Consider the following 113,528-nt stretch of genomic DNA (forward strand, 5'->3'; position numbering starts at 1 on the left):
ACTCGAATACCAGGCCGTAGATACCGATGGTCATCAGGAGCAGGGCGACTGCCGGATTGGTGATCGCCGCCAGCAGGTCGGTGCGCCAGTCGGGCAGGAATTCGACGGGCGCGGCGCCCCGCGTATCGAGGCGCCGCTCCTGGCCCAGCACCACGAGCGTGCGCCCGTCGAGCTGGGTCAGCAGGGCCGGCAGGTCGGCAGCGATATGGTCGATCACTTTTTGTTCCAGCGCTTCGTTGGCGCTCAGGCTGACCGACTCGCGTACTGCGCGCTCGGCCCAGTCGGCGTTGCGCCCGCGCAGTTGCGCCAGCCCGCGCAGGTAGGCGGCGGCATCGTTCAGGGTCTTTGCCTTCATGGCCGAGGGTGAGTCCGGCTTGCTGGCCTCGTCGGCCTGGGGCTTGCCCGGCGCGCCGCGCGGCGCCGGGTCGGAAGCGCCTGGCGGCTGCGACCCGATCCCGATCTCGACCGGCGTGGCGGCGCCGACATTGGTGCCCGGGGCCATCGCCGCGATATGGCTTGCATACAGGATGAAGGTGCCGGCGCTGGCGGCGCGCGCCCCGCCCGGCGCTACCCATGCCGCGACCGGCACCGGCGAAGCCAGGATCGCCTTGACCACGGTGCGCATCGAGGTATCGAGTCCGCCGGGGGTGTCCATCTTGAGAACGAGCAGTTGCTGCCCCTGTTGCGATGAACGTTCGATGCCGCGCACCACGTGGTCGGCGTTGGCCGGGCCCAGCGCACCGTCGATGGACAGCACGCCGACCGGGGCGGCGCCAAGGGCGGCGCCTGGCAGCAGAAGGGCAAGGAACAGGGCAAGGAGCAGTGCAGGCAGCAGGGCAGCGGGCACCGGTGACGCGGCGAGTGCGCACTTCGCGCGCCTGCACGCGTCGCGGGGCAGCGCAATCGGTAGCTGGCGAAAATCATGCATGGCGGACATGATGAACAATTCCCTGGTCGCTTACATAATGAATGACACCTCGCTGTTCAGGAAGTTCATCATTCAGCCCTGGCGCCAGGGGGCCAGCAGGGGCCGGTCAGGCGCGTCCGGGTTCCAGCGCCATCTTGACCAGCAGCGCAATGGTCGCCGCCACGCCAGCTAAGGCCACCACGGCGAAAATGCCGTCGAACCCGAACTGGCGACGCGCCAGTTCGGCTACCAGGAAGGAACCGGCAATGCCGCCCAGGCGGCCGACTCCCATCATCCACGACACTCCGGTGGCGCGGCCCCGGGTCGGGTAGAACGAGGCCGCCAGCGACGGCAGCGAACACTGCGCCGTGTTCATCGCCACGCCCGCCACGAACACGACCCCCATCAGCAGGCCGAGCCCACCGGCGCTGTGGCCGATGGCGAAGATGCTGGCCGCGGTCAGTGCGAAGCCGGCCGCTGTTACGGCGTTGGCGTTATAGCGGTCCATCAGCCAGCCCGAAAACACAGCGCCGACGCCGCCCAGCGGAAACAGGGCCGCCACCAGGGTAGCGTCGCGCGGCGACAGGCCGGCGTCCTTGAACAGCAGCGGCATCCAGTTAATCAGCGAGTAAAAGATCACCAGGCCCATGAAATAGCTCAGCCACAGCATCAGGGTACCCACCAGGTAGGGCGGCGCCACGATCACGCCCAAGCCGCCGCTGGCATGCGTGGACGGCGCCTTTTCGGTCATCACGAAAGCGCTGGCCTGGGCGGCGCTGGGCGCGATGCGGCGCAGTGTGGCGCGAACCTTGTCCTGGCGACCGCCCCGGGCCAGCAGGAAGCGTACCGATTCGGGCAGCAGCAGCACCACCACGATCGAGACCAGCACCGGCGCCACGCCGCCGAGCAGCAAGACGCTGCGCCAGCCCCACTGCGGGATCATCCAGGCCGCCAGGAAGCCACCACAGGCCGCGCCCAGCGGAAAGCCGCAGAACATGGCGTTGGTCAGCATCGAGCGCTTGCGCTCCGGGCAATATTCGCTCATCAGGGTGACGGCGTTGGGCATGGCCGCGCCCAGGCCGATGCCGGTGACGAAGCGCAGCGTTGCCAGTTCGGTCAGGTCGGTGGCAAACGCAGACCAGGTGCAGGCCAGGCCGAACAGCAATACCGAGACCGCCAGCACAAGCTTGCGGCCGAAGCGGTCGGACAGCGGGCCGGCAAACAGCGCGCCCGAGGCCAGGCCGAACAGGGCGGCGCTGAGCACCGGCGCCAGGTCCTGGCGCGACACGCCCCATTGCGCAATCAGCGAAGGCGCAATGAAGCCGATCGCGGCCGTGTCGAAACCGTCCAGCAGCACGATCACGAAGCACAGGCCGAAGATCAGCCACTGGAAGGGCGAGAAGCGGTGCTGGTTCAGGAAATCCTGGACATCGGTCGGCTCGGCGGAGCACAGCTGGTCTTGCATGTTGCAGTCTCCATTGTGTTGTTGCAACTCCCCGGAGTCTGGCCGCCACGGTCCAGCTGTCGTGCGCGATGCGTGTCGACGTCAGACCGGCGTCAACGGCGCCAGCCGGGCAAAGGCGGTCATTGTACGCGTGCCCGGCAGTGGCCCGCGCGACAAATTTCACGACAAGCGGACTTGAAATACTCCGTATATACTCCATCTGGAGTATAAGGAGCCATAAAATGAAACTCGCCACATCCCCGCAGCGCTTGCCCGACAGCGACAAGGTCACCGTCAACGTGGGCCTGGTCGACCTGGCCCAGGTGGACCTGTTGGTCAACGAAGGCTTTTATTCAAACCGTACCGACTTCGTGCGTACGGCCATCCGCAACCAGCTCCAGGTGCATGCCGAGTCGATCCGGCAAACCGTGCTGCGCAAGCGCTATGTGCTGGGACAGCACCGGTATTCGCGCAAGGAACTCGAAGCAGTCGTTGCCGCGCACCAGCGTCTTGACATCCATGTCCTGGGGCTGGCGGTGATCGAGGACGACGTCACACCGCAACTCGCCGACCAGGCGATTGCCTCGGTCCAGGTGCTGGGCGCATTCATTGCAGCGCCCGCCACCCGGCAGGTGCTGGCAGACCGCATACACAGCTAATTGCTACACCATAAAGGAATTCTCATGAAACAACTCGACCAGTTCGTCCAGCAGATGATGGAGTCAGCCAAGCTGGTCCAAGCGAATAACCCAGGCGGCGCCGTCGACGTGATCCAGCGCGCACTGGGCCAGGCCGGCCTGATGGCGCCCCAGACCGACGCCAAGCACGGCGTGGCTCCCGGCTTCGTCGACCTGAATCCGGCGCCGGCTTTCCAGCGCAGTGCCACGGCCGGCGCGGGCGCACGCCCGAGTACCCGCCGCAGTGCGCTGCCCAGGACCGCCGAATTGTTCAAGGCGCGCCGCCCGCTGCCCGTCGAGGAGCGCGCGCCCGGCAGCTTTATCGATGGCAGCTTCGCCTGCAGCGCCGGGCAGCGCCGCTACAAGTTGTATATCCCGGCCAAGATTGCTGCAGGGCCGCGTCCGCTGGTTGTGATGCTGCATGGCTGCACCCAGGACGCGGGCGACTTCGCGGCCGGCACGGCCATGAATCTGGTGGCCGAAGAGCAGGGCTGCCTGGTACTGTATCCGGAGCAAGATCGCAGCGCCAACCATAACGGCTGCTGGAACTGGTTCGACGCTGCCCAGCAGCAGCGCGGCCAGGGCGAGCCTGCCATTCTCGCCGGCATGACGCGCCAGGTCCTGGCCGAGCAGGGCGCCGATGCGAAGCAGGTATTCGTGGCCGGGCTGTCGGCCGGCGGGGCGATGGCGGCCATCCTGGGCGCCGAGTATCCCGACTTGTACGCGGCAGTGGGTGTGCATTCTGGACTGGCGGCCGGCAGCGGCAAGGACATGATCTCGGGCCTGCATGCCATGAAGAAGCCGGCCCGGGCCGCGGCGCTGGGCAAGCCGGTCCCGATCATCGTGTTCCATGGCGATGCCGATCACGTGGTCAATGCCGGCAACGGCGACGCGGTGCTGCGCCAGTTCGCCGATGCCCATCCGGCATCCGGCACCGGCGCGCTGCAGAAGCATTCGCAGCGCGGCGAAGCCGGACGCGCCTACACCAGGACCAGCTGGCGCGATGCCGGTGGGCGCCGCCATGCGGAGCAGTGGGTGGTGCACGGGGCCGCGCATGCCTGGATGGGCGGCAAGGCATCGGGCTCGCACACCGACGCCAACGGTCCGTGCGCATCGACGGAAATGCTGGCTTTCTTCCTGGAGCAGGGCGGCAAGTAAGGCGCGCCGGAGGTAGCCGGCCTGGTCAGCGACGGATCGCGTGCAGCCACACCGCCGCGATCCGCTCCACGTCTTCGTAGCCGGCCTCGCCGAGCTGTCCACCGAAGATATCCGGGTCGAGCTCGTCGTACTTCCAGTGGTCGCACAGGGCGTCCAGTTCTGGACGGATGGTTTCCAGGAAGTCGTCGACGGCGCCGGTAATTGCCACGCCGGTGTAGAGCATCAGGCAGCCGCCCGGGCGCAGGCGCGCCAGGCTTTCCCTGACGATGCGCACCGACAGCGCCGCGCCGCGCATGCCGCCGCCGTGGCGGTAGGGCAGTTCGGACGGATCGAGGATATAGGGCGGGTTCGATACGACCAGGTCGAAATCGCCCTCCACGTCGTTGAACAAGTCGCTTCGGCACGCCGTGAGGTTGTGCAAGCCAGCGAGCTGCGTGTTGACCATGGTCAGCGCCAGCGCCCTGGTATTGATGTCGGTCGCTAACACGTCGGCATGCGGAAAGGCACTGGCGATCGCCAGCGCGCCGGCGCCGCTGCCGCTACAGAGGTCGATCGCGCGCACCGGGCCCGAGCCGAGCCAGGGGAAGGCGCGCTGCATGGTTCCCACGAAGCGGTAGGTATCGGGACCGAAAAACACTGCGTCGTCGTCGCTGGTTGGATAGGCCGAGTGAAAGACCAGCATCTCGCCCAGGGTGGATGCGCGCAGGGTCGAGCGCAGCAGGCTGCCGGCCGACACCAGGATACCGGCCTCGCGCATCAGCGCCAGCAGCTCGGGCGCGGCATCGCTTTCGGCAAACGGACGGCTCCAGCCGAAGATTGCACGCAGGTCGGTGCCGTGCTCGTTGCCCGGACGGCGATTGATGCGGCGGTGCGTGGCAGGCGTGACCGTGATGAAGCGGTAATCGTGGCTGCGCAGGTAGCGGCCCAGGGCGGCCAGGGCATGGGCATGGGGAGTTGTCATGCCGTAAGGGTCGCATGCGATAGGCGTGGCTGACCGTGCGGCGTCTAACGTAGAGCCCTTAAATTGCTTTTTAGATATTTCCCCACTATGTGAGCATGCGAACATACCCCATCCGTCCGCTTGTCCATACTCGGACCAACAGTCATTCCATACTTACCAGGACATCACCATGGCCAACAGCAGCGGTATCGATACACAGATGGGCAGGATCGAGCGCGAAGTGGCGCGCGAGCGGCACGAGCGCGAACTGCAGGACGATGCCAAGGCGGGGCTGGCAACGCCCGACGATTTCCGTACCAAGGACGCCCGCGAGCGCGACGACACCAGCGCGCTCAAGCGCCATCCAGGGCGCTAGGCCGTGGTTCACCAGCAGCTCCGGGGAGACCGGCAATGAAGTGGGAAGGCGAACGACAGAGCGAGAACGTCGAAGACCGCCGCGGTGGCGGTGGCGGCCGCTTCGGTGGCCTGGGGGGTAAATCGATCGGCATCGGCACCCTGGTGATCGCGCTCATCGGCAGTGCCTTCTTCGGCATCGATCCGAGTGTCTTCTTGGGCGGTGAAGGCAGCGCGGTGCCGGCGCAGCAGGCGCCGCAAGGCCAGCCGGCCAACGATCCACAGATTAACTTCGTGCGCAGCACGCTAGGCTCGACCGAAGACGCCTGGGCCAAGCTGTTCGCGGCGCAGGATGCGCAGTACCAGCCGGCGCGGCTGGTGCTGTTCGAAGGCGCGACCGACACCGCCTGCGGCCAGGGGCGCAGCGCTACCGGACCATTCTATTGCCCGGCGGACCAGCAGGTGTATATCGACCTGTCGTTCTTCCGCCTGATGGAGCAGCGCTTCAAGGTCGAAGGCGAATTCGCCCAGGCCTATGTGATTGCCCACGAAGTCGGCCACCACGTGCAGACCCTGCTCGGCATCTCCAACCAGGTGCGCAACGCCCAGCGCAACGCCTCCGAGACCGAAGCCAACAAGCTCTCGGTACGGCTGGAACTGCAGGCCGATTGCTTTGCCGGCCTGTGGGCCAACCAGCGCCGGCAGATCATCGAGCCGGGCGACGTCGAGGCGGCACTGGCCGCGGCCAGCGCCATCGGCGACGATGCGCTGCAGCGCCAGGCGCAGGGACAGGTGGTGCCGGACTCGTTCACCCACGGCAGCTCGGCGCAGCGCGTGCGCTGGTTCACCCGCGGCCTCGAAAGCGGCAAGGTCGAGCAGTGCAACACCTTCGACGCCCGCCAGCTGTAAATCGTTCGCTGTAGGACTATTCCCCGACGGGCGCCACTGGCGCCCGTTTGTTCGAGAAAAGCCGTGTTCGTTTCCAGGCGCGTATCGCCATCCTTGGCGTTTTGACATAAGGTTTTTCACAGGCCTGCCCAGCCGGCAGGCGCGTTCGACCACCGTGAACCTTTCCGAGGAGGAGTTATGCTGGCAATGAACTACCGCGGGCCCTACCGTGTCCGCGCCGAACACAAGCCCGATCCGGTCATCGAGCATCCGGGCGACGCCATCATTCGCGTCACCCGCTCGTGCATCTGCGGATCGGACCTGCACCTGTACCATGGCCTGGTGCCCGATACCCGTGTCGGCCATACCTTCGGCCACGAGTTCATCGGCGTGGTAGAAGAAGTCGGCTCCGGTGTCCACAAGCTCCAGGTCGGCGACAAGGTACTGGTGCCGTTCAATGTATTTTGCGGGTCCTGCTTCTTCTGCGACCGTGAGCTGTACGGCAATTGTGACAACATGAATGCGCAGTCGAGTGCAGTGGGCTCGATTTATGGCTACTCGCACACTGCCGGCGGTTACGACGGCGGCCAGGCCGAGCTGGTGCGGGTGCCGATGGCCGATGTCGGCCCGATGATCATCCCGCACGACATCCATGACGACGACGCGGTGCTGCTGACCGACGCTGTTCCGACCGGCTACCAGGCGGCCGAAATGGGCGACATCGAAGAAGGCGACACCGTGGTCGTGTTCGGCGCCGGTCCGGTCGGTATCTTCGCTGCCAAGTCGGCCTGGCTGATGGGCGCGGGCCGCGTGATCGTGGTCGACCACGTCGACTACCGCCTTGAATTCGTCAAGCGTTACGCCCAGTGCGAGATCGTCAATTTCAAGGAAGTGCGCGACATGGCCGAGCATATCAAGAAGATGACCGACTGGATGGGCGCCGACGTCTGCATCGATGCGGTCGGCTGCGAAGCTTCGGGCAATGCCATGCAGACGCTCACCGGCCGCTACCTGATGGCGCAGGCGGGTTCGGCTACCGCGCTGCACTGGTGCATCAACTCGGTGCGCAAGGGCGGCAATGTGTCGATCGTTGGCGTGTATGGCCCGACCTTCAACGCGGTCCCGATCGGCAATGCGCTGAACAAGGGCCTGACCCTGCGCATGAACCAGGCCAGCGTGCGGCGCCATCTGCCGCGCCTGATCGAGCACATCCGCGCAGGCAGGCTTAATCCAAAAGAGATCATCACCCATCGGGTTCCACTGGAAGACGTATCGGATGCGTATCACATTTTCTCGGGGAAGCTCGACGAGTGCATCAAGACCGTCCTGATTCCGCCCAATACCAACCAGGTGCGCCAGGTTACGGCCAGCACCATGCATTAAGGAGCGACCATGGAATCACGCGAAATTGTTCAACAAAAAGGCGGCCATGCGCATACTGGGCAGCACCCGGGTCCGGGCCGCGCGGCACCGCACCGCCCGACGCGCGACGAGCTGCAGCACATCCAGGGCTGGGGCGCCGACCTCGATCGCAAGGACCGTCCCGGCGTGCCAATGGAGCGCACGCCGCCGCGCTTCATCCACCAGCCCGAGGGCGATCCGCTGCAACAGCAGGAGAAGATCGAAGTGCTGGTGTCGAGCGAGCGTCCGGGCATCACCCAGGTGTTCGGCACCGTGCAGCCCCCGGCGGGCTTGTCGGGCATGCTGCGGCGCCTGGCCTTCAGGGCCAGCGAGAACGACTTGCGCCACTGGCTTCTGCTACTGCTGGCCGACCGCGTGAATGTGGTCGAAGGCATCGCCGATGACCTGGCCCGCGGCCATATTCCGAACGTGCTGGGGGAAATGGGCATCAAGGCCGAGCTCAAGCACAACCCTGCCGGGCTGGCGAAGAAGGCGGCGATCGTCGCGGCCGTGGTAGGTACGGCGTACTATTTGATGGAGCGCCGCGGCCGTCCCGACCGTGACCGCCATGCCGAGCACCGGCTTTCCTTCGATCCGCGTCACGGCCCGCCAGAATCCGGCGGCGCCGACCCGGGTCGGCGCAATCGTTGCGCTTGAGCAAACCTGCTTTAGCGAGCTCGTCCACACTGTCCGATGCACGGCCCATCTTGGCGCCGTGCGTCCACGGAAGGAGACGATATGAGCCCGCATACAAGCTTACCGGCCGCGCTGCTTGGCGCCGCCTTGCTGTTGGCGCAGGCGCCGCTGGCGGCGGCGCCCACAATGAGCCAACCCACCACGCTCAGCGCCAAGACCACGGCCTCGGTGCTGGGGCAGCTGGCGGCGCAGCGCGGGGCCAAGGGGCTCGACCCTGACCACCATTACCGACTCAGCGCCCAGCATCCCGGTGCCAACGGCACCCAGGTGCTGCGCGCCGCGCACACCTACAAGGGCTTGCGCGTATTCGGCTCCGATTCGGTGGTGGTGCTCGACCAGGCGGCAAAGGTCCTGTCCGAATCGGCGTCCGAGCGCCGCCTGCACCTGGGCAAGGGCGACGCGAACCGGCTGGGCGCGCTGACGGCCAGCTTCAGCGTGCAGCCGCAGATATCGACCAGGGCCGCGATCGCGGCCGCACTGGCTACGCTGGCGCCGGCAGGCGTGCACGTGGTGCCGCCGCGCGCCGAGCTGCTGATCTATCCCGTCATGCGCATGCAGCGCGTGGTGGGCGCCGCTGCCAAGGAAGAAGCCGAGCTCAATGCGCTCGACGTGCACGATACGGTGGAGCGCTATGAGCTGGCCTACCTGGTCAGCACGCGCATGCGCGTCAAGGAGCAGCCGGTCTATGCCGATACTGTGATCAGCGCGCGCGACGGCGCCGTGCTCGACCAGTGGAACATGCTGCAGACCGTGACCGGGGTCGGCAAGAGCCAGTACAACGGCGAGGTGCCCTTGAGCACCACGCTGGTCAAGGGCATGTACCAGATGCTCGACCCCGAGCGCGGCAAGGGCGGCACCTTCGGCGCCATGGCCATCACCAATGCCAACAACAGCACCAGCGCCGGCAAGGTGTACAGCAATGCCACCAATACATGGGGCGACGGCCAGCAGTTCGTGGAAGGTGGCAGTACTACCGGACCCAATGGCCAGACGGCGGCGGTCAATGCGATGTGGGGGCTCATGAATACCTACGATGCGCACAAGAACGCGCTGGGCTGGCTCTCGCTGGACGGACGCGACACCGCTACCTATATCGCGGCCCACGTCAAGCGCGGCTATGACAACGCCTATTACAGCGATACCTGCCGCTGCATGTTCATTGGCGATGGCACTTATTTCACCAGCCTGGGCTCGATCGACGTGATCGGCCACGAGATGGGGCATGGCATTACCGCGGCCACCTCGAATCTCATTTATTCGGGTGAATCGGGCGGACTCAACGAATCGTCGTCGGACATCACCGGCGAAGTCGTCGAAGCGTACGCGCGCGCCGGCGGCAAGGGCGAGCGCTTCCCGCAAGACGGCAACGACTGGCAACTGGGTACGGAGATCAGCCGCAATGCGACGCCGCTGCGCTGGATGTATCGTCCGAGCAAGGACGGCCGCAGCCTTGACGCCTGGAGCAGTTCGCTGCGCAGGCTGGACGTGCACTACAGCAGCGGCCCGAACAACCGCATGTTCTATTTCCTGGCACGCGGCTCGGGTGCCGACAGTAGCGGCGACTATTTCAGCAAATACCTGGTCAAGCAGCCTGCCGCCATGACCGGGATCGGTCTTGATGCGGCATTTCGCATCTGGTTCCATGCGAATACGACCAAGTTCACCAGTTCCACCAATTACGCCGCTGCGCGCGCCAAGATGATCGAAGCGGCCGAGGAGTTGTACGGCAAGGACAGCCGCGCATCGATTGCCGTGCAGCGCGCCTATGCCGCCATCAATGTCGGCCCGGATGTGGAAGAGCCGGCGATGGCGCCGGCTCGGTCACTGCTGCAATAGGACTGTCTCAATCCGTCATCAGCGGATACGGATTGAGCGGCGTGCCTTTCCACCATTGCTTCTCGGGGGTCAGTGCGATCACCGAGAAGTGCAGGTGGGGCGCGTTCGGGTCGGAATTGCCGGTCACGCCGACATACCCGATCAGGTCGCCACGCTTGAGTTCCATTCCTTCCTTGACGCCGTCGGCGTAACGATCCAGGTGCGCGTAATAGTAAGCGTAGCGGCCGCTCGGGTCGAACTGGTACAGGGTGGTGCCGCCCGGCCGACTCTCGAACAGCTTGACGACCTTGCCGTCGGCCGCGGCCAGCACCGGGGTGCCTTTCGGCGCCATGATGTCGAGCGCTTCGTGATGGCGCTGGCTACCGCGCGGCTGGTCGAAGGTGTCGCTCAGGCTGGCCAGCTTGATGCCCTGGACCGGCACCAGCAGCCTGGCGGGCGCTGCCACCGCGTCGGCCGGCGCCTGAACCGTTGTGCTCGACTGCACGCTCGACGGGCGTAGCGGCAGGTCGGACTCGGCCAGGTCGGTCTGCACCACCGTGCCCTGCACCGCGCTGTCGGCCGGGGCGGCAGGCGCGGCGCCAATCGGCGCGGGCGCCGGTGCCGGGGCGCTGGCCACCACCGGCGCCGGATCGTCCGGCACTTCGCGCAACCACAGGAACAGGCCGCTGGCGCCGACCAGCACGCCGAGCAGGAAAGTCATCAGCCATTTCATGCGTGTTCTCCATTGAGCTCGTTAAATATGAATGGAGCGATCACTCCTGCAGCACCACTTCGAGGCCGGCCGCCACCGCGCTGGCCACTTCCGCCGCGCTCCAGTTGGTCAGGCGGATACAGCCGTGCGATTCGGTCTTGCCGACATTACCCGGGACCGGGGTGCCGTGGATGCCATAGTGCGGCTTGGACAGGTCGATCCAGACCACGCCAACCGGGTTGTTCGGGCCCGGAGCGATCTTGGCTTTCTTGTCGCCCGGTTCGGCGTCCCAGAACAGCTTCGGGTTGTAGTAATAAGTCGGGTTGGCATGTACGCCCTCGATCTTCCAGGTGCCGACCGGGAGCGGGTCGTTGGCGCTGCCAGTCGAGACAGGGTACTGGGCCAGCAGCGCGCCCGAGGCATCGAACAGTTGCAAAATGCGTGCGCTGCCCTTGACCACGACCTTGGACGCCTTTGCCAGAGGCGTCTTGCCGGATACGTTCGGTACCACGATCTGCTCGCCGGCTCGGCTCAGATCCTTGCCAGGGTTCAGGCGCTCGAGCATGGACGGCTTGGCGTGGAATTTCTCGCCTAATCCTTCGAGCATGGTTTCGTAGCCGAGTTCCTTGAGCTTGGCCTTGTCCATCATTTCCGATGGAATCTTCTCGAACGGGCCGGCCAGGTCGGACTCGGCCAGGGTATAGCTGGCCAGTGTCGGGGCATTGTCGGCGTTCAATGCGTTCCAGGTCGCAGCGTCGAGCTTGCCGGTGACCGGCAGCTTGCGCGCGGCCTGGAAGCCGCTCAGCGCCTGGCGCGTGTTGGAACCATAGGCGCCGTCGATCTCGCCCGGCGAAAAGCGTGCACGGTCAAGCAGCACCTGGGCGCGCAGATAGCGCTCGAACTCGGCCTGCTTGGTGCTGGCCGGCGTGGCTGCCTGTGGCGTGGCCTGTAGCGTACCTGCCGGGTTTGCCGGGTTGGCCGGGCTTGCCGGTTGCGCCGGCGCTGCCTGCTGGGCCTGGGCGAAGGGGAGGGCGGCCATCAGGGTGGCGAATAGGAGAGGGCGGATCTGGGAGTTTTTCATTTGATTTCCTGCAATGCTTGCTTTTGGAAACATCAGAGTAGTGTGGCCCCAGAGGCAGGTCTGTGCGTCACCGTACTCAACCCGGAGAGGCCAGCGCCGCTACAATCGCGGACATGACCCGCCATACCATCACGCTCCACCCTGCCGCTATCGTGTTCAGCGCCGAAGACGGCAGCAACCTGCTCGAGGCGGCGGAAGCGGCCGGCATCGACTTGCCCAGTTCCTGCCGCAACGGCAGCTGCCGTACCTGCATCTGCCGCCTGCGCAGCGGGCAGGTGCGGCATACCATCGAGTGGCCCGGCCTGTCCTACGACGAAAAGCGCGAAGGCTATATCTTGCCATGCGTGGCGATCGCGTTGGGCGACCTTGAACTCGAGGCGCCGCTGGCCCGACGCGCAATGCTCGCCTAGCGCGCCGCCTGGCGCGTCGCCTGGCGCGTCGCCTGGCGCGCCGCCTGGCGCGCCGCCTAGCGCGTTGTTTAGTGCGCCGTGTGGCGAGCCTTGCCGGCGGGCTGCCCCAGTGCGCGTTCGATCACTTCCAGCACCAGCGGCCAGGCCGGCGAGCTTGCCGCCACTTCGTCGTAATGGCTGGCGCCCGGCAAGATCAGCACCTCGGCGGTATCGCCCAGCTTGCGCGCCCTGGCGGCGTAGTCGTGCGCCACGCGCGGCGGCGAGATCGTGTCGAGTTCGCCGGTGACCAGGTAGGTATGGCTGCCGTTGGGCATCAGCTCGGCGGCGTTCGTATCGGCGAAGACGTCCGGACGCCCCGGGCCCGGCACACCAGCGAGCTCGGCGGTGTCGCGCCCGCAACTGGCCTTGATCAGCGCCGCCTCGCCGCGCAGGTCGGCCAGGCCGCCAAGGCTGACGATGGCGCGTACCGGCAGCGTGTTCGGGCGATACAGTGGGCTGTTTCGTGGAATCTGCGCGCGCCCGGCGATCCACTGCACCAGTTGCCCGCCGGCCGAATGGCCGACCGCCACCAGGCGCCCGGTGTCGAGCCGGTGCTGCGCGGCCTTGTCTGCGAGCAGTTCGAGCGCGGCATGCATGTCCTGGTAGGTGCCCGGATAGCCACCCCCGGCTTCGTCGCTGCGGCGGTATTCCACATTCCAGACGGCGATGCCGCGCGCCGCCAGCGCACCGGCCATGTTGCGCAGCTGGGTGATGCCGCCGAACTTGCTGGTCCAGCAGCCGCCATGGACCAGGACCGCCACCGGGAATGGCGCCGATTGCGGCGCGTCGCCGGGTGGCATGAACAGTTCGGCATATTGCGACGGCGCGGCGCCGTAGGCATAGCTTGCGCTTGGTGCGGGTCCGGTCAGGGCGAGGTAGTCGTCGAGTTTCATTGGGGCGGCAGCGCCGGCGCTGAGCACGGTGCCGGCGAGGGCGGTGGCCAGCAGGAATCGGTGCAGTTTCATGGTCGGCTGAGAAATGGAAGAGTAGCCACTATAGCCGAGGCAAAGAGTAGTGCCGAGGAAATTTGCCGCGCACGGTTGAAGTCCCGGCGTGGGCATCCATGCTAGGCTGTACTCACCCCTTATCGGGTTGCAGCAACGAGGATTGACGATGACACAATCCGTAAGAGCCCTTTGAGCGTTCCCGCGTAGAGACTGACCATGACCATGCTCGATCCATCCAGGCAGTGCGAATCGAACCGCGTGTACTGTCACAGTACGCCCGACCCCGATGCCCCCAATGGCACGCCGCCCCCCGACCCGCGTCCGCCGGTGCCGGACGATGTTCCCGATCCGGTCAACGCGCCGGTGTACGAGCCGGGCTTTCCCGAGCGGCCGATCAAGGCAGCCTGAATCCGGCGCGGCCACTTGCGCGGCCGTGCAGCCGAATCGGCATTGCCTCCCGCCGACCGGCGCCAACAGGTATCAGCCAGAACGCTGCTGGCCGGGCGCAGGCGACTGTTCTTGATGGCCGTTGGACGCGGGCAGGGGCGGAATCTGGCGGATCATTTCCTCGGTTTCCGCTTGGCCAGGAGATTTTTCGCCGCTGCCGATATCGGCTTCGTCGTACAGGGGGCGGCCGGTTGCGGCCGGGTCGACCCTGTGAGTCGGTTCTTTCATGATGGGCTCCAGAGGGTTGTCGTTGTCGCATGATCGTAACAGGCCGCCCCGGCACCTGGCGCGCGCCAACCAGGTCAGTGCGAATCCCGGGCCAGGCCGGTGGCGCTGCACGCGACGCGGCTAGGCTTGCCCTCCATCGGCGCGGCGGTTACCATGGCGCGCCAAGATCGATGAAAGCTGGAATGAAGAACGAACAACTAACGACAGACGAATACGACGCTCTCGAGCTGGTGCGCCGCGGCGTCAGCCGCGACTCGCCGGGCGCCTGCGTGTCACGCAATGCCAAGCGTCTGTCGGGGCTGAAAATGATGGAAACCACCCGCGATGGGCGCATCGCACTGACCGAGAAAGGTCAGACCGTGCTGTTCCTGCGCCGTTGTGTGCGGGCGCTGACCGCGCTGGCAAGCGATCCGGCTGCCGCCGTCGATAACGACGTGGCGCGCTTCCTGAGCGCCAAGTCGCACATTGCGCCGCTCGAAGGCGGCGGCTACTCGCTCACCGAGCGCGGCCGCGAATCGCTGGCCGATATCCAGCAGCAGCAAGAGCTGCAGCGGCGCTGACCATACTGCGCGTGCGCGTGCGCGCCGTACCGGCCGCTTACGACGACACGCGCGCAGCGCTGCGCATTTAATTCAAACGGCGCCGGTTCGGGTAGACCAGCACCCGCACTGCGATTTCGGCTGGCACATTCATCGTTGCCAGGAATTCCGCCGCACGCTGCAGTCCCAGGGTGGGAATCGAGGCGATGGCCTGGTTGACCAGGTCGCGCGTGCGGTTGTCGGTACGTTGGCGGCGCGGCGCCGTCGCTGGCGCACTGGCCAGTTCACCCGTGTCATTCATCATCATATATATCCGTAGGTCCAAGATTGCCAAAGAGACACGGGTATTCTACGGCCAACAATGTTGTGCTGGCTACAGCTAAATCGCAATTCGTCGAATGAGGCGAGATTTCATGCCATGGCACAGGCCGTCTCGGCCTGCGCTTCGGCTTTCGCCGCCGGCGGCGGAAGGCAACGGCCCTCGCGCAATAGTCCTTCGAATTCGCTGGCTGCCAGCGGCTTGCTGAAGAAATAGCCCTGCATTTCGTCGCAACCATGGCGGCGCAGATAGTCCAGTTGGGCGGCGGTCTCGACGCCTTCCGCGATCACCGCCAGTTTCAGGTTGTGCGCCAGCCCGATGATCGAGGTGACGATGGCCGCGTCGTTGGCATCATGCGTGATGTCGGCCACGAAACTGCGGTCGATCTTGAGCACGTCGATCGGGAACCGCGACAGGTAGGACAGGCTCGAAAACCCGGTGCCGAAGTCGTCGATCGACAGGTTGACGCCCAGTGACTTCATGCGGTGCAACAGCTCCACCGCCGGCGTGACGTCGCTCATGAAGAGGCTTTCGGTCAATTCGATCTCGAGGCATTCGGGCTCCAGCGCAGTGTCGGTCAGTACCGCCTGCAGGCTTTGCAGCAGGTCGGGAGCGCTGAATTGGCGGGCCGACAGGTTGACCGCGACCCGCAGCTTGCCCAGTCCGGCGTCCTGCCAGGCCTTGTTCTGGGCGCAGGCGGTGCGCATCACCCAGGCCCCGATCGGCACGATCAGGCCGGTTTCTTCGGCGATACCAATGAAGCGCACCGGAGACACCATGCCCATCTCCGGATGCTGCCAGCGGATCAGCGCTTCCATGCCGACGATCTTGCCGCTCTTGAGATCCACCTGCGGCTGGTAGTGCAGCACGAATTCGTTGCGGTCGAGCGCATTGCGCAGCGCGCTTTCGATGCGCACGCGTTCCATCGATTCCTCGTTCATCATTGGCGCGTAGAACTGGAAATTGTTGCGTCCCAGTTTCTTGGCGCTATACATCGCGATGTCGGCGTGTTCGATCAGGCTGTCGGCCGGGGTGCCTTCGCTGGGATACGCCGCGACCCCGATCGAGCAGGTGACGAAGAACTCCTTGGAGCCGAGCATGACTGGCTGGGCCACCGAATCCATCACGCGCTGCACCAGCTCGCGCGACAGGGGCGCGTCGTGCTGCTCCGACAGGATCACCACGAACTCGTCGCCCGACAGGCGCGCCACGGTATCGGTGTCGCGCAGCGACGAGCTCAAGCGTGCCGCCACGGTCATCAACAGCACGTCGCCCGCCTTGTGCCCCATCGAATCGTTGACGAATTTAAAGCGGTCGAGGTCGATCAGCATGACCCACATCGGCAGTCCGCTGCGGTCGGCATAGGCGATCGCCTGGCCGAGCCGGTCCTGCAGCAGCGAACGGTTCGGCAGGCCGGTCAGCACGTCGTGCTGGGCCACGTGGTGCACGCGCTGTTCGGTCAGCTTGCGTTCGGTGATGTCGCTGCCCGTGCCGCGGTAGCCCAGCAGGGCGCCGCCATCGTCGAACACTGGCTGGCCGTTGACGCAGAACCAGCGCGTATTGCCGTGTGCGTCGACGACCTGGTATTCGAAGTTGGCGAACGGTTCGTGGGCGCGGACCTGGGTCACATGGGCCTGCCCCCCTTCGCTCTCGAGCAGGTCGGGCACGTATTCCCAGCGGGTCTTGCCGAGCAGGCTTTCCACCGCCACGCCGGCCTTTTCGGTAAAGCCCCCGGTGACCATCGTGAAGCGCAGCTCGCGGTCCTGTTCCCAATACCAGTCGGACGACATCGATACCAGCTGGCGGAAGCGCTGTTCGCTCTGCTGGAGCGCGCGCTCGGCGCGCGCGCGGGCGGCCATATCTTCGACCAGGCGGCGGTTAGTGCGGCGCAAGTCGGTGGTGCGCTGGCGCACCAGCCGCTGGACCTTGCGCGCCCGGCGGCCCGAGGCCTGGACGAATGCCGTGCCCAGCAGCGTGGTCAGGATGCCGCCCAGCAGCAGGGCGGTCGAGGCCAGGTGGTCCGGCAAGAAAGGTCGCGGCGCGGCCGCCACTTCGATGCGCCAGGGCTTGCCGGCGATGCGCAGCACCTCGCTACTGTGGCCGGTATAGCTGGGAGAGAACAAGCCCGACAGCCAGGTCTCGGTCTGGCTGCGGGTAGCGCCGGTGGACCACAGCAGTGTGTCCTGGTTGGCTTGCTCGCCCGCATACACCGACACGAAGATGTCGCGCGAATCGAGCAGGCCGGCGCCCGCCAGCGAGGCGCGCACCAGTTCGGGGCCACGGATGACGACCGCGGTGTCGCCCGCCAGTACGCCCTGGCGGTCGAGCACCGGCATGATCAGTTCGAAGGCCGGCTGCCGGGTGCTGTCCTGCGCCAGCTGGAACAGGCCGGTCGCCGCGGCACGCCTCTCGCCGTGGGCAAGCGCGAGCGCGCTCATCACCTGCATGTTCTCGGTAATGTTCAGGCCGAAGGCGCGTTCGTTGCCGGCGATCGGCTCGATATAGTCGACGATGTGGTAGCGCGCACGCAGCGGCGCCGGCACCAGGCCGGCGGACGTCAGTTCGGTGAATATCGTGCCCGGCCGGACGCGCTGCAATTCGGCCTCGACAGCGGCGCGCGCCTCGCCCGGCACCGCGCGGTGAAAATTGAACGCCTGGATGTAGCGGTGACGTTCGAGTAGTGCCGCCGTGAAGTCGCGGAAGGCTTCGCGGCTGACTGGTTCGCCACGCGCGAACAGCTGGTTGGTGACGGTTAACACTTCGACTGCCTGGCTGATACCCTGGCTGACCGCCGCGACGCGCTCGTCGGCGCGCTGCGCGAAGGCGAGCGCCATGTTGTCGTATTCGAGGTTGCTGACGCCCACGAACAGGGCCCCGGACGCGGCCAGGCCGCCCCCTAGCGTAAGGGCCGCTGCGAGGGTGAGCGACAAGGGCAGGCGACGCGGCATGGAATGATCTGGATCGAGAGCGATAAGATGGAGAGCGCTGGAAGGCTTGCCAATAGGAATCAAGACATGAAGTGTGTCACAAGCCGCAGGTGTTCGGCAAACAAAATGTTGCATGCATACAGGTCAGGGGTGGGGGCGGCGGCGCGAGCGGCCACGCCGGGCCAGCCAGGCCACCACGGTGCGCGCCAGCAGGCGGTTGAGCAGGGCCGCCCCGAGGCCGCGGTTGCCGAGGGTGTCGCGCAGCAAGCGCAGGGCATGCCCGGGGGCGCCGGCGGCGTGCGCCGGGCGCTGCGCAAACAGGATCTGGTTGTTACCGGCGATGCCAGAGAGCCAACAGACATGGCCGCCGAAGATCTGCTGCAGGCGTTGCAGGGCAGATACATAGTCAGGCGCGTAAGAAAAAATATTTGCCACCAGTACGCCGCCGGGACGCAAGGCGCGGCGGCAGTCGGTATAAAAGCTGGCGCTCGACAGTGCCGGTGGCAGGCCGCTTGCATCGAAGCCATCTACCAGTAGCACGTCGGCGCTGCCAGCCTGCTGCGCCAGCCAGGCGGCGGCGTCGCAGTGCAGCACGCGCAGGCGGGCATCGTCAGGCGGCACCTGAAACAGGGCGCGCAGCGCGATCACGTCGGCGCGCACTTCGAGCACGGTGATGCGCGCCCGCGGAAAATGGCGGTAACAAAACTTGGCCAAAGAGCCGCCGCCCAGCCCGACCATGACGATATGCTGCGGGCGCGGAACCAGTAGAGCAAAGCACATCATGGCGCGCGGATAAGCCAGCACCAGTGCGTTCGGCTGCGACAAGCGCATCTCGCTCTGGATGTCGCCGGGGGTAAATGCGAGGGTGCGGCGGTCGCCCTCGGTACTGACAATCGGCGCAGGGTCAGGTGGACCTTCGCAGCAAGGGTCAGGACGAGGGTCGCGCGGATCTGCCATGGGGGCGAGTGTACGGGATGATTGGCGTGCCGGGAATGCAGGGCGCAGGCGTGGCGGCCCTTTGCGTAGCTTGTTGTGAGGCATCTCTTTCTGATAAGCTGACCATTCGAACAACCGGAAGCCCCCCATGTTCCTCGATCATCCCTCGATTACCGCCACCAACGCCTTGACCGAGCCAGACCGGATTGAGCGCCTGCAGCGCGTATACGGCTACGCGATGGCGCTGGCCGATAGTGCAGGCAACGGCGGCTTCGTCGACAAGCTGACCCAGGTCCACGACCACAAGGGCACGCTGATCGTGTTCTGGAACGCGCCGCCTGACCCGGAGGAGCGAGACTATTTTGCCCGCGCCTGGGCCAGCAGGGTAGGCGACGGCACCCAGCGCGTCGAACATGAATTTTGAGCCGCTGCCTGGCCGATTCCCCGAGCCGCCCCTGAATTGACCCTGAACTGACGCTGAACTGACCCCTGGAACATGACGAATCTTGACGCGACCACGATGGTCATGGTGCTGGCCCTGGGCAACCTGGCCCTGTGCGCCGTACTGACCTTCTACGACGATGGCCCGGTGCGCCCGCCGGCGCTGGCCGCGTGGGCCTTGTCCAAGCAGGTGCAGGCCGGCGCCTGGACCCTGCTGGCGCTGGGCAGCTTCGGCGTGGTGCCCGAGGCGCTGGCACTGCCGGGAGGCTACGCCTTGCTGTTCGCCGGGGTCGCGCTGGAGGCCGGTGCGGCCTGGGAAAGCCATGGCCGCGAAGGATGGCGGCGGCCGCTGGCACTGGTCCTTGCGCTGGGAATCACCGCCTTTTTCGTCTGCTACCTGATCGATGAGCAAGGCCTGCGCAGCGTTGCCGCGTCGCTTCTGCTTGGCGCTTTCTACCTGCTCGGCGCCGTGGCGCTGGCCTCGGGATGGCGCGAGGCCAGTTTGCTGCAACGCTTCCTGGCGCTGCTCACTGCCGCGCTGGCGCTGGTGGTAGCTTTGCGCGGCCTGTCGGTGCTGGTGTTGCCGGGTGGCTGGCGCTGGCTGTCCAGCGAACTGCTGCGCCAGCTGTCCAGCGCCGCGCTCTACCTCTTGATGCTGATCAACGGCTTTGGCATGCTGCTGTTGGGCCGCGAGCGCGCCGGCCGTGAATTGGCGCGCCTCGAGCTGGTGGACCCGCTGACCAATGTGCCGAACCGGCGTGGCTTCTTCAATGCGCTGGGGCCCTGGATGGCGCTGGCGCGCCGCCCGGGACTGCCAACCGCGCTGGTGGTACTCGATCTCGACGGCTTCAAACGCGTCAACGACAGCTACGGCCACCCGGCCGGCGATGCGGTGCTACGCAACGTGGTCGAACTATGCAAGCGGCAGCTGCGCGATTCCGACCTGGTCGGGCGCCTGGTCGGGGTCGAATTCGCGATCCTGCTGCCGCGCACCAACCTGGACGAAGCGACGCTTGTGGCCGAGCGCATTCGCGCCGCCATCGCCAGTACGCCGGTCAAGAGCGAACGTGCCTTGATTGCCATGACGGGCAGCTTTGGCGTCACCATCCTGCGCCCCGAAGACAGTACCGTCACCCTGTTCCAGCGCGCCGACGATGCCCTGCGAGCGGCCAAGGCCGCTGGCCGCAACCGGGTCAGCCAGGCAGGCCACACGCCGGCCGAAGTCTGAAGCGCGCGCCGGGCGGCCGGATATGCGCTGCGGCGGCGCGTCGTGGAACCCGCGCCGGTTCCTGCAGTGGGGCGTCAAATCGACTATATTGTTTAGCTTGTTGAACGATGGAGTCGGTCATGCCCAGGAAGTCGGTCGCCGTAACGGTGGCACCCAAGCGCAGCGCGCGCAAGAAAGCCGAACCGGAGAAGCCCGCGAAAGCGGCGCAAGCCCCGGCCCGGCCGGCTAAAGCCGCCACCCGGGCGCGCCCGGCGGCCAAGGCGAGCGCCCGATCCGGCGTGAAAAACGCGGTGAAAGCGGCGGCCAAATCCCTGTCGACAATGGCGCCACGGCAGCGGGCGCGCAAGGCCCCGGCCCCGGCTGTCCCGGTTGCGGCGGCACGTCCGGTGCTGGTGCGGGACAGCTTCACCATGCCGGAGGGAGAATATGCAGTGTTAGCGGAAGTGAAAAGCGCCTGCCTGCGCGCCGGCATCGAGGTCAAGAAGAGCGAATTGCTGCGCGTGGGCGTGGCGCTGCTGGGCCAGGTCGATATCGCCACGCTCAAGGCGGTGCTGGCGGCACTGCCCCAGCTCAAAACAGGGCGCCCGCCAACGCAAGGCTGATCGGTTCGGCAAGCTCAGTGAATCGATGCGCTGGTCAGCTCTTTCAGTTCGCGGATCGGGATATTCGACTTTTCGTGCATGCGCAACAGGATCGTGGCGCCTACATTGAGCTTGCGATGCCGGATCTTGCTGATGATGGGCGGCTGCACCTCGAGCACACGGCATAGTTCCGCGTCGTTCTTCAACTGCATGCGCTCGATCAGGGTGTCGAGCAGCTTGTTGGGCACGAAGCTCGAGGGCTCCATTGCACGCGCCCTTTCCATTGCGGCAAGCATTTCCTGTTTTTTCTGTCGTACGCTCATGTTGCTTCTCCGAATTTAAACCAGATGGATTCGGGACAGATCGACTGTTCTGGAAAAAAACCTGCCTGTTATCACAACTTATTCGATGGCGGCTCGTTGTGATATTACTACGATTGCGTCACGCACGATTCACCCGTGACACGTAATACGGCGAATCTGAGTCTTTCTTCGTGGAACTTACGCTAATTTCAATCCGGAATGACTCAATAACAGCACCTTGTCGGCCATTGCGGCGGCGGCATGCGAGTGGGTCACCATGATGGCGCCGGCACCGCTGGCACGGGTTTCCTGGCGCAACAGGCCGAGGATGACGGCGGCGGTGTCCGGATCGAGGTTGCCGGTCGGTTCGTCGGCCAGCAGCAGCGCCGGCCGGTGTACCAGGGCGCGCGCGATCGCTACCCGCTGCAGCTCGCCACCGGAGAGCTGGCGCGGGAAGTCGTCGCCGCGGCCCTGCAGTCCGACTGCCGCCAGCATGTCGTCGGCGCGGCCAGCCGGTTCGTGGTTCAGCAGCAAGGGCAGCGCCACGTTCTGGCGCAGCGTCAGGTGCGGCAGCACATGGAAGGCCTGAAAAATGAAGCCCATGCGGGTGCGGCGCAGGCGCGTGGCAGCCGCGTCATCGAGCGCCGACATCGGTATGCCGTCGACGATCACCTGGCCGCTGTCAGGGGCATCCAGGCCCGCGATGAGGTTCAGCAGCGTTGACTTGCCGACCCCCGACTCGCCCATGATGGCGACGAACTCGCCGCCTTGAAAGGCATGCGAGAGCCTGGACAGCACCGCGCGGCCGCCATAGGATTTGTTCAGGTTATCGAGGACGAGCATGGCGTAAGCGAACGAGTCAATGGTTGGACATGGGCGACGCGGCGGCAGCCTGGCACCCGGTTAACGTGTGAGAGCGCGGCGCAACGCGTAGCTGGCCGCGTCGACCATCGCCACCAGCACCAGCATCGCGAGCACGACCGTGGCCGCGCTTTCCATCTGGAACAGCGACAGGTGGTACTTGAGCATCTGGCCCAGGCCGCCCGCCCCGACCACACCCAGCACCGCTGCCGCGCGGATATTATTCTCCCAGCGGTACAGCGCATACGAGAGCATTTGCGGCAGCGCCTGCGGCAGCGTCGCGTAAAGAAAGGCCGCCAGCGGCGCGGCGCCGTTGCTGCGCAGCGTGTGTTCCGGCAGCGGCGCGACGTTTTCCAGGGCGTCGGCGAACAGGCGTCCCAGCACCCCGGTCGTGTGCACGGCCAAGGCCAGGGTGCCGGCGAACGGCCCGAGTCCGGCCGCGACCAGCAGCAGCGAAGCCCAGACCAGCTCCGGGATCGAGCGCAGCACGTTGAGCAGGGCGCGCACGGTGGCGCGCAGGCTCCCGCCCATGCGACCCGAGGCGGGCAGGGCCAGCGCCAGGCCGCCCGCCGCCGCCAGCAGGGTGCCGATCGCCGACATGGCCAGGGTCTCCCACAGCGCGCCGGCCGTCTTTTTCAGGAAAGCCGGCGCGGTGTCGGGCGGCGCGAAGCCGGCCAGGAATTCGCTGACTGATGCCAGCGCTTCGGGCGCGAAGAAAGCGGCCCATTGCAGCGGCAAGGTCGCGAAGCTGGCCACGACCAGCGCCACCAGCCCAGCCAGCAGCAAGGCCGTGCCGGGCGAGCGCGCAGGCGCAGGCGGCAGCGTGTCGGGTGGCTGCGGTGTCATCCGAGCCTCCGGCGTAGCAGTTTCGAGACCAGGTCGGCCAGCGCCACCAGCAGCACGAACATGATCAGCATGGTGGCGACTTCGCCGCCGGCCATCATTTTGGTCGATTCATCCATGCGCTGGCCTAGGCCGCCGGCGCCCACGAAGCCCATCACCGCGGAGCCGCGGATTGCGCATTCCCAGCGATACACGGTATACGACACCAGTTCGGCCGACGATTCCGGCAAGGCGCCGTAGAGCAGCGCGGGCAGGCGCCCGGCGCCGTTCGCGAGCAAGGCCTCGGTCGCCTGGGCATCGCTCGATTCAAGGATTTCGGCGTATACCTTGGCCAGCATGCCGCAATAGGTCAGCGCAATGGCGAGCACGCCGGCGGTCGGCCCGAGGCCGACGATGCGCACGAATAGCAGCGCCCATACCAGCTCCGGCACACTGCGCAGCAGCACCAGTACCCAGCGCAGCAGCTGGCGCAGCAGTTTGGCGCCCAGACGCATGCGGCCGGTGCCCAGGCGCGATACCGACAGCCGCTCGGTAACCGCCAGCGTGGCCGGGATAGCGCCCAGCAGCGCCAGACTCAGGCCGGCAGTGGCGATCGCCACGGTCTGCCAGGTCTCGCGCAGCACCATCGCCAGGAATTCGGCGCCCAGGGCAGGGCGCAGGAAATCGCGCAGGAACATGCCTGCCGCCGCCAGGCTGAGCGGGTCGAACAAAGTCCAGGGCTTGAATTCGCTCGCCACCAGCATCGGCCACAGCAGGGCCAGGCAGACAATGGTGGCCATGACGCGGCCGCGCCAGGCCGGGTCTGGATGGCGGTGGCTGGCCGTGGCGGCGCTCGGTGCCGCTCGCATCAGAAACAGGCGCCGATCGCGATCCGCTCCGGTGCTTCGTGCGCATGCACGGGGGCCGGCTGGACGTGCTCGTTGTCGTAGAGCGCGGCGATCATGGCATCGGTCACGCGCTCGCGCGGCGCATCGAACACGATGCGGCCCGCGCGCAGTCCGACCAGGCGCGGAAAGTGGGCGCGCGCCAGTTCGACCTGGTGCAGGCTGCACACCAGCGTGGCCTTGCGTTCGCGCGCTTCCTGCTGCAGTGCCGCCAGTGTATGCAGCGACAGGGCGGGGTCGAGCGCGGAAATCGGTTCGTCGACCAGAAAAGCTTCGGCACTCGAGAGCATCAGGCGCGCCAGGGCGCAGCGCTGGCGTTCGCCGCCCGAGAGGCGGTCGACGCGCGCATACAGCTTGTCGCCCAGGCCAAAACGCGCCAGGGCGGCGTGCGCTGCAGCCGGATCAGAGGGGCGCACCAGCGAGGCCAAGGCGCGCCAGAAGCCCATGTGCGGCAGGCGCGCCGCCAGCACGGCGGTGACCACGCGCTGGCGCGGCGGCAACGGCGGCGTTTGGGGAGCCAGGAACAGGCGCGCGCGCAGGCGATGGCGCGCCGCCTGCGATAGCGCCCACGGGTCTTGCCCGAACACGGAAAAGCGTCCTTCGGCGGGGCGCTGGGCACAGGCAAGGGTGGCGAGCAGGGTGGTCTTGCCGGCGCCGGAGGGGCCGACCAGCGCCAGCTGCTCGCCGGGTTCGATGACCAGGTCGAGCGCATGCAGGGCGGGGGCCGCACCGGGCCCCGCCACCAGGTGGCGCACCGTGAGTTGCTCGAGCCGGAAACTCATGGCAAGGCTGGCCGGTGCGCTTACTTCAGCAGGCCGGCATTGCGCGCCGCAGCTTCGATGTCGGCGTAGTTCGACGCCTTGGTCGGGATGAACTTCGTCGCGCGTTGCAGTTCCAGGATCTGCTTGCCTTCAGGCGTGGCCGGGTCCAGTGCCAGGAAGGCGTCGCTGATCTTCTTCTTCAGGGCGGGGTTCATGCTGCTGTGGACCGACCAGTTGTAGTCGAAATAGCCCGGGGTGGTGTAGAACACGCGCACTGCCTTCGGATCGACCTTGTTGGCTTCGACCAGCTTGTCCCACACCGACATATTCAGCGCGCCGGCATCGACCTTGCCGCCAGCTACTGCGGCGGCCGTGGCGTCATGCGCGCCCGAGTAGGCGATACGCTTGAGGTCAGTGTCCGGGTTGACCTTGGCTGCCAGCAAATAAGAGCGCGGCATCAGGTGGCCCGAGGTCGACGATTCCGAACCGAACGACAGGGTCTTGCCTTTCAGGTCTTCGAGTTTGGTGATGGCCGGATTGGTAGTGATGAACACCGAGCGGAACTTTTCGTCTTCGACACGCTGCACCAGCGGCGTCACCATGCCTTTGCTGCGCACGTTCGCTTGCACGAAGGTGAAGCCGCCGAACCAGACCATGTCGATCTTGCGGTTGACCAGGCCTTCGACCGAGGCGGCATAGTCGGTTACCGGGGTGAACTCGACCTTCAGGCCGGTGGCCCGGGACAGGTAGTCGCCCAGCGGCTTGAATTTTCGCTGCAGCTCGGTTGGCGCTTCGTCGGGGATGGCCGACACGCGCAGGACACCGGGAGTGTTCTGGGCATGGGCGGCGCCGGCGGCGACCATCAGGCCGGCCGTGGCGGTGGCTGCGAACAGGGTTTTCAGGACACGCAATGGCGAGAACGATGTCATATCGGGCTTTCGTGAGTGTAAATACTGGAAATGGGATGAACCGTAGGCATCACGCCGGGATCACGTTCGCGTGTCAGGCGAATGCAGCAAAAGACTGGATTCCGCTATGATAGCTAAAACGGCAACTCCGACCCGGTAATAGAATCTGCAACTGAATCGGCAAGCACATCGGCAACCCTTTGCCACGACGCATGGTGCGAAGTGGCGGCACGAATGATAACGCTTATGTACACCTCCTGCACACAAGACCCGCCGCGCGCCGCCAATGCCCACGTCGCAAACGAGCTGCATGCCGGGCTCGAGGCGCGCGACGCCTGGATTTCGCCCAAGTTTCTGTACGACGCGCTCGGCTCCAAGCTGTTCGAAGCCATCTGCGAATTGCCCGAGTACTACCCGACCCGCACCGAGGCTGCGATCTTTGCGCGCCATGGCGCCGAGATCGCGCACGCGGCCGGGTCAGGCACCACCCTGATCGACCTTGGCGCCGGCAACTGCGCCAAGGCCGCTTCGTTGTTCCCGCTGCTCGCGCCGGCCCAGTACGTGGCGGTCGACATCTCCGCCGAATTCCTGAACGACGCGCTGGGCCGGCTGCGCCAGCGCTTCCCGCAGATCGCCATGGAAGGGTTAGGCATGGATTTCTCGACGCGCTTTGAACTGCCGCCCTCGGTTGCGGCCGGGCGGCGCCTGTTTTTCTACCCCGGCTCTTCGCTCGGCAATTTCACGCCCGACGAAGCGCAAGGCTTCCTGCGCCGCCTGCGCGGGCAGTGCGGCGACGATGGCGCAGTGCTGATCGGCATCGACCTGGTCAAGGACAAGGCCACGCTCGACGCCGCCTATGACGACGCGCTTGGCGTCACCGCCGCCTTCAATTTAAATGCCTTGCGGCATGTAAACAAGCTAATTGGGGCCGACTTCGATATCCGTGCCTGGCGCCACCATGGGTTCTATAACGAGGCGCGCGGACGTGTCGAAATGCACCTCGAAGCGACCCGGCCCCAGCATGTGCACTGGCATGGGGGCAGCCGTCGCTTCGAGGCAGGCGACTGTATCCACACCGAGAACAGCTATAAATACCAGCAGGCCGACATGATCGCGCTGTTGGAGCGTTCCGGATTTGAAGCCACCCGCGTGTGGACCGACCCGCAGCGCTGGTTTGCCGTTGTGCATGCCCAGGCGCGGGCAAAAGCGCAAGTCAAGGTGATCCATTGATGGGTAACGGGCAGCGCGAAGATATCCAGCACGCCTTCGGGCGGGTGCGCGAAGGCTCGCTCGCAATCGCGGCGCCACTCTCGGGCGAAGACTGCTGCGCGCAATCGATGCCGGACACCAGTCCGGTGAAATGGCATCTGGCACACACTACCTGGTTCTTTGAAACCTTTGTCCTCGAGCCGCACGAAGCCGGCTTCGCGCCCTTCCATCCTGCGTTCAGGGTGCTGTTCAATTCGTATTACAACGGCATCGGCGCCAAACATCCGCGCCCGCAGCGCGGCCTGCTCACCCGGCCTTCGCTGCACGAGGTACTGGACTACCGCGCCGACGTCGACCGTCGTGTCGTACAGTTGGCGGCACGCAGTACCGACCCGGCCATCGTCGCGCTGATCGAACTTGGCCTGCAGCACGAGCAGCAGCACCAGGAATTGATGCTGACCGACCTCAAGCACCTGCTGGCCCAGAACCCGATGTTCCCGGCTTATTCTGCGCAAGACATGGAGCAAGACATGGCGCAGGATCTGCACCAGGATCTGCGCAAGGACCCGGACGCTGCCTTGGCGCCGGGGGCGCCAGCGTGGATCGAGTTCGATGGCGGCCTGGCCGAGATCGGTTTCAACGGCCGCGGTTTTTGTTTCGATCACGAACTGCCGCGTCACAGCACCTATATCGCGCCCTTCGAACTGGCCTCGCGCCTGGTCACCAATGGCGAGTACCGCGCCTTTATCGACGCCGGTGGCTACCGCGATCCCGCACTCTGGCTGGCCGAAGGTTGGGACCGCGTGGCCACCGGCGAGCTCTTGCATCCGCTCTACTGGCTGGTCGACGAAGCCGGAAACTGGAGCGAATTTACGCTGCATGGGGTGCAAGCGCTCAATCCCGACCTGCCGGTTACCCACCTGTCACTGTTCGAAGCTGATGCTTATGCACGCTGGTGCGGTGTACGTCTGCCGACTGAGTCCGAATGGGAATTCGCGGCACGCCAGGCCGCCCTTGCCGAGGGCGCGCTGCATCCGGCGGCTGCCAACGGCGATGGCTTGCAGCAGATGTTCGGCGCCTGCTGGCAATGGACCAGCAGCAGCTATGCGCCGTATCCGGGCTATGCCCCTGCACCCGGCGTCATCGGCGAGTACAACGGCAAATTCATGGTCAACCAATATGTGCTGCGCGGCTCGTCCTGTGCCACGCCCGATGGGCATGCGCGTGCCAGTTACCGCAATTTTTTCCCGGCAGGCGCCCGTTGGCAGTTTTCCGGGATTAGGTTGGCTCGATGAGCTTGGCTAGATGGTAGGCTCGATAAAGCGCCGCAGTTGGCGCGAACGCCTGATGGACCAGCGCGCCAATGTGTACGTGCTGGCCCATCCGCTGGCGTTCACCTTGCAGGTGCTGCGCGGTTTTCGTGCCAACCAGGGCCTGCTGCTGGCCGGCGCCGTGGCCTATTATGCGCTGCTGTCGATCGTGCCCTTCCTGATGCTCGTGGTGGTGGCGCTGTCGCACTTCATCCACCAGGGCGAGCTGCTCGAGACGCTGCACCGTTACCTCAAGCTCCTGATGCCGGGACAGTCTGAATCGATTGTCGCCGAGGTCGCGAATTTCCTCGATAACCGCGACCTGATTACCTGGCTGCTGGGCGGCACCATGCTGTTCTTTAGCTCGTTCGCGTTCACGGTGCTGGAAAACGCGATGAGCGTGATCTTCAAGCACCGGGTCGAGATTTCGCGCCGCCATTTTCTGGTGTCGGCAGTGCTTCCTTACTGCTATATCCTGGCGCTTGGGGTTGGGGTCATGATCATCACCCTGGTAGCAGGGACCCTGGAAGTGCTGGGCGAGGAAAGCGTCTGGCTGTTCGGTTACGAATGGTCGCTCAATGGTGTCTCGGGCGTGCTGCTTTACTTGCTCGGACTGCTCGGCGAGATCCTGGTGTTGACCTCGATCTACCTGGTCATGCCGGTAGGACGGCTGTCGGTCTGGCATGCCCTGATCGGCGGCGTGACCGCGACCTTGCTGTGGGAAATGGCGCGTCACATCCTGGTCTGGTATTTCTCCACCTTATCCCAGGTAAACGTCGTATACGGTTCGATGACGACCGCGATCGTGGTCATGTTCAGTCTGGAGATCGGGGCAACCCTGCTGCTGCTCGGTGCCCAGGTGATCGCCGAATACGAGCGGGTGGGGCAGGGGCAGGCCAACGAGCCGCCCGAGCCCTTGACCACGCTTCCCCAGGCTTGAAGATCTCGATCGCTACCGGTTGCGCTTCATCAATTTAAGGCAGTAACGGCAGTGGCACAGTAGGCGCTTGCGCTCGCAGATTGGGCAAGCTCAAGCGGGCGCCAGATCAACCTAGCCGGGAGATGTCATGAGCCAAACCGTCGCCTTCGTCCTGCCCTTGCCGGTCGCGATTGCGCTCGCTGCGCTGCTGCTGGTGCTGGTCGGACTAAGCGCGCTTGCGGTGTCACTGCACCAGTCGGCCCCGGTGCGTGTTCCGGAGCAGGGGCGTCAAGGCCAGGGCCAGGGCCAGGACCCGGACCCCGAGCGCGACCCGCGCGCGCTTAGCTGACGCTCACGCGCGCCTGGCCCGCATCCATGCGGCCAATGATTGCGGCATCGCCAAAACCTTCGCGCGTGAACAGCGCCAACACGTCGTCGCTACTGGCCGGGTCGCAGGCGACCAGCAGGCCGCCCGAGGTCTGCGGATCGGTCAGCAGCGCCTGCTGCGCCGGCGTGATGCCAGCGCTCAGGGTAACGTCCTTGCCGTAGGCGTCCCAGTTGCGGCTGGAAGCGCCGGTGACGAAGCCGTCCTGTGCCAGGTGCAGTACGTTCGGCAGCAGCGGCACCTTGTCCATGTCGAGGCGGGCCGCAAGCTTGGCGCCGCGCGCCAGTTCCAGCAGGTGGCCGAGCAGGCCAAAGCCGGTGACGTCGGTCAGCGCATGCACACCCGGCATCTCGGCCAGCGCCTTGCCCGGTTTGTTCAATTTGGTGGTATTGGCGATCATCGCGGCATAGCCATCGGGGCCGAGTGCATCTTTCTTGAGCGCGGCCGATAGCACACCCACGCCAAGCGGTTTGCCGAGGATGAGCACGTCTCCGGGGCGTGCGCCGGCATTACTCTTGACCTTGGACGGGTGCACCAGGCCCAGCACTACCAGGCCGTAGATCGGTTCCACCGAATCAATGGTGTGGCCGCCCGCGATCGGGATACCGGCTTCGGCGCAGATCGATTCGCCGCCGCGGATGATCTCGCCGATGGTTTCGAGGGGAAGCTTGTTGACTGGCATGCCAACCAGCGCCAGTGCCATGATCGGCGTGCCGCCCATGGCATAGACGTCCGAGATCGCATTGGTTGCCGCGATGCGGCCGAAGTCGAAGGCGTCGTCCACGATCGGCATGAAGAAGTCGGTAGTAGCGATCAGTGCCTGCTCGTCGTTGAGCTTGTAGACGGCCGCGTCGTCGGCGGTCTCGATGCCCACCATCAGCTCTTTTGGTATCGGAAACCCTTTTGATTTCCCCAGGATTTCGGCCAGCACGCCTGGCGCGATCTTGCAGCCGCAACCGCCGCCATGCGAGAACGAAGTAAGTTTGATGGGTTGGTCAGGCGTCGTGCTCATAGGGAGGTCCAGTCGTTGATAGGGGGGGCGCCGGGCGCAAAATGACAGCTCATGTCAAGAGATTATCCACCAGTTCGCGCAACGCCGCTTGTTCGGTCGCCGGAGCGAACAGGGCGGCTCGGGCCGCGCACTGGCGCCGCAGCAGGGCGTCGAAGCCCGCGTCGCCAATGCAGCGATCGATCATGCGCGCCAGCGCGGCCGCGTCACCGGCCGCGAAATAGCCGGCGTAGTCTGCGCCGAGCATGCCGCGATTGCCGCTGATGTCCGAGGCCAGTACCGGCACGCCGCTGGTGACTGCCTCGATGATGACGTTGGCGCCGCCTTCCATGGCCGAGCTGATCGCCATCGCATGACAGCGCTTGAGGCGCTGGCGCGTGGCCGCGTGCGGCAGGGGCCCGAGCCAGCGGTAGCGCGGGTTGTCCGCTTGCGCGGCAATGGCGGCTTCGCCCAGCGCAGGCTCGAGCGCCGCGCCGATGTGGATCAGGCGCGCGGCAGGATGCTGGACCAGGCCGGCGGCGCGGATAAACGCCAGCGGGTCTTTTTCCGGGCGCAAGTGGCCGACCATGCAGATGTCGGCGAAGCGGGCCGTGCCCCTGCGCCGGTAAGGCTGCAATGACGGCGCCGACTGGTAGATGACCCGCGCCTTGGCGTGGAAACGGGGCGGCAGCAGCGCCAGTCCGGCGGGCTGCAGCAGCACTAGTGCCCCCGCCAGTTCCAGCGAAGCGGCCGCCTCGGGAGCGCTTGCGATGTCGCGGTACAGGTCGGTCCCGGTCAACACCAGCACGCTCGGCCTGTCGGGATGGGCGGCGCTGAACGCGGCCAGCGACGCGGCCGAGCGACGCGCGTGCAGCGCGATCATCAGGTCGGGGTGTTCGTTGCCGACCAGTTCCTCGCTGGCCGGCCAGTGGCCGGCAATGCGCACGTCGTAGCCGCCAGCAGCCGCGCGCAGGAAACGCGCCCAGCGGCTGGCGGTCTGCCAGTTGCCATTGTTGTCCCGCGCACCGGCGGGGCTGACGATCAGGATTCGCTTGCGCACTGTCGGGTCTCGGGGGAAAGGAGCGCGATTATACGCCCTGGGCCGCGCCGGCGCCCTGACCTGCGCGCCATGCCGCACCGCGAGGGTGAGGCCGGCGAAGCCAGGGGGGCGATACGCCGGACGAAAAAAAAGGCTGCCGAGGCAGCCTTTCTTGCCAGGAGGACGCATGCGCCTCCCGCTGTCGACGATTAATATTCGCCGAAGGTACGGCGTACGCCGTCAGCCGAACGCGGATGCGCCGATGGCTTGGCGAAACCGCTGTCGCGGCGTGGCGCGCCTTCGGTGCGGGTGCCACGGTAGCCGCCTTCGCGCGGCGCGCCGGCTGCTGGTGCACGGCCGGCTTCGCGCGCTGCGCCGAAACCTTCACGTGGGCCACGGTCGGCGTAACGGCTGTCGGCCGGACGCGCGGCGCGGTCGGCGTAGCCACCCTCGCGCGGTGCACCTGGCTTGGCGAAGCTGCGCTGGCCCGGCTTGGCGGCGCTGCGGCCGTCGCCTGGCTTCCAGCCTGGACGCGGGCCACTACGGGCCGGTGCCGAACGCTTCGGCTCGAAGCCTTCCACGACATCGACCGGGATCAGCTGCTTGGTGAAGCGTTCGATGCGCTTGACGTTCATGCCTTCTGCATGGTTCACCAGCGAGATCGCCAGGCCATTGCGGCCGGCACGGCCGGTACGGCCGATACGGTGCACATAGTCTTCAGGGAACTTCGGCAGGTCGTAATTCACCACGTGGGTGATGGTCGGGACGTCGATGCCGCGGGCGGCAACATCGGTCGCGACCAGCACGCGCACCTGGCCGCGGCGCATGCTGTCCAGGGTGCGGTTGCGCGCGCCCTGGTGCATGTCGCCGTGCAGCGCGGCGGCTGCGAAGCCGGCGATGTTCAGGCGGTCGGCGATGGTGTCGGCGTCGCGCTTGGTGGCGGTGAACACGACAGCCTGGTCGACCGATTCGTCGCGCAGCAGGTGGTCGAGCAGGCGGTTCTTGTGCGACAAGTCATCGACGAAGTGCACGCGCTGGGTGATGTTCTCGTGGCGATTGGCCGCGCTCATGATCTGGATCGTCTGCGGATCCTTGGTGATGCGACGCGCCATGTTGCCAACGACGCCATCCAGGGTTGCCGAGAACAGCATCGTCTGGCGGCTCGACGGGGTCGCGGCGACAATCTTTTCGATGTCGTCGATGAAACCCATGTCCAGCATGCGGTCGGCTTCGTCGAGCACCAGGATTTCCAGTTGCGAGAAGTCGATCTTGCCCGACTCCATGTGGTCGATCAGGCGGCCTGGAGTGGCCACCAGGATTTCAGGATTCTTGGCCAGCAGTTGCATCTGCTTTGGGTAAGGCATGCCGCCCAGGATCGAGACGGCGCGGATGCGGCGCATTTCGACCGTGTATTGCTCGGTGGCGCTGGTTACTTGCAGTGCCAGTTCACGGGTCGGGGTCAGGACCAGCATTTTTGGCTGGGCTGCGGTAAAGCGGACTTTTTCGCCGCGGGCACGGGCCGACTGCGCGCTTTGCGCCGAAGTGCGGCTGGCGTCACCCTGGTCGGCATTGGCCAGCTTGTTCAGGGCCGGCAGCATGAAAGCCGCGGTCTTGCCCGAACCGGTCTGCGACGAGACCAGCAGGTCGCGTCCGGCGATGGCGGCAGGGATCGCCTGCTCCTGCACTGGAGTCGGTTGGGTGTAGCCGGCGGTGGCCACTGCATTGACGAGGGACGCGTGTAAACCTAGTGCTTCAAAACTCATGTGGATTTTACTTTCGAATTAAATCATGATCGCGCGTGTCAAATGACGAGCGCAAAATAGCAACGCGAACCAACACTACGAAATGACTCAGAATTGAAAGAAATTTCGGCACAAAAGCTTTGCGCCGGGACGGTGTCTTGGTGCTGACACACAGGGCGGGAGGGCTTTATGGGGGGCGACCGAATTGTCGCCAAGGGTTGCGATGCTGCTTGTTGTATTACTGCGCGCCGCTTTGACTACTGATGCATCCGGTGTGTTTGGAAGCTCTATTGCAGCGCACAAACGATACTATACAACAGTTTGGAAAAGTCTGCACGGCCCCATCATGGGGGGGCTGCCCTGGGCCGGCATGGAGCCGGCCCAGGTGGAGATCAGCGCTGCTTGCGCTTGGACGAGGCGTTGCGGGCAATGCGGCTCTTGGACGTACGTGCGGCTGCCTTGGCCTTGTAGCGCGTGCCGCTGGACGCCTTGACGCGCTTGCCGCCGCTGCGCTCGGCTTCGAAGGCGACCACGGCGTTGTCGATGATGTTCTCGGCGATATTGCCGGCGTCGGATGCCGACACTTTCGGTACCAGGATTGTCGAGCCCGCCTTGAGGGTGGATTTAGCCGGGATGTTATTGGCCTGGCGAATGACTTCCGGCGTGGTGTCGAATTTCGACGCCAGCGACGCAATCGATACGCGCGCCCCGGTGATCTTGTGGGTGGTCCAGGTCGAGAGGTTACGGCCCCATTGCGCCAGGTTCAGGTGGAATTTTTCCGCGTTTTCCTTGGGCAGCAGGATCTTGGTCTTCTCGCCGCCGGTGATCACCGGCTTCTTGAACTGCGGATTCAGTGCCCTGAACTCGTCAAGCGTCATTTCCGCCAACTGGGCAGCCACGGCCACGTCGATGTCGCTGGTCTTGTCGATCGCGGTGAAATAAGGCTGGTTGTCGATGGCGGGCAGGGCAATGTTGTACTGCGCGGGATTGGCGACGATGTTCTTGACCGCCTGCAGCTTGGGTACGTAGTTACGGGTTTCAGCCGGCATCAGGTCGGCCAGGCTTTCGAAATCGCTACCCTTGCCGAGCGCCTGGTTTTTCTTGATGGCGCGCTGGACGTTGCCTTCACCCCAGTTATAGGCAGCCAGGGCCAGCTGCCAGTCGCCGAACATCGTGTACAGGCGTTGCAGGTAGGTCAAGGCGGCGTCGGTCGAGGCCAGCACGCCACGGCGCTCATCCTTGAACATGTTCTGCTTGAGGTCGTAATCCCTGCCAGTGCCCGGCACGAACTGCCACAATCCAGCCGCACTGGCGGTGGACAGGGCTTGCGGATTAAAGGCGGACTCGATCACCGGCAGCAGTGCCAGTTCGGTCGGCATTCCGCGTTTTTCGAGTTCCTGCACTACGTGGTAGAGATAGAGCGAGGCGCGGCCCGAGATGCGCCTGAGGCTCTCTGGATGGGCGCTGTAGTCACGGGTATGGCGAGCGACCAAGTTGTTGTCGAGATCGGGAATCGCGTAGCCACTGCGGATGCGGCCCCAGACGTCGGTTTCGCGGTATTCGTCGGTCTTGTTCAGGGCGGGAATTGGCGCCAGGGCGGAGCGCAGATTCGAGGTCGGCACGGACACGGCGGCCGCACTGGCAGAAGCTGGCGCATTTTCCATCGCGTAAGCCGTCGGGGCGGCCAACAGGGCCAGCGTAGCAGTCACCAGGGTCGTACGGATCATATCGTTCATCGCTTTCCAGTGTTGCGTCCAGGAACGAACGGACAAGGTAAGGGGGCAGTGTACGTAGGCATGCTCTTACGCGTCAAGAAGTAAGTCCAGCCCGTTACAAATTATTTTCTCAAGATCATTAACGATCGTTGTCATCATGAAAACGAAAGAAGAAGGCGAGTTGGCAGCTGATCGCGGCGTTAGCTGCCGAGTGCGGGAGCGCCTTGCTTCAGCGATGCAGCAGGCTGCAGCAAAGTAGGGCTTAGCTCTCCAGCACAGCCTAGGCTTGCCGGGCTGCCGATCTATGAGGGCACGCAAAGAGTGCGTACAATCCGGATTCTCGCACCCGCGTTCAAGAATGAGTCGTTACCCATGAGTACTACCAAACCAAACCTCCACGCCGATGACGAGGCGATCCTTGCCGCTACCCGCGGCTGGCTGGAGCGGGCTGTCATCGGCCTGAATCTCTGCCCGTTTGCGAAGGCCGTCTATATAAAGGAGCAGGTGCGCCTGGTCGTGTCGTCGGCGCGCACGCCCGAAGCCCTGCTCGAGCAACTGATGGACGAATTGCAGCACCTGTCGGATACCCCGGCGGCCGACACCGATACCACGCTGCTGATCCACCCATTCGTGCTGAACGACTTCGAAGACTACAACGAGTTCCTGGATGTCGCCGACGCGGCGGTCGAGGACATGCACCTGGATGGTGAATTGCAGGTGGCCAGCTTCCACCCGGATTACCAGTTCGCCGACAGCGATCCGAACGACATCGCCAACTACACCAACCGCGCACCTTATCCGATCCTGCATCTGCTGCGCGAAGACAGTATCGACCGCGCGGTCGAGGCTTTCCCGGAAGCTGCAGAAATTTTCGAGAAGAACATCGAAACAATGGAAAAGCTCGGCCATGACGGATGGGATAAGCTCGATGTCGGCCCGGCCCCTTGATCCCGGTCAGCCGGGAAAAACACCGGAGCGCGCCGACACGCCCTGCGTGGCAGTGTGTTCGACCACCTTTGACGATGTCTGCCGCGGCTGCGGGCGTACCGTGGCCGAGGTGGCGCACTGGGTGTCGATGAGCGTAGAAGACAAGGAAAGGGTATGGGTGCGGATCCTGGCCGAGGGCTATCCGCGCAGGAATACCTGATCGACGGGTAGTCGCGGCCGGCGCCGGCAATTGCGTGACGCGTGGCAATGAAGCATGCATAATCATGCAACACCATTGCCTTAAATAAACGGTTAGCACCTTGCGAATGCGCAAGGGCCAAGCCGACACCTTGATGTCCATGCCACGACTGACTTTCAGCAGATTGACTTCCCGGCTGCGCAAGCTCTACAGCCGCTCGCTGTATGGCGCACTGCTGGTGGTCGTATTCGGCAGCCTGGCGGTGCCGGCCCTGGTCGGCGGCGTCTTCCTGATCGGCGTGCAGGAACGCGAAGCGGCGGTGCGTAGCCTGGACGGCGCGCTGCAGCGCAATGCCGACATCCTGGCACTGGGCATGCAGGAATCGTTATGGGACATGAACCTGGAGGCGGGACAGTCGCTGGTCGATTCCGTCATGCGCGATCCGGCTGTGACCCATATCGAGGTGCGCGGCGCGGCGGGCGAGGAAGTCATCCATCGCCGAGCACGGCTGCCCGCGGGCGCACGGGCCTACCGCGCCGAGCGTGACATCGTGGTGCGGGGTCAGAAGATCGGGGCCTTGGCGATCGAGATGGGCGACTACCTGAGCCAGCAAGAGTTGCGGGCCAAGCAGCGCAACTACGTGCTGGTGCTGGCGATCCAGCTCGGCATCTCGCTGCTGCTGATCGCGCTGCTGCTCAAGCGCCGCCTGCGCTCGCCGCTGCGCGTGCTCACCGGCTTTTCGGACCGCCTGGCGCGCGGCGACTTCGACACCCCGCTGGTGCCGAGCGCCGACGATGAACTGGGGCGGCTGGGTAGCCAGATGGAGCGCATGCGCATGGCAATTGGCGAACTGTTCGCCGACATCGGCCGGCGCGAGGAGCAGTTCCGCTCCATCGTGACGCAAGTGCCAGGTGCCGTGTTCCGGGCCCGCCCGGGCGGGGCGATCGACTTCATCAGCGACGCCATCGAGGACATCAGCGGCTACCCGGCAGAGCGTTTCATGCGCGCCACGACCGACGACTGGGCCGATATCATCCATCCCGAAGACCGTCGCATGCAGCGCCACCTGGCCAAGCAGGCGCTCGAGGCTGGCGCTTCCTACGAAGTCGAGTACCGGATCATCGACGCCGTCGGCATCGAGCGCTGGGTACTGGAGAGCGGGCAGCCGCAGGGCGTCTGGGGCGGCGAGGATTTGCGGGTCGACGGCATCATCTACGACATCAGCGCGCGCAAGTACGACCAGATGCGCATCGAGGCGCTGCTTACCGAGCAGGGCGCGATCCTGGACAACGTCATGTTCGGCGTGCTGTTCGTGCGCGAGCGCCGCATTGTCTCGGCCAACCGGCGCGCCGAAGAGCTGTTCGGCTACCGCGATGGCGCGATGGTCGGCGGCTCCACCGCAATCCTGTTCCCCGGCCGCGCCGAGTTCGAACAGCGCTGGATCGACAGCTGCCGCGAACGCGCCGGCAGTCCCGACAGCGGCGAAGAAATCCTGTTCCGGCGCGCCGACGGCAGCATTTCGTGGCTGTTGGCCAGTGGCAGCGCGCTCGATCCGGCCCATCCCAACGACGGCAGTATCTGGGTCTTCGCCGATATCACCGAGCGCAAGCTCGCCGAAGAAAAGCTGCGCCTGGCCGCGACCGTGCTCGAACACATCGCCGACGGCGTCATGGTACTCGACGTCTCGGGCCGCATCATCGCCACCAATCCGGCCTTTACCCAGATCACCGGTTATACCGAACACGAAGCGCTGGGCCAGCAATCGAGCCTGACGCGGCGCGGCCAGTGTCCGCATCATGACGATGGTTTCTACCAGCAGCTATGGAGCGAGCTGGCCGACACCGGTTTCTGGCGCGGCGAAATCTGGGACAACCGCAAGAACGGCGAGCTCTATCTCTCGTCGCTGACGGTGTCGGCGGTGCGCGGCGCCGATGGCGGCGCCAGCGACGACGCCAGCGTCACCCATTACGTCTGCGTATTCGGCGACATCACCAAGGTCAAGGAGTCGCAGGACAAGCTCGACCACCTGGCCCATCACGACCCGCTCACCGCGCTGCCGAACCGCTTGCTGTTCCACGACCGGCTGCGGCACGCGATGATCCGCGCCGCGCGCGCCGAGCAGCAGTTGGCGGTGCTGTTCATCGACCTGGACCGCTTCAAGAATGTCAACGACACGCTCGGCCATCATGTCGGCGACGAGCTGCTCAAGCAGGTGGCCGGCGCGCTTGCCAGCTGCCTGCGCGAAGGCGATACGCTGGCACGCCTGGGAGGCGATGAGTTCATCGTGCTGCTGGAAGACGTCAAGGGCGCCGAAGGGGGCATCTACGGCGCCGGGCATGTGGCCGGCAAGCTGATGACGCTGTTCGAGCAGCCGTTCACCGTGTCGGGTTACGAGCTGTTCATCACCGCCAGCGTTGGCATCAGCCTGTTCCCGCAAGACGCGCCAGACCTGAACATGCTGGTGCGCAATGCCGACGTCGCGATGTACCAGGCCAAGGCGCGCGGGCGCAATGGCTACCAGTTCTATGCGCCATCGATGAGCGGCGAGGGCGTCGAGCGCCTGCGCATGGAATCGATGCTGCGCCGCTCGATCGAGAAGCACGAGATCTTCCTGCATTACCAGCCACAGGTCGACATCGCCAGCGGCGAGCTGATCGGTGTCGAGGCGCTGGTGCGCTGGAACAATCCGGAGCTGGGGCTGGTAGAGCCGACGCGCTTCATCCCGGTGGCCGAGGACACCGGCTTCATTGGCCAGCTGGGACAGTGGGTGCTGGCGCAAGCCTGCCGCCAAATGGTGTGCTGGGAGTCCGATGGGCTGCTGGTGCCCAAAATGGCGGTCAACCTGTCGGTGCGCCAGTTCGACCGCGGCAGCATCGCCCCGACCGTGGCCGGGGTGCTGCGCGAGACTGGCCTGGCGGCGGCGCGGCTGCAGCTGGAAGTGACCGAATCGGTCATCATGAACACCGGCGACGCACTCGAATACATCAACGACTTGCGCGCGATCGGCGTCGGGCTGGCGATTGACGATTTCGGCACCGGCTACTCGTCTCTGGCCTACCTCAAGCAGCTGCCGGTGCAGACCCTGAAGATCGACCGCAGCTTCATCAAGGACATCTCGGCCGCCGCCGGAGGCGATGCCAATGCCGAAGCGATTGCGGTGGCAATCGTCCAACTCGGCAAGAGCCTGAACCTGTCGGTGATCGCCGAAGGCGTGGAAACCGAAGAACAGGCCGCATTCTTGCTTGGTCATGGCTGCAGCCACGCGCAGGGATATCTCTACGGACAGCCAGTGCTGCCGTCCACGCTACTGGCGCATTGGCACCAGCAACCAGACATAGAACGCAATGACGCATACCAGGCCACAGCAACCGAAGCACGCGAACCGACCAACCCAGGCAGCGCCTGAGCGCAAGCCCGGGCGCCGGCGCTTTCTTGCCAGCGGCCTGCTCGCCGGTGGCGCCTTGCTGGTCGGCTGGGGCTATCAGCCACCGCGCCAGCGCCTGCATGCGGCGCAAGCGCTGGCCACTGAAGGCGGCGCGGTAGGCCTGAACGGCTGGGTTGCGATTGCGCCGGACGGCATTGTCTCGGTGGTGGTGCCGCGCAGCGAAATGGGGCAGGGCGTGCACACCGCGCTGCCGATGCTGGTGGCCGAGGAACTCGACGTGCCGCTGGCCTCGGTACGCATCCTCCAGGCCCCGATCGACAAGATCTACGCCAACGTCACGCTCTTGCGCGATGCCTTGCCCTTCCACCCCGATGACAACGGCCGCACGCACCAGGGCGCGCAGTGGCTGGCGGCCAAGCTCGGGCGCGAACTGGGCATCATGTTCACTGGCGGCTCGACCAGCGTCAAGGATGCCTGGATGCCGATGCGCGAAGCCGGCGCCGTGGCGCGCGCACTGCTGGTGAAGGCCGCGGCGCAGCGCTGGCGCGTGCCGCCGGCGCAATGCCGTACCGAAGACGGGTTCGTGATCCACCAGGGTGGCGCGCGCCTGGGGTATGGCGCGCTGGCGCTGGAGGCTGCTGGCCTCGATGCCGGGATCGCAGCATCCGACGTGCGCCTGAAGCAGGCGGGCCAGTTTCGCCTGATCGGCAAGCCGGTCGCGCGCCTGGACAGCCGCACCAGGACCGATGGCAGCGCGCTGTTCGGCATCGATGCGCGCGTGCCCGGCATGGTCTACGCGGCGGTAAAGATGTCGCCGGTGGTCGGCGGCACGGTCGCGGCCTTTGACGCCGCCGCGGTGGCGTCGATGCCGGGCGTGCTGCACGTGGTGCCGGTTCCCGGCACGCCGGGCGAGCGCACCGGCGCCGGCGCCGGCGTGGCGGTGGTCGCCGCCGGCTGGTGGCAGGCGCACCAGGCCGCGGCGGCATTGCCGGTAACCTGGAACGACGGCGCCCTGGCGCAGTTGTCGAGCGACGAGGTAGGGCGCGAAATGGCGCGGGCGCTCGAGCACGACAGCGGCTACGTCTATCATGAGGCCGGCACCCAGGACGTGCGCGGCATCGCGCGCACCGTCAGCGCTGAATACCGCGCGCCCTACCTGGCCCATGCGGCCATGGAGCCGATCAACTGTACCGCCCAGGTCGAGGGTGGAAAAGTTCGCCTTTGGGCTTCGACCCAGGTGCCGAGCGTGGCGGTCGACGTGGCGGCGCGCGTGGCCGGCGTGGCGCGCGCAGACGTAAGCATCGAGGTCATGCTGCTCGGTGGCGGTTTCGGGCGCCGGCTGGAAGCCGACATGGTGGCGCAGGCGGTGACGGTGGCGCTGGCCAGCGGCGGCAAGCCGGTCCAGCTGATCTGGAGCCGCGAAGACGACACCACCCACGATGTTTACCGTCCCGCCGCGCTGGCGCGCATGCGCGCCCACCTCGACGCCGCAGGCAATATCCTTGCCTGGGACAGCAAATTGGCCAGTGGCGCCATCGGCCACCAGTATTTTTCGCGCAATCTCGGCCTGCCCGGCGTGGGCCCGGACAAGACCACCGCCGAAGGCGCCTACGACATGCAGTACGCGATCGCCAACCAGCGCATCGCCCACGTGGCCGTCGACAGCCCGCTGCCGATCGGCTACTGGCGCTCGGTCGGGCATTCGCACAACGCCTTCTTCAAGGAGGGCTTCATCGATGAGCTGGCGCATGCGGCCGGGCGCGACAGCGTCGCGTTCCGGCGCGCCCTGCTGGGAGCGCACCCGCGCGCGCTGGCGGTGCTCGATGCGGCGGTGGCGCGCGCCGGCCAGCCGGCAGCCGGGCGCGCCCATGGCGTGGCGCTGCACCGTTCGTTCGGCAGTACCGTGGCCCAGGTGGCCGAGGTGTCGGTAAAAGGCGGCCAGATCCGCGTGCACCGGGTCGTGTGCGCGATCGACTGCGGCATCGCGGTCAACCCGAACATCGTCGCGCAGCAGATGGAGTCGGGCGTTTTGTTCGGCTTGTCGGCAGCGCTGTACGGCGAGATCACGCTCAAGGACGGGCGGGTGCAGCAGTCGAATTTCGGCGACTACCCGGTGCTGCGCATGCACGAGGCGCCGCAGGTCGAGACCATCATCATGCCAAGCGCCGCCCACCCGGAAGGGGTAGGCGAGCCGGGCACGCCGCCGGTTGCGCCGGCAGTGGCTGCTGCCGTGTTCAAGCTGACCGGCCAGCGCCTGCGCAGTCTGCCGTTGCGGCTGGCATAGGAGCCGTCGAGCGCAACTCCGGGCGCTTGACCGGCCTAGGTTAGGCCGCCGAGCAATGCGCGCAGGTTACAGTCGCGCTGCCAGGCGCGCCGTTCTTCGCTCGAGCCGGCCCAGCGCGCCATTTCTTCGGGCGTCTGGCCAGCCTGCACCTGGACCAGCCGGTCGGCCACGATGGCGTCCGGCAGCATGGTGCCGAAAAAGCCCACCGTGTCGCCGCGCTGTACCAGCAGGGTGGGGAAGTTGTCGACATCGAGGTCGCCCACGACATCGGCCTGGTCTTCGATATCGATCCAGATAAAGGTCTTGTCCGGGTGGCGCGTGGCGAGCAGCTCGAACGTGGCGCGATAAGATGCGCAGGTGCCGCACCAGGCGGCGCACAGGCAGGCGACCGTCAGCGTGTCGTCGCCGATGGCGGCGGCGATGGCCGCGCGGTTGGCGGAATCCAGTGTCAGGCTTTGCATGAGCCGGATTCTACTCCGTGTTGCCCCTGTCTTGGGTTTTGCGCAGGCTGCCGCCATGGCCGACGGGCCCTTGAGCGGGTAAAATGCCGGCATGCCCAACATCCTCGCCATCGAAACCTCGTCCGAGCTCGCGTCCTGTGCACTGCTGGCCGGGGATCGCGTTATCGCTCGCGCCACCTCTGGCGTGCGCACCCATTCGCAATCGATCCTGCCGATGGTGCAGGAACTGCTGCGCGAAGCCGGCATCGCGCTGGCCGACTGCGATGCGGTCGCCTTTGGCGCCGGTCCCGGCTCGTTCACCGGGGTGCGCACCGCCTGCGGCGTGGCCCAGGGCCTGGCCTTTGGCGCTGGCCTGCCAGTGGTGCCGATGGTGACCCTGGCGGCGATGGCCGAAGCCTGCCGCGCCCGCACCGGTGCCGACGAGGTGCTGGCGGTGCTGGACGCGCGCATGAACGAAGTGTATTGGGCCCAGTACCGCCACGATGGCAACGGCTGGATCACGGTCAGCGCGCCAGCCCTGTGCGCGCCAGAGGCAGTCCAGCCGGTGCCGTGCGCGCGCCTGGCGGCCTGCGGCAATGGCTTCGCGGTGTATCCCGACGCCTTTGCCGGCAAGGCCTTTGCCCAGGGAGCGCTGGACGACATTCTGCCGCATGCGCGCGAGATGGCGCTGCTGGCGCTGCCGGCCCTGGCGGCAGGTTCGGGCTTGCCGGCTGCCCAGGCCCAGCCGCTCTACCTGCGTAACAAGGTCGCCTATACCAGCGCCGAGCGCCAGATAATCAATGCGGCGAAGGCTGGAACATGACAGCCACGGATCATGGCGGCCCGCTGGTGTTCGCGCCGATGACCGCGGCAGACATCGACGCGGTGCATGCGCTCGAGTGCAGCGTGTTCCCGTATCCGTGGAGCCGGACCAATTTCACCGATTCGCTGGCCAGTGGCTACGATGCCTGGACCGTCCGCGACCCCGGTGGTGCGTTGGCTGGCTACTACCTGTTGATGTATGCGCTCGACGAAGCGCACCTGCTCGATGTAGCGGTGGCCGGCGGCCGCCAGCATCAGGGACTGGGACGCCAGCTGCTCGACCGTATCGGCGCGCGCGCGCGGCAGCAGGGCATGCACTCTATCCTGCTCGAAGTGCGCCCGTCGAACACGCGCGCGCTTGAGGTATACCAGCGCTATGGCTATCGTGAAATCGGCCGCCGCAAGGGCTATTATCCAGCCCATGCAGGGCTGCGCGAGGATGCCATCGTGATGCGCCTGGAACTGTCCGGGGACCAGCAATGCAGATGAGCGGGCGCGACGCGGCCTTCCTGGCCGAAATGGGCATCGGCCCTCTGTGGAGCGTGCGCGCTGCGCCTGCTGCGCCGGCGGACGATGCCGCGGCATCGGCGGTATCGGCGGCATCGGCGGCGCCGCCGGCCGCGCTGGCGCCGCCGCCGATGCCGCGCCAGGTCGCCGAACCGGTCGCCCAGCGGGCCTGGTCGGCGCCGCTGCAAGAGCCAGTGCCGGCGCCGCAGCAGGTCGACGTTTCCACGCTCGACTGGGCCGGCCTGCGGCAGGCGGTAGCCAGTTGCCGGCATTGCAGCGCCTGCAGCGAAGGCCGCAAGCCGGTGCTGGGCAGCGGCTCCGAGAGGGCGCGCTGGCTGGTCGCGGCAGGAACCGCCAGTGCGCTCGATGAACAGGCCGGGCATGCGCTCAGCGGCGACGCCGGCAAGCTGCTTGACAACATGCTGCTTGCCGCCGGCCTGACACGCGCAACCGATGCCTATGTCACCAGCCTGGTCAAATGCCGGCCTGCCAACCGCAATGGCGGCGACCGCGCGCCGACCCTCGACGAGGTTGCGGCCTGCCGTCCCTTCCTGGAGCGCGAACGCGCACTGTGCGGCGCCGGCATCGTGCTCACCCTCGGTCAGGTGGCGGCCAATGGCCTGCTTGGCAAATCGCTGCAAGCACCACTGGCTGAGTCGCGCGGCGCCGTCCACCGCCTGGGCGCGGTGCCGCTGGTGGCGACGCTGCATCCGGGCGAACTGCTGCAGCGCGGCGCCGACAAGGCGCTGGCCTGGGCCGACCTGTGCCGGGCAAAAGCCGCCGACGCTGGTGGCAGCGACGGTGCCGATGGCAGCGCCGGCTGAGACTTACCAGCAAGGATTTCACCGTCGCTGGGGCCACCTGCGGCGCGCCCGGGTGCGCGCCCTGGCCTGGTTGCTCGATGCGCCTGGCTTGCTCGACCCGGACCACCCGCAGTGGGCCGGCCGGGTCGCCAGTACGGGTCCGGTTACCCTTGATGTGGCCGCCTGGTTGGCGCGCCTCGACCACGATCCGGCCGCGCTCGACGCCGCGCTCGGTCCGCGCGTCTACACCCGACTCGGCCTGTATGCCGAGAAGCTGATGGCTTTTTACTATGAACAGCAGGGTCGATTGGTCGCGCATGGCTTGCAGGTACGCGCCAATCGCAACGATACCATCGGCGAATTCGACTTCTTGCTGGAACACGGGCCGGACGCGCTCGAGCACATCGAGTTCGCCACCAAGTTCTACCTGCTGGACGCGCCAGGCGGTTCTGCTCACCCCGAAGAGCGGCAACTAACTGCCCTGGTTGGCCCGAACCTGGCCGATAGCCTGGGCGCGAAGATGCGCAAGGTGTTCGAACGCCAGCTTGGCCTGGGCCAGCATCCCGCCGCCAGGGAGCTGCTGCCGCGCCCGGTGGGACTGGCGCGGGCGCTGGTGAAGGGCTGGCTATTCTATCCGTCCGGCAGCTGGCCGCAGATGAGCGGCATCGCCGCCAGTCATTGCCGCGGCTTCTGGTGCGCGCTCGACGAGGTCGAGGCGCTGGCCGGGGCGGCCTTCGTAGTGCTGCCGAAATTGCAATGGCTGGCGCCGCTACGCGCCAGTTCGGCCGAGCCGGTGCGCAATGGCGCGCAGCTACGCGCACAGCTGCAGGCGCAGTTCGAGACCAATCCTGCGCCGGTTCTGGTGGCCGTGGTGCGCCAGTTGCCTGGCGCGGTCGAGGAAATCGAGCGCGGGTTCATCGTGCCGAACGACTGGCGCGCACGCGCGGCAGTTAGCCGCGCGTTGCAGCAGACCTGAGTCGAACGCCTGGGCGCGAGACCCGCCCAGGCTCCAGGATCAATGCTTGTGCTCGCCGATCAGCGCGAGCGAATCGTGCTCGCGCTGGTTCGCCGCATGCTTGCGTCCGATGAAATACATGATGCCGGCCACCGACAGCCCGAACATGATGACGATGATGTCGAGGTCGAGGTTCAGCGTGATCATCACTGCGTACAAGGCCAGCATGGTCAGGATCGACAGGTTTTCATTGAAGTTCTGGACTGCGATCGAGTGGCCGGCGCTCATCAGGACGTGGCCGCGGTGCTGGAGCAGGGCGTTCATCGGCACCACGAAGAAACCGGACAGGAAGCCGATCAGGATCAACAGCGGATAGGCATAGGTAACCGAAGTCACGAACACCATGCTGCATACGACCAGGCCCATGATGATCCCGAGCGGGATCACGGTAAGCGATTTGCGCAGCGGAATCATGCGCGCGGCCATGATCGCGCCCAGCGCCACGCCGATCGCCACCACGCCAATCAGATTGGTCGCCTTGTCGAGCGGCATGTGCAGCGAGCGCTCGGCCCATTTCAGCACGATGAATTGCAAGGTCGCGCCGGCACCCCAGAACAGCGTGGTCACCGCCAGCGAGATCTGGCCGAGCTTGTCGCGCCACAGCGTGGCCGAGCAGTTGGCGAAATCGGCGATCAGCTTGGCCGGGTTGCGCTCCTGGTGCTCGTAGCGCGCACCGGTGTCGGGAATGCGCAGGTTGAACAAGGTGGCGAGGATGTAGATGACCACCACGACCGCCATCGCCGCCTCGGCGCCGGTATCGATTCCGGTGTCGAAGCCTGGCATATCGAAGCCCAGGAGCCAGGCGCTACCGTGCGTGCTGACCAGGGTGCCGCCCAGTACGGTGCCGAAGATGATCGACATCACGGTCAAGCCTTCGATCCAGCCATTGGCGGGAACGAGCTTCTCGGGCGGCAGCAGTTCGGTCAGGATGCCGTACTTGGCGGGGGAGTAAACGGCGGCGCCGAACCCGACCACGGCGTACGACAGCAGCGGGTGCACCGAGACGAACATCAGGCCGCAGCCGAACACCTTGATCAGGTTGGCAATGAACATCACGCGGCCCTTGGGCAGCGAGTCGGCGAAGGCGCCCACGAAGGCGGCCAGCAGCACGTAGAAGAGCACGAATGAGAGCTTCAGCAGCGGAGTCAGCGAAGCCGGGGCATTCATCGACGTCAGCAGACTGATCGCAACAAACAGGAGCGCATTGTCTGCCAGCGACGAGAAAAACTGCGCCGCCATGATGGTATAAAACCCACGGTTCATTCTAAAAGAGTAAAAGCTGGTCCGAGTTGCTTTATACCATGAATGATCTGCGCTCCAAAAGAAAACCGGCCCTGCTAGTGGCGTCTGGTCCGGCACGTCCCGGCACGCTCCGGTAAAATAGCTGTTTTCCCAACCCTTGATCATCGGTGCACCCACACCGGTATTGACGATGCCACGCCCGCTCTTCGCCACCATTCATCTCGACTCGATGCAACATAACCTGGCGCAAGCCCGCAGTTGCGCGCCGTACGCCAGGATCTGGGCGGTGGTCAAGGCCAACGCCTACGGACATGGCCTGGAGCGCGCCATGCGCGGCTTTGCCACTGCCGATGGCCTGGCCCTGATCGAAGTCGACTACGCGGTGCGCCTGCGCGAGAGCGGCTGGATCAAGCCGTTGCTGCTGCTGGAAGGGTTCTTCGACGCATCCGACGTGCCGCTGCTGGCCGAGCACAATATTAATACCGCGGTCCATTGCATCGAGCAGGTCAAGATGCTCGAGTACACCCAGTTGTACCGCCCGATCGACGTGCACCTGAAGATGAATACCGGAATGAACCGCCTGGGCTTCCAGCCGGGCGAGTATGCGGCGGCCTATGCGCGCCTGCGCGCCATTCCGGGTATTCGCAACATCACCCACATGACCCATTTCGCCAATGCCGACGAACTGGAGCACCCGCGCCTGACCATCGCCGACCAGGTGCGCCGCTTCCAGCACGGCGCCGACGGACTGCCGGGCGAACGCAGCCTGTCCAATTCCGGCGGCGTGCTGCATCAGTCCGACCTGGGCGATTCCTTGTCGAACGACTGGGTGCGGCCTGGCATCATGCTCTATGGCGGCACCCCGGGCGGGCGTAGCGCCCAGGACTTCGGCCTGCTGCCGACCATGACCCTGCGCTCGGAGATCATTGGCATGCAGGAGATAGTCGCTGGCGACACGGTCGGCTACGGCAGCCGTTTCGAGGCCAGCGGACCGATGACGGTGGGCGTGGTCGCCTGCGGTTACGCCGATGGCTACCCGCGCCACGCCCCCCATGGCACTCCGGTGGTGGTCGACGGCGTACGCACCACGTTGGTGGGACGGGTCTCGATGGACATGATGACGGTTGACCTCACGCCGGTACGCAATGCGCGGGTCGGCAGCAAGGTGACGCTGTGGGGCGATGGCCTGCCAATCGACGAGGTAGCCCAAAGCGCCGGCACCATCGGCTATGAACTGATGTGCGCCCTCGCCGGACGGGTGCGGGTGCAAGAAGGGCCGATGGGTTCCGATGGCTAAGTCGCGCACCGCCTTTGTCTGCAGCGAATGCGGCGCCAGCACCAGTCGCTGGGCCGGCCAGTGCCCGGACTGCAAGGCCTGGAATACCCTGGTCGAGAGCGTGCTGGAGGCGCCCGGCGTGAACCGCATGTCGCAGACCCAGCACAAGAGCCTGGCCCAGACCGCGCCCGTGCTGTCGCTGAAGGATATCGACGCGCTCGACGTGCCGCGTTTCGGTACCGGCATCGAAGAATTCGACCGCGTGCTGGGCGGCGGCCTGGTGGCCGGCGGCGTGGTGCTGATCGGCGGCGACCCGGGCATCGGCAAGTCGACCTTGCTGCTGCAGGCGCTGGCCAACCTGGCCGCCACCCGCAATACCTTGTATGTCAGCGGCGAAGAATCGGGCTCCCAGATCGCGCTGCGGGCGCGCCGGCTGGCGGTCGATTCGTCCGATCTGAACTTCCAGGCCGAGATTCAGCTGGAAAAAATCCTGGGTACCCTGGCCGACCTCAAGCCCGAGGTGGCGGTGATCGACTCGATCCAGACCCTGTATTCGGACGCGCTCACTTCGGCGCCCGGGTCGGTGGCCCAGGTGCGCGAATGCGCGGCCCAGCTCACCCGCATGGCCAAGCAGACCGGTGTGACCATCATCCTGGTCGGCCACGTGACGAAAGAGGGCGCGCTGGCCGGTCCGCGGGTGCTCGAGCACATCGTCGACACGGTCCTGTATTTCGAGGGCGATACCCAGTCGAGCTTCCGTCTGGTGCGGGCCATCAAGAACCGCTTTGGCGCCGTCAATGAGCTGGGCGTGTTCGCGATGACCGAAAAGGGCCTGAAGGGCGTTTCGAATCCATCGGCACTGTTTTTGTCGCAGCACGACAGCCAGGTGCCGGGATCGTGCGTGATGGTGACCCAGGAGGGCACGCGCCCGCTGCTGGTCGAGATCCAGGCGCTGGTCGACGCCAGCCACCTGCCCAATGCGCGCCGGCTGTCGGTCGGCCTGGAACAGAATCGGCTGGCGATGCTGCTGGCAGTGCTGCACCGGCATGCGGGCATCGCTGCGTTTGACCAGGATGTATTCATCAATGCGGTCGGCGGCGTCAAGATCGCTGAACCGGCGGCCGACCTGGCCGTGCTACTGGCGATTAACTCCTCGATGCGCAACAAACCTTTGCCACGTGGCCTGGTGGTGTTCGGCGAAGTCGGCCTGGCTGGCGAGATTCGCCCCGCGCCGCGCGGCCAGGAGCGCTTGAAAGAGGCGGCCAAGCTCGGCTTTTCGATTGCAATGATCCCGAAAGCCAACGTGCCCAAGCAAAAAATCGAAGGGATGACCATCGTTGCCGTCGAACGGATCGACGAGGCTTTCACCAAGCTGCGCGAGCTCGACTAATCCGGGCCGCGTCACCCTCGGATTCACCTCACCTCACCTCACTTCACTAAAATTGGTACAACGTGACAGAACAAAGAAAGTCTGAACGCAAACTGCTACGCACCCGAGCACGGGTCGTCATGGAGGGGGCCGCTCCCATGAGTGGTCGTACCAACGACCTTGGTGCCAATGGCATCAGCATCAACCTGCCCGATCCACTGACCAACGGCCAGACCGGCCAGATCAGCTTCGACCTGCTGGTCGACGGCAAGCTGGTGCCGGTCAGCGTACAAGCCAGGGCGCTGTACTGCATTTTCAGTAGTGGCGAATACAAGACCGGTTTCCAGTTCATGAACCTGGAACTGGCGGCGATGAAGGTTGTGGCGCGCTATTTGCGTTAGTGGGCCGGCGCGATGCAAAACGGCGAGCGCCCATGGGGCCTCGCCGCTGTGTCGTCGCAAGACATTGATCCGGTAACCGGATCCACACTATCCGTGATAGTGATCGCTCAGGCTTCGTTTGCTGCCTTTGACTTCCTGGTAGATTTCAAAGGCCACGAGTCCGGCTAACCCGCTGAGAATACCAAACACCATGAGACTGAACATATATTTCGACGCCTTTCAGCGCCTCCTCCTTGTCAAGAGCCTGTCTTCAGGTTAGCAGAAGGCGATGTATTTACAAGGCGGACGGGTGGGGCGCCACCGGATTATTTTCCTGTCGGCTGGGGCCGCTCCCAGCGCACCAATGCCAGTGTCCAATCGCGTGCGCCGATCGCGAAAATTGCGCCAAGATACTGCCGCGGCGCCGCGTTTTTTCCCGATTATTACAGCTGTCACGAACTTGTCATAATCGTGCGCTAGACTTCGTATTGTCGTTGAACGGGATCCGTCCCAGTCCTCTTTCACAAGGAACCATCATGCGCATGAAGCACCTGATCATCTCCGTCGCCATCGCTGCCTCGACCTTCGCAGCGAACGCCCACGCCGCCAACATCACCGGCGCCGGCGCGACCTTCCCGTACCCGATCTATGCAAAATGGGCCGAGATGTACAAGGCGGCGTCTGGCAATGGCTTGAACTACCAATCGGTGGGCTCGGGAGCTGGCATCAAGCAGATCAAGGCCAGGACCGTCGATTTCGGTGCCTCGGACATGCCGTTGCCGGCCAAGGAGCTCGACGCGGCTGGCCTGTTCCAGTTCCCGGCGATCATCGGCGGCGTGGTGCCGATCGTGAACCTGGCAGGCTTCGCCCCTGGCCAGCTCAAGCTGACCGGGGCCGTGCTGGCCGATATCTACATGGGCAAGATCACCAAGTGGAATGCGCCCCAGATCGCAGCGCTCAACCCGGGCATCAAGCTGCCGGGCGACGACATCACCGTCGTGCGCCGTGCCGACAGCTCGGGTACCACCTTCTTGTGGACCGACTTCCTGTCGCAGGTCAGCCCCGACTGGAAAGCCAAGGTCGGCGCCGGCACCGCGGTGAAATGGGCCGTGGGTGTGGGCGGCAAGGGCAACGAGGGCGTCGCTGCCAACGTCCAGCGCATCAAGGGATCGATTGGCTACGTCGAGTGGGCCTACGCCAAGAAGAACCGCATGCAGCACACCCAGCTGCAGAACCGCGACGGCGTCTTCTTGCAACCAGCCGACGAGGCCTTCATGGCTGCCGCCGCAGGCGCCAACTGGAAAAGCACGCCTGGTTATGCCATCGTGCTGACCAACCAGGCAGGCAAGGCAAGCTGGCCGATTACCGGCGCTTCCTATATCCTGATGCACAAGACGCAGGCTGACGCGGCAAAAGGCAAAGAAGTACTGAAGTTCTTCGACTGGGCCTACAAGAATGGCGATGCCGCCGCCGCCGCGCTCGACTATGTGCCGATGCCGGACGCCGTGACCAAGTTGGTGGAGGGGGCGTGGCGCGCCAACCTGAAGGACGCAGCCGGCAAGGCGATCTGGTAATTTTCCTCCACGGCAAGTAAGGGGGCCGGAACGTTCCGGCCCTTTCGTTCGCCAGTAAGATTGATAAAAAGTTATGAGCGCACACAATTCCGCCACCCTGCCTGATACTGCCGCCCAGTCAGGCGATGTCGACGGCTTCTACTCCGCCGCTCTGCGCAAGACCATGCGTAACCAGCGCATGCAAGACTTCGTCTTCCACAAGGTCACCCTGTTATTCGCCGCGTCCGTGCTGCTGGTGCTGGTGGGCATCATTGTGTCGCTGATCTATGGCGCTGCGCCGGCCTTCCGCGAATTCGGCCCGGGCTTCATCACGCGCATCGAATGGGATCCCGTGAACGACCAGTTCGGCGCCATGATCGCGATCTGGGGCACCCTGGCGACGTCGATCATTGCGCTGGCGGTGGCTTTCCCGATCAGCTTCGGCATTGCCCTGTTCCTCACCGAGATTTGCCCGGCCTGGCTGCGGCGCCCGATGGGAACCGCGGTCGAGCTGCTGGCCGGCGTGCCGTCGATTATCTACGGCATGTGGGGCCTGTTCGTGTTTGCGCCCTTGTTTGCCGACCATGTCCAGCCGCTGCTCAAGGAAACTATCGGCCATCTGCCGGTCTTCGGCTTGCTGTTCCAGGGCCCGATCATGGGCATCGGCATTCTGACCGCTGGCCTGATCCTGGCGATCATGATCATTCCATTCATTGCCTCGGTCATGCGCGACGTCTTTGAAGTGGTGCCGACCGTATTGAAAGAGTCTGCTTATGGCCTTGGTTGCACCAAGTGGGAAGTGGTGCGCAAGGTGGTGCTGCCGTATACCCGCAACGGCGTGGTCGGTGGGGTGATGCTTGGCCTCGGGCGCGCCCTGGGCGAGACCATGGCGGTCACGTTCGTGATCGGTAACGCCCACGACCTGTCGGCTTCGTTGTTTTCGGCAGGTAATTCGATTTCCTCGACCCTGGCAAACGAATTCGCGGAAGCCGCGACGCCGCTGCACGTGTCTTCGCTGTTCGCGCTCGCCCTGATCCTGTTCGCCATCACCTTTATCGTGTTGTCGGCGGCCAAACTGATGCTGGCGGGAATGGCCCGCAACGAAGGGACCAAATAATGAAAACTGTCGCGACCAACCCGGTCTACCGCAAACGGCTGCTGGCGCATCGCATTGGCATCGCCCTGTCCATCTTCGCGATGGGCATTGGCCTGGCCTTCCTGGCCTGGATCCTGGTCACGCTCCTGATCAAGGGCTTCGGCGGACTGTCGCCGCTATTGTTCACGGCCGATACGCCGGCGCCGGGCAGCGAAGGCGGTGGCCTGCGCAACGCCATCTGGGGCAGCCTGATGATGGTTGGCCTGTCGACGCTGGTGAGCACCCCGATCGGCATCCTGGCCGGCATCTACCTGGCCGAATACGGCCAGGAAAGCAAGTTCGCTTCTGTTACCCGCTTCGTCACCGACATCATGCTGTCGGCACCGTCGATCGTGATCGGCCTGTTCGTCTACGCGATCTATGTCGCTAAAGTTCAGCATTTTTCTGGTTATGCCGGCAGCATTGCGCTATCCCTGATCGCAGTGCCGGTCGTGGTGCGTACCACGGACAACATGCTGCGCCTGGTGCCGAACAGCTTGCTCGAAGCGGCCTTCGCCCTCGGCGCGCCGCGCTGGAAGGTCGCGACCCTGGTGCGCCTGCGCGCAGTCAAGGCTGGCGTCGTCACCGGCGTACTGCTGGCGCTGGCACGCATTTCGGGCGAGACCGCGCCGCTGCTGTTCACGGCGCTGAACAACCAGTTCTTCAGCAGCGACATGAATGCGCCGCTGGCCAACCTGCCGGTGGTGATTTTCCAGTTTGCCATGAGCCCGTATGACGACTGGCGTTCGCTGGCATGGGCCGGTGCCTTGCTGGTAACTTTCACTGTGCTGATGCTCAATATTCTGTCGCGGACCCTGTTCCGCCAGAAGACTCCGCGTTAATTTTATTTAGATAAAAGTGATGACCCAAACTATGCCAAACCCGGCGCCTGCCGCTGACCAGGGCAAGACGATCGAAATCTCAGGCCTGAACTTCTTCTACGGTAAGACGCAGAGCCTGAACAACGTCAATCTCGATATCCATGCGAAGCGGGTGACGGCCTTCATCGGCCCATCCGGCTGCGGCAAGTCGACGCTGCTGCGCACCCTGAACCGCATGTACGATCTGTATCCTGGCCAGCGCGCCGAAGGCTCGATCATCTACCGCGGCCGCAATATCCTGGAGCCTGGCGTCGATGTCAACATGCTGCGCGCCAAGATCGGCATGGTGTTCCAGAAGCCGACGCCATTCCCGATGTCCATCTACGACAATATCGCCTTCGGCGTGCGCCTGTACGAAAACCTGTCCAAGGGTGAGATGGACGAGCGGGTGGAATGGGCGCTGAAGAAGGCGGCCCTGTGGGAAGAAGCCAAGGATAAGCTCAGCAAGAGCGGCCTGTCGCTGTCGGGCGGCCAACAGCAGCGCCTGTGCATCGCGCGCGGCGTCGCGGTCAAGCCGGACGTATTGCTGCTCGACGAGCCGACTTCGGCGCTGGACCCGATCTCGACCGCGAAGATCGAGGAACTGATCAGCGAGCTCAAGAAAGACTACACGATCACCATCGTCACCCACAACATGCAGCAGGCCGCGCGTTGCTCCGACTATACCGCCTACATGTATCTTGGCGAGCTGGTCGAGTTCGGCGAAACCGACCAGCTTTTCATGAATCCCGCGCGCAAAGAAACCCAGGATTACATCACCGGTCGTTTTGGCTGATGTGTCCGTCGAATCCACAAGACTAACAGGGCCAAGGTCCCAGCACAGGAGAGCAGTATGACAGGCGAACACTCATCGAAACAGTACGACCAGGAACTCGAAGCGATTCGTTCCAAGGTCTTGCTGATGGGCGGCATGGTGGAAACACAGTTCGAATCGGCGATGGAGTGCTTCCGCGCAGGTGATCCGGAGCGTGCCGAGCGCGTGATGGCCGAAGACCAGGCCGTCAACCAGCTCGAGGTGCAGCTCGACGATGCCTGCAGCCACCTGATCGTGCGGCGCCAGCCGACCGCGAACGACCTGCGTACCGTCATGGCCAGCATCAAGGTCATTACCGACCTCGAACGCATCGGCGACGAAGCATCCAAAATTGCGCGTACGTCCAAAAGTCTGTTCGAGCGCGGCAACATCAATTTTGCGCATTACGACATGGTCCGTTCGATCGCGAAAGCCACGGGCGAGCTGCTGCATGATGCGCTCGATGCGTTCGCGCGCCTGGACGGCAAGCAGGCGCTCGAGCTGATCGCGGCCGACGAAAGCATCGACCACGAATTCCGCACGATTCTGCGCAATTTGATTACCTTCATGATGGAAGACCCGCGCACCATTTCGTCGGCGCTCGACACGCTGTGGGTGGCCAAGGCGATCGAACGCATTGGCGACCATGCCAAGAACATCGCCGAATACGTGATCTATGTGGTCGAGGGCCGCGACATTCGCCACAGCAAGCCGATGGCGATCGAGCAGCCAGCGACCTGATATGGCCGACAATACGCGCGTGCTGGTGGTGGAAGACGAGCCGGCGATTGTCGAGCTGGTGAAGTATTCACTGCGCGAGGCGGGCTGGGAGATCGGCACCGCCGATACCTCTAGCGCCGCCTGGGACAGCATCACCCACGGCAAGCCCGACCTGCTGCTGCTGGACTGGATGCTGCCCGACCAGAGCGGCCTGCGCCTGCTGGCACGCCTGCGTGGCGACCGCGACTTCCAGGACATTCCGGTGATCATGCTGACCGCCAAGAGCATGGAAGAAGACAAGCTCGCCGGCCTGAACTCGGGCGCCGACGACTACATCACCAAGCCGTTCTCGCCGCGCGAGCTGCTGGCCAGGTCACGCGCCCTGTTGCGCCGTAAGAGTCCGCACCTGGCCGAGGCGCCGCTGCGCGCCGGCGCCGTGGTGCTCGATCCGGGCAGCTGCACGGTGACGGTCGAAGACGCACCGGTCGACATCGGTAATGCCGAATACAAGCTGCTCAAATTCCTGATGGCGCACCGCGAACGGGTGTTCTCGCGCGCCCAATTGCTCGACAAGGTATGGGGCGACCACGCCGTGATCGAGGAGCGCACGGTCGACGTGCACGTGCTGCGGCTGCGCAAGGCGCTCAAGGGCGCCGATGGCCTGATCCGCACGGTGCGCAGCGTCGGCTACATGCTGTCCGAGAAGTGACTCACTGCTAACAATGCGCTCGATGAATCCAAAATTGCTGTTCTGGGTGCCGGCCGTGCTGCGCCTGTCCCTGGTGTTCCTGGCGGCGCTGGTGGTCTGGTGGCTGGCCGATCTGGTGCAGGCGCTCGCGCTGGCGCTGGCAGCCGTGGTCGTGGCGCTCTTCGTCCAGCTGCGCTACCTGAACGAACTGGGAGAGTGGCTGAACAATCCGCACAGCAGCCGCCTGCCGGACGGCTGGGGCGCCTGGACCGACGTGTTCGCGCGCCTGTACCGCCTGCGGCGCGAGGACGAACGCCACCAGGCCGAGATGGCCGAATGGCTGGCGCGCTTTCGCGAAGCGATGCAGCTGCTGCCGGAAGGCGTGGCCATCATGGACGACGTGTTGTTCCTGGAATGGTGCAACGAGGCGGCCGAGCGCCACCTTGGTCTGACCATGGCGCGCGACAAGGGCCTGCGCGTGACCAACCTGGTACGCCATCCCGAGTTCATCGACTACGTCATCCTGGGTCGCTACGAGCAGCCGTTGACCCTGTCGTTCCGCGGCCGCAAGCTCGAATGCCGCATCATCCCGTTCGAGAACCGGCGCCAGATCCTGGTGACCCACGACGCCACCGATACCGAGCGCATCGAAGCGATGCGGCGCGACTTTATCGCCAATGCGTCGCACGAACTGCGCACGCCGCTGACGGTGATCGTTGGTTTCCTGGAAATCGCAATGTCCGACCCCGGCCTGGACGTGGCCACGCGTACTTCGCACCTGGCCTTGATGACCGAACAGGCGCAGCGCATGCAGCGGCTGATCGGCGACATGCTGACCCTGTCGCGTCTTGAGTCGGACGAGTTTCCGTTCCGGCGCGAGCGGGTCGACGTGCGGGCGCTGGTGGAATCGGTGGCGCAGGAAGCGACCGCCTTGTCGGGCGGGCGCCACCGCATCGACGTGCAGATCGATGGGCCGGACGTGATGGGCAGCCAGGAAGAACTGCGCAGCGCCTTCGCCAACCTGGCCTCGAACGCGGTGCGCTATTCGCCCCAGGGCGGCGCGATCTGCCTGGCCTGGCAGCGCGGTGCCAACGACTTGCGCTTCTCGGTCACCGATAGCGGCATCGGCATCGATCCGATCCACATTCCCCGCCTGACCGAGCGCTTCTACCGGGTCGACAAGAGCCGCTCGCGCGACACCCAGGGCACCGGGCTGGGGCTGGCGATTGTCAAGCATGTGCTGCTGCGCCACGGCGGGCGCCTGGTGATCAGTTCGGTGCCGGGGCAGGGCAGCACTTTTGCCGCGGTATTGCCGAACACCTCATTGCCGGGCTAACGCCATCCCAACACGGCAAACACCTCGGCAACGATCCGGTCGCGCTCGGACGGTTGCTCGTCAAGGGTCTGCAAATCGTCCAGCTCGTCGTAGCTCAGCAAGCCCTGCTCGACCATCCAGGCGAGCTGAAGGGCAGGGCTAGCTTGCCGGGCCATGTCGGCCCAGGCCGGATGGGCCAGGGCCGCTGCCTGGTGCGCAAGGCTGACGAGCGTCAGCGCAGCAGGAAGCGGGTCTGCTGCGGTGCAGGTACTGGTCATGCGGGCCTCCGAGTCGCCGATCGAAGCGCTATGCTATCGACAAACCTTTCTGTCCAACAAGCGCTGGCGCAAACAGCGAGACCGGTTCCAGCGTACTGGGCAATTGGGGAAAGAGTCGGGGTACAATCATGGCTCGTTCTCTTTGGCTTCTTCCATGCTCTCTCGCCGTAGCTCCCTCATTGCCTGTACCGCGTTGTTCCTGTCCGCCTGCGGCAGCACCCCACCCCCGCCTCCGGTCGCGCCCCTTGCCCAGAAAGCGACACCACCCGCGCCGGTGCGCAAGGTCCGCATCGGACTAGCCCTGGGGGGCGGCGCCGCACGCGGCTTTGCCCATATCGGTGTGATCAAGGCGCTCGAAGCGCAGGGCATCGTGCCCGAGATTATCGTGGGCACCAGTGCCGGTTCGGTGGTGGGCGCCCTGTACGCTTCCGGCCTGAACGGATTTGCGTTGCAGAAGACGGCCATGGCGATGGACGAGGCCACGATTTCCGACTGGGCCATGCCGCTGTTCGGCAAGTCGACGGGCCTACTCAAGGGAGAAGCGCTGCAAACTTATGTCAACAAGGCGGTCAACAACCAGCCAATGGAACGCCTGAAGATTCGCTTTGGCGCGGTCGCCACCGATTTGCGCAGTGGCCAGCCGATCCTGTTTAATAAAGGCAATACCGGCATGGCGGTGCGCGCGTCTTCCAGCGTCCCGAGCGTGTTCCAGCCGGTGAAGATCGGCGCCAACTCCTATGTCGACGGCGGCCTGGTGGCGCCGGTGCCGGTAAAGTTCGTCAAGGAAATGGGCGCAGATTTCATCATCGCCGTGAACATCTCCAGCGCAACCGAGGGTGCGGCCACGGCCAGTTCGCTTGACGTGCTGATGCAGACCTTCAGTATCATGGGCCAGCGCCTGAATCATTTCGAACTGAAAGAAGCCGACGTCGTCATTACCCCGGCGCTGGGCAACATGGGTAGCAGCGACTTTGGCAACCGCAACCTGGCCATCCTCGCCGGCGAGCAGGCTGCCGCCGCCGTGATGCCACAGATCAAGGCAAAGCTGAAAGCCAGGCAACAAGCGCGCTGAGGCGCATCAATCAACTTTTACGGGAACCGCTATGCAATCGAAGCCTTACCTTACGCTCGAGGACGTCAAGAAAATCGCTGTGGCGGCTGAAGCCGAAGCAGTACGCAACAACTGGGCGGTGTCCATTGCCATTGTCGACGATGGCGGCCACCAGCTCTGGTTCCAACGCCTTGATGGCGCCGCGCCGGTGTCGTCGCATATCGCGCCAGCCAAGGCGAAAACGGCGGCACTGGGCCGCCGCGAATCGAAAGTGTACGAAGACCTGATCAACAACGGCCGCACCTCGTTCCTGTCGGCGCCGGCCATCGAAGGCATGCTTGAAGGCGGCGTACCCGTGGTGGTCGATGGCCACGTCATTGGTGCGGTCGGCGTCTCGGGTGTGAAGTCGACCGAGGACGTGCAAATCGCCAGGGCCGGTATCGCCGCCTTGACCGACGGCTGAGTTGGCTGGGTTGGCTGGGGCGGCAGGCCCGAGGGCGCCTGCCTGGCGCCAGCATGCGGGTGTTTCCGCGCCGACTTCCCGTATGTTTCAGCAAAAATGGCGGCACTTCTATAGAATTGCTGCATTGCCGAATAGGGCGCTTTTGCGCTATAATTTGGAAGTTTAGCCATTCACACATCAGCCGTAGCGCCTACCCATCATCCCTCATTCAACTTGATATCCATTCCTGGCGCGCACTAGTTTGCCCGGGCACTTTGGATGTCGGTCTGACGTGGCGCAGCTACGGTAACTTTATTGGGAGTTACCCTTGCCGCCATTTTTTTCTGGCCCAGCCGTCCCGGCCATCCTGGCCCTCGCAGACGGAACGATTTTCAGAGGACATTCCATTGGCGCTGCCGGCCATACGACCGGCGAGGTGGTGTTCAATACCTCGATGACCGGCTATCAGGAAATCCTCACCGATCCCAGTTATTCACGTCAGATCGTTACGCTGACCTACCCGCACATCGGTAACTACGGCGTCAATCCGGCCGACGTCGAGGCCTCCAAGGTTCACGCTGCCGGTCTGATCATTCGTGATCTGCCGCTGCTGGCATCGAACTTCCGCTCGACCATGTCGCTTGCGGACTACCTGAAGGCCGAGAACGTGGTCGCGATCGCGGGTATCGATACCCGCAAGCTGACCCGTATCCTGCGCGAGAAGGGCGCCCAGGGCGGCGCCATCCTTACTGGCATTCAGGGCAACCAGCCGCTCGAGGCACAGGCGCTGGAACTGGCGCGTTCGTTCCCGGGCCTGACAGGCATGGACCTGGCCAAGGTGGTGTCGGTGAGCGAATCCTATGTTTTCACTGAAACGGAGTGGAAACTGGGCGAGGGTTACGGCAAGCAGGAGAACCCGCAATACCACGTGGTCGCCTTTGACTATGGCGTCAAGCGCAACATCCTGCGCATGCTCGCCGAGCGCGGCTGCAAGGTCACCGTGCTGCCGGCGCAGGCCACTGCGGCCGATGCGCTGGCCCTGAACCCGGACGGGATCTTCCTGGCCAACGGTCCGGGCGATCCGGAACCGTGCGATTACGCGATCAAGGCCAGTGCCGAGCTGATCGAAAAAGGGATCCCGACCTTCGGTATCTGCCTCGGGCACCAGATCATGGCGCTGGCCTCCGGCGCCAAGACCATGAAGATGAAGTTCGGCCACCACGGCGCCAACCACCCGGTGCAGGACCTGGATACGAAAAAGGTGCTCATTACCTCGCAGAACCACGGTTTCGCGGTCGATCCCGAGACCCTGCCGGCCAATTGCCGCGTCACCCACGTGTCGCTGTTCGACGGTTCGCTGCAGGGCTTCGAGCGCATCGATAAGCCGGCCTTCTGCTTCCAGGGCCACCCGGAAGCCTCGCCCGGCCCGACCGACGTCGCCTACCTGTTTGACCGCTTCATCGCACTGATGCAAGCGGCGGAAAAAAAAGAACAAGCTGGAGAAATGAATGCCTAAGCGTAGTGATATCAAAAGCATCCTGATCATCGGGGCTGGTCCGATCGTCATCGGCCAGGCGGTCGAATTCGACTATTCGGGCGCCCAGGCCTGCAAGGCCCTGCGCGAAGAGGGTTACAAGGTGATCCTGGTCAACTCGAACCCGGCGACCATCATGACCGACCCGGAAACCGCGGACGTCACCTACATCGAGCCGATTACCTGGAAGGTGGTCGAGACCATCATCGCCAAGGAGCGTCCGGACGCGATCCTGCCGACCATGGGCGGCCAGACCGCGCTGAACTGCGCACTCGACCTGCACCACAATGGCGTGCTGGAGAAGTACAACGTGGAGCTGATCGGCGCCACGCCAGAAGCCATCGACAAGGCCGAGGACCGCTCCAAGTTCAAGGATGCGATGACCAAGATCGGCCTGGGTTCGGCACGTTCGGGCGTGGCGCATTCGATGGAAGAGGCATGGGTCGTGCAGCGCGAAATGGGCTTTCCGACCATTATCCGTCCATCGTTCACGATGGGCGGCAGCGGCGGCGGCATCGCCTACAACGAAGAAGAATTCGAGGCGATCTGCAAGCGCGGCCTGGAAGCGTCGCCAACCAACGAGCTCCTGATCGAAGAATCTCTGCTTGGCTGGAAAGAGTACGAGATGGAGGTGGTTCGCGACAAGAACGACAACTGCATCATCATCTGCTCGATCGAAAACCTGGACCCGATGGGCGTGCACACTGGCGACTCGATCACGGTCGCGCCGGCACAGACGCTGACCGACAAGGAATACCAGATCATGCGTAACGCCTCGATCGACGTGCTGCGCGAGATCGGCGTCGATACCGGCGGCTCGAACGTGCAGTTCGCGATCAATCCGCAGGACGGCCGCATGATCGTCATCGAGATGAATCCGCGCGTGTCGCGTTCATCGGCGCTGGCATCGAAGGCCACCGGCTTCCCGATCGCAAAAGTGGCGGCCAAGCTGGCTGTCGGTTTCACTCTGGACGAGCTGCGCAACGAGATCACCGGCGGCGCCACCCCGGCGTCGTTCGAGCCGTCGATCGACTATGTCGTCGTCAAGATTCCGCGCTTTACCTTCGAAAAATTCCCGACCGCCGACAAGCACCTGACCACGCAGATGAAATCGGTGGGCGAGGTAATGGCGATGGGCCGCACCTTCCAGGAATCGTTCCAGAAGGCCTTGCGCGGCCTGGAAGTGGGTGTGGATGGCCTGAACGAAAAGACCCGCGACCGCGAGAAGATCGAAGAAGAACTCGGCGAGCCTGGTCCTGACCGCATCTGGTACGTGGGCGACGCCTTTGCCCAGGGCTTCACGCTCGACGAGGTGCACAACCTGACCAAGATCGACCCGTGGTTCTTGGTGCAGATCAAGGAAATCGTCGACATCGAACTGTGGCTCGATCACCAGAAGCTCGATAGCCTCGACAAGCCGACCTTCTACAAGCTGAAACAGAAGGGCTTCTCCGACCGTCGCCTGGCCTTCCTGATGCAGACCACGCCGGAAGAGGTGCGCAAGCAGCGCCATGCGCTGGGCATCCGCCCGGTGTACAAGCGGGTCGATACCTGCGCGGCCGAGTTTTCGACCGACACCGCCTACATGTATTCCACCTACGACGAAGAGTGCGAGGCCAGGCCGACCGACAAGAAGAAGATCATGGTGCTGGGCGGTGGCCCGAACCGTATCGGCCAGGGTATCGAGTTCGACTATTGCTGCGTGCACGCAGCGCTCGCGATGCGCGAAGACGGCTACGAGACCATCATGGTCAACTGCAATCCAGAGACCGTATCGACCGACTACGATACCTCGGATCGCCTTTACTTCGAGTCGCTGACACTGGAAGACGTGCTGGAAATCGTCGACCTGGAAAAGCCGGTGGGCGTGATTGTGCAGTACGGCGGTCAGACTCCACTCAAGCTCGCGCTCGACCTGGAAGCCAACGGCGTGCCGATCATTGGCACCTCGCCGGACATGATCGATGCTGCCGAAGACCGCGAGCGCTTCCAGCAACTGCTGCAAAAACTTGGCCTGCGCCAGCCGCCGAACCGCACTGCGCGTACGGAGAGCCAGGCACTCGAATTGGCCCAGGAAATCGGCTACCCGCTGGTGGTGCGCCCATCTTATGTGCTGGGCGGCCGCGCGATGGAAATCGTGCACGAGCAGCGTGACCTCGAGCGCTACATGCGCGAAGCGGTCAAGGTGTCGCACGATTCGCCGGTGCTGCTCGACCGCTTCCTGAACGACGCCATCGAAGTCGACGTCGACTGCATCTCGGATGGCGAAGCCACCTTTATCGGCGGCGTGATGGAACACATCGAGCAGGCCGGCGTGCACTCGGGCGACTCCGCCTGCTCGCTGCCGCCTTATTCGCTGTCGGAAGAGACCATCGCGGAACTCAAGCACCAGACTTCGTTGATGGCGAAAGCGCTGAACGTGGTTGGCCTGATGAACGTGCAGTTCGCGATCCAGCAATCGGAAGTGGACGGCAAGACGGTCGATACGGTGTTCGTCCTGGAAGTGAACCCGCGCGCCTCGCGCACGGTGCCTTTCGTGTCGAAGGCCACCGGACTGCAGCTGGCGAAGATCGCAGCGCGCTGCATGGTGGGCCAGAGCCTGGCCAGCCAGGGCATCACGAAAGAAATCGTCCCGCCGTTCTACAGCGTCAAGGAAGTGGTATTCCCGTTCGTGAAATTCCCGGGTGTGGATACCATTCTCGGCCCGGAAATGAAATCGACCGGTGAAGTCATGGGTGTGGGCATGACCTTCGGCGAAGCCTTCGTGAAGTCCCAGCTGGCGGCCGGCATCGTGCTGCCCACCAAGGGCGCCGTGTTCCTGTCGGTGAAGGCTTCCGACAAGCCGCGCGCGGTCGGCGTGGCGCGCGAGCTGGTGGCGCTGGGCTTCTCGCTGGTGGCGACCAAGGGTACCGCTGCCGTGATCGCGGCCGCCGGCATGTCGGTGCGCGCCGTGAACAAGGTCATGGAAGGGCGCCCGCACGTGGTCGACATGATCAAGAACCGCGAGATCGTCATGGTCGTCAACACGGTCGAGGAAAAGCGCTCGGCGGTGACCGATTCGCGCACCATCCGTACCTCGGCGCTGCAGTCGCGCGTAGTCACCTACACGACCATCGCGGGCGCGGAAGCGGCGATCGAAGGAATGCGTCATATCGACGAACTCCAGGTGTACGATTTACAAGGCCTTCATAACACCTTAAACTAGGCGTGAAAGCAGCGATGCAGTAAGCTGGAAGCAGTACCCCGTCAAACCACAGAGCTCGTGCGCCCTAGGGCGCGCGTCCTCTGTGGTTTTCACTTGGTACGTCGACAAACGAACACCATAGACAGACATGAACAATACCGTCCCATTGACCAAATACGGCGCGCAACTCCTGAAGGACGAGCTGCACCAGCTCAAGACCAAGGAGCGCCGTATCGTGATCGACGCGATCGCCGAGGCGCGCTCGCATGGCGACCTGTCGGAGAATGCCGAATACGATGCCGCGAAAGAGCGCCAGGCCTTCGTGGAAGGCCGCATCGCCGAACTGGAAAGCAAGCTCAGCGCCGCGCAGGTCATCGACCCGACCACCCTTGATGCCGAGGGCCGCGTGGTCTTTGCCGCCACCGTCGACCTCGAAGACCTCGACAGCGGCCAGAAGGTCACCTACCAGATCGTCGGCATGGATGAAGCCGACCTGAAACTGAACAAGGTATCGGTCACCTCGCCGATCGCCCGCGCCCTGATCGGCAAGTATGCCGGCGACGTCGTCGAAGTGCAGGCGCCGTCGGGCCCGCGCGAATACGAAATCCTGGAAGTACGCTACATCTGATGGGTGCTCGCGCCGCAGCCGGACCCATGGCGCTGTCACCCCTGGCAGCGCGCCTGGCCGGTGCGCGCCTGCTGGTTGCGGTGCTGTGGGCGGGCGCCTTGTGGGCGCTGGGCTATATTGCGGCGCCGGCAGTATTTGCGGCGGTGCCCAGCGTGCAGGCCGGCGATGTCGTCGCCGTCATGCTGGCGCGCCTGGCCTGGGTATCGTTCGGCTGCGCCGCGCTGCTGCTGGCGCTGGTGCGGATGTCATCCGACCTCGATCCGGCGCGGCGTCGCTCCCTTTATTTGTTAGTGCTGGCGATGCTGGCATGCGCGCTGGTGATGTTCGTCGGCCTGCAGCCGGCCATGGCCCAGATCCGCGAGCTGGCGGGGCAGGGCGGGCTCAAGGCGTCGCCGTACTGGACGCAGTTCGCGGTCATGCACGGGGTATCGCAACTGTTTCACGTGATCGAGAGCGTGCTGGCGGCTTGGCTGGTACTTAAAAGCCGCTGAGCAAAAAAAAACCGGGTCACCCCGGTTTGCATTACTTGTTCAGCGAATTCTTCTTGGTGCTGGCCTGGCGCGGCTTGGCGCGCTTGATGTTGCCACCGGCGGTGACGCGCTCGTTCCCCTTGATCATGACCTTGGTGACGCTCGGCTTCTTGGTGCCGCTGGCGCTGGCCTTGACGATGGTGACTTCGCGCATGCCCTTGCCGGATTTGCTGCTACGTTCCTTGACCACTTCTTTTTTCGGGCGGTAGATCACCAGCAGCTTGCCGATGTGCTGGACCGGAGCGCATTCGAGTTCGGTGCAGATCTTCTCGTACATGGCGATACGGGCTTCGCGGTCGTCGCCGAACACGCGGACCTTGATCAGGCCGTGCGAATCGAGGCTGGCAGCAACCTCTTTCATGACGGATTCGGTCAGGCCGGATTCGCCAATCATGACAACGGGATTCAGTCCGTGGGCTTCAGCGCGCAGTGCGCTGCGCTCGGCCGGGGTGAGTTTAAGCATAATAATATTTAGATGTACCTTTAAAAGCAGTATTCTACGCGAATGGCCAAGAACAAATCCAACCAAAACTGGTTACACGACCATATTAACGATCCATATGTCAAACTGGCCCAGAAAGAGGGCTACCGCGCCCGTGCCGCGTTCAAGCTCAAGGAAATCGACGAAAGCGAAAAGCTGATCAAGCCGGGGCAGGTTATTGTCGACCTCGGCTGTACACCGGGCAGCTGGGCGCAGTACACCCGGCGTAAGCTGGCCGGCAAGGATGGCGGCGGCATCCATGGCACCATCATCGGGCTCGACATGCTGCCGATGGAGCCGATCGCCGACGTACTATTCATCCAGGGCGATTTTCGCGAAGAAGAAGTGCTGGACCAGCTGGCAGTTGTGTTGCATGGCCGGCAAGTCGACCTGGTGCTGTCCGACATGGCGCCCAACCTGTCAGGCATTCCGACCGCCGATGCGGCGCGAATGGAACATTTGATCGACCTGGCACTGGAGTTTTCTCAACATCATTTGAAACCGACCGGCGGATTACTGGTGAAATGCTTCAAGGATATGGGGTTCACCCAGATACTGGAACAATTCAAGCAGGAGTTCAAGACGGTCAAGCAGGTCAAGCCCAAGGCCAGCCGCGACAAATCGTCGGAAATTTTCTTGCTCGGGCGGGGTCTGAAGAACCCTGCGGCGTAAAAATCGACGCATGACGCCGTTTTGACCCTTGATATTCGGCGTAGCAACCGCACATCTGCCGCGTGAGGTTGGTTGTGCAAACGCTTGCGCAGCCTGTCGAGCAGGGAAATTGGTTGTTTTGGCATGAATGCGGACGTTGCGTGGCAGCGTCGGCTTATTGCGGGTAAAATCGCGATACTGATATCGGTAGAGATGCAAGCGCATCGGAGGAGTTTTCGTGAATAATATGTTTTCCAAATCCGCCATCTGGGTGGTCGTTGCACTGCTGTTGTTCATGCTGTTCAAGCAGTTCGACAACCACACCGTCGCAGGCGGCAGCAAGACCATTGCTTATTCCGAGCTGCTCGACGATGTGAAGGCGCGCCGCATCAAGGACGTCGTGATCGAAGGCTCGAACATCACCGCAACCCGCCAGGACGACACCAAGGTGCGCGCCACGGCCACCATCCTCGACCGGGGCCTGATTGGCGACCTGCGCGAGAATGGCGTGCGCTTCGATGTCAAGCCGCCAGAAGAACCATCGTTCCTGCAGCAGGTCTTCATCTCGTGGTTCCCGATGTTGCTGCTCATTGGTGTGTGGGTGTTCTTCATGCGCCAGATGCAAGGTGGCGGCAAGGGCGGCGCTTTCTCCTTCGGCAAATCGAAGGCGCGCATGCTCGATGAAACCAACAACACGGTCACCTTCGCCGACGTCGCCGGTTGCGACGAGGCGAAAGAAGAAGTCGGCGAGATCGTCGACTTCCTCAAAGATCCCACCAAGTTCCAGAAGCTGGGCGGCCGTATTCCACGCGGCGTGCTGATGGTCGGCCCTCCGGGCACCGGCAAGACCCTGCTGGCCCGCGCCATCGCTGGCGAAGCCAAGGTGCCGTTCTTCTCGATCTCGGGTTCCGATTTCGTCGAGATGTTCGTCGGCGTGGGTGCGTCCCGCGTGCGCGACATGTTCGAGAACGCCAAGAAGCATTCGCCATGCATCATCTTCATCGACGAGATCGACGCTGTCGGCCGCCATCGTGGCGCCGGCATGGGCGGTGGCAACGACGAACGTGAACAGACCCTGAACCAGCTGCTGGTCGAGATGGACGGCTTTGAAGCCTCGTCCGGCGTGATCGTCATCGCCGCTACCAACCGCGCCGACGTGCTCGACAAAGCCTTGCTGCGCCCTGGTCGTTTCGACCGCCAGGTGACGGTGGGCCTGCCGGACATCCGTGGCCGCGAGCAGATCCTGAATGTGCACATGCGTAAAGTGCCGATCGGTACCGACGTCAAGGCCGACATCCTGGCGCGCGGCACCCCGGGCTTCTCGGGCGCCGACCTGGCCAACCTGGTCAACGAGGCCGCGTTGTTTGCTGCGCGCCGCAGCAAGCGTTTGGTCGAGATGATCGACTTCGAAGATGCCAAGGACAAGATCTACATGGGTCCGGAGCGCAAGTCGATGATCATCCGTGAAGAAGAGCGCCGCAACACCGCCTACCACGAGTCGGGCCACGCGGTCATTGCCAAGCTCTTGCCGAAGGCCGACCCGGTGCACAAGGTCACGATCATGCCGCGCGGTTATGCACTCGGCCTGACCTGGCAGCTGCCCGAACATGATGCGTTGTCTGGTTACAAAGACAAAATGCTTGAGGAAATCTCGATTCTGTTCGGTGGCCGTATCGCCGAAGAGATCTTTGTTGGCCAGATGTCGACCGGCGCCTCGAACGACTTCGCCCGCGCCACCAAACTGGCCCGTTCGATGGTGACGCGCTTCGGCATGTCCGAGAGCATGGGCGTGATGGTGTACGAAGACAGCGAGAACGAAGGCTTCTTCGGTGGCGCCACCAAGACCATTTCGGAAGCCACGCAGCAGAAGGTCGATGCGGAAATCCGCGCCATCCTGGACACCCAGTATGCGCTGTCACGCCGCCTGCTCGAAGAAAACCGCGACAAGGTCGAGGCCATGACCAAAGCGCTGCTCGAATGGGAAACCATCGATGCTGAGCAAATCAATGACATCATGGCAGGCCGCGAGCCGCGCCAGTCGCCGACCAGCATCCTGACCAAGCGTACCCCTCCGGGCGATGGCGGTTCGGGTGGCGTGGCGCCAAACGCCACCGCTCCGGCTTGATCACCTGAGTCACCTTTGCAAAAGGCATCCCTGCGGATGCCTTTTGTTCGTTAACGCTTCCCGTATCGCCCCATGCCCAAGAACTTGCAATGTGGTCAGTTCAGCTTCGCGCTGGACGGCCCTGCCTCTACCCACCCGGTCGTGATGGGAATCCTTAACCTGACTCCCGACTCGTTTTCGGATGGTGGCCGTTACCAGGGCCTGGAGTTCGCGCTTACGCATGCCGAGACCATGATGCTCGAAGGCGCTACCATGATCGATATCGGCGGCGAATCAACCCGGCCCGGCTCGGTCAGCGTGCCGCTGGCCGAGGAACTGCAGCGGGTGATGCCGGCTTTGTACGCCTTGCGGACGCTCGACGTTGCGCTGTCGGTCGATACATCCAAGCCCCAAGTCATGAAAGAGGCGCTCATTGCCGGCGCCGACATGATCAACGATATCAACGGCTTTCGCGCCCCTGGAGCGCTCGCAGCGGTACAGGACAGCGATTGCGGGCTATGCGTGATGCATATGCATGCTACGCCGCAGACGATGCAGCAGGCGCCGGGCTACGTCGATGTGGTGGGGGAGGTGATCGGCTTCCTGGCTGGACGGGTCGACGCCATGGTGCGCGAAGGCATCGCACGCGAGCGGATCTGCGTCGATCCGGGCTTTGGTTTTGGCAAGACCGTCGAACATAATTTTGCATTGCTGCGCGGACTGAAGCGCATCGGTGACGAACTGGGCCTGCCCCTGCTGGCTGGCCTGTCGCGCAAGTCGATGATCGGCGCCGTCACCGGACGTCCGGTCGAGCAGCGCGCCGCGGGCAGCGTGGGCGGGGCATTGGCTGCGGTAGCGCATGGCGCTAAAATTGTGCGTGTGCATGATGTTGCGGATACTGTCGATGCGCTCAAGGTATGGCACGCGGGCAACTACGAATGACTCGGCAATTGTCGACAGCGAAGTAATCAAGAGCAATCAAGCGAATAATCACGGAAGAAAGAAGAGAACAAGCATGGCACGTAAATATTTTGGTACGGATGGCATTCGCGGTTTGGTCGGCACTGCGCCAATTACTCCAGACTTCGTCATGCGCCTCGGCTACGCCGCCGGCACGGTGCTGGCAAAGGGTGGAAAATCGACCAGCGGCCGTCCGGTTGTACTGATCGGCAAGGACACCCGAATCTCGGGCTATATGCTGGAAGCCGCGCTGGAAGCCGGCTTTTCGGCGGCCGGCGTGGACGTCATGCTGGCCGGCCCGATGCCGACTCCGGCCATTGCCTACCTGACCCGCGCCTTGCGCCTGCAGGCTGGCGTCGTGATCTCGGCCTCGCATAATCCGTTCCAGGACAACGGCATCAAATTTTTCTCGGGACATGGTACCAAGTTGCCGGATGCGGTCGAACTCGAGATCGAGGAGGCGATTGACCAGCCAATGGGCTGCGTAGCGTCCGACAAGCTCGGTCGGGCCAGCCGCCTGCGCGACGCACAGGGACGCTACATTGAGTTCTGCAAGAGTACCTTCCCGAACGAACTGGACTTGCGTGGACTGAAGATCGTGGTCGACAGCGCCCATGGCGCGGCCTACAACATCGCCTCGCACGTGTTCCACGAACTCGGCGCTGAAGTCATTTCGATTGGCGCCCAGCCGGACGGATTCAACATCAACGCCGGCTTTGGCGCCACCGCGCCCAAGGCATTGTCCGAGGCCGTGGTGGCCAACAAGGCCGACCTCGGTATCGCGCTCGATGGTGATGCCGACCGCCTGATCATGGTCGACGCCACCGGTCGCGTCTATAACGGCGACGAATTGCTGTACCTGATGGTACGCGATCGCATGGCGACCGGCCCGGTGGCCGGCGCGGTTGGCACCTTGATGACCAATATGGCGCTGGAAGTGGCTTTCAGAGAACTCGGCATCGGCTTCGCGCGCGCCAAAGTGGGCGACCGCTACGTGCTGGAAGTGATGCAAGAGCGTGGCTGGCTGTTCGGTGGCGAAAGCTCGGGGCACTTGCTGGCCCTCGACAAGCATTCGACCGGCGACGGAATTGTGTCAGCGCTGCAAGTGCTTTCGGCGCTCAAGCGCAGCAACCGGTCGCTGGCCGAATGCTGCAGCGAACTTACGCTCTATCCGCAAACGCTGATCAACAAGAAGGTAACACCAGGATTCGACTGGACCAGCAACAGTGCCGTTGTCGCCGAGAAAGAAGCCGTGGAGCGCGAGCTTGGCGATTCCGGCCGCGTACTGATCCGCGCTTCTGGTACCGAACCCTTGATCCGCGTCATGGTCGAGGCCAAGGAAGCCGCTTTGGCCGACAGCATGGCACGCCGTATCGCGGACAAGCTGGCTGCCTAGGCTGCGGCTGAGGGCGCTGCCCGCACGGGCACGCGGCGCAACACACCGATTTGACGTAGCCCGGCCGGGCGAGTATCATGCGTCTTATTCGGAGTGTAGCGCAGCCCGGTAGCGCACCTGGTTTGGGACCAGGGGGTCCAAGGTTCGAATCCTTGTACTCCGACCACAGTTTTCCCTGCGGGCTGTCTTTTGACAGCCCGTTTTATTTTCGGCGCGCCTTTCGGTGCACCAATTACTGCCCATAGCTCAGTTGGATAGAGCATCAGCCTTCTAAGCTGAGGGTCGCAGGTTCGATTCCTGCTGGGCAGGCCATTGACGTCTAGCCGTTTTGGCAATGGCAACCGCTTGCGGCTTCGCGATTGATCCCCTATGCAGTAAGATCAGGTTCCTGCACCCGGTACTGCTGCCCTCGCTCATCCCAACAGTTAACGATCTCATGCTCCTCCTGACAGTTCCCTACGCCGAAAAGGACCAAGCCAAGGCACTCGGTGCCCGCTGGAATCCTGCCAAGCGCCGCTGGTACGTTCCAGACGGCGTCGCCACTGCTGGTTTCGAAAAATGGGTCGCGGATGCAGGCGCCAGCGCCTCGCCCACAAGCAGCGGGCGGGTCGACAGCTACCAAGGAAAGACCGTGGTCGGCGCGAACTATGTCGCGCTGGGCCATGACTGCAATCCGTTCGAGCCTTGCGCCCAGTGCGGTGCTGCGCTTCTGCTTACTCCGTGGGAAACAGCGCGCCAGCATCTCGTGCAAGTCGTTGCCAGGCTCTAAATTGCACTGATCGGCAGGCAGGAATGCGGCAGCTGCGTTATGACCTGCTGTGATCACTTTCTTTATGGATGAGCCATGTCGATCCTGCTACCAGTATCAAGCCGGGCTGCCAAGGCCTGACTTTTGATGCGTTGCAAGGCCATGCCCGATGGACCCCGTACGCTGAGCTGAACGGCTCAAGTGATGGTCCATTTTTGATAGGCAACAATCATGGCTTTGTTTTATTCGAGTGGAATACGCGCATGCTGCTCGGCTGCGCTGGCGCTGGCCCTTGCCGGTTGTGCGACGGGGCTCGGTTTCGAGTCGCCCTTGCGGGCGGAAACGGAAAACGGCAGCGCTGCGCCGCCTACCGAGCTTATAACTGACACGCTGATCGCGACCGAGCGCGAAGCGTCCGCCAGAAATGCACGCCAGGACCTTACGCCGCTGTTCGTGGCGAAGCCACCCCCTTATACGATAGGCCGCGGCGACATCCTGTCGATCGTGGTTTGGGACCACCCCGAGCTGGCCGCAGGGGGCATGAATGCCGCCACGGTCATGAACCCGAGCGGTACGGTGCCGCCCAACGTTGTCTCGCCCGGTTTCGCCGTCGACCATCTCGGACGCATTCAGTTTCCGCTGATCGGGCTGCTGACGGTGGATGGGCTCACCGAAGAACAGGCGCGCGCGTTGCTAGCCAAGAAGCTGGCACGCTACATCGCCCAACCCAATATTACGCTGCGCGTGCAGTCCTACCGCAGCAGGCGCGTCTATGTCGACGGCGAAGTGCGTACGCCGGGCCTGCAGGCGATCGACGACATTCCCATGACGCTGGTCGAAGCACTCAACCGTGCCGGCGGCATGGGGCCGGGTGCCGACCAGAGCCGGATCGTTCTCGAGCGCGGCGAGCGGCGCTACATCGTCAACTTGCGCGAGCTGGTCATGAAGGGTGTCAATCCCGGCAGCATTCTGCTTGCGCACGGCGACGTCGTGCGGGTGCATTCTCGTGACGAGAGCAAGGTATTCGTGTCGGGCGAAGTCATCACGCCGAAGGCGCTCACCATGCACAACGGTCGCCTGACGCTCAGCGAGGCACTGGGCGAGACCGGCGGCATCAGTCCCCTGAGCGGCGACGCCCGCCAGGTCTATGTCGTGCGCAAGACGCCGGAGCGTACACGCGTGTTCCGCCTGGATGCCCGCGGCAGTGGAGCGCTCGGCATGGCCGAAGCGTTCGAGTTGCGGCCGAAAGACGTGGTCTACGTCGCTGCGTCGCCGCTGGCGAACTGGAACCGACACCTGAGCCTGCTGTTCCCGGGTGCGCTGACCTCGGCCGTCGGCGTCACCACCAGGCCTTGACCGGAGAGCTCCCGCCATGACGACCCCGCACGACCAGCATCCGCACCCGCTCAGCCCCGTGTACCACAGCCCGCCGGTGCTGTCGGTACCGTTCGATCCACGCCCGTCCGAGCCGCACTCGGAAGAACCCGCCGTCGATTTCAAGAGCTGCCTCAACACCCTGTACGACAGCCGCTGGCTGATCGGTACCGTGACCGGGATCATCACGGTGGTCGCCGTGCTGTACGCGCTGCTGGCCAAGCCCGTGTTCGAAGCCAACCTCATGATCCACGTCGAGGAAGAGAGCCCAACTGCATCGAAGAATATCCTGAGCGAAGCCTCGTCCCTGTTCGAGACCAAGAAGGCGGCGATTGCTGAAATGGAACTACTACGCTCGCGCATGGTGGTATCGCGTGCGGTCGACAACCTGCAGCTGTATGTCCAGGTGCGGCCCGTATACTTCCCGGCCCTGGGCTCCTGGTTCGCCAACCAGAATGGCAATACGCTATCGGTGCCTGGCCTGTTTGGCCAGGGCGGATTTGTCTGGGGCGGAGAAAAGGCCGAGGTATCTGTGTTCGAAGTGCCTGAAAGTTGGTTGAAACGCGAATTCACCATCACCGCGCGCGAGGGCAATCGCTACCGCTTTTCCGGCGGTGGGCAGCCGATCGCCTTCGATGCCACGGTCGGGCAGCGCTACCGGGTGCCGACGCCCAGCGGCCTGGTCGAAATCAAGGTTGATCGCCTCTATGCGAATCCTGGCGCGCGCTTCCGGCTCAAGCGCAACTCGCGCCTGGGCACGATTCAGTCGATTCAAAACGCCATGGTGATCATGGAGAAGGGCAAGCAATCGGGTGTCATCGAAGTCAAGCTGCAGGGTGAGAATGCGGAAGCCATCCACGGCCTGCTCAGCGAAATCGGGCGCGAATACATGCGCCAGAACCTTGCGCGCAAGACCGAAGAAGCGGAAAAATCGCTGGCCTTCCTCAACCAGCAATTGCCTATCCTGAAGCGCCAGCTCGAGCAGTCCGAAGACCGCTACAACCAGTTCCGCAATGCCCATGGCACGGTCGACTTGCGCGAGGAAGCCCGCATGAGTCTGACCCAGGTGGCTTCCGCGCGCGCGCGGCGCATGGAGCTGGTCCAGAAACGGACGGAGCTGCTGGCACGCTTCACTGACGACCATCCTGTCATGGCAGCGATCAATCGTCAGCGCAAGGAAGTCGACACCGAGATCGAGGCTATCAATACGCGTATCCGTACGCTGCCCGTCATGGAGCAGGATGAAGCACGCCTGACACGTGACATCAAGGTCAAGACCGACCTGTACACCGCGCTGTCGAACACTGCACAGCAATTGCGCCTGATCTCGGTCGGTCGGGTCAGCAACGTGCGGCTGGTGGACGCGCCAATTGCCCCCGAACGGCCCATCAAGCCCAACCGTCCGCTGATCGTGTCGCTGGCCGTGCTCACCGGATTATTCCTCGGCACGCTCATCGCCTTCACGCGCAAGGCCATGCGCGGCGGTATCGACGATCCTGCCAAGATCGAGCGCCTGCTGCGTGCCAAGGTGGTCTACGCGTCCATTCCGCACAGCGTGAACGAAGACAAGCTCATGCGCAAGGTGAAAGGAGAGGGCGAAGGCATATTGCCACTTCTTGCGCAGATATTGCCGGAAGATCCTGCCGTGGAAAGCCTGCGCAGTTTTCGCGCAGCACTGCAATTCTCGATGCCCCATTTCAGGAACAATGTCGTGATGTTCGCGGGTCCTACCCATGGGGTGGGAAAATCCTTTGTCACCATTAATTTTGCCGCAGTAATGGCAGCCAGCGGCAGGAGGGTGCTGCTAATCGATGCAGACATGCGCACCGGGCGCCTGCACAGGTATTTTGGCCTTAGCCGCGATCATGGCCTGTCCGATGCCATCACTGGATCCGAACCGATGGAGGACGTGATTCACCGCGACGTGATCGAGAACCTGGACTTTATCGCCACCGGCTCGCTTCCGGCAAACCGGTCCGACTTCCTGTTGCATCTGAATTTCAGCACCTTGCTCGATACGCTCAGCCCCAAGTACGACCTGGTGCTGATCGACACACCGCCCCTCTTGCTCGCCGCCGACGCGCTGGTGATCGGTGCACGGGCCGGTGCGGTTTTCCTGGTTGCACGCGCGCATGTAACCACTGACGGCGAGATCACCGAGTCGGTCAAACGACTGAACCATGCGGGCCTGTCTCCACAGGGCGTATTGTTTAATAATTCGAGTTATCGACTCGGTCGATCCCACGCGCCATTCCAGACTGGCCCAATTGGACAGCTGAAATATTCAGAGTAAGCGAACGGGCAGACATGCTGCCGAGTTGGTTCTCGTGCCAGCCGCTGTGGCGACGATCATTCGCGGCAATACCACCGCACGGTAATTTGCACGAAAAAGCCCCGAACAGCCGGAGCAAGCTCCGCCTGTTCGGGGCAGTCTCCCGGCTCGGCCGGGGATCGGGTAAGTCTTAGAACTCGTAGGCGCCGATGTCGATGGCACCGCCGCGAGGACGCGCCACGCCAGCGATGTCAGTGGCCGGTGCGCGGGTCGCAGTGCCCTTGTTGATGGCAGGCGAGGTCCTCTTGAGGCGGTAGTTGCCGGTACCGCTGGCCTGGTAGTCGACGAACTGCGGCTCGGCAGCCACGGTGCCGGTGACGGTGCCCTTGACGAGCCAGCTGCGGCCGGTATTGAACACCAGGTTGTTCGGATAACGGTTATTGGTGCCGACCTTGCCCATCTCGGTAATGCCGTAGGCGTTACGGTAGACCAGGTTGTTGGCCACGTAGTTGTTGCTGGTGCCGGCAGAGGTCGCTCCGCTGTCACCATGGCCGATCACGATGCCCATCTTCGAATTGAAGATCGTATTGTTGACGATCGTGGAAGCCGTCGCACCATGCCAGCTGTTGATGCCCACTGCCGCCACGCCCGAAATTATGTTGTTCGAGATCCGGTTGTTCTGGTTGGTGACATAGATGCCCTGCACGGTGTTGCAGGTGCGGCCGGCGACCCATTGCAGGCCGATATTGCGCACTACGTTCGAATCGATGACCGCGCCGCCGCCCGGACCCCAGGCATCAATCGCCGCGCCGCCGCCGCCATTGCAGCCGCCGGTGACGGTCAGGTCGTGGATGAAGTTGCGGGTGATGTTTTCCTTGCCGCCCTCGGCCAGGATGCCGATACGGCCGGTACCGGAAATATCGAAACCGTCGATGTCGACGTAGGCACCTTTCGAATTCCAGGCCATGCCCTTGCCCGAGAAGACGATCTTGGCGCCCCATTTCACGTCCGAGACGAATTTGATGCGGGCGCTGGCGGTGCCGCTCTTGACGGTGCGGATACCGACGCTGCCGGTCGACGGCGCAGCAACCCTGTAAATGCCGGGCGCGACGTGGATGGTATAGCCGGCACTGGCCAGTGCATCGGCGCGGGCAATGGTCTTGAGCGGACGGGCCTGGGTGCCAGGATTCGAATCCGAACCAGTGGTGGCGACGTACAGGTGGCGGCCGGTGCTGACGGCTGCAGGGCGCACGGCCGCTGCGGCCGTGGTAGCGGCGGCAGCGGCGGCTTCAGCCATGTCAGCGGCAGCCATTGCGCTCGACTTGGTAATCTGGGCCGGGGAATCATAGGCTGGCTCGACGGTGGTGCCGGCGGCGACGTTGCCGCCTGCGGCGAGCAATGCCGCAATGCACAGCAGTTGGTTGGTGCGAACATTCGAGACTACGGAAGCGATTTTTTTCATCTGAATTACCCTACCTTAACAACGTGAATGAGTAAGCTTTGAGGGTAGGAAACTTCCTAAGTTCAATGTTTTTGAGAAAGAATTTCTTTGCTTTATCAATGCACTAAGGAATCTTTCTTCTAGGAATTTAGATTGCTATTATCGTTATTCGTCTGTTTTGTCGTTCTATAAGGCATGAAAAAGCCCCGAACAGTCGGAGCAAGCTCCGCCTGTTCGGGGCAGTCTCCCGGCTCTGCCGGGGATCGGGTAAGTCTTAGAACTCGTAGGCGCCGATGTCGATGGCACCGCCGCGAGGACGCGCCACGCCAGCGATGTCAGTGGCCGGTGCGCGGGTCGCAGTGCCCTTGTTGATTGCAGGCGAGTTGCTCTTGAGTCGGTAGTTGCCGGTACCGCTGGCCTGGTAATTAACGAACTGCGGCTCGGCAGCCACGGTGCCGGTGACGGTACCCTTGACGAGCCAGCTGCGGCCGGTATTGAACACCAGGTTGTTCGGATAACGGTTATTGGTGCCGACCTTGCCCATCTCGGTAATGCCGTAGGCGTTACGGTAGACCAGGTTGTTGGCCACGAAGTTGTTGCTGGTGCCGGCAGAGGTCGCACCGCTGTCGCCATGGCCGATCACGATGCCCATCTTCGAATTGAAGACCGTATTGTTGACGATCGTGGAAGCCGTCGCACCATGCCAGCTGTTGATGCCCACTGCCGCCACGCCCGAAATTATGTTGTTCGAGATCCGGTTGTTCTGGTTGGTGACATAGATGCCCTGCACGGTGTTGCAGGTGCGGCCGGCGACCCATTGCAGGCCGATATTGCGCACTACGTTCGAATCGATGACCGCGCCGCCGCCCGGACCCCAGGCATCAATCGCCGCGCCGCCGCCGCCATTGCAGCCGCCGGTGACGGTCAGGTCGTGGATGAAGTTGCGGGTGATGTTTTCCTTGCCGCCTTCGGCCAGGATGCCGATACGGCCGGTGCCGGAAATATCGAAACCGTCGATGTCGACGTAGGCACCTTTCGAGTTCCAGGCCATGCCCTTGCCCGAGAAGACGATCTTGGCGCCCCATTTCACGTCCGAGACGAACTTGATGCGGGCGCTGGCGGTGCCGCTCTTGACGGTGCGGATGCCGACGCTGCCGGTCGACGGCGCAGCAACCCTGTAGATGCCTGGCGCGACGTGGATGGTATAGCCGGCGCGGGCCAGTGCATCGGCGCGGGCAATGGTCTTGAGCGGACGGGCCTGGGTGCCAGGGTTCGAATCCGAACCGGTGGTAGCGACGTACAGGTGGCGGCCGGTGCTGACGGCTGCAGGGCGCACGGCCGCTGCGGCCGCAGTCGCGGTGGCGGACGCAGCTTCTGCCATGTCGGCGGCAGCCTGCGCGCTCGACTTGGTGATCTGGGCCGGGGAATCGTAAGCTGGCTCGACGGTGGTGCCGGCGACGACGTTGCCGCCTGCGGCGAGCAATGCCGCGAGGCACAGCAGTTGGTTGGTGCGAACATTCGAGACTACGGAAACGAATTTTTTCATCTGAACTTACCCTACCTTTACAACGTGAATGAGTAAGCTTTGAGGGTAGGAAACTTCCTAAGTTCAATGTTTTTGGAGGAAAATTTCTCAGGTTTATCAATGCGTTAAGGAATGTTTCTTTCGATACGCCAAGTCACGATGCGGCCCCCCGCATTTCCATTTGCCATCTTGGAAATGCGGGGGATGTCGTGATAACCAGGAAGGCAGAGACAGCCAGCGAGACCCCTTGGACCAGGCAAGGGTGTCTTCCGAGCACCGGGTTTCCGGGCATGGGTCATGCGGGCTATTGATTTGCTACGCGCGAGAACGCTATGAGCTTTTGGGAAGCCAGGTGCAGTAAACCCGCAATCGACAGCGCCAAGCAGTGTCGGTCAAGGCGTGAAGGGGCGAGGTAAGCTGACGCGAGAGCTCGGGTGATGGGCCCAGCAAGCAGCCGCTTGATCAGCGGAGTTGGCCATGCGCTTTCAAGTCGTGCACCAGGTACTCGATGCCGTGCTCGAAATCGTGAGGCACGTAGTTGAAGTCGGTGATGAAGGCTTTGAGGTCGATGTGTTTGTCTTCCTGGAAACGCTGCACCTGTTCCCTTGAGATGGGGCTCAAACCGATCACCGACAGCAAGGCTACGCCGCAGCGTACAAGCGCTGCAGGAAGTGGTACCAGCCTGGCCCGCCGGCCCAGGCTGGCGGCAGCGCATGCGATCAGCTCGCGATTCGAATAAGCCTTGCTACCGCCAATGTTGTACGACTTGTTATAGCACCTGGCGTTGAACAACGCTGTGCCATATGCCTTGACGAGGTCGTGGATCAGGACTGGCTGGATAAGGTTGCTCCCAGAACCGATCAAGGGCATCAGCGGATAGCGTGCAACTGCCTGTACCAGCCTCGAGATATTACGGTCATCTTTATGGCCGTAGATCATCGTTGGCCGAATGATCGTCCAGGGAAAGCGGTAGTGTTCTTGAATGAATGCCTCGGCCCTGAGTTTGCGATCGGCGCTTGGCGAAGGCAGGCGGGTAAAAATTCCGGTCGACCCAGTGAACACGATATGGCGAACCTGCGCCTGGCTTTCAAGAACCGCCTTGTGTATGAATTCGGCGAACCAGATGTAGCCTGTATTCACAATTGCATCGCAGCCAACGAGCGACAATGCCAGATCCTCGACCTTCGATATGTCGGCCACGTAGCGAACTTCCACGTCGGGATAACAGCTGAAATCGCGCTTGCCCAGGTTGCGCACGATAGCGACGATACGGTAGGACGAATGCAGGGCCTGAACCAGTCTGAATCCAACTTCGCCCGTTGCTCCGATTACTGCAATGGTATTCATGAATTCTCCTGTCGACATGATGAGTTGCGTCGCTATGACCGCGACGCTTGGACGGAACGAACAGTTGCACTGAACGACGCCGCTGCGTGCTGGTACGTTTCCAGTGGCTGAGGAGCCTTCTGCCGATCTAGCTAGCGCTTGGCCGACGCCGCGGCCGCTCCAGCGGGACGTGCAGCGGGGCGGCGCTGAACCACCGCTTTAATGATGTGTCGCATGCGATAGGTCTGCGATTCGAAGAGCAGATAAGACAGGTAAGATCCGACCAGTAAGACAGCCAACATCCCCAGATATAGCAGGAAGTGCATTGGTTCGGCGGGAGAGAGCTGTTGCAGACCAAATTGCGTGCCCGCCACGTGTTTGAGCAAGAAGATGAGCGGCAGGTGCAATACGTACAGGCTGAACGAAAAGTTAGCGAAGAAGGTTCCGACCCTGGCCAGGGGGCGCGCGAGTTTCGATGTCGGCGCAGCGCGAAACTGCAGGCTGGACAACAACGGCAGAAACATCAGGCTGAGCAAAATGTCCATCCCCAGCGTTACTTGATCGAACCTATCGTTGTCGGCGGTCAAACGGAAATAGGAACATGCCGCAGCGAGAGGCAGCAACCATGCGCAACGCAGGGCAGTGCTGCACTCGATTCTCACGCGCGAAAAGGCTACGCCGAGCAGCCAGATCGAGAAATACAGGAGGATGGGAAGCGGCAACAGCGTTGCCAACAGCGCCAACATCGCACCGCTGGCCAGGCGCGAGCGTGCGCGGCGGGCGGTAAAAAGCACGACCAGTAGTGGGAACAGCACGTAATACCAGGTCTCGTTAGCCAGGCTCCATAGAGCGTAGTTGCCGCCGAAGTTGGTCAGGACAACGCCCTGGAGGCCGAACAGGTTGCCCGCGAATGACAGCGCCGAAAATTCGTTGGCGCCCGAGAAATCGATGCTGCCCGGGACAAGAACGCCGGTACCCAGGCCCAACAGCAGCGTCAAACCGAAGGTTGGCACCAGTACTGTCCACAAACGCGAAGCACGATCGATCGCATAATTGGTCAACACGCCCGGCTGTCCGATTTTGCTCAGCAGACTGCCGCCCACCAGCCAGCCGCTAATCAGGAAAAACACCAGCACTGCCTGGTGCGCAAAGCCTGTGACGAAAGCAAAGCCCTGGAACCACAGGGATGGATCGGTGACCGTACGCAAGCCTGGGTACATTTCTGCGCGCAGGTGCGCAGCAGCCACAACGAATGCCGCAAGGCCGCGCAGGACGGAGATAAGAATGGAGTGCCAGTAATCGTCACCGATCTGGCCTTGCGACTGGAATGTCAGCTTCGGCATGGTAAGGCTGCGCATGGTAAGTCCTCATGTGGGTTCGTCGCGCTATGCAGTCGGGCATGGCGGCGCCGACACTGGATGGGAAGCGTGAGTTAAAGAACGTGGTGCAGCTTGCGAATTCGCAAGTGACTCGATTGGCAAAGATCATCTGTTCGTGAGGCCCGAAGCGACGGGCTGGAAATGGCCTTGCCAAGGGCCGCTTTGATGCCAGGTGATTGATACGCGATGCACTAAGCCATTGTGTTGATCGTCCATCCCGTGTCCACAGTGGAGCCGGTCGACTCAGCTTGTTCCTGGCAATTCGATGCCCCCGACAATATCAACTCGACACGCTCGACGCATTGAAATCACTCAAACTAGCCACCCATCCACATGGAATGTCGTTACAAGGTAAGCATTAACATTTTTTCCGAAAATCCATGTCGCCTTGCGTAATAAACTGGCGCGCCTATCACGAAGAATTGGTTCTCGCCCGTGCTTCGCACATCAACGGCAGATACGCCCACCTCCAACTACCTGCAGGCGGTTCGGACGCAAATCCCTGGCACGGGTGACAACTGATACCCGTCAATCCGAGAATCTTCAATCACCAGACAATCAAAGCTGATTGCTGATTTTTTTGGCCTGTGTGACGCGGTCCGAGACGTCGTCGGGAAAGCTGCCAGGGTTTTTCGGAAACTTCTTTAAGAGTGACCATGCTCGCAACTTTGCCAGCCTTCTGGAAACATGCCGCCACCGTTCTCACTGGCACTGTCGCCGCGCAGGCACTCCCCTTGTTAGTTGCGCCATTGATTACGCGCTTGTGTACGCCGGGCGACATGGGTGCATTTAGTATCTGGCTAGGGGTCATTGCCATCGCGTCCACCGTCGCGACCCTGCGGCTGGAGGCGGCAATGATCCTCGACCATGAGAAAAGTGCCCAGCAAACCTGTTTTAGCGTCGTAGCCTATTTCTCGACATTGCTGGCAATAATTATTACGCTGTGCGCAGTACTTGCGCGTGAATGGGGTCTCCCGCAAGCGCAAGCCATGTCCTGGTTTGGCTTGCTAACAATTGGCGTCGGCACCTGGATAACAGCGTATAACCATACGGCCAGTGCCTATGCAACTTCATATCGTGCTTTCGGTAAAGCAGCTTTGGTGAAAGTTTATGGTGCTGGGACAATTGCAATTAGCCAAGTGCTGTTGTTATCGCTTGGGGTAGGCGGGATGGGCCTACTGGCTGGACATATTATTGGCTTAGCGGTAGGTATGACAGCCGCGATCCTGCTGTTGTCGCCGCCACTCCCGCGCATTGCGCTAACGCCTACGAGCACACAACGCCAGTTTCTCAAAAAACATCAATCCTTCTGGCAGTATTCCCTGCCTGCCGGCCTACTCAATGTTGCGGCTGGAAAATTTCCGCTGTTTTTGATCGGTGCGAAGTATGGCCTGTTTGCTGCGGGCCTGTTCGCTTTGACGGAAAGGATCCTGACCGCACCGATCTCTCTACTTGCCGCATCCGTGCTGGAAGTATTCAAACGCGAAGCGGTACATGAATTCCAAACGTTAGGAAACTGCAAGAACGCCTATCGCCGCACATTCAAGGCGCTGGTCTTACTCGGCAGTGGACCGGCAATAATAATTTTCATTTTTGCCCCCGATTTCTGTGCTTGGATTTTTGGCGAGCCATGGCGTGGGGCCGGAGAGTTCGCTCGGATCCTGGCACCTCTGTACTTCCTCAACTTCGTTGCCAGTCCGCTGAGTTACGTGTTCTTTGTTGCAGGTAAGCAGAAGGTAGAGTTTGTCTGGCAGATTGCATTATTCATCACGACCATCACGGTATTCCTCGCTCCGCTACCGCTTACGCAAATCCTCTGGAACTACACGATTAGTTACTCTTTGCTGTATATCGTCTATTTATATATGTCCCATCGATTTTCTCAAAATGCAAGCCTGGGTCGCAGTCGTTCCGCACCGGCGGCCTCGGGCGAGCTATAGCTGACTAGACAACACGAGGCCGTCAGGATTGAATGATGAATACAAGTGAGGTCCGCTCGAGCCGTTTATTATCTTCGAGCACTGAAAAATTCGCCATATACATGGCATTCCTTCTCTTGTTTCCGGGATTTTTCTTTTATCACACTCTACTAGGATTGGGAATCATTCCTGCGCTGCTGGGCGGTTATTTTTCGCCGGTCGCACTGTTATTTACTTTGCCTATTATAGGAATGTATTTTATCGCTGCTAGAAAGAAGAGAAATTTCTTTCTTGAGGCGGATCTGTTTTTTATGTTGTTCGTCGCTTATTACGCCCTGGTGTTAATGGCAAACTTTGCAGCTGGAACCAACTCTGCAATTGTGCAAAAACACATGTTCAGCATGATATTTTGCGTTGATGTATATATCGTGTTCAGGATGATCGACTTAAGTGACAGGAAATTCATTGCCATGGCCGCCGCATCGCTGGCCTTCATGTCAGCCATCACCATTTACTTTTCCATCGACGGGTTTTTTTATCTCCGTTCTCTGGATGAGGCCAGTAACCCTGAAAGTCTCGCGACCTATCAGGGTTTTGCGCGGTCATACATCTACACCTTTTTGATAGTTATCGCCGTCGTTAAGTCAATTGGAGTCAGATTCCTGCTCTACGGGCTAGCTGCCTGCAGTCTGTTCCTGAACGGTGCGCGCAGCGAATTTTCCGCAGTATTGTTTGTGGTTCCAATCATCGAATTTTACTACGCAAAAAGCAAGGTGTACTCGATGAATCTGGTGTTCTTTCTGTTTATCTGGATTGGCGCCAATGCCGACTCGATCGTCGGAGCGTTGCCGGATAATCGAATATTGCAACTATTCGATCTTTCGCATTCGAGCTCGAATGTGGCTCGCGAGCAGTTGTCAAAAGATGCCTGGCGTACGATCACGGAGAATCCGATTTTTGGCGATTTCGGAAGCTACGCAGACGGTCATTATGCGCACAATATACTGTGTGCCTGGGTGGATTTTGGGTTGATTGGGTTTTTGATTCTAGGTGGAATGTTAGTGTGGTCAGCGTCGCGACTGTTCATGGATGGATATTTTTTGCGCAAAAAATCGCCTGATTTTATCCTGGCCTGCTGTTTCGTATGCATTTCAATTCTGTGGGCGCTGACAGCTAAGTCGGTTCCCGATATGAGCGTCGGCGCTGCACTCGGCGCATTCGCCAAGTATCGTTACACGAGAAGGAATGAGACGCGCTTGCCGCATCACATGACGTCGTCGCCTCAGCCAATTGGCGCGATGTGAGAGTAGCGGGTGACGTTTGTACCTGGCACCTGCATTGATTGGGAGAGCAGCACATGATGTCATGGAAATTGATCATCGACATAGGTCACACTGCATTCGCCCTTCCGATGGCAGCGGCAATCGCCGCATGGCTCATCGTCGGACGTTCGTGGAAGCTGGCAATGTATTGGTGCCTGATGTTCGGTGGGGGGTTGGTCCTGGTCGCATTATCAAAGATTGCATTCCTTGGTTGGGCTGTCGAAATCCCCGCACTGCAGTTCAACGCGTTAAGTGGCCATGCCCTGTGCGCCTCGGCCGTCGTACCAGTACTATTCTTTGTCGCTTTACAGGGGAGCACAGACACCTGGCGTTTGGCAGGGGCGCTTGCCGGGGGCGGCGTCAGTGTCGGTCTCGGTGTACTACTGGTGTACTTTAATTTCCACACGGCCTCCGAAGTCATCGCCAGCCTGGTTCTAGGTACTTGTATCAGCATGGGCTACATACGAATTGCCCGCTCGTTGCCGTCTCCACAGTTAAACCGATGGGCTATTCCACTGAGCATGCTTGTGTTCGCCCTGGTCTTCAGCCTGAAGCCAGCGACTATTAATCATCGACTCGTTGATGTAGCACTCCACCTATCCGGGAGAGATCGTCCGTTTAAATGGCCCAAACGAGTGTTATGCGGTGCACCTGGCCAAACAGCCGGCCAAGGGCAGGGCATGATCATGTCCACTGGTGAGTCGATTATTGCCTGATCGACTTGCGTAGGGTAACTTCGCCAGCAGGCTTGTCAAGCTCTGTTAAAGCGGCGACGCCATGCGCCTGGCCCCACCGGAACTCGGGCTTCGGATGTGTCCCAAGAATCGGGGCGATCCAGCCCTGGGTTGATGAATACTCCCGCCCCGGGCGCGGCAGCCTGCAGCCGAATACAAGCCCCCCTTGGGCGCGACGGGTCGTGCGTGGTCATACAATGCCGGCCTGCCCAGCCCAGCGGATGAGCAATTGTTTACCCCGCGAACGGCGTGGCTCGCGCTGATCAGGCGATCATTCAAGGGGGGCATTACCAATGAACTTTACGGAAAGCTGTTAGTGGGCGATGCCGTCCCTGCGCATTACCTTGAGCACGGTCAGCAGGATGACCTTGAGGTCGAGCGTCAGAGATTGATGGCGCAGGTAGTACACGTCGAGCTCGACCTTTTCAGGAATTGGTAACTCGTCTCGTCCATTAATTTGCGCCCAACCTGTCAAGCCCGGGCGAATCGTATGCACACCTTCGACGGTTCGCAACTGGATCAGATTCTCCTGGTTAAATAGCGCCGGGCGCGGGCCAACGATACTCATGTCGCCGCACAGGATACTCCAGAGCTGAGGCAATTCATCCAGGCTGGATTTGCGCAGGAATCCGCCGATCGGAGTCAGGCAATCATTGGGATTCTGCAGCAGATGGGTTGCCACTACCTGAGTGCCCACCCGCATGGTTCGTAATTTCGGCATCGAGAAAATCGCGTTATGTCGTCCGACTCGATGTGACCAGTATAGAGCCGGCCCCTTCGACGTCAGTTTCACCAATAATGCAACGACCAGTAAGGGAATGATAAAAACAAGCAAAGCCGCCATTGCCAGGAACACGTCGAATGAGCGTTTTGACAGTTCTCGTGCCCTGCGACGTGCGCACATCCGGGGCCCCCTCACGGGCAAGTGGCCATTGAATATTTTGCTCCACAATGACTGTGAGGCGGGCTTGGGAGCAGGGGGGGACGATCGCTTTGTCATCGCGTTACGCAAGCGTCAAGGAATCGCTGGCCCAGCACAGGGTAGGTAAGATTCTCGAGTACAAATGCCTTGCCTCTAAGTCCCATGGCACGGCGCTCGTCGGGGGAAAGAGCGAGTAAAGCCTGAATGCCTTCCACAACCGCCCGGGGATTGTCTGGCTCGACGGTCATGCCGCAGCCTGCTTCTTGCACCGGGTCGTTTCCAGCGGCCACTGCATGCAAGATTGGGCGAGCTGCCATCATGTAGTCCATCAACTTATTTGGGGCAATGCCGAAGCGATATAGAGGATGGCGATGCCAGCCAATGTAGGCGATGTCGAAGCACTGCAGCAATGATGGAATTCGAATTTTCTCTACAGGATCGAGAAAATACACGTTGTCCAGACCTTCGCGCGCGGCACGTTGTTGCAGACTGGCCTTGCTGGGCCCGCCGCCAACGAACACGAATGCAACCTTCTCGCCCAGCATTAATTTTGCCGCATCCAAGGTATTGTCCAGCGCGTTCGATACGCCATGGGTTCCTGCATACCCCACGATGGCTACTCCCTGTTCGCGCAGCCCGGCAAGCATCTTGCTGGCAGCTTCAGGCAGCCCGGGGCAGTTCGCCTGCCATTCTGCCGGATCGATCCCATTTGGCACAACGTGCAGCTTTTCCGGAAGCATCCCACGTGACTGCATGTACTCGCGTACCTTGGGTAGCATCGACACCACACTGTCGGCATGGCGGTAGGCATAGTCTTCGGCCATCTGCACTAGCATGATGAATGGATGCCACTTTGACATTCCTCCAAGTTCCATCGGCGATAGCGGCCACAGGTCATGTACTTCGAACAGCAATTTTGCCTTGGCTAAGCGCGCCATGCGGCTCGCGGGCCAGATATCCATTGGGTAAGTGCTCGATGCGATCACCAAGTCCGGCGCGAACTCCCGTGCCATTCGTTTGCTGTCTCGATACAGGGCAGTGACGAAGGCTGCCATGTTTCTGACGCGACCGACACCATTGCCTTGGTAGGCTGGCGTGCGATACCAGGTGTATTCCACGCCATCGATGGTGTCGTGGAGGCACGCCGCGCCCGCTAATTCTGGCTGCCAGGCGCGGATGTGCGAGTTGTCTGCTGCGAGTATGCGGACGCGGTGTCCCATACGGACCCATTCTCGAGCTAAATAATAGGGTCGATAGGCCATACCGTGCCTGGGCGAACCGGCATAGTGATTGATCAGGAGAATATTCATTCGCGCGCTCAATGCAAGAATAAGGCTGATTTATCAAAAAGGATCCATCTGCGCCCCGATGCCTTTACTAGCCCGTACCCAGGCTATTCATCTTTCGTCCACAGAGATAGGTGCCTGCGCCCCGAACGGCGCTCCGGTCCGGGCGTCCGCAGCATCCATTCTTAGATGAATGTTTGCGCCGAGACCGGTCGCGGGCGACATTGTGTGAAGGCGATAGTCCCCAGTGCCATCGTTTCTAAAATTTAAAAACATTGGATCGGCGGAAATTGTGCCAATGACCTGGCCCATCACGCGCCAATTGTTATTGTTGGAATGAACCAGATTGTTCACATACCGGTTGTTCCCGCCCACCTTGCCCATCTCAGTGATGCCATGCCCGTTCCCAAAAACAATATTATTGGCTACGTAGTTGTTGCTGGTGCCTGCTGCGGTCGCGCCGCTGTCACCGTGCCCAATCACGATTCCCATCTTCGAATTGAGGATCGTGTTGTTCACGATCGTGGAGGCCGTCCCGCCATGCCAGCTGTTGATGCCGACCGACGCCACGCCTGAAATCACGTTGTTCAATATCCGGTTGTTGGCATTGGCAACGTAGATGCCCTGTACCGTGTTGCAGGTCCGGCCTGCAAGCCATTGCAGGCCGATGTTACGAACGACGTTCGAATCGATGACGGCGCCGCCAACCGGACCCCAGGTATTGATCGCCGCGCCGCCGCGTCCGTTGCAGCCGCCGCTTACAGTCAAGTCGTGGACGAAGTTGCGCGTGATGTGCTCGTTGCCACCCTTGGCCAGGATGCCGATGCGGCCGGTACCGGAAATATCGAAACCGTCAATGTCGACGAAAGCGCCTTCCGAGTTCCATGCGATGCCAGTCCCAGAGAAGACGATTTTGGCCCCCCATTTGCGGTCCGAGACAAACCTGATGCGGTCGTTCGCCGTACCGCTCTTGACGGTGTGGATGCCGGCGCTGCCCGGTGACGGCGCCGCTACCCGGTAGATGCCTGGGGCCACGTGAATGGTAAATCCTGGTGCCGCGCGTGAGTCTGCATGCGAGATCGTCGCGAACGGGGCCTCTTTTGTACCTGGGTTGGTATCACTGCCCGAGGGCGCCACGTACAGATGTTTGCCGCCGCTGCAGGCAGCGAGCAGGATGCCAAGAATTGCACACGAGGCGGCGGGGAGGGTCTTGCATGCCCACGCCGACGGGCTGCAGTCATTCGGGACAGCCAGAGGGGATTGCGCGCTGCCAGGAAAGACTAATTGTCGCTGCGCGTCGCCCCTGGCCGTGACAGCGGAGCGGGCGCCATTCTGGATGATGCGGGTAATCAGGCCCGCGATCTGGAGAATCGGTATCGGTGTCATGGCGCGTTTTCCGGCTGGATCGGGGTGGCGGAACCGGGTGTTTTTCACTACCAGATCAGTCCCTCATAAAAGCGGAAAATATTGTCTTTCGTATTCTCTGCCCAATTTGTTTCAACCTGGCGAGGATGCGTTACCAGGCATATCCTGCGGTGTTCGCGGATTGCTTGGGTGGGCGATGTCGGATGATAATACTGTGGAGCAGGGCGATCCGAAATGTAGATATCAATATGATCCAGCAGCGCACGATCATAGGTCTCGCAGGCGATCCCACATTCTTTGCGCAATTGCGGATCGTCAAGGATTTCGGTGTTGGTGATCTTTAATCGCCTGTTGACAAAATCGCCGTGGCTTGCCACCGTGCGTAGCTTCTTTTTCAGCCTTTCCTCGATATACAGAAAATTCGCGAGGAAGTTCGCGCGGATTTCAGGCATCCGCGCGCGTAAAGTTGCCGGGTCCTTGATCCGGTATTTCTTGGCGAAGGCGGCTAGCTCTTCGTAATGGTAACTGGCTTCGCTCCCATATTCTTCGATATCCCGCATCAGGCCAAAGTCAAGGGTAGAAAGCCTGAAATAAAAACTCGATCTGATCCCGTGCTTTTTCTCGATGTCGAACAACTTTCTGGTGGTGCGCAGATCGGTATCGATGTCATGGCGGTGTACGAGAAATTTCCCTGGGACGCAAGCTCCATCGCGTACGCGCTCGACATAATCGCGCACCGATAATTGCTCATAGCATGCTTCTTGAGCCCGATGCACGACTTCTTCGTAGGCGGCCAGTTGAGAAGGCATCAGGTAATCACAATACAAGCGACCGAGCATGGTAGTCATAGGAGAGAGTATTTTGCGCGATAAGGTTCGAATCCAAACATTTTCTTGAATGTCTTCAAACCGGGACTTGCACCGAAATAGGTGTCATACATCAGGTAGTCGAATTTTCCGGTCTCGATAACCTGAGAAATGATTTCCGCGACCATCAAGTGCATGATGCCGTCATTGTTGCGAATGCCGATCACCCGATTAAAGGCAGCGAAATTACCCAGGTATGCAACTTCGCAGTAAGCCATCAACTGTCCATGTTGACTGAGCACGCCGTAGTACCTGAAATTGACTTCGGACTGGTAGCTGGTTTTTTTGTCTCTATAAGCGGGATCCATTGGCCGGCCCTGGCGAATCTCAACGGAATTATTGATTTCGTGGATATCGTCAACGAAATCGTTCCTGTCGATCTCCATTACCGCGTAACCCTTGGACCTGGCTTTCTTGACGTGGCGCTCTGCTTCCTTGCGGCGCTTGAGTTCCTGGGCGTAGTCATCGCGGCTACGGAACCTGGTCAGGTCTACCAGCGCAGCCCCCACCGCCTTGTTGGGGAATATCTTGTATTTCGGATGCGGCTTGGTGTAGTACCGGTAGCTCTTTTCGACATTTTCAGGGTTCAGGACCAGATGAAATTGCAGCCGCACCACGGGCAATCTGGCAACGGCGACAACCTGGTCAAACAGTTGCGATAGCTTGTTTAGCATTTGAACGCGCCCCATAGAAATCGGTCAGTCTCGTGGCCTCGACGTCCCAGTTGTACCTTTCCATTACTGCCCGCCTTCCGCGCTCCCCCATTGATTTGGCGATGTCCGGGTTGCAGACCAGATAGTCGATCGCGGTGGCGATTGCTTGAGGATCAAGAGGATCGACGCAGATGCCACATTCGTTTCCTTCGACGATCTCGCGCCATAGCTTGAAGTTAGACGCGATCACTGGAATACCCGAAGACATGTACTCAAACATCTTGGTGGGCAAGGAATCGACATGGTTTGGAAGGGGGAGCAGCGTTACCAAGCCGGCGACCGAGCGTGCCATCACGTCGCGCACGCCTGCGCGATCCAGTAAACCAAGGTCGGCGACACGCCCCCAGCCGGGATGGGCTCTGACTTGCGCCTCGCTTACCGGGTCGAAGAAGCGGCCGGCCAGGTTCAGGCGCGCTCCCGACTGCAACAGGCTCGCGGCCCTGACCATCTGGCGAATGCCGCGGATGCCGCTAATGGCGCCGACGTAGCACACCTCGTCCTTCTTCAGGTTCCATGGTGTCGCGGTGCTGAATTCGCCGACGATGGGGAAATTATTGATGTCTACCGTGACCGGATTGATTTTCAGGAAAAGATCGCGAATACAGGGAGTTGCTGCGATGACGCCGTCGAAGCGGGAACAGGCAAAACGTTCGTATGCTGCGAACATGGCCGGCAGCACGCGCCGCGAGAGGGGGTCAAGGTAAGGTTTGCCGACCAGCTGGCTGGCGGTATCCTCGTGCGAGTCGAAGATCACGGTCTTGCCCAGCCGTTTGAGCTTGAGCCCTGCAGGAAGCAATTCAGGGTCGTGGAACTGGTAGATATCCGCGTCCAGTGCAACAGCCTTGTCGAACACTCGTTTCGTTACCTTGAAAATGCGGTTCAGCCGGCCTGGCAGGCGGCCGACATCGGCGATCGTGACGCCATCGACATGCGCGTCGCCCTTGCCATCTGCAACTACCAGCGTCACGTCATAGCCGTGAGCTGCAAGCGTTCGGCACTGTTTAATGAAGATCCTGATGTCGTTGCGTGGATGCGCGGACGTGAGGTGAACGATCTTGCACATGAGCGAAAATCCCTGGATGAGCTTGCAAGCATGGGGCATGCGAAACGGGTGAACATTCAAGCTGCATATCGCTAAATTTGAACGGCCGCCGCCTGTTTCGCTCGCATATCACACCGATAGTTCGACCGTCTCCACGCGGCCAGGCTGGGTCAGGTTTGTAGCGCGCAGCAAACTGCTGGCCACGTGGCGCGCATCGGAGGCGGACAGATAGGGGCCCATTGGCAGGCTGAGCACGCGTGCGGCCATGTCTTCGGATACTGGATAGCGCTCCCCGGCAGCCAGGTGAGCGTAGGCGGGCTGCTGGTGGATTGGCAGCGGGTAATGGACCGCAGTCGGGATTCCGGCAGCATCGAGCTCGCTGCGTAGCTGATCGCGCTGCTCGACCAGCACCGTGTATTGTGCATAGACGCTGGTGCGGTCAGGCTGGCAGGCAATCACCGGCAGGTGCGGATGCAGCAGCGCGTCATATGCGGCCGCGGCGCGCCGGCGTTGCCGGATCTCCCAGTCGAAGCGCTCCAGTTTCGCCAGCACGATGGCGCATTGCAGCGTATCCATGCGCCCGCCGACGCCGAGGCGCGTATGTACGTAACGGCGGGACTGGCCGTGCACCCGAATTTCTCGCATTGCGGTCGCGAGGGCGTCGTCGCTGGTAAACAATGCGCCGCCGTCGCCATAGCAGCCGAGCGGTTTACTTGGGAAGAAGCTGGTGCAGCCGATGGTGGATAAGCCGCCGCTCTGGCGACCGCGGTAGGTGGCGCCGAAGCTTTGTGCGCCGTCTTCGATCACCGCCAGGCCATGGCGCGACGCCACCAGATTGATGGCGTCCATGTCGGCCGTCTGTCCGTACAGCGATACCGGGATGATGGCACGGGTGGCCGCCGTGATTTTTTGTTCGATCAGCTGAGGATCAATATTGCAACTGGCGCGCTCGATGTCGACGAACACGGGCTTGGCGCCGACCAGCAGCACGGCTTCGGCCGTGGCGATGAAAGAAAATGGCGTGGTGATGACTTCGTCGCCTGGACCCACGCCCAGTGCCATGAGGGCAATGATCAGCGCTTCGGTCCCTGAGGAAACCGTGATGCAGTGCCTTGCGCCGGTATAGTCGGCCAGGCGCTGTTCGAGCTCGGCCACTTCAGGACCCATGATGTACTGGCCATGGTCGAGGACAGCCTGGATTCGGCTATTGATCAGGTCGCGCGAGTCTTCGTATTGCGATTTGAGGTCGATGAATTGCATGGCTTTTCCTTATTCGGAGCGAATGGCAAGATCGTGGATGACAGGGCGTCAGTGGTCACGGGCGGGCGCGCAGACACCGTCGCGCAAGACGTACACTTCACCGGTTTCAGGACAACGCGCTTCGCCTTCGCCCGCCAGGGGCAGCGCGAGCCGTCCGCCATTGCGGCTGATCCAGCCGATCTGGCGTGCCGGTACGCCAGCGACCAGCGCGAACGGGGAGACGTCGCGGTTCACCACGGCCCCGGCGGCGACGAAGGCACACGCGCCGATCGTCACGCCGCATACGATGGTGGCGTTGGCGCCAATGGTGGCGCCACGCCGCACCAGGGTGCGCCGGTACTCGTGCTTGCGTACCACTGCGGCGCGCGGATTGTAGACATTGGTGAAGACCATGCTCGGTCCGCAGAACACATCGTCTTCGAGCGTCACGGCATCGTAGATTGAAACATTGTTCTGGACCTTGACGCCGTCGCCAATCAGTACGTCATTGCCGACGTAGACGTTTTGTCCGAGCGAGCAGTCGGTGCCGATACGCGCACCGGCCGAGACATGGGCGAAATGCCATACCCTGGTGCCGTCGCCGAGAACCGCGCCTTGGTCGACAATGGCGCTGGAATGGATGACGATCGCCATGATCAATACTCCAGCGGCAGCGCGATACGCTTGCCGTCGCGCGCCGAGCGGTAGGCTGCTACCAGCACCTCGAGCGATTTGAGCCCTTCGCGGCCGTCGGTTTCGGGTTCGGCTTCGCCGCGCAGGACTTTGATGACATTGTCGTAGTAGAGCGGGTGGCCGAAACCATAGACCGAGGTGGTCTGGTAACTGGCGTGCCCGACCCCTTCATCGTCCGGGTCGGGCGAGGCGAATTCCCACTGCTGCACTTCATTGACTGCCACGCCGCCTATGCGCACCGTGCCGTGTTCGCCAAGGACGGTGATCGAGCCTTCCAGGTTGCGCGGGTAGGTCAGCATGGTGACGTTCATCGACCCGAGCGCACCATTGCGCCAGCGCACACTGATGACACCGGTGTCCTCGACCTCGATGTCGCGCGCCAGCGTGGCAGTGTAGGCTTGCAAGCTTTCCACCGGTCCGATGATCCAGTCGATCAGATCGATGTAGTGACTGGCCTGGTTCATGAACGCGCCGCCGTCGAACTCCCAGGTGCCGCGCCATTTGGCGCTGTTGTAATACTCTTCAGGACGGGTCCAGAACACGTTCAGGTTGACCATGTAGATTCGACCGAAACGCTTTTTCTCGACTGCGCTCTTGAGTAGTTGCAGTGTCGCGTTGCGGCGATTCTGCTTGACGACGAACAGGCGCACCCCGGCCGCGTCGGCGGCCGCCACCATCGCCTTGCCGTCTTCCCAGCGTGTAGCCATCGGCTTTTCGGTGATGACATGGCGGCCTGCGCGGGAGATCTGGATCGACTGTTGCGGATGCAGCCCGGAAGGCGTGGCGAGCACGAAGGCGTCGGCATCGCATTCGCGCAGCATCTGGTCCAGACTGCGGTAGGGGCGGGCGCCGGTGCCGGCGGCGGCTTCCTCGAGCGCGCGTGGGTTGACGTCGCACACGCCGACCAGTTCGCAGCGATCGTGGTGCTCTCGGATCGCATTCATGTGATTCTTTGCAATGCGGCCGCAACCGACCAGGGCGAAGCGGATCTTGCGGTCGAGTATGGCAGGAGGATAGGTACGCATGGTGGTCTCCGGACTGGGCTCAGGCTTTGACGACGTTCGGCAGGCGCTCGGCATAGACGCCACGGGTATCGACGATCAGGTTGGCGTACTGGCGCACCAGCTCGTAGTCGACGCTGCTGTGGGCGGTAGCGATCAGCACCACGTCGTAGGATGCGATCGCGTTCGGTGTCAGTGCCACGCTCGACAGCTCGAAGCGGTGCTCGCGCATGCGCGGGAACACCGGCACGTGGGGGTCGGAATAGTCGACGCCGGCACCCTTGCGGCGCAGGATTTCCATCAGCGCGACCGAAGGCGACTCGCGCATGTCCTCGACGTCTTTCTTGTAAGCGATGCCCAGCACCAGCACCCGGCTGCCCATGACCGAGCGCCCGCGTTCGTTGAGTGCGTCCGCCACCTTGCTGATCACCCACTGAGGCATGTCGCTGTTGATCTCGCCGGCCAGTTCGATGAACCGGGTGTGCAGGCCGTATTCGCGTGCCTTCCAGGTGAGGTAGAACGGATCGATCGGGATGCAGTGGCCACCCAGGCCTGGTCCGGGGTAGTAGGGCGTGAAGCCGAAAGGCTTGGTGGCAGCGGCCCGGATCACTTCGTGGATGTCGATCCCCATGCGGTCGGCAATGATTTTCATTTCATTGACCAGGCCGATGTTGACGGCGCGATGTATGTTCTCAAGCAATTTGGTGAGTTCGGCAGCGCGGGTGGAACTGACCGGAACCACCTGGTCGACCGCCGCGCGATACAGCGCCAAGCCGGCTTCAAGGCAGGCGGGGGTCGAACCGCCGCATACCTTCGGGATGGTGCGCGTCTGGAAGTGTGGATTGCCCGGATCTTCGCGCTCGGGCGAGAACAGCAGGAACAGATCGCGCCCGATCGTGAAGCCACGCGATTCTAGGCGTGGGCGCAATTCTTCTTCGGTAGTGCCGGGATAGGTGGTGCTTTCGAGCGACACCACCTGGCCCTGCCGCACATGGGGCAGCAGGGCGGTCACGGTACCGAGCACGAAGGACAGGTCGGGCTCGCGGTAGGCGTTGAGCGGCGTCGGCACGCAAATGATCAAGGCATCGGCTTGGGCGGCGCGAGTGAAATCGGCGGTGGCTTCGAAGCCGAGCTCGCGCGCCGCACCGATTGCACGGGCGTCGATGTGCTTGATGTAGCTCTCCCCACGGTTCAGGCGTTCGATCTTGTCGTTGTCGATGTCAATGCCGAGCACCTTGAAGCCTTGTGCCGCGTAGCACAGGGTGAGTGGCAGCCCGACATAGCCGAGGCCGACAATCCCGATGACGGCGGTGCGGTCTTGCAGCTTCGCCAGCAGCTGCTCCAGGTGAGGTGAGGTGTTATCGTCGCGCATGTGTTTCCTCGTCGGTCAGTGACAATGGGGAGGACAGGGTTCAGGGGCAGGCATTAAATCCGGAACGGTACGAACTTCTTGATCAGGCTCGGACGCGGCTTGTCGGCCACGTCGGCCACCAGCGGCGGCTCCAGGTCGGGCGCGGTCGGCACGTATTCGGCGACGATGGCCTTGACCATCGACTCGATCGTGCCGCGCTCGTGGGTTTCGCAGGCCATCATCAGGCAGGTAATGCAGGTCTCGAGCACGCTCGGGCGCAGCGCGCTTTCCTTCATCCGCATGATGCGCGGATGCTCGCTGGGGAAGACGGTGCCGTCGGTAAGCAGTTCTTCGTGCAGCTTCTCGCCCGGGAACAGGCCGACGAACTGGACTTCGATGTCGCCACGCGGATTCTGGAGGCTGCGTTCGGTAAGGCCGGACATGGCGATCATGGTGCGTGCCAGATCGACGATCTTGACCGGCTCACCCATGTCGAGCACGAATACGTCGCCGCCCTTGGCCATGGCGCCTGCCTGGATCACCAGTTGCGCCGCTTCGGCGATGAGCATGAAGTAGCGCGACACCTCGGGATGGGTGATGGTCAGCGGTCCGCCACGTGTGATCTGGCGCTGGAATAGCGGGATCACCGAACCGGACGAACCGAGCACGTTGCCGAACCGCACCATGCAGAAAGTGGTATGGGCGCCGTGGCGGACGGCCGCGGCCTGGAAAATCAGTTCCGCGATGCGCTTGCTGGCGCCCATGATGTTGGTTGGACGCACCGCCTTGTCGCTGGAAATCAGAACGCAGGTCTGTACCCGGTGTTTGGCGGCAGCACTCGCCACGACCTGGGCGCCCACGACATTGTTGCGCAGGCCTTCGACGATATTGGTCTCGACCAGTGGAACGTGCTTGTATGCAGCCGCATGGTAAATCGTGTTGATCTTTCCCTCTTGCAATATCCGTTCTATCAGGTCGCTATTGCAGACCGATCCCAGGTGCGCATGGATGGTGAGCGCAGGGAAGCGCGTGGTCAGTTCTTGGCGCACTGTGTAGAGCGCGTATTCGGAATGGTCGAGCAGGTGCAGTTCGCCGGGGGTGAGCGTGACGATCTGGCGGCACAGCTCACCGCCGATGGAGCCACCGGCGCCAGTCACGAGTACGTTCTTACCGCGCACGCATCGGGCGAACAGATCGAGCCGGGGCGGCACCGGTGGCCGGCCGAGCAGGTCTTCGAACTTGAGCTCACGAATCGCGCCGCTTGCCGGTGGGCGGTCGTCGGACAGGTCGACCACGCGGCTCAGGATCTTGGTGGGTACGCCGCCCTGGCCGAGACGCTGCGTGATATCGCGCAGCCGTTCGGCGGACACCGAGGGCAGGGCGATGACGATGGTGCGGATGCTTTGCGCAGCCACGATTTCGGCCAGGCGCGCTGTATTAAACACGCGCAGGCCGGCGATAGTGCGTTCGTTGAGGGCGCGCTTGTCGTCGAAAAAACAGACCGGGCGATATTCATCGCTGTGGCGCATCGCCTGTACTAACCGGGCACCGGCATCTCCGGCACCATAGACAGCGACCGCATCGGATTTGCTGCTGCGTCCATCACGGACCCGCAGCAAATTACGCAGGCCAATGCGCGATGTGACGACGTAGGAGAAAACCACAAACCAGTAAATGGCGAGCGCGCTGCGCGGAAACCGTGGCTCGTCCACTAAAATTAATACGACGTATACACATAATATGGCGAATGCGAGCGCGGCGCCCGTCAAGCTCAGTAGCCGCTGATCGATAAATCGGATGACGGCGCGATAAAGATTGGAGATGGAGAATGCCGCAATGGTAACGACTGCGACCAGTACATACGATGCCGGTCCATAATTCATTGCAAGTTGCAAGTCTCCCCCGCGTAATATCATGGCGATTAGAAAACATGCTGGCAATGCCAATAGGTCGGCTGTGACCATCAGGGCAATTTTACTGGTGCGGCTCATCGACACCATTCGGGTGCGCAGCTGGCTGAAAAGATCTGAGCTTGAATTCGACATGGCGATCCGCTGGTTATTAATAAAGAGAATAAATTGATGCGTGAATCTGCTTGCTGGGGGAAACGATAGAAGTCGATGAGTGCCGCCTTGAATGCACGTTTATGTATAAATCCGAGGTTTATCCCTGGCTGAGCATTTCGTAAATTTTGTAAATTTATTATCTGGCGTACACTACGTGCGGTGTTTGACTTCACTCAACGGCAAAGAGTGAATTAAAAGAAAACACCTGTAATTTCGAATAAGAAATGGAAATCGGAAATAAATCGCTAATTCCATTACCAATGGTTATTGATGGGTAGTCGACGATGCTAAGATTGCAGAATCGTTGGGGGGAATTAAGACAAGCAAAAAATTGCGACTGGCCGGTCGCGGCGTTGGCGTGCCTGAGGCGGCGAGACCCGCTCGATAAGGGCGTCGAAGCTCGATTGGCGTCGCAGTGGTGAAGACAGTACGCACGGGTGCCGGACTACCGCGGTGGGTACGAACCACGAACGCGCAACTTCATGCGCCTGGCATAGCCTGCGCGAGGCTCGTGCTGGTACATTCCTCAAAGTAATAGAGCGTCTAATACAAATGATCATCGAGGGAGGCCCTCCGTTATCAACACCCCGACAAAGGCGGCTCTAGCGCCTGCCTCTGCCGGCCCGCGGGCCCGGACCACCTGCGCTCCCGCGCCGGGTGTGATTACCACGTCCAGCGACGCGATCCAGTATTACGAACGCGCGCCAGAACTACAACATCCTCGGCGCCGGCTACGGTTCGCCGGTCGGCACCGACGGTATCTGCCAGGTCAACGGCCCGAATCCACGCCTGGAAGCACTCCTGGCCAAGAACCTCGACCCGTCCTGGGCGTGGTATGCCGGGCGCCGTTCGATAGTGGGCGGGAACCTGTTCTACTCGGACATCATTGGTTATCCGAAGACCGGCGGGGCAGGCCAGGACACGGTGCAGCTACTCGATCCACGCAACAACCCCGCGCCGGCACCGAACGCAAATAGCCAGGGTCTGTCGACCATCAACGGCGTGCTGATGCCGGTCGCTCGAATCACATGGCGCACCGGTCACCGTGCTGGCATCCGATGCCCGCTACAACTTGCGCGAGAACCTCGTGCCGTCGTTTGACGCGACCAACATCACCAATGTCAAGCGCGCCTACTATCGCTACAGCGAGCACGAGCAGCAGAAGCTGCACGTGGCCGGCCGCACCTTTTACGTGAACCTGAAATACCGCTACTGATCAACGACCAGATTCGCTTGCTGGCGAGCTTTCCGGGATTGCCATGCGCCTTGTAGGATCGCACCTATCGCGCAGTGTGAGCTAGCTAACGGTCGGTTTGCCAAGTCATCGTTATCATGAAGCTGTGTGAGTGAGGGGCTGCGCGGCACGTGCGGCGCCAACAGCTCTGCAGGTTAGCCGGTCGCCTCGAGGACCGGCACCAGATCCGGGCCGGCGCGCAGGCGAGGCCCTAGACAATAGCGGAGGTTGCCATGTTCGAGATCAAGTATCCGCCCAAGCACCTGGTACGTGAATACCTCGAGCGCCGCTCGCGCGATACCGCACCGCCGCCAACGCCGGAAGAAATTCGGCGCCAGCTCGGATGGGGCATGTTGATGCCGTCCGATCTCGAACTGGCCAACAACCGCTCTTAGCACCGTTTTTATTCCCATACCGCGCCAGGACGGCGTGGCCAGCACCAGAAAATGGTGTTCAACCAGGAGACGTTCATGACCCACAAAATTGGCAGCAAACACGAAGCACAACACCGCGGCAAGCAGGAACGCCTGGAAATTCGCCGCATGAATATCGCGCGCGAAGCCGTCAAAATGGCAGAAGCCCGCGGCAAGTACCGTAACCAGGTCAAGGGTCGTCCGCAAATGGACCTGTCGGCTTCGGCCTGATTTGCTCCTTGCCCTGCCAGCCCGCCCCTGAAAAGGCGGGTTTTTTTTCGTCCATGCACCTGGCCGGCGCGCCATTGGCCGAATCGCACGCCGTTCGCCGACCCGGCACCGCCGTTGACCGATAAGCGCTTTCCCCGCCAGCTCCGGCTGCGGTATCGTGTGTCCATTCCGATTACACACGAGGAGCCGCATCATGAACAACCAACAGTCTTATCGCTGGCGCAAACAGGTGGTTGGGGGCCTGCTCCTGATCGCTGTCGGCGCGCTCTTCCTGCTCGACCGTCTTTACTATATCGACGCCGGACCCATATGGCATTACTGGCCGCTGCTGCTGGTTGCAATCGGCATCAACCAGAGCATCGGTTCCCCGAGCGCGCGCGAATTCGGCAACGGTCTCTGGACCGTCTTCATCGGGCTGTGGCTGTTTGCCTGTCTCGAGCACCTGGCCGGGCTTACCTTCCGCAACAGCTGGCCGTTATTCATCCTGGCCTGGGGTGTCAAGATGGTGGCCGAACCGTTCGTCACACGGCGCCTTGCACATCACCATCCGGAGAACCAGCATGCAAAATAAACTGCGCGCGAAAGGCGTGACCAGCCAGGTAGTACTCGGCCTGCTGGTGATCCTGGTGGGCTTGCTGTTTTTGCTCGATAACCTCGATATCATCGACACCCGTAGCGCCATATCGTTCTGGCCGATGTTGTTCCTGATCGTCGGCACCGTCAAGCTGTGCGACACCCAGACCCTTGGCGGGCAGCTGACGGGAACAGGCTTGATCGCACTAGGCGTGATCCTGATGCTGGACCGGATGAACATCATCGACTTCAACTGGCGCGTGCTGTGGCCGCTGTTATTCATCGGCTTTGGCGTCTATACGCTGTTCAAGGCACACATCGGGCGCCGCCAGCTATCGCTGGCCGAGGTCAAGGACCAGACCGACGCCGGCGGGGAAAGCGTGGTGGACGTCACCGCCATCCTGGGCGCCTTCGAGCGGCGGGTCGTCACGCCGAACTTTCGCGGCGGCGAAATTACCGCAGTGATGGGAGGCTGCGCTCTCGACCTGCGCCATTCGTCGATCCAGGGTGAGGCGGTAGTCAATGTGTTTGCTGTCTGGGGCGGCGTTACTCTGAAGGTTCCGCCCGACTGGACAGTGATCCTGGACGGCACGCCGATCATGGGGGGCTTCGAGGAAAAGACCATCGCGCCACCCGACAACAGCAAGCGCCTGCTGGTGCGCGGCTACGCCATCATGGGCGGCGTGGAAGTACGCAACTGACGGTGCGCATGCGATGAACGGTACATCCTGGGCCCGGCGCAGCGTCGCGCTTTACCTGCTGGCCTGGCTGATGCTGGGTCTGCTGCTGGCCGGCCTGGTCAACGCCGGCACCGGCGTAGCACCCGGCCCCAGCCTGGCCTTTGCCCTGCCGCTGACGCTGCTGTATGCGGTCGCCTGCGGTTTTTCCGCCTACTACCTGTGTCGCGCTTATCCACTGACCCAGCGCAGGCTGGGTGCGGTGTTGTCGGTCTTTTTCTTCAGTGCCTCTACAGCCGCCGTGTTGTGGTGCGTCGCGGCCAGTGCCTGGGCATCGCTGTGCAACTTGGTGCTGGCCGACGCGGTGCGGTTCGAGCGTCCCCTGGTCGCAATCATGTTCTGCCTGGGCGTGTTGCTGTACTCGATGACGGCGGTGGCCCACTACCTGGCGCTGGAATTCGAACGGGCGCGCAGCGCCGAGAACCGCGAGCTGGAATCGCGCCTGCTGGCGCAGGATGCCGAACTGCGCATGCTGCGCACCCAGATCGACCCGCACTTTCTGTTCAACAGCCTGAACTCGATCAGCGCGCTTACCAGCATCGATGCCGGCCGGGCGCGCGACATGACCTTGCAGCTGGCCGGCTTCTTTCGCCAGACGCTCGGTCTGGAGGCTCACCGCAAGGTCGCCTTGCATCAGGAACTGGCGCTGCTCGAACGCTTCCTGGCGATCGAGCAGGTGCGCTTCGGTCCACGGTTGCGCTTTGAGTGCCGGGTTGGCGAGGGCGCCAGCGACTGCATGCTGCCGCCCATGCTGCTGCAGCCGCTGGTGGAGAATGCGGTCAAACACGGGATTGGCCAACGGCTCGAGGGCGGCAGCATCGCACTCAGTGCCGAACGTACCGGTTCGCTGCTGCGCATCCGGATCGAAAACGACGCCGATCCGTGCCCGGCCGGTTCACCCGTCGCCGGCGATGGAATCGGCCTGGTCAATGTACGCCAGCGGCTGGCGGCGGCCTATGGCAAGGAAGCTGCCCTGCACTGGACTGGCGAAGACGGCAAGTTCATCGTAGTGCTGGTACTGCCCGCACAGGACCAAATAAACGAACCATGAAGAGGAACCGATGCGCGTACTGATCGTCGACGATGAACACCTGGCCCGCGCACTGTTGCGCGAGTTTCTCGGGGCCCATCCCGAGCTCGAGATTGTCGGCGAATGCGCCAACGGTTTCGAGGCCGTCAAGGCCATCGCCGAACTCGATCCCGAGCTCGTGTTCCTGGATATCCAGATGCCCAAGCTCGACGGCTTCGAAGTGGTCGAACTGGCCGGTAGCAAGCCGCACTACATTTTTGCCACCGCTTATGACGGGTTCGCGCTGCGCGCCTTCGAGGTGCATGCGATCGATTACCTGCTCAAGCCCTTCAGTCGCGAGCGGCTCGCCCAGGCGTTGGGCCATGCGCGCAGCCGCGCCCGTCCGCAGGCGCAGATCGCGCACCTGGTGGCCGAAGCGGCCCAGCGCCACGGCTATCTGGAGCGTGTGCTGATCAAGGATGGACCGCGCGTGCATGTGGTGCCGGCAGCCAGTATCGACTACATCGAGGCGCAGGACGATTACGTCCAGATCAGCGCGGCCGGCAAGTCCTGGCTAAAAAATCAGCGCATGTCCGCACTCGAGACGCAGCTCGATCCGCAGATGTTCATCCGCATCCACCGCTCGTACATCGTCAACGTCGGTTCGATCGCACGCATCGAACCTAGCAGCAAGGACAATTACTGCGCGGTGCTGAAAGAAGGCGTCACACTGCCGATCAGCCGCAGCGGCTACCAGAAGGTTCGCGAACTGATGCGCTAGGCCTGCAAGCAGGAAGGGCCATCGATGTCCCACCATGCCGGCAGCAGCGCGCGCACATCCGGCTTGCCGAAACGGTCATCGATCAGCCAGACCACCCCATGGTCCTGTTCGGTGCGGATCACGCGCCCGGCCGCCTGCACCACTTTCTGCATGCCGGGGTAGAGGTAGGTATAGTCGTAGCCGGAGCCGAACATCGTCCCCATCCGCTGGCGCAGTTGCTCGTTTACCGGGTTCACCTGCGGCAGGCCGAGCGTGGCCACGAAGGCACCGATCAAACGCGTGCCAGGCAAGTCGATGCCTTCGCCGAACGACCCGCCCAGTACTGCGAAGCCGACCCCGCGCCCCTCCAGCGTGAAGCGATCGAGGAAGCCGGCGCGTTCGGGCTCGCTCATGCGCCGCTCCTGGCGCCAGGCTGGCACACCCGGATGGCGCAGCGCGAGCTGCGTCAGCACTCCTTCCAGGTAGTCGAAGCTGCTGAAGAAGGCCAGGTAGTTGCCCGGCCTGGATGCGTACTGGCGCGCCACCAGGTCGGCGATCGGGGCGAGCGAGGCGGCGCGGTGCTGGTAGCGCGTCGAGATGCCGCCGGCAACGCGCACCTCCAGCTGGCAGGCGCGAAAGGGCGAGGCAACATCGGCCCAGGCGGTATTCGCAGGCATGCCGAGCAGGTCGCAGAAATAATGCCAGGGACTGAGCGTCGCCGAAAACAGCGTGATCGAATGCGCCAACGCGAAACGCGGTTTCAGGAAGGGCGCCGGCACCACGTTGCGAATGCAGATCATCGAGTCGCGGGTGCCCGAGCGTGCCAGGTCGCACAGCGAATGCTCGCCGAAGGATTCTGCCAATCGCAGGAAACCCAGCGCGTCGAAATGGAAACGCTGCAGCTCGGGGTCGAGCGGTGCGGGCGCCTCGGCCAGGAAATCGTTGATGGCGCTGGTCGCGTTGTGCAGCGCGTCGATCAGCTTGGGAGGCACTTCGCCCAGCACCTGGTAGGGGGCCGGGGCCTGCTTGTCGACGCCGGTCCAGGCGCGTCCGACGCGCTCCAGCGCCTTTTTCACGATCTCGGGAGCGTGCGCACGCGCAGCGCGCAAGCTGGCGCGATCCAGCTCGGCACTGTACATCGAGCGCGTACGCGACACCATGTTGTGGGCTTCATCGACCAGCACGCTGGTACGCCAGCCGTTGTTCAGGGCAAGCGCGTACAGCATCGCGCCGCCGTCGAAATAATAGTTGTAGTCGCCTACCACCACGTCGGCCCAGCGCGCCATTTCGCTGCCCAGGTAATAGGGACAGACATCGTGCGCCAGCGCCACGCTGCGCAGCGCCTCGCGGTCGAGCAGCGCAAGCTGTGCGGCGCTAGTACGGGCAGCCGGCAGGCGGTCATAGAAACCCTTCGCGAGCGGGCAGGCGTCGCCGTGGCAAGCCTTGTCGGGATGCTCGCAAGCCTTGTCGCGCGCGGTCAGTTCCAGGACGCGCAGCGCAACTCCTGTCGCGCGCGTGAGGCTGGCGGTGGCATCGAGCGCAAGCCGCCGACCCGGCGTTTTCGCGGCCAGGAACAACACCTTGTCGAGGCGGTGCAGCGGCATCGCCTTCAGTGCCGGGAACAGGCTGCCGATCGTCTTGCCAATGCCGGTCGGCGCCTGGGCCAGCAGGCAGCGGCCACTGGTGTTGGCGCGATAGACGTTCTCTGCCAGCTCGCGCTGTCCGGGCCGGAAATGCGCGTGCGGGAAGGGCATCGCGGCCAGGCCGGCGTCGCGCGCCACCCGGTGCGCCGCTTCCATGGCAGCCCAGCGCGAGAACGCTTCGCACAACTGCGCGAACAGCGCGGCCAGGTCGGTCGCCGCCTGCGTCTCGCGCAGGACGGTTTCGTGGCCGCTGCCGATGTCGTAGTAGACCAGCGCCAGGTGTATCTGCGCCAGGCCCTGCTGCTGGCACAGCAGGTGGCCGTAGACCCGTAGCTGGGCCCAGTGCAGGTGGCGGTGGTTGTCGGGGATGGCGCTGAATTTGCCACGGTGGGTCTTGATTTCTTCGATCAGGTTCTGGTCCGGATCGTAGCCGTCGGCACGGCCGCGCACGTGCAGGTTGCCCCAGTCGCCGCACAGCGATACTTCGGCTCGGTAGCTGCCGCCGCGCCGGCCTTGCACGACCGTGTGCCCTGCGATGCCCTCCTGGGCGGTGGGCGAAGGCGTAAAGCGCAGGTCGAGGTCGCCCGCCTTGGCGGTAAATTCGCATAGCGCCCGCACCGCCACGCTGTATTTCAGGCCAAGGTCGCTCAAGCAGCTTCTTGCCACTGCAAATAGCAGACCGACACCGGCATCTGGTGCGCGGCGCAGTAATCGATCCAGCGCACCTGGTTGTCCTGCAGGCGGTCGCCGGGACCTTTCACCTCGATCATGGTGTAGCGCTTTTCGGCAGGCCAGAACTGGATCAGGTCGGGGAAGCCGCACCGGTTGGCCTTGATGTCGGCCAGGATGCGCTCGCACCACTTGCGCAGGTGCGCGGCCGGAATGCACTCCAGTGCCAGTTCGAGCAGGGCTGGGCTCAGCAGATCCCAGTGCACGAAAGGCGAGGCGATGCCGGCCTTTTCGAGCAGGTGGCGGCGGATGATGTCGCGATAGCTGCCGTCGTCCAGCGCGCCCAGGCATTGCGCGAACTGCGCTGCGCGGCGCTGGTGGAAGTCAAGGCTGTACAAGTCGGCCGGTCCGCGGTGGAAGGGATGGAAAAAGGCGCCGGGAATGGGGGCGAAGATCGCGCGCCAGCACAGCAGGCCGAACAGCGAATTGGCCAGCGCGTTCTCGACATAGAACACCGGCGCGTCTTCGGTGGCCAGGTGGTCGCGCACGACGCCTTCGACCCACCGTTCCCCGGCGGGCATCGGCAAGCACAGTTCAAGGCGGCTGGCGGGGGCGTTGCGTTGCGGCGCCGGCTTCGCATGCCCCAGGCGGCGGGCCAGGCGCGGCGCGATGCGTAGCAGGTGCTGGCGTTCAGCCTCGTTTTCCGGTGCATCCTGCGCCTCGGTCAGCAAGGCGAAGGCTTGCGCGAAGCGCTCGTGCTTTTCCAGCACCCGGATCGCACGCCCGCGGGCGCCGGGGAAGCGGCAGCGCGTATAGACCACGTGGGCATTGTCCCAGTCCCTGGCTTTTTCGTACTGCTGGCCGATCTGGAACAGCAGCTTTTCGCGGCGGCTTTCCAGCCAATCGTTGTCGAACACATGCGAGGGCAGGTCGCGCACGACCTCGTCGAGCGCCTCGCCGGCGTAGAAGCGTTCCTTGCAAGCGTGCAGGACAATGTACTGGTCGATGTCGCCGCGCGAGCGCAAGCCGCGCGAGGCATGGGAAATCTCGACCTGCTCGTAGCGGAACATGCCGAGGTCGGATAGCACGAATTCGGTCCAGTCCTGGCGCAAGTTGCCGAAAAAGATCAGGCGCAGCCGGTCGCACAGCGGTTTGACCCGGATGCGTAGCGCCGTGTCGGGACAATCGCGGTACCAGTCGGCGAACGGACGAGGGCCGGCAAACGTGGGGCTGAGCGCTTCGAGCAAGGCACTCTTGCGCGCATTTTTCTGGGGCAGGTGCGCGTGGAAGGCGGCGCCGATTTCGGGCTTGGACAACAGGTCGAACAGTTCCTCGAGCGAGAGACTGGGATTGGCCTCGACCCAGCCGGTGCCCAGCAAGGGGCGGGACGCCTCAAGCGGGCAGCCGATTTCGGCATAGGCGAGCTTGCTCGCGCGGAACAGGCTTCCCTTGCGCATGACCATGCGGACGAACAGCGCGCGCGCACTGCGGGGCAGTGCAGGAAATGCGGCCAGGAAGGCGAGCTCGTCGTCGCCGAGCAGATCGCGATAGCGTTCACCAATCCATTCCAGGACACGCTCGAAATTATCCAGATAGTAAAACTCGTTTTCCAGAACCCTGATCATCTCATGTTGCCATACTGTGCTTATGTACAGTATAGCCTCTCGAGGCGTCCGGCATCCAGCACTATCCCGGTATTTCGCTGCCAGTGGTGGGTTTTCGCCACGTTAGTGCCGCGCTGGTTTCTCTTTGCAGCCATCATTCGGACATATCAGCTCCGTCATCTGCGAGCCCGTGGGAGCATGACCGTTGGCATGCACGATGACGGCGGAAATCAAGGCGACATCGGCGTCGACGTGGGTGTCGGTGGCCTTGCCCGGGGCGGGAGTGCGCTGCGCCTTGCCCTGGCCAGGGCGGGCGCTGTTGCGCGCGGCGGCAAGCGCCCGCGGCCGCTCGACGGGGCGCGCCTCGGTGGTGGCCGCAGTAGCGCGCCGCGCAGGTCTTGCCGGCACCGCCACCGGTACCGGTACCGGTAGCCGGATCGTGGACGGCGCGGGCTTGAGTAATCGCAGCGGCACCACGTTGTTGCCGGGATCTTGATCGACGATGGATGCCGCGTTGGTTGCCATGGCAACCTGGCGTACTACGGCAAACGGCTTGGGCGCGTCGATGGAAGGGGCATGACGGCCGGTGGAGCCAGGAGAAGAGCCGGAGCTCGCCAATATTGCATGATCAAGCGCCAGCGCGACCCCGTCTGCCTGCCGTCCATCGTTGGCTGCTGCCAGCCACACCAGTACACCGGTCAGGACCACGGCCATGGCTGCGCTGGCGCCATACCATGCAAGCCGTGCGCCGCTACCCTGGTCGCGCTTGCGGGCCGGATCGCGCTCGAGCATCGCCAGGATGCTGTCCTCGCCGCTGCTGCGGCGTGGCGACATCAGGTTCGGACGCAGGGACGGGGATTGATTTTCGTCTGTAGGCCGCACGGCATTACTCCTAAGATTGGTTCTTCCAGTTCCGATTAGAAACAATCTTGGGGGAAGCGATGCTGATTTTTCTCGCCCTTCTGTACTTTTGTCTCGCATCCGCTGCGATCTGGCTGGTCCTGTTTCCGGCCAGGCGTGCGCTGCTCGTGCGAAGCCTGTTTGCCCTGCGTCAGCGCCTGTCGCAACGCGCGCTCGGCTGGCAGATTGCGGGCAGCCGCTACGCCGGCCATGTGCGCGATGGCGTACCGGGCGATATCCGCGCCAGTGCGCTGCGCTTTGTGCGGCGCCACCGGATCGGCTGCGCCATCGGCGTACCCGCAGTGCTGATTCCATCGCTGCTGGCGCTGGCCCTGAGCAGTCCGTCGATGCTGCCGGTGTACGAGGGCGGCAACGCCGTCCCCGATGTTCAGGTGGCGGCCCTGCTGCAAGGAGAACGGCTGGTGCCGCCGCTGGCCCCGCCGCCGGTGGCGTTCACTACTGCGGAAGTGGAGCTGGTCCGGCCGCTCCTGGTAAGCGCCAGCCGCAACTGGGGCCTCATGCATCCGGACTTCAGTCAGCGGCTGCTGCTGGCATTCAAGATCATGAAGGAACAACATGGCTATGAAATGGCATTGCTGGAGGGCTATCGCAGCCCGGCGCGCCAGGATGAGCTCGCGAATGCCGGCAGTCATGTAACCAACGCCCGCGCCTTCCAGAGCTGGCACCAGTACGGCTTGGCCGCTGATTGTGCCTTTTTGCGCAATGGCAAGCTGGTGATCTCGGAAAAAGATCCCTGGGCCATGCGCGGTTACCAGCTGTATGGCGAAGTGGCCGAGTCGCTGGGCCTGACCTGGGGCGGGCGCTGGAAAATGATGGATCTTGGCCACAGCGAGCTGCGCCTGCGCGGCGTGATGCGGCGCTGAGGGAGCCTGCCGGGCAACTATTGAGCGGTCGCAAAAGTTGACTGGCTTTGCCGTGCGAGCATTTCCTTTAGAACACTCCTTCAACCTCCCTATCCTGGTCCCCCATGGCACGAATCTGGCAGTTACTGACCGACAGCCGCGTGCTGGTCGCGATCGGCATCGCCGCGCTGGCGGCTTGCCTTCTCATCGGCGCCGACTTGCTCGGCATCGACCTGGTATGGGCCCTGATCGCAGCACTGGCCCTGCTGGCCTGCTGGGGAATTGGCTGGGCGATCAGGCGCCATCTGCGGGCCCGCGCCGCGCAGCAGCTGGGCGAGGCGATCATTCCTGGCGACGACAACGGTGGGGCCGGCGGCAGCGAAATGGCGATCCTGCGCAAGAACATGCTGGAGGCGGTGTCCACCATCAAGACCTCCAAGCTCGGGCTGACGCGCGGCGCGGCGGCGCTGTACGAGCTGCCGTGGTACATGATCATCGGTAACCCTGCGGCGGGCAAGAGCAGCGCCATCGCGCGTTCCGGGCTCAGCTTTCCGATTCCCGGCAACAAGGCGCTGCAGGGCGTGGGTGGCACCCGCAATTGCGACTGGTTCTTCACCACCGACGGCATCCTGCTCGACACCGCCGGCCGCTATTCGGTCGAAGACGAAGATCGCCAGGAGTGGTTCAGCTTTCTCGACCTGCTCAAGCGCCACCGCAGCAAGGCGCCGATCAACGGTATCCTGATTGCGGTCAGCGTGGCCGAACTGGTGGCGGGACCGACCAGTGCCTCGCACGAACTGGCCAAGAGCCTGCGCACCCGGGTGCAGGAGCTGACCGAGCGTCTCGGTGTGCACGCTCCGGTATACGTGGTGTTCACCAAGGCCGACCTGGTTGCCGGCTTCTCTGATTTTTTTGCCGGCACCGAGCGTCTCGAGCGTGACCGCATCTGGGGCGCTACGCTGCGCTACAACCGCCGCAGCGCGCCGCAGGACGTGCTGGGCTTTTTCGACGAGCATTTCGACGAGCTCTACGACGGTCTCAAGGAAATGAGCCTGGCCAACATGGGCGCCAACCGCAGCACCCAGATGCGCCCGGGGGTGTTTACCTTTCCGCTGGAGTTCGCGGCAATCAAGACGCCGCTGCGGGCCTTCCTCTCGACCCTGTTCGAGGAAAACACCTACCAGTTCAAGCCGGTGTTCCGCGGGTTTTACTTCACCAGCGCGCTGCAGGAAGGCACCGTGCAAGACCTGTCGAGCAAGCGCGTAGCCAGCCGCTTCGACCTGGCGCTGCGCGAGCAGCACGCTACAGAAGTCGAGGAACAATCGGGCTTCTTCTTGCTCGACCTGTTTCGCAAGGTGATCTTCGCCGACCGTGAGCTGGTCAAGCGCTATACCAACCCGTCCAGCGCGCGCTGGAAAATGGCGGCTTTTTTCGGCGCGACCATCCTGCTCGGCTGTGCGCTGGGCGGCTGGAGCTGGTCCTATATGGGTAATCGCCAGCTAATCGCCAATGTCGAGCAGGACCTGGCCAGGGTCGCCAAGCTGCAGGCGGGCCGTATCGACCTGCAATCGCGCCTTGAGGCGCTCGACATCCTGCAGGACCGCATCGAGCAGCTCGACGGCTATCGCGAGGAAAAGCCGTGGGCGCTGGCCTTCGGCCTGTACCAGGGCGAGACGCTGGCGCGCAAGTTGCGCGACGAGTACTTTGCCGGCGTGCGCGCCGTGATGGTCGAGCCGGTGACAACTGCGCTGGAAACCATGCTTGCCGAAGTCAACGCCAATGCCGCCCAGCTGGTACCGGTGGCGCAGCTGGCGCAAACGTCGGCGGAGCCGGCCGACTCCGGCGGCGCGCCCGCGCAACCCGGCGCGGCGGCTGGCCAGCCCTACCAGGGCGTGTCGGCCACCAGCGTGGCCGACGCCTACAACGCGCTCAAGACCTACCTCATGTTGGGCGACAAGCGCCATGCCGAGCCAGGCCACCTGAACGACCAGCTGACCCGCTACTGGCGCACCTGGCTCGACAACAACCGCGGCAACATGCCGCGCGAGCAGATGATCCGCAGCGCCGAGCGCCTCCTGAGCTTTTACCTGGCGCAGATCAAGGACCCGGCCTGGCCGCAAATGACGCTCAAACTCGGCCTGCTCGACAACACCCGCGAGCACCTGCGCCGGGTGGTCCGTGGCACCCCGGCGCGCGAGCGCGTCTACAACGACATCAAGACTCGGGCTGCCACGCGCTACCCGGCGGTCACGGTGGCGCGCATCGTCGGCGAGCAAGACCACGCCCTGGTGGCCGGCAGCCACGCGGTGTCGGGCGCCTTTACCCGCCAGGCCTGGAAAGAATTCGTGCTCGGCGCGATTCGCGACGCCTCCAACAGCGAAGCGTCCAGCGCCGATTGGGTGCTCAAGACTGTGTCCAAGGACGACCTGACGCTCGAAGGCAGCCCGGAACAGATCCAGAAGGCGCTGGTCGAGCTGTACAAGGCCGACTATGCACGCGAGTGGCTGCGCTTCGTGCAGGGCGTGGCAGTTGCCGACCTGAAGGGCTTCGACGCCAGCGTGCAGGCAATGAACCGGCTGGGCGATCCGCACACCTCGCCGATCGCCAAGCTGCTGCGCACCATTTACGACGAAACCGTCTGGGACAACCCGGGCGCCACCAGCGCTGGACTGGGCAAGACCGAGCGCGGCCTTGCCGACTGGTTCAAGGAGAAGGTCTTGCGGCGCGCACCGTCCGATGCGCGCACGCTGGCCAATGCGGTCGATCCGGCGGCGCTGCTGGGTCAGCAGCAGGCCGCCGGCCCGATCGGGCGCGAGTTCGCCGGGGTCGCGCGCCTGGTCGGGCTCAAGGAAAAGGACGCGTCGCTGATGACCGGCTACCTCGACGCCCTGTCGAAACTGCGCACCCGACTCAATGCGCTGAAGAACCAGGGCGACCCCGGCCCCGGCGCCAAACAGTTCATGCAGCAGACCCTGGAAGGCAGCGGCTCCGAGCTGGCCGACGCGCTGCGCTATGTCGACGAGCAAATGCTGACCGGGATGAGCGATTCGCAAAAGCAGGCCCTGCGCCCGCTGCTGGTACGCCCGCTGATGCAGACCTTCGCCATGATCGTGCTGCCGTCCGAGGCCGAGATCAACAAGACCTGGCAGGTGCAGGTGGTCGAGCCCTTCCAGCGCACGCTGGCGGGCAAATACCCGTTCGCCGCGGGCGCGAGCGTCGAGGCTACGCCGGACGAGATCGGTCAAATCTTCGGTCCCCAGGGCGAGGTGGCGAAATTCGTCAATACCGCGATGGGGCCGCTGGTGGTGCGGCGCGGCGACATGCTGGCGGCCCGCACCTGGGCCGACATCGGGATCACGCTGGCGCCGCAGGCCGTCTCCGGTTTCCCGGGCTGGGTAGCGCCGCTGTCGTCCAAGGGCGTGGCCACCAGTGGTGGACCGCAGACGGTATTCCAGATCCTGCCGCAGTCGGCGCCGGGAACGCTGGAATACACGCTCGACATCGACGGCCAGCAGCTGCGCTACAAGAACACGCCCCCGAGCTGGACCAACATGGTGCATCCAGGGCCGCAGGGCATGGCGGGCGTGCGCATCGCCGCCGTCACCTTTGACGGGCGCACCGTGGAACTGTTCAACGAACCTGGCCAGTCGGGCCTAAAACGGATGATCGACGCGGCCCAGAAGAAGCGCAAGGATGGCGGCGTGTTCGAACTGCGCTGGAGTGCGCAGAACGTGGCGGTAACGGTCGACCTGAAGATCGTCAGCAGCGCCGCAGCCAACGGCAGCGGCGAACAAGGTGCAGGCTTTCGCGGCTTGCGGCTGCCGCCGACCATCGTCGGCCGGGCGCCGGAGGGCTTGCCGGCGGCGCCCCCGGCCCAGCCGGCTCTGGCCAGCGTGCACGGAGGCCATTGATGCGCGGCCTCACTTCAGAACGCATAGGCTATTTCGGGAAAGTGCCGGGGCGCGCCGATTTCGTCAAGCTGGCCGACGACCCGGCCGCGATCGCGATGCTCGACCGCTGGCTGGCGCAGGTAATGACACTGTTGCAGTCCGACCCGCGCTGGCGCATCAATTACGACGCCATGCCGCAAGTGAGCTTTGCCCTGGTGGGGCCGGCGCGGCGGCATGCCGTGGCTGGCCACCTGCTGGCCAGCCACGACCAGTCTGGACGGCGCTTTCCGTTCCTGGCTGCGCGCACCCATGCCGTGCCTGATCCGGCGGCCTTCGTGACGCGCTGCCCGCTGGCTTTCAGCCCGCTGTGGACCTTTCTCGAGTCGATGTGCCCACGGGTTCTGAGCGATGCCGATCCGGGCCCGCACCTGCAGGCGATCGCGGACGCACCGATCACGCTGGGCGAAGCCGAACCTAGCTTGTCGCACCTGCTGGCCAACGGCACGGTGGGCTCGCTCGGCGCCTTGCTCGGCGAGCGCCAATTTGCGCGCATGCTGCTGGCACTGGGCTTGCTGCTGCAGCCGGTGATGCACAGCCAGCCAGCCCAGCTGCACAAATCGCTGGTGCTGCCGCTACCCGGCGATCCACCGTCGCGCTTTCCGGTCGCCGCTTTCTGGCTGCAGCTGGTAGCGCCTTTCCTGCGCCGCGCCAGCTTCGACCTGGCGATCTTCATTACCCGCCAGGAAGGCCGGCCGGTGCTGGTAATCGGGTTCTGCGCCGCGCTGGCCGAGACCTTGCGCGCGCTGGTCGATCCGCTGGTCGGCGCCGAACAGCAGGTGCGCCTGGGCGACACCGGCTGGATCGACGAACAGCTGTATATCGACACCGATGTGCGCTCGCTGGCCAGCTACCTGGCGCAGTCCGACCTGCCGCTGGGGCTGGCACGCGACATGTTCATGAAGACCTTCATCGGAGCGCCAACGTGAAACCATCCGCACTGTATCTTTTTGCCGTTCTTGGCGCCGGCAGCGCCGCAGTCCAGGCCCAGTCCGAGCCACCGATCGTGGTCAGCGGCACCGTAGCCGACGAGCCGACCAAGGCAGCGCTGCTGGAGCGCTTGCGCCTGGTGTATGGGGCCGCGCGGGTGGTCGACCAGCTTTCGGTCGGCGCCGTGGCGACTCCCGCCGCCTGGGGTGACTACGTGGCCAAGCTGATCAATCCCAACCTGAAGCTGGTAAGCCGTGGCCAGCTCAAGATCGAGGGCAACAAGGTCAACCTGCGCGGCGACGTCGCCAGCCAGGAGCAGCGCCAGCAGATCGCCAGCGACATCGCGGCCCACCTGAACCCGACCTATACCGTCAACAACGGCCTGCGCGTGGTGGCGTCCCAGCAGGGCGTGCTCGACGCGGCGCTGGCAGACCGGATCATCGAATTCGAATCGGGCAAGGCGACCCTGACCGAAGACGGCATGACGGTGCTCGACCAGATGAGCGCGGCGATGAGCCGGCTCGGGGGCGTGCGGGTGGAGGTGATCGGCCATACCGACAATGCCGGCTCGCGCGCCGGCAACCTGTCGCTGAGCCAGGCGCGGGCTGAAGCGGTCAAGGATTATATTGTCGGCAAGGGCATTGGCGCCGACTCGATCGCTGTCTCGGGCGAAGGGCCGGACCGGCCGGTAGCGGATAACCGCACGCCGGAGGGCAAGGCCAGGAACCGGCGAATCGAATTCAAGGTGATCCAGTAGGCATGCTTGAGGGGGGCGGCGCCGGACTGGCCGGCGCGAGCCGCCACGCTAAGGCAGCGTAATGGTCACATGCGCCGCCTTCGGCGGCAGCTTCACCAGGTCGTTGTACTGCGCCAGCGTGCTTCCGGCTTCGTTCGTCAGTGCGGTGTCAAAGCCCAGGTAGGCCCCCAGGCCAGCTACCAGGAAGACCGTCCCCAGTACCCACAGCGACAGATCGCTGTGCAGCCGGTTCACCACCTGGTCCGGCCGCTCGGCGTGCGGTGCGAAGCCACGCGTGCGCCCGCGCATGCGGGCGATCTCGTCGCCCAGGCGCGCGACCAGGTAGTCCAGCTTGTCGCGGCCGTCGAGCGCATAGCGGCCCTGGAAGCCAAGCAGCAGGCACATATGGAACACTTCCAGCGCTTCTACGTGCACTACGCCCTTGGCGCGCAGATCTTCCAGGCGGTGGAAGAAATGCTCGCCCGCGAGCTGGTCGCCGAACACCCGCAGCTGAAGCGGACGGGTCTCCCAGGCTTCGCGCACGTCGAAGCTCGAGCGCAGGATGATCTCGTCGACCGCCGAGCAGAACGCATACTTGGCGGCGGTCACGTCCTCGGCCGAGATGCCGAGCGCCTTGGCCTGGCGGTCGACATCGGCCAGGAAGGCGGTCATGTTGTCGGCGAAGGCCACCTTGTCCTGCGGGCCGCAGCCATTCTTGAGCAAAAACAGGGCGTAGAAGCC

At 63.1% G+C, this 113,528-nt stretch carries 104 protein-coding genes, 2 tRNA genes and 1 pseudogene (2 of these 107 running past the window's edge); 64 read left to right on the forward strand and 43 right to left on the reverse strand.

The features are described 5' to 3' along the window. Positions 1-928 carry the 5' portion of a nodulation protein NfeD gene (locus tag NRS07_RS08935; protein WP_373889870.1) on the reverse strand. 551 nt of this gene lie to the left of the window's left edge, so the window shows 928 of its 1,479 coding nt (coding positions 1-928); it begins with the start codon at positions 926-928; its stop codon lies off the left edge, out of view. A 106-nt stretch (positions 929-1,034) separates the two neighbouring features. Continuing rightward, positions 1,035-2,372, reverse strand: a complete 1,338-nt coding sequence (locus NRS07_RS08940; RefSeq protein WP_259212650.1) for an MFS transporter — start codon at positions 2,370-2,372, stop codon at positions 1,035-1,037. Between the two features lie 221 nt (positions 2,373-2,593). Between NRS07_RS08940 and NRS07_RS08945 the strand changes: the two genes are divergently transcribed. Next, entirely contained in the window at positions 2,594-3,010 is a 417-nt protein-coding gene (locus NRS07_RS08945; RefSeq protein WP_259212652.1) for a CopG family transcriptional regulator, read from the forward strand. Between the two features lie 24 nt (positions 3,011-3,034). Continuing rightward, on the forward strand, positions 3,035-4,186 hold the full coding sequence (locus NRS07_RS08950) for a PHB depolymerase family esterase (RefSeq protein ID WP_259212656.1): 1,152 nt from the start codon (positions 3,035-3,037) through the stop codon (positions 4,184-4,186). Positions 4,187-4,211: 25 nt separating this feature from the next. Here the strand turns inward: NRS07_RS08950 and NRS07_RS08955 are convergent, their stop codons facing one another. After that, the gene (locus tag NRS07_RS08955; RefSeq protein ID WP_259212658.1) at positions 4,212-5,147 is read right to left on the reverse strand and encodes a class I SAM-dependent methyltransferase; all 936 of its coding nucleotides are present in this window, start codon (positions 5,145-5,147) and stop codon (positions 4,212-4,214) included. A gap of 169 nt (positions 5,148-5,316) precedes the next feature. Between NRS07_RS08955 and NRS07_RS08960 the strand changes: the two genes are divergently transcribed. From NRS07_RS08960 to NRS07_RS08980, 5 genes are all read left to right on the forward strand, one after another. Further along, positions 5,317-5,502 (forward strand): hypothetical protein, encoded by a 186-nt coding sequence (locus tag NRS07_RS08960; protein WP_259212659.1) that lies wholly within the window; start codon positions 5,317-5,319, stop codon positions 5,500-5,502. Positions 5,503-5,537: 35 nt separating this feature from the next. Continuing rightward, positions 5,538-6,389, forward strand: coding sequence for a neutral zinc metallopeptidase (locus NRS07_RS08965; RefSeq protein ID WP_259212663.1), 852 nt, complete (start codon positions 5,538-5,540; stop codon positions 6,387-6,389). A gap of 177 nt (positions 6,390-6,566) precedes the next feature. Then, positions 6,567-7,751: a zinc-dependent alcohol dehydrogenase gene (locus tag NRS07_RS08970; RefSeq protein ID WP_259212667.1), complete on the forward strand. Its 1,185-nt coding sequence runs from the start codon at positions 6,567-6,569 to the stop codon at positions 7,749-7,751. Between the two features lie 9 nt (positions 7,752-7,760). Next, complete coding sequence (locus NRS07_RS08975; protein ID WP_259212670.1) at positions 7,761-8,426, forward strand: hypothetical protein; 666 nt, start codon at positions 7,761-7,763, stop codon at positions 8,424-8,426. A gap of 81 nt (positions 8,427-8,507) precedes the next feature. Continuing rightward, positions 8,508-10,301, forward strand: a complete 1,794-nt coding sequence (locus tag NRS07_RS08980; protein ID WP_259212671.1) for a M4 family metallopeptidase — start codon at positions 8,508-8,510, stop codon at positions 10,299-10,301. Positions 10,302-10,308: 7 nt separating this feature from the next. On the opposite strand, the gene NRS07_RS08985 is transcribed toward NRS07_RS08980, so the two are convergent. Beyond that, positions 10,309-11,013 carry a M23 family metallopeptidase gene (locus NRS07_RS08985; RefSeq protein ID WP_259212673.1) on the reverse strand — a complete coding sequence of 235 codons (705 nt, stop codon included), beginning with the start codon at positions 11,011-11,013 and terminating at the stop codon, positions 10,309-10,311. A gap of 40 nt (positions 11,014-11,053) precedes the next feature. Beyond that, positions 11,054-12,073, reverse strand: a complete 1,020-nt coding sequence (locus NRS07_RS08990) for a L,D-transpeptidase (protein ID WP_259212674.1) — start codon at positions 12,071-12,073, stop codon at positions 11,054-11,056. Between the two features lie 113 nt (positions 12,074-12,186). Here NRS07_RS08990 and NRS07_RS08995 point away from each other — a divergent pair, with 113 nt between their 5' ends. Beyond that, entirely contained in the window at positions 12,187-12,483 is a 297-nt protein-coding gene (locus NRS07_RS08995) for a 2Fe-2S iron-sulfur cluster-binding protein (RefSeq protein WP_259212676.1), read from the forward strand. Positions 12,484-12,551: 68 nt separating this feature from the next. Here NRS07_RS08995 and NRS07_RS09000 read toward each other — a convergent pair whose 3' ends face one another. Next, complete coding sequence (locus tag NRS07_RS09000; protein ID WP_259212677.1) at positions 12,552-13,487, reverse strand: alpha/beta hydrolase; 936 nt, start codon at positions 13,485-13,487, stop codon at positions 12,552-12,554. Positions 13,488-13,685: 198 nt separating this feature from the next. Here NRS07_RS09000 and NRS07_RS09005 point away from each other — a divergent pair, with 198 nt between their 5' ends. Next, the gene (locus tag NRS07_RS09005; RefSeq protein ID WP_259212679.1) at positions 13,686-13,877 is read left to right on the forward strand and encodes a hypothetical protein; all 192 of its coding nucleotides are present in this window, start codon (positions 13,686-13,688) and stop codon (positions 13,875-13,877) included. A gap of 72 nt (positions 13,878-13,949) precedes the next feature. Here NRS07_RS09005 and NRS07_RS09010 read toward each other — a convergent pair whose 3' ends face one another. Next, the gene (locus NRS07_RS09010; RefSeq protein WP_259212681.1) at positions 13,950-14,144 is read right to left on the reverse strand and encodes a hypothetical protein; all 195 of its coding nucleotides are present in this window, start codon (positions 14,142-14,144) and stop codon (positions 13,950-13,952) included. Positions 14,145-14,326: 182 nt separating this feature from the next. On the opposite strand from NRS07_RS09010, the gene NRS07_RS09015 reads away from it, so the two are divergent. Continuing rightward, positions 14,327-14,704 (forward strand): hypothetical protein, encoded by a 378-nt coding sequence (locus tag NRS07_RS09015; protein ID WP_259212683.1) that lies wholly within the window; start codon positions 14,327-14,329, stop codon positions 14,702-14,704. 67 nt (positions 14,705-14,771) lie between these two features. Here the strand turns inward: NRS07_RS09015 and NRS07_RS09020 are convergent, their stop codons facing one another. The 3 genes from NRS07_RS09020 to NRS07_RS09030 form a co-directional block, all read right to left on the reverse strand. Beyond that, positions 14,772-14,990 (reverse strand): hypothetical protein, encoded by a 219-nt coding sequence (locus NRS07_RS09020; RefSeq protein WP_259212684.1) that lies wholly within the window; start codon positions 14,988-14,990, stop codon positions 14,772-14,774. A gap of 104 nt (positions 14,991-15,094) precedes the next feature. Further along, complete coding sequence (locus NRS07_RS09025) at positions 15,095-17,950, reverse strand: EAL domain-containing protein (protein WP_259212688.1); 2,856 nt, start codon at positions 17,948-17,950, stop codon at positions 15,095-15,097. Between the two features lie 123 nt (positions 17,951-18,073). Beyond that, on the reverse strand, positions 18,074-18,886 hold the full coding sequence (locus tag NRS07_RS09030) for a transferase spermidine synthase (RefSeq protein WP_259212690.1): 813 nt from the start codon (positions 18,884-18,886) through the stop codon (positions 18,074-18,076). A gap of 127 nt (positions 18,887-19,013) precedes the next feature. Here NRS07_RS09030 and NRS07_RS09035 point away from each other — a divergent pair, with 127 nt between their 5' ends. From NRS07_RS09035 to NRS07_RS09045, 3 genes are all read left to right on the forward strand, one after another. Beyond that, positions 19,014-19,289: a hypothetical protein gene (locus NRS07_RS09035; RefSeq protein WP_259212693.1), complete on the forward strand. Its 276-nt coding sequence runs from the start codon at positions 19,014-19,016 to the stop codon at positions 19,287-19,289. Positions 19,290-19,361: 72 nt separating this feature from the next. Then, positions 19,362-20,534, forward strand: a complete 1,173-nt coding sequence (locus tag NRS07_RS09040) for a GGDEF domain-containing protein (protein WP_259212694.1) — start codon at positions 19,362-19,364, stop codon at positions 20,532-20,534. Positions 20,535-20,653: 119 nt separating this feature from the next. Beyond that, positions 20,654-21,136 (forward strand): hypothetical protein, encoded by a 483-nt coding sequence (locus tag NRS07_RS09045; protein WP_259212695.1) that lies wholly within the window; start codon positions 20,654-20,656, stop codon positions 21,134-21,136. Between the two features lie 14 nt (positions 21,137-21,150). Here NRS07_RS09045 and NRS07_RS09050 read toward each other — a convergent pair whose 3' ends face one another. From NRS07_RS09050 to NRS07_RS09075, 6 genes and pseudogenes are all read right to left on the reverse strand, one after another. Continuing rightward, complete coding sequence (locus tag NRS07_RS09050; RefSeq protein ID WP_259212698.1) at positions 21,151-21,438, reverse strand: hypothetical protein; 288 nt, start codon at positions 21,436-21,438, stop codon at positions 21,151-21,153. Between the two features lie 321 nt (positions 21,439-21,759). Continuing rightward, positions 21,760-22,260 (reverse strand): annotated as a pseudogene (locus NRS07_RS09055) (ABC transporter ATP-binding protein); the annotation flags it as partial. A 60-nt stretch (positions 22,261-22,320) separates the two neighbouring features. After that, a complete protein-coding gene (gene phnE, locus NRS07_RS09060; RefSeq protein ID WP_259212715.1) occupies positions 22,321-23,124 on the reverse strand; it encodes a phosphonate ABC transporter, permease protein PhnE in 804 nt (267 codons plus the stop codon). Further along, positions 23,121-23,969: an ABC transporter permease gene (locus NRS07_RS09065; protein ID WP_259212717.1), complete on the reverse strand. Its 849-nt coding sequence runs from the start codon at positions 23,967-23,969 to the stop codon at positions 23,121-23,123. Before NRS07_RS09065 ends, phnE begins: the two co-directional genes overlap by 4 nt. Next, positions 23,969-24,787 carry a phosphonate ABC transporter ATP-binding protein gene (locus NRS07_RS09070; RefSeq protein ID WP_259212719.1) on the reverse strand — a complete coding sequence of 273 codons (819 nt, stop codon included), beginning with the start codon at positions 24,785-24,787 and terminating at the stop codon, positions 23,969-23,971. Before NRS07_RS09070 ends, NRS07_RS09065 begins: the two co-directional genes overlap by 1 nt. A gap of 20 nt (positions 24,788-24,807) precedes the next feature. Further along, positions 24,808-25,695 carry a putative selenate ABC transporter substrate-binding protein gene (locus tag NRS07_RS09075; protein WP_259212720.1) on the reverse strand — a complete coding sequence of 296 codons (888 nt, stop codon included), beginning with the start codon at positions 25,693-25,695 and terminating at the stop codon, positions 24,808-24,810. A 225-nt stretch (positions 25,696-25,920) separates the two neighbouring features. Between NRS07_RS09075 and egtD the strand changes: the two genes are divergently transcribed. The 4 genes from egtD to NRS07_RS09095 all read left to right on the forward strand — a co-directional run bounded on the left by egtD (position 25,921) and on the right by NRS07_RS09095 (position 29,461). Continuing rightward, on the forward strand, positions 25,921-26,904 hold the full coding sequence (gene egtD, locus NRS07_RS09080) for an L-histidine N(alpha)-methyltransferase (protein ID WP_259212722.1): 984 nt from the start codon (positions 25,921-25,923) through the stop codon (positions 26,902-26,904). Beyond that, on the forward strand, positions 26,904-28,178 hold the full coding sequence (gene egtB, locus NRS07_RS09085) for an ergothioneine biosynthesis protein EgtB (protein ID WP_259212724.1): 1,275 nt from the start codon (positions 26,904-26,906) through the stop codon (positions 28,176-28,178). Before egtD ends, egtB begins: the two co-directional genes overlap by 1 nt. Before the next feature lie 10 nt (positions 28,179-28,188). Then, on the forward strand, positions 28,189-29,133 hold the full coding sequence (locus NRS07_RS09090; RefSeq protein ID WP_259212726.1) for a YihY/virulence factor BrkB family protein: 945 nt from the start codon (positions 28,189-28,191) through the stop codon (positions 29,131-29,133). Positions 29,134-29,260: 127 nt separating this feature from the next. Beyond that, positions 29,261-29,461 (forward strand): hypothetical protein, encoded by a 201-nt coding sequence (locus tag NRS07_RS09095; RefSeq protein WP_259212728.1) that lies wholly within the window; start codon positions 29,261-29,263, stop codon positions 29,459-29,461. Here NRS07_RS09095 and selD read toward each other — a convergent pair. The 4 genes from selD to NRS07_RS09115 all read right to left on the reverse strand — a co-directional run bounded on the left by selD (position 29,454) and on the right by NRS07_RS09115 (position 35,002). Next, positions 29,454-30,509: a selenide, water dikinase SelD gene (gene selD / locus NRS07_RS09100; protein WP_259212729.1), complete on the reverse strand. Its 1,056-nt coding sequence runs from the start codon at positions 30,507-30,509 to the stop codon at positions 29,454-29,456. The genes NRS07_RS09095 and selD overlap by 8 nt on opposite strands. 49 nt (positions 30,510-30,558) lie before the next feature. Further along, positions 30,559-31,545: a selenoneine biosynthesis selenosugar synthase SenB gene (gene senB / locus NRS07_RS09105; protein ID WP_259212731.1), complete on the reverse strand. Its 987-nt coding sequence runs from the start codon at positions 31,543-31,545 to the stop codon at positions 30,559-30,561. Positions 31,546-31,733: 188 nt separating this feature from the next. After that, positions 31,734-33,287, reverse strand: coding sequence for a DEAD/DEAH box helicase (locus tag NRS07_RS09110; RefSeq protein ID WP_259212734.1), 1,554 nt, complete (start codon positions 33,285-33,287; stop codon positions 31,734-31,736). 371 nt (positions 33,288-33,658) lie between these two features. Beyond that, complete coding sequence (locus tag NRS07_RS09115) at positions 33,659-35,002, reverse strand: transglycosylase SLT domain-containing protein (protein WP_259212738.1); 1,344 nt, start codon at positions 35,000-35,002, stop codon at positions 33,659-33,661. 351 nt (positions 35,003-35,353) lie between these two features. On the opposite strand from NRS07_RS09115, the gene NRS07_RS09120 reads away from it, so the two are divergent. The 4 genes from NRS07_RS09120 (at position 35,354) to NRS07_RS09135 (ending at position 41,776) form a co-directional block, all read left to right on the forward strand. After that, the gene (locus NRS07_RS09120; RefSeq protein ID WP_259212747.1) at positions 35,354-35,929 is read left to right on the forward strand and encodes a DUF1415 domain-containing protein; all 576 of its coding nucleotides are present in this window, start codon (positions 35,354-35,356) and stop codon (positions 35,927-35,929) included. After that, complete coding sequence (locus NRS07_RS09125; RefSeq protein WP_259212748.1) at positions 35,910-36,128, forward strand: DUF1289 domain-containing protein; 219 nt, start codon at positions 35,910-35,912, stop codon at positions 36,126-36,128. The genes NRS07_RS09120 and NRS07_RS09125 overlap by 20 nt, the downstream gene beginning before the upstream one ends. 139 nt (positions 36,129-36,267) lie before the next feature. Next, positions 36,268-39,513, forward strand: coding sequence for an EAL domain-containing protein (locus tag NRS07_RS09130; RefSeq protein ID WP_373889865.1), 3,246 nt, complete (start codon positions 36,268-36,270; stop codon positions 39,511-39,513). Continuing rightward, positions 39,452-41,776 (forward strand): molybdopterin cofactor-binding domain-containing protein, encoded by a 2,325-nt coding sequence (locus tag NRS07_RS09135; RefSeq protein ID WP_259212749.1) that lies wholly within the window; start codon positions 39,452-39,454, stop codon positions 41,774-41,776. Before NRS07_RS09130 ends, NRS07_RS09135 begins: the two co-directional genes overlap by 62 nt. A gap of 35 nt (positions 41,777-41,811) precedes the next feature. Here NRS07_RS09135 and NRS07_RS09140 read toward each other — a convergent pair whose 3' ends face one another. Beyond that, a complete protein-coding gene (locus NRS07_RS09140; protein WP_259212757.1) occupies positions 41,812-42,237 on the reverse strand; it encodes a thioredoxin family protein in 426 nt (141 codons plus the stop codon). Between the two features lie 91 nt (positions 42,238-42,328). Here NRS07_RS09140 and tsaB point away from each other — a divergent pair, with 91 nt between their 5' ends. The 4 genes from tsaB to NRS07_RS09160 are packed head-to-tail and all read left to right on the forward strand — an operon-like array spanning position 42,329 to position 45,324. Next, positions 42,329-43,039 carry a tRNA (adenosine(37)-N6)-threonylcarbamoyltransferase complex dimerization subunit type 1 TsaB gene (gene tsaB, locus NRS07_RS09145; RefSeq protein WP_259212761.1) on the forward strand — a complete coding sequence of 237 codons (711 nt, stop codon included), beginning with the start codon at positions 42,329-42,331 and terminating at the stop codon, positions 43,037-43,039. Then, a complete protein-coding gene (rimI, locus tag NRS07_RS09150) occupies positions 43,036-43,527 on the forward strand; it encodes a ribosomal protein S18-alanine N-acetyltransferase (protein WP_259212763.1) in 492 nt (163 codons plus the stop codon). The genes tsaB and rimI overlap by 4 nt, the downstream gene beginning before the upstream one ends. After that, entirely contained in the window at positions 43,524-44,369 is an 846-nt protein-coding gene (locus NRS07_RS09155; RefSeq protein WP_259212765.1) for a uracil-DNA glycosylase, read from the forward strand. The genes rimI and NRS07_RS09155 overlap by 4 nt, the downstream gene beginning before the upstream one ends. Then, a complete protein-coding gene (locus tag NRS07_RS09160; protein WP_259212766.1) occupies positions 44,353-45,324 on the forward strand; it encodes a DUF1853 family protein in 972 nt (323 codons plus the stop codon). Before NRS07_RS09155 ends, NRS07_RS09160 begins: the two co-directional genes overlap by 17 nt. Before the next feature lie 39 nt (positions 45,325-45,363). On the opposite strand, the gene lplT is transcribed toward NRS07_RS09160, so the two are convergent. Continuing rightward, positions 45,364-46,626: a lysophospholipid transporter LplT gene (gene lplT, locus NRS07_RS09165; RefSeq protein ID WP_259212770.1), complete on the reverse strand. Its 1,263-nt coding sequence runs from the start codon at positions 46,624-46,626 to the stop codon at positions 45,364-45,366. 169 nt (positions 46,627-46,795) lie between these two features. On the opposite strand from lplT, the gene alr reads away from it, so the two are divergent. From alr to phoR, 10 genes are all read left to right on the forward strand, one after another. Then, positions 46,796-47,902 carry an alanine racemase gene (alr, locus tag NRS07_RS09170; protein WP_259212776.1) on the forward strand — a complete coding sequence of 369 codons (1,107 nt, stop codon included), beginning with the start codon at positions 46,796-46,798 and terminating at the stop codon, positions 47,900-47,902. Then, on the forward strand, positions 47,895-49,271 hold the full coding sequence (gene radA, locus NRS07_RS09175; RefSeq protein ID WP_259212777.1) for a DNA repair protein RadA: 1,377 nt from the start codon (positions 47,895-47,897) through the stop codon (positions 49,269-49,271). Before alr ends, radA begins: the two co-directional genes overlap by 8 nt. A gap of 62 nt (positions 49,272-49,333) precedes the next feature. Further along, the gene (locus tag NRS07_RS09180; RefSeq protein ID WP_259212783.1) at positions 49,334-49,651 is read left to right on the forward strand and encodes a PilZ domain-containing protein; all 318 of its coding nucleotides are present in this window, start codon (positions 49,334-49,336) and stop codon (positions 49,649-49,651) included. Between the two features lie 515 nt (positions 49,652-50,166). Next, positions 50,167-51,204, forward strand: coding sequence for a phosphate ABC transporter substrate-binding protein PstS (gene pstS / locus NRS07_RS09185; protein WP_259212786.1), 1,038 nt, complete (start codon positions 50,167-50,169; stop codon positions 51,202-51,204). A 163-nt stretch (positions 51,205-51,367) separates the two neighbouring features. Further along, on the forward strand, positions 51,368-52,300 hold the full coding sequence (pstC, locus tag NRS07_RS09190; protein ID WP_373889871.1) for a phosphate ABC transporter permease subunit PstC: 933 nt from the start codon (positions 51,368-51,370) through the stop codon (positions 52,298-52,300). After that, positions 52,300-53,160, forward strand: a complete 861-nt coding sequence (pstA, locus tag NRS07_RS09195; protein ID WP_259212789.1) for a phosphate ABC transporter permease PstA — start codon at positions 52,300-52,302, stop codon at positions 53,158-53,160. The genes pstC and pstA overlap by 1 nt, the downstream gene beginning before the upstream one ends. Before the next feature lie 19 nt (positions 53,161-53,179). Beyond that, positions 53,180-53,974 (forward strand): phosphate ABC transporter ATP-binding protein PstB, encoded by a 795-nt coding sequence (gene pstB, locus NRS07_RS09200; RefSeq protein WP_259212792.1) that lies wholly within the window; start codon positions 53,180-53,182, stop codon positions 53,972-53,974. Positions 53,975-54,031: 57 nt separating this feature from the next. Then, complete coding sequence (gene phoU, locus NRS07_RS09205) at positions 54,032-54,733, forward strand: phosphate signaling complex protein PhoU (RefSeq protein WP_259212795.1); 702 nt, start codon at positions 54,032-54,034, stop codon at positions 54,731-54,733. Between the two features lies 1 nt (position 54,734). Continuing rightward, positions 54,735-55,421: a response regulator gene (locus NRS07_RS09210; RefSeq protein WP_259212797.1), complete on the forward strand. Its 687-nt coding sequence runs from the start codon at positions 54,735-54,737 to the stop codon at positions 55,419-55,421. A gap of 22 nt (positions 55,422-55,443) precedes the next feature. After that, entirely contained in the window at positions 55,444-56,736 is a 1,293-nt protein-coding gene (gene phoR, locus NRS07_RS09215) for a phosphate regulon sensor histidine kinase PhoR (protein WP_259212799.1), read from the forward strand. Here phoR and NRS07_RS09220 read toward each other — a convergent pair. Continuing rightward, positions 56,733-56,993 carry a hypothetical protein gene (locus tag NRS07_RS09220; RefSeq protein WP_259212800.1) on the reverse strand — a complete coding sequence of 87 codons (261 nt, stop codon included), beginning with the start codon at positions 56,991-56,993 and terminating at the stop codon, positions 56,733-56,735. The two genes, phoR and NRS07_RS09220, sit on opposite strands and share 4 nt — an antisense overlap. A 154-nt stretch (positions 56,994-57,147) precedes the next feature. On the opposite strand from NRS07_RS09220, the gene NRS07_RS09225 reads away from it, so the two are divergent. The 6 genes from NRS07_RS09225 (at position 57,148) to NRS07_RS09250 (ending at position 64,323) form a co-directional block, all read left to right on the forward strand. Then, positions 57,148-58,065: a patatin-like phospholipase family protein gene (locus NRS07_RS09225; RefSeq protein WP_259212804.1), complete on the forward strand. Its 918-nt coding sequence runs from the start codon at positions 57,148-57,150 to the stop codon at positions 58,063-58,065. Between the two features lie 31 nt (positions 58,066-58,096). Continuing rightward, entirely contained in the window at positions 58,097-58,507 is a 411-nt protein-coding gene (locus NRS07_RS09230) for a heme-binding protein (protein ID WP_259212805.1), read from the forward strand. Positions 58,508-58,814: 307 nt separating this feature from the next. Beyond that, positions 58,815-60,002 (forward strand): glutamine-hydrolyzing carbamoyl-phosphate synthase small subunit, encoded by a 1,188-nt coding sequence (gene carA / locus NRS07_RS09235; protein ID WP_259212810.1) that lies wholly within the window; start codon positions 58,815-58,817, stop codon positions 60,000-60,002. Then, entirely contained in the window at positions 59,995-63,225 is a 3,231-nt protein-coding gene (carB, locus tag NRS07_RS09240; RefSeq protein WP_259212817.1) for a carbamoyl-phosphate synthase large subunit, read from the forward strand. The genes carA and carB overlap by 8 nt, the downstream gene beginning before the upstream one ends. 127 nt (positions 63,226-63,352) lie before the next feature. Next, the gene (gene greA, locus NRS07_RS09245) at positions 63,353-63,832 is read left to right on the forward strand and encodes a transcription elongation factor GreA (protein WP_259212818.1); all 480 of its coding nucleotides are present in this window, start codon (positions 63,353-63,355) and stop codon (positions 63,830-63,832) included. 26 nt (positions 63,833-63,858) lie between these two features. Then, complete coding sequence (locus NRS07_RS09250; protein ID WP_259212821.1) at positions 63,859-64,323, forward strand: DUF4149 domain-containing protein; 465 nt, start codon at positions 63,859-63,861, stop codon at positions 64,321-64,323. A gap of 31 nt (positions 64,324-64,354) precedes the next feature. Here the strand turns inward: NRS07_RS09250 and yhbY are convergent, their stop codons facing one another. Then, positions 64,355-64,825, reverse strand: a complete 471-nt coding sequence (gene yhbY / locus NRS07_RS09255; protein WP_259212823.1) for a ribosome assembly RNA-binding protein YhbY — start codon at positions 64,823-64,825, stop codon at positions 64,355-64,357. Between the two features lie 42 nt (positions 64,826-64,867). Between yhbY and NRS07_RS09260 the strand changes: the two genes are divergently transcribed. The 9 genes from NRS07_RS09260 to NRS07_RS09300 all read left to right on the forward strand — a co-directional run bounded on the left by NRS07_RS09260 (position 64,868) and on the right by NRS07_RS09300 (position 74,369). Further along, positions 64,868-65,515 carry an RlmE family RNA methyltransferase gene (locus tag NRS07_RS09260; RefSeq protein WP_259212825.1) on the forward strand — a complete coding sequence of 216 codons (648 nt, stop codon included), beginning with the start codon at positions 64,868-64,870 and terminating at the stop codon, positions 65,513-65,515. Positions 65,516-65,732: 217 nt separating this feature from the next. Next, complete coding sequence (gene ftsH / locus NRS07_RS09265; protein WP_307729945.1) at positions 65,733-67,619, forward strand: ATP-dependent zinc metalloprotease FtsH; 1,887 nt, start codon at positions 65,733-65,735, stop codon at positions 67,617-67,619. A gap of 72 nt (positions 67,620-67,691) precedes the next feature. Next, entirely contained in the window at positions 67,692-68,540 is an 849-nt protein-coding gene (gene folP, locus NRS07_RS09270; RefSeq protein WP_259212829.1) for a dihydropteroate synthase, read from the forward strand. Positions 68,541-68,613: 73 nt separating this feature from the next. Next, on the forward strand, positions 68,614-69,954 hold the full coding sequence (gene glmM, locus NRS07_RS09275) for a phosphoglucosamine mutase (RefSeq protein ID WP_259212831.1): 1,341 nt from the start codon (positions 68,614-68,616) through the stop codon (positions 69,952-69,954). An 89-nt stretch (positions 69,955-70,043) separates the two neighbouring features. Further along, positions 70,044-70,120, forward strand: a tRNA-Pro gene (locus tag NRS07_RS09280). A 69-nt stretch (positions 70,121-70,189) separates the two neighbouring features. Beyond that, positions 70,190-70,266, forward strand: a tRNA-Arg gene (locus tag NRS07_RS09285). 124 nt (positions 70,267-70,390) lie between these two features. Further along, positions 70,391-70,723, forward strand: coding sequence for a DUF5710 domain-containing protein (locus tag NRS07_RS09290; protein ID WP_259212833.1), 333 nt, complete (start codon positions 70,391-70,393; stop codon positions 70,721-70,723). Between the two features lie 210 nt (positions 70,724-70,933). Continuing rightward, positions 70,934-72,058 carry a polysaccharide biosynthesis/export family protein gene (locus NRS07_RS09295; RefSeq protein WP_259212841.1) on the forward strand — a complete coding sequence of 375 codons (1,125 nt, stop codon included), beginning with the start codon at positions 70,934-70,936 and terminating at the stop codon, positions 72,056-72,058. 16 nt (positions 72,059-72,074) lie between these two features. Beyond that, positions 72,075-74,369 (forward strand): polysaccharide biosynthesis tyrosine autokinase, encoded by a 2,295-nt coding sequence (locus tag NRS07_RS09300; RefSeq protein WP_259212847.1) that lies wholly within the window; start codon positions 72,075-72,077, stop codon positions 74,367-74,369. Positions 74,370-74,538: 169 nt separating this feature from the next. Here NRS07_RS09300 and NRS07_RS09305 read toward each other — a convergent pair whose 3' ends face one another. The 4 genes from NRS07_RS09305 to NRS07_RS09320 form a co-directional block, all read right to left on the reverse strand. After that, on the reverse strand, positions 74,539-75,810 hold the full coding sequence (locus NRS07_RS09305; RefSeq protein WP_259212852.1) for a choice-of-anchor Q domain-containing protein: 1,272 nt from the start codon (positions 75,808-75,810) through the stop codon (positions 74,539-74,541). Between the two features lie 253 nt (positions 75,811-76,063). Then, the gene (locus NRS07_RS09310; RefSeq protein ID WP_259212853.1) at positions 76,064-77,335 is read right to left on the reverse strand and encodes a DUF1565 domain-containing protein; all 1,272 of its coding nucleotides are present in this window, start codon (positions 77,333-77,335) and stop codon (positions 76,064-76,066) included. Positions 77,336-77,776: 441 nt separating this feature from the next. Then, positions 77,777-78,661: an SDR family oxidoreductase gene (locus tag NRS07_RS09315; protein WP_259212854.1), complete on the reverse strand. Its 885-nt coding sequence runs from the start codon at positions 78,659-78,661 to the stop codon at positions 77,777-77,779. A gap of 131 nt (positions 78,662-78,792) precedes the next feature. Further along, positions 78,793-79,998, reverse strand: a complete 1,206-nt coding sequence (locus tag NRS07_RS09320; RefSeq protein WP_259212855.1) for an acyltransferase — start codon at positions 79,996-79,998, stop codon at positions 78,793-78,795. A 677-nt stretch (positions 79,999-80,675) separates the two neighbouring features. Here NRS07_RS09320 and NRS07_RS09325 point away from each other — a divergent pair. The 3 genes from NRS07_RS09325 (at position 80,676) to NRS07_RS09335 (ending at position 83,976) form a co-directional block, all read left to right on the forward strand. Beyond that, positions 80,676-81,959, forward strand: coding sequence for an oligosaccharide flippase family protein (locus tag NRS07_RS09325; protein WP_259212856.1), 1,284 nt, complete (start codon positions 80,676-80,678; stop codon positions 81,957-81,959). A 101-nt stretch (positions 81,960-82,060) separates the two neighbouring features. Continuing rightward, the gene (locus NRS07_RS09330) at positions 82,061-83,242 is read left to right on the forward strand and encodes a hypothetical protein (RefSeq protein WP_259212858.1); all 1,182 of its coding nucleotides are present in this window, start codon (positions 82,061-82,063) and stop codon (positions 83,240-83,242) included. Positions 83,243-83,295: 53 nt separating this feature from the next. After that, complete coding sequence (locus tag NRS07_RS09335; protein WP_259212860.1) at positions 83,296-83,976, forward strand: membrane-associated phospholipid phosphatase; 681 nt, start codon at positions 83,296-83,298, stop codon at positions 83,974-83,976. Between the two features lie 331 nt (positions 83,977-84,307). Here the strand turns inward: NRS07_RS09335 and NRS07_RS09340 are convergent, their stop codons facing one another. The 11 genes from NRS07_RS09340 to NRS07_RS09390 form a co-directional block, all read right to left on the reverse strand. After that, the gene (locus NRS07_RS09340) at positions 84,308-84,898 is read right to left on the reverse strand and encodes a sugar transferase (protein ID WP_259212863.1); all 591 of its coding nucleotides are present in this window, start codon (positions 84,896-84,898) and stop codon (positions 84,308-84,310) included. Between the two features lie 92 nt (positions 84,899-84,990). Continuing rightward, positions 84,991-86,226: a glycosyltransferase family 4 protein gene (locus NRS07_RS09345; protein WP_259212866.1), complete on the reverse strand. Its 1,236-nt coding sequence runs from the start codon at positions 86,224-86,226 to the stop codon at positions 84,991-84,993. 87 nt (positions 86,227-86,313) lie between these two features. Further along, complete coding sequence (locus NRS07_RS09350; protein ID WP_259212868.1) at positions 86,314-87,588, reverse strand: DUF1565 domain-containing protein; 1,275 nt, start codon at positions 87,586-87,588, stop codon at positions 86,314-86,316. Between the two features lie 47 nt (positions 87,589-87,635). Continuing rightward, complete coding sequence (locus NRS07_RS09355) at positions 87,636-88,415, reverse strand: hypothetical protein (protein WP_259212871.1); 780 nt, start codon at positions 88,413-88,415, stop codon at positions 87,636-87,638. Beyond that, positions 88,412-89,107, reverse strand: coding sequence for a hypothetical protein (locus NRS07_RS09360; protein ID WP_259212873.1), 696 nt, complete (start codon positions 89,105-89,107; stop codon positions 88,412-88,414). The genes NRS07_RS09355 and NRS07_RS09360 overlap by 4 nt, the downstream gene beginning before the upstream one ends. Next, complete coding sequence (locus NRS07_RS09365) at positions 89,079-90,209, reverse strand: glycosyltransferase family 4 protein (RefSeq protein ID WP_259212879.1); 1,131 nt, start codon at positions 90,207-90,209, stop codon at positions 89,079-89,081. Before NRS07_RS09365 ends, NRS07_RS09360 begins: the two co-directional genes overlap by 29 nt. 108 nt (positions 90,210-90,317) lie before the next feature. Continuing rightward, positions 90,318-91,448: a DegT/DnrJ/EryC1/StrS aminotransferase family protein gene (locus NRS07_RS09370; protein WP_259212883.1), complete on the reverse strand. Its 1,131-nt coding sequence runs from the start codon at positions 91,446-91,448 to the stop codon at positions 90,318-90,320. Between the two features lie 48 nt (positions 91,449-91,496). Continuing rightward, complete coding sequence (locus NRS07_RS09375; RefSeq protein WP_259212891.1) at positions 91,497-92,081, reverse strand: acyltransferase; 585 nt, start codon at positions 92,079-92,081, stop codon at positions 91,497-91,499. Between the two features lie 2 nt (positions 92,082-92,083). Then, positions 92,084-93,145, reverse strand: coding sequence for a Gfo/Idh/MocA family protein (locus NRS07_RS09380; protein ID WP_259212892.1), 1,062 nt, complete (start codon positions 93,143-93,145; stop codon positions 92,084-92,086). A gap of 19 nt (positions 93,146-93,164) precedes the next feature. Continuing rightward, positions 93,165-94,493: a nucleotide sugar dehydrogenase gene (locus NRS07_RS09385; protein ID WP_259212893.1), complete on the reverse strand. Its 1,329-nt coding sequence runs from the start codon at positions 94,491-94,493 to the stop codon at positions 93,165-93,167. A 53-nt stretch (positions 94,494-94,546) separates the two neighbouring features. After that, complete coding sequence (locus tag NRS07_RS09390; protein WP_307729946.1) at positions 94,547-96,517, reverse strand: nucleoside-diphosphate sugar epimerase/dehydratase; 1,971 nt, start codon at positions 96,515-96,517, stop codon at positions 94,547-94,549. A 1,066-nt stretch (positions 96,518-97,583) separates the two neighbouring features. Between NRS07_RS09390 and NRS07_RS09395 the strand changes: the two genes are divergently transcribed. From NRS07_RS09395 to NRS07_RS09425, 7 genes are all read left to right on the forward strand, one after another. After that, the gene (locus tag NRS07_RS09395; RefSeq protein WP_259212902.1) at positions 97,584-97,754 is read left to right on the forward strand and encodes a hypothetical protein; all 171 of its coding nucleotides are present in this window, start codon (positions 97,584-97,586) and stop codon (positions 97,752-97,754) included. Positions 97,755-98,005: 251 nt separating this feature from the next. Continuing rightward, a complete protein-coding gene (locus tag NRS07_RS09400) occupies positions 98,006-98,167 on the forward strand; it encodes a hypothetical protein (RefSeq protein ID WP_259212903.1) in 162 nt (53 codons plus the stop codon). 75 nt (positions 98,168-98,242) lie between these two features. Continuing rightward, positions 98,243-98,416, forward strand: a complete 174-nt coding sequence (locus NRS07_RS09405) for a hypothetical protein (protein ID WP_259212904.1) — start codon at positions 98,243-98,245, stop codon at positions 98,414-98,416. A 193-nt stretch (positions 98,417-98,609) separates the two neighbouring features. Next, positions 98,610-98,987, forward strand: a complete 378-nt coding sequence (locus NRS07_RS09410; protein WP_259212905.1) for a LiaI-LiaF-like domain-containing protein — start codon at positions 98,610-98,612, stop codon at positions 98,985-98,987. Beyond that, positions 98,977-99,690: a cell wall-active antibiotics response protein gene (locus NRS07_RS09415; protein ID WP_259212910.1), complete on the forward strand. Its 714-nt coding sequence runs from the start codon at positions 98,977-98,979 to the stop codon at positions 99,688-99,690. The genes NRS07_RS09410 and NRS07_RS09415 overlap by 11 nt, the downstream gene beginning before the upstream one ends. A 13-nt stretch (positions 99,691-99,703) precedes the next feature. Then, a complete protein-coding gene (locus NRS07_RS09420; RefSeq protein ID WP_259212912.1) occupies positions 99,704-100,777 on the forward strand; it encodes a sensor histidine kinase in 1,074 nt (357 codons plus the stop codon). A gap of 10 nt (positions 100,778-100,787) precedes the next feature. Further along, positions 100,788-101,516, forward strand: a complete 729-nt coding sequence (locus NRS07_RS09425) for a LytTR family DNA-binding domain-containing protein (RefSeq protein ID WP_259212920.1) — start codon at positions 100,788-100,790, stop codon at positions 101,514-101,516. Here the strand turns inward: NRS07_RS09425 and NRS07_RS09430 are convergent. The 3 genes from NRS07_RS09430 to NRS07_RS09440 form a co-directional block, all read right to left on the reverse strand. Further along, positions 101,513-103,789: an ATP-dependent DNA helicase gene (locus NRS07_RS09430; protein ID WP_373889866.1), complete on the reverse strand. Its 2,277-nt coding sequence runs from the start codon at positions 103,787-103,789 to the stop codon at positions 101,513-101,515. The genes NRS07_RS09425 and NRS07_RS09430 overlap by 4 nt on opposite strands. Further along, positions 103,786-105,432, reverse strand: coding sequence for a VRR-NUC domain-containing protein (locus NRS07_RS09435; RefSeq protein WP_259212924.1), 1,647 nt, complete (start codon positions 105,430-105,432; stop codon positions 103,786-103,788). The genes NRS07_RS09430 and NRS07_RS09435 overlap by 4 nt, the downstream gene beginning before the upstream one ends. 102 nt (positions 105,433-105,534) lie before the next feature. Continuing rightward, positions 105,535-106,293 carry a hypothetical protein gene (locus NRS07_RS09440; RefSeq protein ID WP_259212926.1) on the reverse strand — a complete coding sequence of 253 codons (759 nt, stop codon included), beginning with the start codon at positions 106,291-106,293 and terminating at the stop codon, positions 105,535-105,537. Positions 106,294-106,352: 59 nt separating this feature from the next. On the opposite strand from NRS07_RS09440, the gene NRS07_RS09445 reads away from it, so the two are divergent. The 4 genes from NRS07_RS09445 to NRS07_RS09460 all read left to right on the forward strand — a co-directional run bounded on the left by NRS07_RS09445 (position 106,353) and on the right by NRS07_RS09460 (position 112,808). Then, on the forward strand, positions 106,353-107,195 hold the full coding sequence (locus NRS07_RS09445; protein ID WP_259212928.1) for a M15 family metallopeptidase: 843 nt from the start codon (positions 106,353-106,355) through the stop codon (positions 107,193-107,195). A 104-nt stretch (positions 107,196-107,299) separates the two neighbouring features. Next, positions 107,300-111,085 carry a type VI secretion system membrane subunit TssM gene (gene tssM, locus NRS07_RS09450; protein ID WP_259212938.1) on the forward strand — a complete coding sequence of 1,262 codons (3,786 nt, stop codon included), beginning with the start codon at positions 107,300-107,302 and terminating at the stop codon, positions 111,083-111,085. Beyond that, positions 111,085-112,050 carry a type VI secretion system-associated protein TagF gene (tagF, locus tag NRS07_RS09455; protein WP_259212939.1) on the forward strand — a complete coding sequence of 322 codons (966 nt, stop codon included), beginning with the start codon at positions 111,085-111,087 and terminating at the stop codon, positions 112,048-112,050. The genes tssM and tagF overlap by 1 nt, the downstream gene beginning before the upstream one ends. Further along, positions 112,047-112,808: an OmpA family protein gene (locus NRS07_RS09460; protein ID WP_259212944.1), complete on the forward strand. Its 762-nt coding sequence runs from the start codon at positions 112,047-112,049 to the stop codon at positions 112,806-112,808. The genes tagF and NRS07_RS09460 overlap by 4 nt, the downstream gene beginning before the upstream one ends. 48 nt (positions 112,809-112,856) lie before the next feature. On the opposite strand, the gene icmH is transcribed toward NRS07_RS09460, so the two are convergent. Further along, positions 112,857-113,528 carry the 3' portion of a type IVB secretion system protein IcmH/DotU gene (gene icmH / locus NRS07_RS09465; RefSeq protein WP_259212945.1) on the reverse strand. Its footprint extends 90 nt past the window's final position, so the window shows 672 of its 762 coding nt (coding positions 91-762); its start codon lies off the right edge, out of view — the gene reads right to left on this strand; the stop codon is at positions 112,857-112,859.

The sequence above is a fragment of the Massilia sp. H6 genome (genome assembly GCF_024802625.1).
Lineage (GTDB): Bacteria > Pseudomonadota > Gammaproteobacteria > Burkholderiales > Burkholderiaceae_D > Telluria.

Excerpts from the sequence above, each read along its gene's own strand:
- NRS07_RS09340 (WP_259212863.1), bottom strand. The coding sequence starts at position 84,898 with ATGTGCGCACGTCGCAGGGCACGAGAACTGTCAAAACGCTCATTCGAC.
- NRS07_RS08970 (WP_259212667.1), top strand. The coding sequence starts at position 6,567 with ATGCTGGCAATGAACTACCGCGGGCCCTACCGTGTCCGCGCCGAACAC.
- NRS07_RS08955 (WP_259212658.1), bottom strand. The coding sequence starts at position 5,147 with ATGACAACTCCCCATGCCCATGCCCTGGCCGCCCTGGGCCGCTACCTG.
- NRS07_RS09390 (WP_307729946.1), bottom strand. The coding sequence starts at position 96,517 with ATGTCGAATTCAAGCTCAGATCTTTTCAGCCAGCTGCGCACCCGAATG.
- phoU (WP_259212795.1), top strand. The coding sequence starts at position 54,032 with ATGACAGGCGAACACTCATCGAAACAGTACGACCAGGAACTCGAAGCG.
- NRS07_RS08965 (WP_259212663.1), top strand. The coding sequence starts at position 5,538 with ATGAAGTGGGAAGGCGAACGACAGAGCGAGAACGTCGAAGACCGCCGC.
- NRS07_RS09290 (WP_259212833.1), top strand. The coding sequence starts at position 70,391 with ATGCTCCTCCTGACAGTTCCCTACGCCGAAAAGGACCAAGCCAAGGCA.
- NRS07_RS09385 (WP_259212893.1), bottom strand. The coding sequence starts at position 94,493 with ATGCGCGACGATAACACCTCACCTCACCTGGAGCAGCTGCTGGCGAAG.
- NRS07_RS09350 (WP_259212868.1), bottom strand. The coding sequence starts at position 87,588 with ATGACACCGATACCGATTCTCCAGATCGCGGGCCTGATTACCCGCATC.
- phoR (WP_259212799.1), top strand. The coding sequence starts at position 55,444 with ATGAATCCAAAATTGCTGTTCTGGGTGCCGGCCGTGCTGCGCCTGTCC.
- egtD (WP_259212722.1), top strand. The coding sequence starts at position 25,921 with ATGTACACCTCCTGCACACAAGACCCGCCGCGCGCCGCCAATGCCCAC.
- pstS (WP_259212786.1), top strand. The coding sequence starts at position 50,167 with ATGCGCATGAAGCACCTGATCATCTCCGTCGCCATCGCTGCCTCGACC.
- radA (WP_259212777.1), top strand. The coding sequence starts at position 47,895 with ATGGCTAAGTCGCGCACCGCCTTTGTCTGCAGCGAATGCGGCGCCAGC.
- NRS07_RS09045 (WP_259212695.1), top strand. The coding sequence starts at position 20,654 with ATGCCCAGGAAGTCGGTCGCCGTAACGGTGGCACCCAAGCGCAGCGCG.
- NRS07_RS09160 (WP_259212766.1), top strand. The coding sequence starts at position 44,353 with ATGGCAGCGCCGGCTGAGACTTACCAGCAAGGATTTCACCGTCGCTGG.
- NRS07_RS09400 (WP_259212903.1), top strand. The coding sequence starts at position 98,006 with ATGTTCGAGATCAAGTATCCGCCCAAGCACCTGGTACGTGAATACCTC.
- pstA (WP_259212789.1), top strand. The coding sequence starts at position 52,300 with ATGAAAACTGTCGCGACCAACCCGGTCTACCGCAAACGGCTGCTGGCG.
- NRS07_RS09330 (WP_259212858.1), top strand. The coding sequence starts at position 82,061 with ATGGCATTCCTTCTCTTGTTTCCGGGATTTTTCTTTTATCACACTCTA.
- NRS07_RS09135 (WP_259212749.1), top strand. The coding sequence starts at position 39,452 with ATGACGCATACCAGGCCACAGCAACCGAAGCACGCGAACCGACCAACC.
- tssM (WP_259212938.1), top strand. The coding sequence starts at position 107,300 with ATGGCACGAATCTGGCAGTTACTGACCGACAGCCGCGTGCTGGTCGCG.
- NRS07_RS08950 (WP_259212656.1), top strand. The coding sequence starts at position 3,035 with ATGAAACAACTCGACCAGTTCGTCCAGCAGATGATGGAGTCAGCCAAG.
- phnE (WP_259212715.1), bottom strand. The coding sequence starts at position 23,124 with ATGACACCGCAGCCACCCGACACGCTGCCGCCTGCGCCTGCGCGCTCG.
- NRS07_RS09020 (WP_259212684.1), bottom strand. The coding sequence starts at position 14,990 with ATGATGATGAATGACACGGGTGAACTGGCCAGTGCGCCAGCGACGGCG.
- NRS07_RS09005 (WP_259212679.1), top strand. The coding sequence starts at position 13,686 with ATGACCATGCTCGATCCATCCAGGCAGTGCGAATCGAACCGCGTGTAC.
- NRS07_RS09210 (WP_259212797.1), top strand. The coding sequence starts at position 54,735 with ATGGCCGACAATACGCGCGTGCTGGTGGTGGAAGACGAGCCGGCGATT.
- NRS07_RS09230 (WP_259212805.1), top strand. The coding sequence starts at position 58,097 with ATGCAATCGAAGCCTTACCTTACGCTCGAGGACGTCAAGAAAATCGCT.
- NRS07_RS09030 (WP_259212690.1), bottom strand. The coding sequence starts at position 18,886 with ATGGCAGATCCGCGCGACCCTCGTCCTGACCCTTGCTGCGAAGGTCCA.
- NRS07_RS09050 (WP_259212698.1), bottom strand. The coding sequence starts at position 21,438 with ATGAGCGTACGACAGAAAAAACAGGAAATGCTTGCCGCAATGGAAAGG.
- NRS07_RS09310 (WP_259212853.1), bottom strand. The coding sequence starts at position 77,335 with ATGAAAAAATTCGTTTCCGTAGTCTCGAATGTTCGCACCAACCAACTG.
- NRS07_RS09300 (WP_259212847.1), top strand. The coding sequence starts at position 72,075 with ATGACGACCCCGCACGACCAGCATCCGCACCCGCTCAGCCCCGTGTAC.
- NRS07_RS09070 (WP_259212719.1), bottom strand. The coding sequence starts at position 24,787 with ATGAGTTTCCGGCTCGAGCAACTCACGGTGCGCCACCTGGTGGCGGGG.
- carB (WP_259212817.1), top strand. The coding sequence starts at position 59,995 with ATGCCTAAGCGTAGTGATATCAAAAGCATCCTGATCATCGGGGCTGGT.
- NRS07_RS09320 (WP_259212855.1), bottom strand. The coding sequence starts at position 79,998 with ATGCGCAGCCTTACCATGCCGAAGCTGACATTCCAGTCGCAAGGCCAG.
- NRS07_RS08995 (WP_259212676.1), top strand. The coding sequence starts at position 12,187 with ATGACCCGCCATACCATCACGCTCCACCCTGCCGCTATCGTGTTCAGC.
- tagF (WP_259212939.1), top strand. The coding sequence starts at position 111,085 with ATGCGCGGCCTCACTTCAGAACGCATAGGCTATTTCGGGAAAGTGCCG.
- NRS07_RS09220 (WP_259212800.1), bottom strand. The coding sequence starts at position 56,993 with ATGACCAGTACCTGCACCGCAGCAGACCCGCTTCCTGCTGCGCTGACG.
- NRS07_RS09425 (WP_259212920.1), top strand. The coding sequence starts at position 100,788 with ATGCGCGTACTGATCGTCGACGATGAACACCTGGCCCGCGCACTGTTG.
- NRS07_RS09360 (WP_259212873.1), bottom strand. The coding sequence starts at position 89,107 with ATGCTAAACAAGCTATCGCAACTGTTTGACCAGGTTGTCGCCGTTGCC.
- yhbY (WP_259212823.1), bottom strand. The coding sequence starts at position 64,825 with ATGCTTAAACTCACCCCGGCCGAGCGCAGCGCACTGCGCGCTGAAGCC.
- NRS07_RS09140 (WP_259212757.1), bottom strand. The coding sequence starts at position 42,237 with ATGCAAAGCCTGACACTGGATTCCGCCAACCGCGCGGCCATCGCCGCC.
- pstC (WP_373889871.1), top strand. The coding sequence starts at position 51,368 with ATGCGTAACCAGCGCATGCAAGACTTCGTCTTCCACAAGGTCACCCTG.
- NRS07_RS09225 (WP_259212804.1), top strand. The coding sequence starts at position 57,148 with ATGCTCTCTCGCCGTAGCTCCCTCATTGCCTGTACCGCGTTGTTCCTG.
- folP (WP_259212829.1), top strand. The coding sequence starts at position 67,692 with ATGCCCAAGAACTTGCAATGTGGTCAGTTCAGCTTCGCGCTGGACGGC.
- alr (WP_259212776.1), top strand. The coding sequence starts at position 46,796 with ATGCCACGCCCGCTCTTCGCCACCATTCATCTCGACTCGATGCAACAT.
- NRS07_RS09325 (WP_259212856.1), top strand. The coding sequence starts at position 80,676 with ATGCTCGCAACTTTGCCAGCCTTCTGGAAACATGCCGCCACCGTTCTC.
- NRS07_RS09040 (WP_259212694.1), top strand. The coding sequence starts at position 19,362 with ATGACGAATCTTGACGCGACCACGATGGTCATGGTGCTGGCCCTGGGC.
- NRS07_RS08960 (WP_259212659.1), top strand. The coding sequence starts at position 5,317 with ATGGCCAACAGCAGCGGTATCGATACACAGATGGGCAGGATCGAGCGC.
- NRS07_RS09370 (WP_259212883.1), bottom strand. The coding sequence starts at position 91,448 with ATGCAATTCATCGACCTCAAATCGCAATACGAAGACTCGCGCGACCTG.
- NRS07_RS09250 (WP_259212821.1), top strand. The coding sequence starts at position 63,859 with ATGGCGCTGTCACCCCTGGCAGCGCGCCTGGCCGGTGCGCGCCTGCTG.
- NRS07_RS09000 (WP_259212677.1), bottom strand. The coding sequence starts at position 13,487 with ATGAAACTGCACCGATTCCTGCTGGCCACCGCCCTCGCCGGCACCGTG.
- NRS07_RS09315 (WP_259212854.1), bottom strand. The coding sequence starts at position 78,661 with ATGAATACCATTGCAGTAATCGGAGCAACGGGCGAAGTTGGATTCAGA.
- NRS07_RS09120 (WP_259212747.1), top strand. The coding sequence starts at position 35,354 with ATGAGTACTACCAAACCAAACCTCCACGCCGATGACGAGGCGATCCTT.
- NRS07_RS09065 (WP_259212717.1), bottom strand. The coding sequence starts at position 23,969 with ATGCGAGCGGCACCGAGCGCCGCCACGGCCAGCCACCGCCATCCAGAC.
- NRS07_RS09335 (WP_259212860.1), top strand. The coding sequence starts at position 83,296 with ATGATGTCATGGAAATTGATCATCGACATAGGTCACACTGCATTCGCC.
- NRS07_RS09260 (WP_259212825.1), top strand. The coding sequence starts at position 64,868 with ATGGCCAAGAACAAATCCAACCAAAACTGGTTACACGACCATATTAAC.
- lplT (WP_259212770.1), bottom strand. The coding sequence starts at position 46,626 with ATGAACCGTGGGTTTTATACCATCATGGCGGCGCAGTTTTTCTCGTCG.
- NRS07_RS09345 (WP_259212866.1), bottom strand. The coding sequence starts at position 86,226 with ATGAATATTCTCCTGATCAATCACTATGCCGGTTCGCCCAGGCACGGT.
- NRS07_RS08990 (WP_259212674.1), bottom strand. The coding sequence starts at position 12,073 with ATGAAAAACTCCCAGATCCGCCCTCTCCTATTCGCCACCCTGATGGCC.
- NRS07_RS09375 (WP_259212891.1), bottom strand. The coding sequence starts at position 92,081 with ATGGCGATCGTCATCCATTCCAGCGCCATTGTCGACCAAGGCGCGGTT.
- NRS07_RS09365 (WP_259212879.1), bottom strand. The coding sequence starts at position 90,209 with ATGTGCAAGATCGTTCACCTCACGTCCGCGCATCCACGCAACGACATC.
- selD (WP_259212729.1), bottom strand. The coding sequence starts at position 30,509 with ATGAGCACGACGCCTGACCAACCCATCAAACTTACTTCGTTCTCGCAT.
- NRS07_RS09405 (WP_259212904.1), top strand. The coding sequence starts at position 98,243 with ATGACCCACAAAATTGGCAGCAAACACGAAGCACAACACCGCGGCAAG.
- NRS07_RS08940 (WP_259212650.1), bottom strand. The coding sequence starts at position 2,372 with ATGCAAGACCAGCTGTGCTCCGCCGAGCCGACCGATGTCCAGGATTTC.
- NRS07_RS09445 (WP_259212928.1), top strand. The coding sequence starts at position 106,353 with ATGCTGATTTTTCTCGCCCTTCTGTACTTTTGTCTCGCATCCGCTGCG.
- pstB (WP_259212792.1), top strand. The coding sequence starts at position 53,180 with ATGACCCAAACTATGCCAAACCCGGCGCCTGCCGCTGACCAGGGCAAG.
- tsaB (WP_259212761.1), top strand. The coding sequence starts at position 42,329 with ATGCCCAACATCCTCGCCATCGAAACCTCGTCCGAGCTCGCGTCCTGT.
- NRS07_RS08985 (WP_259212673.1), bottom strand. The coding sequence starts at position 11,013 with ATGAAATGGCTGATGACTTTCCTGCTCGGCGTGCTGGTCGGCGCCAGC.
- NRS07_RS09155 (WP_259212765.1), top strand. The coding sequence starts at position 43,524 with ATGAGCGGGCGCGACGCGGCCTTCCTGGCCGAAATGGGCATCGGCCCT.
- NRS07_RS08980 (WP_259212671.1), top strand. The coding sequence starts at position 8,508 with ATGAGCCCGCATACAAGCTTACCGGCCGCGCTGCTTGGCGCCGCCTTG.
- NRS07_RS09115 (WP_259212738.1), bottom strand. The coding sequence starts at position 35,002 with ATGAACGATATGATCCGTACGACCCTGGTGACTGCTACGCTGGCCCTG.
- NRS07_RS09025 (WP_259212688.1), bottom strand. The coding sequence starts at position 17,950 with ATGCCGCGTCGCCTGCCCTTGTCGCTCACCCTCGCAGCGGCCCTTACG.
- NRS07_RS09015 (WP_259212683.1), top strand. The coding sequence starts at position 14,327 with ATGAAGAACGAACAACTAACGACAGACGAATACGACGCTCTCGAGCTG.
- rimI (WP_259212763.1), top strand. The coding sequence starts at position 43,036 with ATGACAGCCACGGATCATGGCGGCCCGCTGGTGTTCGCGCCGATGACC.
- NRS07_RS09130 (WP_373889865.1), top strand. The coding sequence starts at position 36,268 with ATGCCACGACTGACTTTCAGCAGATTGACTTCCCGGCTGCGCAAGCTC.
- NRS07_RS09435 (WP_259212924.1), bottom strand. The coding sequence starts at position 105,432 with ATGATCAGGGTTCTGGAAAACGAGTTTTACTATCTGGATAATTTCGAG.
- NRS07_RS09420 (WP_259212912.1), top strand. The coding sequence starts at position 99,704 with ATGAACGGTACATCCTGGGCCCGGCGCAGCGTCGCGCTTTACCTGCTG.
- egtB (WP_259212724.1), top strand. The coding sequence starts at position 26,904 with ATGGGTAACGGGCAGCGCGAAGATATCCAGCACGCCTTCGGGCGGGTG.
- NRS07_RS09090 (WP_259212726.1), top strand. The coding sequence starts at position 28,189 with ATGGTAGGCTCGATAAAGCGCCGCAGTTGGCGCGAACGCCTGATGGAC.
- NRS07_RS08945 (WP_259212652.1), top strand. The coding sequence starts at position 2,594 with ATGAAACTCGCCACATCCCCGCAGCGCTTGCCCGACAGCGACAAGGTC.
- greA (WP_259212818.1), top strand. The coding sequence starts at position 63,353 with ATGAACAATACCGTCCCATTGACCAAATACGGCGCGCAACTCCTGAAG.
- NRS07_RS09295 (WP_259212841.1), top strand. The coding sequence starts at position 70,934 with ATGGCTTTGTTTTATTCGAGTGGAATACGCGCATGCTGCTCGGCTGCG.
- NRS07_RS09035 (WP_259212693.1), top strand. The coding sequence starts at position 19,014 with ATGTTCCTCGATCATCCCTCGATTACCGCCACCAACGCCTTGACCGAG.
- glmM (WP_259212831.1), top strand. The coding sequence starts at position 68,614 with ATGGCACGTAAATATTTTGGTACGGATGGCATTCGCGGTTTGGTCGGC.
- NRS07_RS09075 (WP_259212720.1), bottom strand. The coding sequence starts at position 25,695 with ATGACATCGTTCTCGCCATTGCGTGTCCTGAAAACCCTGTTCGCAGCC.
- NRS07_RS09355 (WP_259212871.1), bottom strand. The coding sequence starts at position 88,415 with ATGACTACCATGCTCGGTCGCTTGTATTGTGATTACCTGATGCCTTCT.
- NRS07_RS09095 (WP_259212728.1), top strand. The coding sequence starts at position 29,261 with ATGAGCCAAACCGTCGCCTTCGTCCTGCCCTTGCCGGTCGCGATTGCG.
- NRS07_RS09415 (WP_259212910.1), top strand. The coding sequence starts at position 98,977 with ATGCAAAATAAACTGCGCGCGAAAGGCGTGACCAGCCAGGTAGTACTC.
- NRS07_RS08975 (WP_259212670.1), top strand. The coding sequence starts at position 7,761 with ATGGAATCACGCGAAATTGTTCAACAAAAAGGCGGCCATGCGCATACT.
- NRS07_RS09010 (WP_259212681.1), bottom strand. The coding sequence starts at position 14,144 with ATGAAAGAACCGACTCACAGGGTCGACCCGGCCGCAACCGGCCGCCCC.
- NRS07_RS09410 (WP_259212905.1), top strand. The coding sequence starts at position 98,610 with ATGAACAACCAACAGTCTTATCGCTGGCGCAAACAGGTGGTTGGGGGC.
- NRS07_RS09380 (WP_259212892.1), bottom strand. The coding sequence starts at position 93,145 with ATGCGTACCTATCCTCCTGCCATACTCGACCGCAAGATCCGCTTCGCC.
- NRS07_RS09110 (WP_259212734.1), bottom strand. The coding sequence starts at position 33,287 with ATGAGTTTTGAAGCACTAGGTTTACACGCGTCCCTCGTCAATGCAGTG.
- NRS07_RS09305 (WP_259212852.1), bottom strand. The coding sequence starts at position 75,810 with ATGAAAAAAATCGCTTCCGTAGTCTCGAATGTTCGCACCAACCAACTG.
- NRS07_RS09125 (WP_259212748.1), top strand. The coding sequence starts at position 35,910 with ATGTCGGCCCGGCCCCTTGATCCCGGTCAGCCGGGAAAAACACCGGAG.